Annotated in this window: 100 protein-coding genes, 5 tRNA genes and 2 pseudogenes (2 of these 107 running past the window's edge); 42 read left to right on the top strand and 65 right to left on the bottom strand. The window is 66.4% G+C overall.

What is annotated here, in order from left to right; translation table 11 throughout:
- Together E4A48_RS05060 and E4A48_RS05055 are read left to right on the top strand one after the other, a co-directional pair.
- Positions 1-535, top strand: the 3' portion of a protein-coding gene (locus tag E4A48_RS05060; protein ID WP_142743099.1) for a DUF3304 domain-containing protein. Its footprint begins 35 nt before the window's first position; the window shows 535 of its 570 coding nt (coding positions 36-570); the start codon falls outside the window, past its left edge; its stop codon occupies positions 533-535.
- On the top strand, positions 532-2940 hold the full coding sequence (locus tag E4A48_RS05055; RefSeq protein WP_142741976.1) for a T6SS phospholipase effector Tle1-like catalytic domain-containing protein: 2409 nt from the start codon (positions 532-534) through the stop codon (positions 2938-2940). The genes E4A48_RS05060 and E4A48_RS05055 overlap by 4 nt, the downstream gene beginning before the upstream one ends.
- A gap of 140 nt (positions 2941-3080) precedes the next feature.
- On the opposite strand, the gene pgi is transcribed toward E4A48_RS05055, so the two are convergent.
- From pgi to pcnB, 6 genes are all read right to left on the bottom strand, one after another.
- Positions 3081-4595 carry a glucose-6-phosphate isomerase gene (pgi, locus tag E4A48_RS05050; protein ID WP_142741975.1) on the bottom strand — a complete coding sequence of 505 codons (1515 nt, stop codon included), beginning with the start codon at positions 4593-4595 and terminating at the stop codon, positions 3081-3083.
- The gene (panD, locus tag E4A48_RS05045) at positions 4592-4972 is read right to left on the bottom strand and encodes an aspartate 1-decarboxylase (RefSeq protein ID WP_039005162.1); all 381 of its coding nucleotides are present in this window, start codon (positions 4970-4972) and stop codon (positions 4592-4594) included. Before panD ends, pgi begins: the two co-directional genes overlap by 4 nt.
- 247 nt (positions 4973-5219) lie before the next feature.
- Entirely contained in the window at positions 5220-6059 is an 840-nt protein-coding gene (panC, locus tag E4A48_RS05040) for a pantoate--beta-alanine ligase (RefSeq protein ID WP_142741974.1), read from the bottom strand.
- Complete coding sequence (panB, locus tag E4A48_RS05035) at positions 6056-6874, bottom strand: 3-methyl-2-oxobutanoate hydroxymethyltransferase (protein WP_003470178.1); 819 nt, start codon at positions 6872-6874, stop codon at positions 6056-6058. Before panB ends, panC begins: the two co-directional genes overlap by 4 nt.
- A gap of 31 nt (positions 6875-6905) precedes the next feature.
- Entirely contained in the window at positions 6906-7418 is a 513-nt protein-coding gene (gene folK / locus E4A48_RS05030) for a 2-amino-4-hydroxy-6-hydroxymethyldihydropteridine diphosphokinase (RefSeq protein ID WP_039005164.1), read from the bottom strand.
- On the bottom strand, positions 7415-8758 hold the full coding sequence (pcnB, locus tag E4A48_RS05025) for a polynucleotide adenylyltransferase PcnB (protein ID WP_235426668.1): 1344 nt from the start codon (positions 8756-8758) through the stop codon (positions 7415-7417). Before pcnB ends, folK begins: the two co-directional genes overlap by 4 nt.
- Positions 8759-8861: 103 nt before the next feature.
- Here pcnB and E4A48_RS05020 point away from each other — a divergent pair.
- Positions 8862-8936, top strand: a tRNA-Glu gene (locus E4A48_RS05020).
- A 91-nt stretch (positions 8937-9027) separates the two neighbouring features.
- On the opposite strand, the gene E4A48_RS05015 is transcribed toward E4A48_RS05020, so the two are convergent.
- Genes E4A48_RS05015 through E4A48_RS05005 form a run of 3 tightly spaced genes read right to left on the bottom strand, consistent with a single transcriptional unit; the run spans position 9028 to position 11742 of the window.
- Positions 9028-9588, bottom strand: a complete 561-nt coding sequence (locus E4A48_RS05015; protein WP_058197085.1) for a gamma carbonic anhydrase family protein — start codon at positions 9586-9588, stop codon at positions 9028-9030.
- Positions 9585-10532 carry a GTP cyclohydrolase FolE2 gene (folE2, locus tag E4A48_RS05010; protein ID WP_185910719.1) on the bottom strand — a complete coding sequence of 316 codons (948 nt, stop codon included), beginning with the start codon at positions 10530-10532 and terminating at the stop codon, positions 9585-9587. The genes E4A48_RS05015 and folE2 overlap by 4 nt, the downstream gene beginning before the upstream one ends.
- A 49-nt stretch (positions 10533-10581) precedes the next feature.
- Positions 10582-11742, bottom strand: a complete 1161-nt coding sequence (locus E4A48_RS05005; RefSeq protein WP_039005168.1) for an N-acetylmuramoyl-L-alanine amidase — start codon at positions 11740-11742, stop codon at positions 10582-10584.
- Positions 11743-11990: 248 nt separating this feature from the next.
- Here E4A48_RS05005 and E4A48_RS05000 point away from each other — a divergent pair, with 248 nt between their 5' ends.
- A complete protein-coding gene (locus tag E4A48_RS05000; RefSeq protein ID WP_260608066.1) occupies positions 11991-13784 on the top strand; it encodes a S53 family peptidase in 1794 nt (597 codons plus the stop codon).
- A gap of 49 nt (positions 13785-13833) precedes the next feature.
- Here E4A48_RS05000 and E4A48_RS04995 read toward each other — a convergent pair whose 3' ends face one another.
- The 5 genes and pseudogenes from E4A48_RS04995 to E4A48_RS04975 all read right to left on the bottom strand — a co-directional run bounded on the left by E4A48_RS04995 (position 13834) and on the right by E4A48_RS04975 (position 19916).
- The gene (locus E4A48_RS04995) at positions 13834-15261 is read right to left on the bottom strand and encodes a sugar porter family MFS transporter (protein ID WP_058197181.1); all 1428 of its coding nucleotides are present in this window, start codon (positions 15259-15261) and stop codon (positions 13834-13836) included.
- 91 nt (positions 15262-15352) lie between these two features.
- The gene (gene xylA / locus E4A48_RS04990) at positions 15353-16693 is read right to left on the bottom strand and encodes a xylose isomerase (protein WP_068830559.1); all 1341 of its coding nucleotides are present in this window, start codon (positions 16691-16693) and stop codon (positions 15353-15355) included.
- A 39-nt stretch (positions 16694-16732) separates the two neighbouring features.
- Positions 16733-18226, bottom strand: coding sequence for a xylulokinase (gene xylB / locus E4A48_RS04985; RefSeq protein ID WP_142741973.1), 1494 nt, complete (start codon positions 18224-18226; stop codon positions 16733-16735).
- Between the two features lie 163 nt (positions 18227-18389).
- Positions 18390-18776: pseudogene (locus E4A48_RS04980) on the bottom strand (glycosyl hydrolase family 95 catalytic domain-containing protein); the annotation flags it as partial.
- Between the two features lie 180 nt (positions 18777-18956).
- Positions 18957-19916, bottom strand: coding sequence for a LysR substrate-binding domain-containing protein (locus tag E4A48_RS04975; protein WP_142741972.1), 960 nt, complete (start codon positions 19914-19916; stop codon positions 18957-18959).
- Positions 19917-20247: 331 nt separating this feature from the next.
- On the opposite strand from E4A48_RS04975, the gene E4A48_RS04970 reads away from it, so the two are divergent.
- From E4A48_RS04970 to fdxA, 5 genes are all read left to right on the top strand, one after another.
- Positions 20248-20868 carry a 2-dehydro-3-deoxy-6-phosphogalactonate aldolase gene (locus E4A48_RS04970; protein ID WP_142741971.1) on the top strand — a complete coding sequence of 207 codons (621 nt, stop codon included), beginning with the start codon at positions 20248-20250 and terminating at the stop codon, positions 20866-20868.
- A complete protein-coding gene (gene dgoD, locus E4A48_RS04965) occupies positions 20865-22016 on the top strand; it encodes a galactonate dehydratase (RefSeq protein ID WP_039005175.1) in 1152 nt (383 codons plus the stop codon). Before E4A48_RS04970 ends, dgoD begins: the two co-directional genes overlap by 4 nt.
- Before the next feature lie 8 nt (positions 22017-22024).
- Positions 22025-22954: an SMP-30/gluconolactonase/LRE family protein gene (locus E4A48_RS04960; RefSeq protein ID WP_039005176.1), complete on the top strand. Its 930-nt coding sequence runs from the start codon at positions 22025-22027 to the stop codon at positions 22952-22954.
- Positions 22951-23850: a 2-dehydro-3-deoxygalactonokinase gene (locus E4A48_RS04955; RefSeq protein WP_142741970.1), complete on the top strand. Its 900-nt coding sequence runs from the start codon at positions 22951-22953 to the stop codon at positions 23848-23850. The genes E4A48_RS04960 and E4A48_RS04955 overlap by 4 nt, the downstream gene beginning before the upstream one ends.
- Positions 23851-23936: 86 nt before the next feature.
- Positions 23937-24260, top strand: coding sequence for a ferredoxin FdxA (fdxA, locus tag E4A48_RS04950; protein WP_039005179.1), 324 nt, complete (start codon positions 23937-23939; stop codon positions 24258-24260).
- Between the two features lie 309 nt (positions 24261-24569).
- Here fdxA and E4A48_RS04945 read toward each other — a convergent pair whose 3' ends face one another.
- On the bottom strand, positions 24570-25103 hold the full coding sequence (locus E4A48_RS04945; RefSeq protein ID WP_142741969.1) for a hypothetical protein: 534 nt from the start codon (positions 25101-25103) through the stop codon (positions 24570-24572).
- Positions 25104-25120: 17 nt separating this feature from the next.
- Positions 25121-26029, bottom strand: coding sequence for a 4-hydroxy-tetrahydrodipicolinate synthase (gene dapA / locus E4A48_RS04940; RefSeq protein WP_142741968.1), 909 nt, complete (start codon positions 26027-26029; stop codon positions 25121-25123).
- 156 nt (positions 26030-26185) lie between these two features.
- On the opposite strand from dapA, the gene E4A48_RS04935 reads away from it, so the two are divergent.
- From E4A48_RS04935 to E4A48_RS04900, 8 genes are all read left to right on the top strand, one after another.
- Positions 26186-26761 (top strand): glycine cleavage system transcriptional repressor, encoded by a 576-nt coding sequence (locus tag E4A48_RS04935; protein WP_003475101.1) that lies wholly within the window; start codon positions 26186-26188, stop codon positions 26759-26761.
- Positions 26762-26822: 61 nt separating this feature from the next.
- Positions 26823-27302: a peroxiredoxin gene (locus E4A48_RS04930; RefSeq protein ID WP_142741967.1), complete on the top strand. Its 480-nt coding sequence runs from the start codon at positions 26823-26825 to the stop codon at positions 27300-27302.
- An 84-nt stretch (positions 27303-27386) separates the two neighbouring features.
- On the top strand, positions 27387-28787 hold the full coding sequence (locus tag E4A48_RS04925) for a PhoH family protein (protein ID WP_142741966.1): 1401 nt from the start codon (positions 27387-27389) through the stop codon (positions 28785-28787).
- Positions 28784-29281: a hypothetical protein gene (locus E4A48_RS04920; RefSeq protein WP_039005184.1), complete on the top strand. Its 498-nt coding sequence runs from the start codon at positions 28784-28786 to the stop codon at positions 29279-29281. The genes E4A48_RS04925 and E4A48_RS04920 overlap by 4 nt, the downstream gene beginning before the upstream one ends.
- A gap of 69 nt (positions 29282-29350) precedes the next feature.
- A complete protein-coding gene (locus E4A48_RS04915; protein WP_039005185.1) occupies positions 29351-30019 on the top strand; it encodes a YoaK family protein in 669 nt (222 codons plus the stop codon).
- A 43-nt stretch (positions 30020-30062) separates the two neighbouring features.
- A complete protein-coding gene (thiD, locus tag E4A48_RS04910) occupies positions 30063-30872 on the top strand; it encodes a bifunctional hydroxymethylpyrimidine kinase/phosphomethylpyrimidine kinase (RefSeq protein WP_142741965.1) in 810 nt (269 codons plus the stop codon).
- Positions 30873-31241: 369 nt separating this feature from the next.
- A tRNA-Arg gene (locus tag E4A48_RS04905) sits at positions 31242-31318 on the top strand.
- Between the two features lie 162 nt (positions 31319-31480).
- Positions 31481-31557 (top strand) — tRNA-Arg (locus tag E4A48_RS04900).
- An 83-nt stretch (positions 31558-31640) separates the two neighbouring features.
- Here the strand turns inward: E4A48_RS04900 and E4A48_RS04895 are convergent.
- Positions 31641-32630 carry a DedA family protein/thiosulfate sulfurtransferase GlpE gene (locus E4A48_RS04895; protein WP_039005187.1) on the bottom strand — a complete coding sequence of 330 codons (990 nt, stop codon included), beginning with the start codon at positions 32628-32630 and terminating at the stop codon, positions 31641-31643.
- Positions 32631-32737: 107 nt separating this feature from the next.
- A complete protein-coding gene (locus E4A48_RS04890) occupies positions 32738-33664 on the bottom strand; it encodes a LysR substrate-binding domain-containing protein (RefSeq protein WP_185910717.1) in 927 nt (308 codons plus the stop codon).
- A gap of 161 nt (positions 33665-33825) precedes the next feature.
- Here E4A48_RS04890 and E4A48_RS04885 point away from each other — a divergent pair, with 161 nt between their 5' ends.
- From E4A48_RS04885 to E4A48_RS04865, 5 genes are all read left to right on the top strand, one after another.
- Positions 33826-34527, top strand: coding sequence for a pirin family protein (locus tag E4A48_RS04885; RefSeq protein ID WP_142741964.1), 702 nt, complete (start codon positions 33826-33828; stop codon positions 34525-34527).
- Positions 34528-34739: 212 nt separating this feature from the next.
- Positions 34740-36878, top strand: a complete 2139-nt coding sequence (glgX, locus tag E4A48_RS04880; RefSeq protein ID WP_142741963.1) for a glycogen debranching protein GlgX — start codon at positions 34740-34742, stop codon at positions 36876-36878.
- A 419-nt stretch (positions 36879-37297) separates the two neighbouring features.
- Positions 37298-37642 (top strand): type II toxin-antitoxin system prevent-host-death family antitoxin, encoded by a 345-nt coding sequence (locus E4A48_RS04875; RefSeq protein ID WP_039005190.1) that lies wholly within the window; start codon positions 37298-37300, stop codon positions 37640-37642.
- Positions 37643-37645: 3 nt separating this feature from the next.
- A complete protein-coding gene (locus tag E4A48_RS04870) occupies positions 37646-38287 on the top strand; it encodes an AAA family ATPase (protein ID WP_142741962.1) in 642 nt (213 codons plus the stop codon).
- Positions 38288-38483: 196 nt separating this feature from the next.
- Positions 38484-38654, top strand: coding sequence for a CsbD family protein (locus E4A48_RS04865; protein WP_068830319.1), 171 nt, complete (start codon positions 38484-38486; stop codon positions 38652-38654).
- Positions 38655-39525: 871 nt separating this feature from the next.
- On the opposite strand, the gene xopAV is transcribed toward E4A48_RS04865, so the two are convergent.
- Positions 39526-40278, bottom strand: coding sequence for a type III secretion system effector XopAV (gene xopAV, locus E4A48_RS21425; protein WP_039008766.1), 753 nt, complete (start codon positions 40276-40278; stop codon positions 39526-39528).
- A gap of 91 nt (positions 40279-40369) precedes the next feature.
- On the opposite strand from xopAV, the gene E4A48_RS04850 reads away from it, so the two are divergent.
- Positions 40370-40585 carry a hypothetical protein gene (locus tag E4A48_RS04850; protein ID WP_141696390.1) on the top strand — a complete coding sequence of 72 codons (216 nt, stop codon included), beginning with the start codon at positions 40370-40372 and terminating at the stop codon, positions 40583-40585.
- 89 nt (positions 40586-40674) lie between these two features.
- On the opposite strand, the pseudogene E4A48_RS04845 reads toward E4A48_RS04850, so the two are convergent.
- The 4 genes and pseudogenes from E4A48_RS04845 to uvrB all read right to left on the bottom strand — a co-directional run.
- Positions 40675-41043, bottom strand: a pseudogene (locus E4A48_RS04845) (transposase); the annotation flags it as partial.
- 98 nt (positions 41044-41141) lie between these two features.
- Positions 41142-42104 carry an IS1595 family transposase gene (locus tag E4A48_RS04840; RefSeq protein ID WP_039006527.1) on the bottom strand — a complete coding sequence of 321 codons (963 nt, stop codon included), beginning with the start codon at positions 42102-42104 and terminating at the stop codon, positions 41142-41144.
- 613 nt (positions 42105-42717) lie between these two features.
- Positions 42718-42792: transfer RNA gene (locus E4A48_RS04835), tRNA-Val, on the bottom strand.
- Between the two features lie 96 nt (positions 42793-42888).
- Positions 42889-44910 carry an excinuclease ABC subunit UvrB gene (uvrB, locus tag E4A48_RS04830; RefSeq protein WP_039005201.1) on the bottom strand — a complete coding sequence of 674 codons (2022 nt, stop codon included), beginning with the start codon at positions 44908-44910 and terminating at the stop codon, positions 42889-42891.
- 146 nt (positions 44911-45056) lie between these two features.
- Between uvrB and E4A48_RS04825 the strand changes: the two genes are divergently transcribed.
- Positions 45057-45593 (top strand): GspH/FimT family pseudopilin, encoded by a 537-nt coding sequence (locus E4A48_RS04825; RefSeq protein WP_038237525.1) that lies wholly within the window; start codon positions 45057-45059, stop codon positions 45591-45593.
- A 55-nt stretch (positions 45594-45648) separates the two neighbouring features.
- Here the strand turns inward: E4A48_RS04825 and E4A48_RS04820 are convergent.
- From E4A48_RS04820 to E4A48_RS04790, 7 genes are all read right to left on the bottom strand, one after another.
- A tRNA-Asn gene (locus E4A48_RS04820) sits at positions 45649-45725 on the bottom strand.
- A gap of 88 nt (positions 45726-45813) precedes the next feature.
- Positions 45814-46242, bottom strand: a complete 429-nt coding sequence (locus E4A48_RS04815; RefSeq protein WP_003468252.1) for a type IV pilin protein — start codon at positions 46240-46242, stop codon at positions 45814-45816.
- The gene (locus E4A48_RS04810) at positions 46242-49976 is read right to left on the bottom strand and encodes a pilus assembly protein (RefSeq protein WP_068830081.1); all 3735 of its coding nucleotides are present in this window, start codon (positions 49974-49976) and stop codon (positions 46242-46244) included. The genes E4A48_RS04815 and E4A48_RS04810 overlap by 1 nt, the downstream gene beginning before the upstream one ends.
- Before the next feature lie 11 nt (positions 49977-49987).
- Positions 49988-50554: a pilus assembly PilX family protein gene (locus E4A48_RS04805; protein WP_039005208.1), complete on the bottom strand. Its 567-nt coding sequence runs from the start codon at positions 50552-50554 to the stop codon at positions 49988-49990.
- 2 nt (positions 50555-50556) lie between these two features.
- Positions 50557-51516, bottom strand: a complete 960-nt coding sequence (locus E4A48_RS04800; RefSeq protein ID WP_039005210.1) for a PilW family protein — start codon at positions 51514-51516, stop codon at positions 50557-50559.
- On the bottom strand, positions 51513-51983 hold the full coding sequence (gene pilV, locus E4A48_RS04795) for a type IV pilus modification protein PilV (RefSeq protein WP_003468245.1): 471 nt from the start codon (positions 51981-51983) through the stop codon (positions 51513-51515). The genes E4A48_RS04800 and pilV overlap by 4 nt, the downstream gene beginning before the upstream one ends.
- Positions 51984-51997: 14 nt before the next feature.
- Positions 51998-52570 (bottom strand): GspH/FimT family pseudopilin, encoded by a 573-nt coding sequence (locus tag E4A48_RS04790; RefSeq protein ID WP_080763338.1) that lies wholly within the window; start codon positions 52568-52570, stop codon positions 51998-52000.
- A 156-nt stretch (positions 52571-52726) separates the two neighbouring features.
- On the opposite strand from E4A48_RS04790, the gene E4A48_RS04785 reads away from it, so the two are divergent.
- Entirely contained in the window at positions 52727-53761 is a 1035-nt protein-coding gene (locus E4A48_RS04785; RefSeq protein WP_038237519.1) for a sensor histidine kinase, read from the top strand.
- Here E4A48_RS04785 and ppnN read toward each other — a convergent pair.
- From ppnN to grxD, 5 genes are all read right to left on the bottom strand, one after another.
- Positions 53751-55139 (bottom strand): nucleotide 5'-monophosphate nucleosidase PpnN, encoded by a 1389-nt coding sequence (ppnN, locus tag E4A48_RS04780; protein WP_058195821.1) that lies wholly within the window; start codon positions 55137-55139, stop codon positions 53751-53753. The two genes, E4A48_RS04785 and ppnN, sit on opposite strands and share 11 nt — an antisense overlap.
- A gap of 109 nt (positions 55140-55248) precedes the next feature.
- Positions 55249-58539, bottom strand: a complete 3291-nt coding sequence (locus tag E4A48_RS04775) for a TonB-dependent receptor (protein ID WP_230812357.1) — start codon at positions 58537-58539, stop codon at positions 55249-55251.
- 351 nt (positions 58540-58890) lie between these two features.
- Entirely contained in the window at positions 58891-59490 is a 600-nt protein-coding gene (locus E4A48_RS04770; protein WP_039005216.1) for a MarC family protein, read from the bottom strand.
- Positions 59487-60212, bottom strand: coding sequence for an SDR family NAD(P)-dependent oxidoreductase (locus E4A48_RS04765; protein ID WP_039005217.1), 726 nt, complete (start codon positions 60210-60212; stop codon positions 59487-59489). Before E4A48_RS04765 ends, E4A48_RS04770 begins: the two co-directional genes overlap by 4 nt.
- Positions 60213-60223: 11 nt before the next feature.
- The gene (gene grxD / locus E4A48_RS04760; protein WP_003468232.1) at positions 60224-60544 is read right to left on the bottom strand and encodes a Grx4 family monothiol glutaredoxin; all 321 of its coding nucleotides are present in this window, start codon (positions 60542-60544) and stop codon (positions 60224-60226) included.
- A 127-nt stretch (positions 60545-60671) separates the two neighbouring features.
- On the opposite strand from grxD, the gene E4A48_RS04755 reads away from it, so the two are divergent.
- The gene (locus E4A48_RS04755) at positions 60672-61250 is read left to right on the top strand and encodes a Fe-Mn family superoxide dismutase (protein ID WP_039005218.1); all 579 of its coding nucleotides are present in this window, start codon (positions 60672-60674) and stop codon (positions 61248-61250) included.
- 103 nt (positions 61251-61353) lie between these two features.
- On the opposite strand, the gene E4A48_RS04750 is transcribed toward E4A48_RS04755, so the two are convergent.
- Both E4A48_RS04750 and purE read right to left on the bottom strand, forming a co-directional pair.
- Positions 61354-62505, bottom strand: coding sequence for a 5-(carboxyamino)imidazole ribonucleotide synthase (locus tag E4A48_RS04750; protein ID WP_039005219.1), 1152 nt, complete (start codon positions 62503-62505; stop codon positions 61354-61356).
- Positions 62502-63005, bottom strand: a complete 504-nt coding sequence (gene purE / locus E4A48_RS04745; protein ID WP_053839909.1) for a 5-(carboxyamino)imidazole ribonucleotide mutase — start codon at positions 63003-63005, stop codon at positions 62502-62504. The genes E4A48_RS04750 and purE overlap by 4 nt, the downstream gene beginning before the upstream one ends.
- Before the next feature lie 58 nt (positions 63006-63063).
- Between purE and E4A48_RS04740 the strand changes: the two genes are divergently transcribed.
- On the top strand, positions 63064-63333 hold the full coding sequence (locus E4A48_RS04740) for a Trm112 family protein (RefSeq protein WP_009598075.1): 270 nt from the start codon (positions 63064-63066) through the stop codon (positions 63331-63333).
- Entirely contained in the window at positions 63330-64229 is a 900-nt protein-coding gene (gene nadC, locus E4A48_RS04735) for a carboxylating nicotinate-nucleotide diphosphorylase (RefSeq protein ID WP_058195819.1), read from the top strand. The genes E4A48_RS04740 and nadC overlap by 4 nt, the downstream gene beginning before the upstream one ends.
- 640 nt (positions 64230-64869) lie before the next feature.
- On the opposite strand, the gene E4A48_RS04730 is transcribed toward nadC, so the two are convergent.
- The 5 genes from E4A48_RS04730 to E4A48_RS04710 form a co-directional block, all read right to left on the bottom strand.
- Positions 64870-65430: a hypothetical protein gene (locus tag E4A48_RS04730; protein WP_260608065.1), complete on the bottom strand. Its 561-nt coding sequence runs from the start codon at positions 65428-65430 to the stop codon at positions 64870-64872.
- Between the two features lie 74 nt (positions 65431-65504).
- Positions 65505-66602, bottom strand: a complete 1098-nt coding sequence (locus E4A48_RS04725) for an ATP-grasp domain-containing protein (RefSeq protein ID WP_142741961.1) — start codon at positions 66600-66602, stop codon at positions 65505-65507.
- Between the two features lie 70 nt (positions 66603-66672).
- Positions 66673-66852, bottom strand: coding sequence for a hypothetical protein (locus tag E4A48_RS04720; protein WP_142741960.1), 180 nt, complete (start codon positions 66850-66852; stop codon positions 66673-66675).
- Positions 66853-66966: 114 nt separating this feature from the next.
- Positions 66967-69102, bottom strand: a complete 2136-nt coding sequence (locus tag E4A48_RS04715; RefSeq protein WP_142741959.1) for a peptidase domain-containing ABC transporter — start codon at positions 69100-69102, stop codon at positions 66967-66969.
- The gene (locus E4A48_RS04710) at positions 69095-70288 is read right to left on the bottom strand and encodes an HlyD family efflux transporter periplasmic adaptor subunit (protein WP_185910716.1); all 1194 of its coding nucleotides are present in this window, start codon (positions 70286-70288) and stop codon (positions 69095-69097) included. The genes E4A48_RS04715 and E4A48_RS04710 overlap by 8 nt, the downstream gene beginning before the upstream one ends.
- Positions 70289-70574: 286 nt before the next feature.
- On the opposite strand from E4A48_RS04710, the gene E4A48_RS04705 reads away from it, so the two are divergent.
- On the top strand, positions 70575-71612 hold the full coding sequence (locus E4A48_RS04705) for a DUF2272 domain-containing protein (protein ID WP_142741957.1): 1038 nt from the start codon (positions 70575-70577) through the stop codon (positions 71610-71612).
- 280 nt (positions 71613-71892) lie between these two features.
- Positions 71893-72237, top strand: a complete 345-nt coding sequence (locus tag E4A48_RS04700; protein ID WP_039005224.1) for a DUF3301 domain-containing protein — start codon at positions 71893-71895, stop codon at positions 72235-72237.
- Between the two features lie 255 nt (positions 72238-72492).
- Here the strand turns inward: E4A48_RS04700 and E4A48_RS04695 are convergent, their stop codons facing one another.
- The 7 genes from E4A48_RS04695 to E4A48_RS04670 form a co-directional block, all read right to left on the bottom strand.
- On the bottom strand, positions 72493-72927 hold the full coding sequence (locus E4A48_RS04695) for a ClpXP protease specificity-enhancing factor (RefSeq protein ID WP_039005225.1): 435 nt from the start codon (positions 72925-72927) through the stop codon (positions 72493-72495).
- A gap of 79 nt (positions 72928-73006) precedes the next feature.
- Positions 73007-73642 carry a glutathione S-transferase N-terminal domain-containing protein gene (locus E4A48_RS04690; RefSeq protein WP_009598113.1) on the bottom strand — a complete coding sequence of 212 codons (636 nt, stop codon included), beginning with the start codon at positions 73640-73642 and terminating at the stop codon, positions 73007-73009.
- A 170-nt stretch (positions 73643-73812) separates the two neighbouring features.
- Positions 73813-74559 (bottom strand): cytochrome c1, encoded by a 747-nt coding sequence (locus E4A48_RS04685; protein WP_039005228.1) that lies wholly within the window; start codon positions 74557-74559, stop codon positions 73813-73815.
- Complete coding sequence (locus E4A48_RS20425; protein WP_185910794.1) at positions 74556-74696, bottom strand: hypothetical protein; 141 nt, start codon at positions 74694-74696, stop codon at positions 74556-74558. The genes E4A48_RS04685 and E4A48_RS20425 overlap by 4 nt, the downstream gene beginning before the upstream one ends.
- A 4-nt stretch (positions 74697-74700) precedes the next feature.
- A complete protein-coding gene (locus E4A48_RS04680) occupies positions 74701-75963 on the bottom strand; it encodes a cytochrome b (RefSeq protein ID WP_058195816.1) in 1263 nt (420 codons plus the stop codon).
- Between the two features lie 3 nt (positions 75964-75966).
- On the bottom strand, positions 75967-76590 hold the full coding sequence (gene petA, locus E4A48_RS04675) for a ubiquinol-cytochrome c reductase iron-sulfur subunit (protein ID WP_039005231.1): 624 nt from the start codon (positions 76588-76590) through the stop codon (positions 75967-75969).
- A gap of 136 nt (positions 76591-76726) precedes the next feature.
- Positions 76727-77686: a lytic transglycosylase domain-containing protein gene (locus E4A48_RS04670; protein WP_039005233.1), complete on the bottom strand. Its 960-nt coding sequence runs from the start codon at positions 77684-77686 to the stop codon at positions 76727-76729.
- Between the two features lie 265 nt (positions 77687-77951).
- Here E4A48_RS04670 and E4A48_RS04665 point away from each other — a divergent pair, with 265 nt between their 5' ends.
- The 8 genes from E4A48_RS04665 to E4A48_RS04630 all read left to right on the top strand — a co-directional run bounded on the left by E4A48_RS04665 (position 77952) and on the right by E4A48_RS04630 (position 85649).
- Positions 77952-78575 (top strand): glutathione S-transferase family protein, encoded by a 624-nt coding sequence (locus E4A48_RS04665; RefSeq protein WP_039005234.1) that lies wholly within the window; start codon positions 77952-77954, stop codon positions 78573-78575.
- A gap of 72 nt (positions 78576-78647) precedes the next feature.
- Positions 78648-80078, top strand: a complete 1431-nt coding sequence (miaB, locus tag E4A48_RS04660) for a tRNA (N6-isopentenyl adenosine(37)-C2)-methylthiotransferase MiaB (protein ID WP_058197091.1) — start codon at positions 78648-78650, stop codon at positions 80076-80078.
- Between the two features lie 119 nt (positions 80079-80197).
- Positions 80198-81184 (top strand): PhoH family protein, encoded by a 987-nt coding sequence (locus E4A48_RS04655; protein ID WP_039005236.1) that lies wholly within the window; start codon positions 80198-80200, stop codon positions 81182-81184.
- A complete protein-coding gene (ybeY, locus tag E4A48_RS04650; RefSeq protein ID WP_039005237.1) occupies positions 81181-81666 on the top strand; it encodes an rRNA maturation RNase YbeY in 486 nt (161 codons plus the stop codon). Before E4A48_RS04655 ends, ybeY begins: the two co-directional genes overlap by 4 nt.
- A 97-nt stretch (positions 81667-81763) precedes the next feature.
- Positions 81764-82336, top strand: coding sequence for a hypothetical protein (locus E4A48_RS04645; RefSeq protein WP_039005239.1), 573 nt, complete (start codon positions 81764-81766; stop codon positions 82334-82336).
- 112 nt (positions 82337-82448) lie between these two features.
- The gene (locus tag E4A48_RS04640) at positions 82449-83330 is read left to right on the top strand and encodes an HlyC/CorC family transporter (protein WP_039005240.1); all 882 of its coding nucleotides are present in this window, start codon (positions 82449-82451) and stop codon (positions 83328-83330) included.
- Complete coding sequence (locus E4A48_RS04635; RefSeq protein WP_409976359.1) at positions 83330-84631, top strand: lipoprotein N-acyltransferase Lnb domain-containing protein; 1302 nt, start codon at positions 83330-83332, stop codon at positions 84629-84631. The genes E4A48_RS04640 and E4A48_RS04635 overlap by 1 nt, the downstream gene beginning before the upstream one ends.
- 25 nt (positions 84632-84656) lie before the next feature.
- Complete coding sequence (locus E4A48_RS04630; RefSeq protein ID WP_039005242.1) at positions 84657-85649, top strand: magnesium and cobalt transport protein CorA; 993 nt, start codon at positions 84657-84659, stop codon at positions 85647-85649.
- 123 nt (positions 85650-85772) lie between these two features.
- Here the strand turns inward: E4A48_RS04630 and E4A48_RS04625 are convergent, their stop codons facing one another.
- The 12 genes from E4A48_RS04625 to E4A48_RS04570 all read right to left on the bottom strand — a co-directional run bounded on the left by E4A48_RS04625 (position 85773) and on the right by E4A48_RS04570 (position 101460).
- The gene (locus E4A48_RS04625) at positions 85773-87137 is read right to left on the bottom strand and encodes an NAD-dependent succinate-semialdehyde dehydrogenase (RefSeq protein WP_058196981.1); all 1365 of its coding nucleotides are present in this window, start codon (positions 87135-87137) and stop codon (positions 85773-85775) included.
- 195 nt (positions 87138-87332) lie between these two features.
- Positions 87333-88178: an ABC transporter permease subunit gene (locus E4A48_RS04620; RefSeq protein WP_142741956.1), complete on the bottom strand. Its 846-nt coding sequence runs from the start codon at positions 88176-88178 to the stop codon at positions 87333-87335.
- Positions 88175-89146 carry an ABC transporter permease subunit gene (locus E4A48_RS04615; protein ID WP_003471206.1) on the bottom strand — a complete coding sequence of 324 codons (972 nt, stop codon included), beginning with the start codon at positions 89144-89146 and terminating at the stop codon, positions 88175-88177. The genes E4A48_RS04620 and E4A48_RS04615 overlap by 4 nt, the downstream gene beginning before the upstream one ends.
- On the bottom strand, positions 89143-90303 hold the full coding sequence (locus E4A48_RS04610) for an ABC transporter ATP-binding protein (protein WP_003471208.1): 1161 nt from the start codon (positions 90301-90303) through the stop codon (positions 89143-89145). The genes E4A48_RS04615 and E4A48_RS04610 overlap by 4 nt, the downstream gene beginning before the upstream one ends.
- 129 nt (positions 90304-90432) lie before the next feature.
- Positions 90433-91941, bottom strand: coding sequence for an efflux transporter outer membrane subunit (locus E4A48_RS04605; protein ID WP_142741955.1), 1509 nt, complete (start codon positions 91939-91941; stop codon positions 90433-90435).
- A 7-nt stretch (positions 91942-91948) separates the two neighbouring features.
- Positions 91949-93532 carry an MDR family MFS transporter gene (locus E4A48_RS04600; RefSeq protein ID WP_142741954.1) on the bottom strand — a complete coding sequence of 528 codons (1584 nt, stop codon included), beginning with the start codon at positions 93530-93532 and terminating at the stop codon, positions 91949-91951.
- Positions 93529-94731, bottom strand: a complete 1203-nt coding sequence (locus E4A48_RS04595) for an HlyD family secretion protein (protein WP_039005248.1) — start codon at positions 94729-94731, stop codon at positions 93529-93531. Before E4A48_RS04595 ends, E4A48_RS04600 begins: the two co-directional genes overlap by 4 nt.
- A 359-nt stretch (positions 94732-95090) precedes the next feature.
- On the bottom strand, positions 95091-96221 hold the full coding sequence (locus E4A48_RS04590) for an extracellular solute-binding protein (protein ID WP_142741953.1): 1131 nt from the start codon (positions 96219-96221) through the stop codon (positions 95091-95093).
- Between the two features lie 158 nt (positions 96222-96379).
- Complete coding sequence (locus tag E4A48_RS04585) at positions 96380-97504, bottom strand: polyamine ABC transporter substrate-binding protein (protein ID WP_058196984.1); 1125 nt, start codon at positions 97502-97504, stop codon at positions 96380-96382.
- Between the two features lie 98 nt (positions 97505-97602).
- Positions 97603-98967, bottom strand: coding sequence for an aspartate aminotransferase family protein (locus E4A48_RS04580; protein ID WP_039005252.1), 1365 nt, complete (start codon positions 98965-98967; stop codon positions 97603-97605).
- Between the two features lie 342 nt (positions 98968-99309).
- A complete protein-coding gene (locus E4A48_RS04575) occupies positions 99310-100692 on the bottom strand; it encodes a glutamine synthetase family protein (protein ID WP_003478681.1) in 1383 nt (460 codons plus the stop codon).
- A gap of 12 nt (positions 100693-100704) precedes the next feature.
- Positions 100705-101460, bottom strand: a complete 756-nt coding sequence (locus tag E4A48_RS04570) for a gamma-glutamyl-gamma-aminobutyrate hydrolase family protein (RefSeq protein WP_039005253.1) — start codon at positions 101458-101460, stop codon at positions 100705-100707.
- A gap of 259 nt (positions 101461-101719) precedes the next feature.
- Here E4A48_RS04570 and E4A48_RS04565 point away from each other — a divergent pair, with 259 nt between their 5' ends.
- The 3 genes from E4A48_RS04565 (at position 101720) to E4A48_RS04555 (ending at position 105879) form a co-directional block, all read left to right on the top strand.
- Complete coding sequence (locus tag E4A48_RS04565) at positions 101720-103099, top strand: glutamine synthetase family protein (protein WP_142741952.1); 1380 nt, start codon at positions 101720-101722, stop codon at positions 103097-103099.
- Positions 103062-104483 carry an NAD(P)/FAD-dependent oxidoreductase gene (locus E4A48_RS04560; protein WP_260608063.1) on the top strand — a complete coding sequence of 474 codons (1422 nt, stop codon included), beginning with the start codon at positions 103062-103064 and terminating at the stop codon, positions 104481-104483. The genes E4A48_RS04565 and E4A48_RS04560 overlap by 38 nt, the downstream gene beginning before the upstream one ends.
- A gap of 91 nt (positions 104484-104574) precedes the next feature.
- On the top strand, positions 104575-105879 hold the full coding sequence (locus tag E4A48_RS04555) for a diguanylate cyclase (RefSeq protein WP_185910715.1): 1305 nt from the start codon (positions 104575-104577) through the stop codon (positions 105877-105879).
- Between the two features lie 15 nt (positions 105880-105894).
- On the opposite strand, the gene E4A48_RS04550 is transcribed toward E4A48_RS04555, so the two are convergent.
- Together E4A48_RS04550 and inaX are read right to left on the bottom strand one after the other, a co-directional pair.
- Positions 105895-107175: an MFS transporter gene (locus tag E4A48_RS04550; RefSeq protein ID WP_142741951.1), complete on the bottom strand. Its 1281-nt coding sequence runs from the start codon at positions 107173-107175 to the stop codon at positions 105895-105897.
- A gap of 358 nt (positions 107176-107533) precedes the next feature.
- On the bottom strand, positions 107534-112234 hold the full coding sequence (gene inaX / locus E4A48_RS04545) for an ice nucleation protein (RefSeq protein ID WP_142741950.1): 4701 nt from the start codon (positions 112232-112234) through the stop codon (positions 107534-107536).
- Between inaX and E4A48_RS20420 the strand changes: the two genes are divergently transcribed.
- Positions 112137-112412 (top strand): hypothetical protein, encoded by a 276-nt coding sequence (locus tag E4A48_RS20420; protein WP_162483285.1) that lies wholly within the window; start codon positions 112137-112139, stop codon positions 112410-112412. The two genes, inaX and E4A48_RS20420, sit on opposite strands and share 98 nt — an antisense overlap.
- A 507-nt stretch (positions 112413-112919) precedes the next feature.
- On the opposite strand, the gene E4A48_RS04540 is transcribed toward E4A48_RS20420, so the two are convergent.
- Positions 112920-113168 carry a hypothetical protein gene (locus E4A48_RS04540; RefSeq protein ID WP_039005259.1) on the bottom strand — a complete coding sequence of 83 codons (249 nt, stop codon included), beginning with the start codon at positions 113166-113168 and terminating at the stop codon, positions 112920-112922.
- Positions 113158-115343, bottom strand: partial view of an FdhF/YdeP family oxidoreductase gene (locus E4A48_RS04535; protein ID WP_058196496.1) — the 3' portion only. It continues 163 nt past the right edge of the window; only the last 2186 of its 2349 coding nucleotides appear in the window; the start codon falls outside the window, past its right edge — the gene reads right to left on this strand; it ends in the stop codon at positions 113158-113160. The genes E4A48_RS04540 and E4A48_RS04535 overlap by 11 nt, the downstream gene beginning before the upstream one ends.

Here is a 115343-nt window from a genome sequence, read left to right as displayed (position 1 = left end):
AAGCAGGCGTGCCGTTGCCCGCCTGCTGGTCGCGCTGATGCTGCTCTCACTGTTGGCCGCCTGCAAAGCCGAGCCGTCCAAAACTGCTGAAGCGAGCATCAGCGCCTACAATCATACCGAGGACTATATCCACGAGTTCTATATCGATGGTCAATGGGGTGGAAATTCCCGTCCTTACGGTGGTGGGGGAAAGTTCACTTGTTGCATCACCTATCCGCGTCAGTGGCACCCGGGGCTCACCGCCAAGGTTCGTTGGACGACATCGAGTGGCATTCCCGGCGGTGACGATCCAACCGAAACCTGGCATGAGAAGGTCGTCCCCATCGAGCGCTATGAGAAACCCGGGACGACGCTCAATGTCCATTTTCTGCCGGAAGGGAAGGTGCGGCTGCTGATCTGGAACGGCTCGGCCGGATCGAAAGGCTACAAAGGCCCCGATGCACCAGTCAAACCCGATAACTGGCCGCCGCTACCGCCGCCACCGACATTGCCGGACGCAAAATCCGAACACACCGATGCCGAGCAGCAGCCATGAGCGACTTCAAACCTGGGTGGTATGCGGTCAAGCGTCTGCAGGATGGCGCGGTGGACAGCTGGTATTTCGAGACGCGGCAGCGGGTGACGCTGACCGCGCGCGTATTGCCCAATGGCGACCAGATCCTGCTTTTCCGTCACACGCCGCAGCAGCCCTATCTGTCCAAGACCTGGTCGTCCGCCTACGAATGGTTGCCCACCGCCAAGCCCGGCGACCATTGGGACAACGACAAGTACGGTGCGGCGGCCGACGGCAAGACCGAGTTGCCGGGCAAGTTCTCGCGCAGCCAGCGCAAGCCCAGCGCGCGCGAACTGAGCCAGCGCGCCAGTAAGGCCTGTTTCTCGTCGGTGGACGGACTGAACTGTACGCGCGAGATCCACGTGGGGATCTTCTTCGATGGTACCAACAACAATATGGAGCGTGATCGCCCATTGCAGGGGCACTCCAATATCGTCAGTCTCTACGACGCGCAGAAGGAAGACAGGGTCGAGTATTTCCGTTATTACGTTCCTGGCGTCGGGACCAAGTTCAAGGAAATCGGCGAGCTCGCCGAGGACGCCACCGGCAAGAGCATGGCCCGTGGCGGTGAGGATCGCATCCATTGGGCTTTGACGAGGCTCTATAACGCAGTCAATACCTCGGTCAACGGCTTCGACTTGCTGGACGAAGCCGAAACCAAGGACCTGGTCACCGGGGTGTTCTCCGGCCTGCGCACCTGGTACCGGCTCGGCGATGGCAAGATGGAATCGATCTTCCGCGACCTGGACCGGCGCCTGCTCAAGCAGGTGGCCGACAAGCGGCCGACGATTAACCGTCTGCATCTGTCGGTGTTCGGCTTCTCGCGCGGTGCGGCCGAGGCGCGCACCTTCTGCAACTGGCTGGCGCTGGCGACCCGCGGCAAGGTGGGGCCGGCGGAGGTCAATCTGCGCTTTCTCGGCATCTACGACACGGTGGCCTCGGTGCTGCTGGCGGATTCGTCGCCGGTCGGCAGCGGCCTGTTCGACTGGGCCAACAAGACCATGCGCATCCCCGAGGTCGAGGGCGCCGTCCATTACGTGGCCGGGCATGAAATCCGGCGCTCGTTCCCGCTGTCCACCGCGCGCGCTGGCGGCAGCTGGCCGGCGCACGCCAAGGAATACGTGTATCCCGGTGCGCACTCGGATATCGGCGGCGGCTACTCGCCGGGCGACCAAGGGAAGGCGCGCGGCGGGCGATCCAGCCTGATGTCGCAGATCACGCTGAACGACATGTACTTCGAGGCCTGCAACAACGGCGTAAAGCTTCGCTCACCGAATGAAATGGTGGAACAAACCAAAGACGACTTCAAAATCGACCCCTCCCTCGAAACCGCTTTCTCCGCTTATCTCGACTGGACGCCCGCCAACGAAAAGGGCGAGAACCTGTCCGGCTCCAGACGCGGGGTGATGGAGAACCGCATGGAGCAGCAGATGCAGCGCTACTGGCGCTGGCGCGCGTCCAAGCGGGACACCGCGCAGTTCCGTGCGATGGCGAGCTACCAGCACGCCACGGCGCAGGACCGCACCGATCTGGAAGAAGGCAATCTGGACTGGCAGGCCGATATCGCGCATGCGCGCACGGCGAGCCAGCCATCGAGTTACACCTTCTACTCGCAAGGCATGTCGCATACGGTGCAGGTGCCGCCCGACCCCAGCAGGACGCAGCGCGATCTGCTGGCGGCGGTGGACGACACCACACCGATTCCGGGCGAGGTGGATCGCTTCTTCGACGACTTCGTGCACGACTCGCATGCCGGCTTCTGGCTGCTCGGCCCGGTGTCGCAGGCGGACAAGAACGCCTTCGCCAACGAGATACGCAAGAAGAACGCACAGCATGCCGCGCTGCTCAAGGCGGCCGATGCCGCCGCCGAACACGGCATGTTCGAAGGTGCGGTGCAGGCGCGCCAGCAGGCCGAACGCTACGCGCTCAACCACTTCGAGCAGCGCGTGCTGGCGCAGAACCCCAAAGCCAGCGACGACGGCAATCCCGCCACCATTCCGCTGATGACCGACAAGGAAGCGGCGGACCTGCGCGCCAGTGCCGGTTTCGATGGATGGATCGTCCGCAATGTGCTGGGCACCGCGACCCGGCGCGAGGCCAATGGCCCCGGACACTACCGCCGCGTGTTCGACCGCGACCACGAAAGGCTCCAGCTCGTGGACGAAGCCGTGTACCAGGGCGGACGCCTCGGCGACGCGGCCAAGGACGGCATCGACGATGCGGTCGAATCCGCACGGCAGGCCGCCGCCGCCGCCAAGGAGCGCGCGCAGCGCGCGGCCGGCCAGGCGGTGGACAACGCCATCGATGCGGCGGGCAGAGCGGCCCGCGAAGCGCTGGAAAGCGGCTTGAAGAAGATCGTCAATCCCAGCGGGCCGAGCTTGTACTAGCCACCCGACGCGCTGCGCCGGTGGCCGCAATCGGCCCCGGCACGGGACCCGCGATCTGCGTGGATGCCGCAGCGTTGCCGCGGGTGCCGAAGACTCCCCGCCCGACGCATCCGGCCGCAAGCGGATCGAGCGACTGCGACTCAGCCGCGCAAGCGCGCCAGTACCGCGCGCGTCACCGGGTCGGAGACCTCGGTGGTTTCGCCCTGCAGCGCCGGCAGCAGCTGGCTGGCCAGTTGCTTGCCCAGTTCCACGCCGAACTGGTCGAAGGCGTTGATGCCCCAGATCACCGACTGCACGTAGACGCTGTGCTCGTACATCGCGATCAGCGCGCCCAGCGCCTGCGGGGTCAGCGCGTCGAGCAGGATCAGCGTGCTCGGGCGGCCGCCGGGGTAGTCGCGGTGCGGGTCGTCGCTGCCCTGCCCGTTCGCCAGCGCCTCGGTCTGGGCCAGCAGGTTGGCCAGCAGCGCCTGGTGGTTGACCGTGTACGGATCGTCGTTGCGGATGCAGCCGATGAAATCGGCCGGCACGATGCTGGTGCCCTGGTGCAGCGCCTGGAAGAAGCTGTGCTGCACGTCGGTGCCGGCGCCGCCCCACCACACCGGCACGGTATCGGCCTGCACCGGGCTGCCGTCCAGGCGCACGCGCTTGCCCAGGCTCTCCATCACCAGTTGCTGCAGGTAGGCCGGCAGCAGCGCCAGGCGCTGGTCGTAGGTCATCACCGCCTGCGTGGCGTAGCCGAGCACGTTGCGGTTCCACAGCGTGGTCAGCGCATGCAGCACCGCCACGTTGCGCGCCAGCGGCGCGGTCAGCGCGTGTGCGTCGAACTGCGCGGCGCCGGCCAGCAACTGCTCGAAGCCGTCGGCACCGATCGCCAGCGCGATCGGGAAGCCCACCGCCGACCACAGCGAGTAGCGGCCGCCGACCCAGTCCCACATCGGCAGCACGCGGCTGGCGGCGATGTCGAAGGCCTTGGCGGCGCGCTCGGGATTGGCGCTGACCGCGTAAAGGCGCTCGCTGCCGCCGAGCCAGTCGCGCAGGATCTGGCCGTTGAGCAGGGTTTCCTGGGTACCGAAGGTCTTGGAGATCAGCACGCCGGCGGTGCGCGCCGGATCCAGCGTGGCCAGCGTGCGCTGCATCGCCGCGCCATCGACGTTGGAGACGAAATGCACGCGGAAACGCGCGCCGTCGGCCGGACGCAGCGCGTCGGCGACCAGCCGCGGGCCCAGGTCGGAACCGCCGATGCCGACGCTGACGATGTCGGTGACCTCGGTCTGCGCCAGCGCCTGGATCAGTGCGCGCATGCGCTGCTGCACCTCGCGCGCGCTGGCGTTGGCGTCGGCCGCCACCGGCGCGCCGCTGAGCTCGCCGCGCAGCGCGGTATGCAGTGCGGCGCGGCCTTCGGTGACGTTGACCGTCTCGCCGCGGAACAGGCGCTGGAACGCGCCGGCCACGTCATGTTCGGCGGCCAGCGCCAGCAGCGCGTCGAGCGCGGCACGGTCGTATGTCTGCCGGGCGAAGTTGAAGTACAACGGCCCGACCTGCAGCGCCAGGTCGTCGACCCGGCCGGGCTCGGCGGCCAGCAGTTCGGGAAGGCGCGCCCCGCGCAAGCGCTGGGCGTGGGCGTGCAGTGCGTCGAAACCGTTGGACTGTGTCATGCGGCCTGCTTCGGGATGCTGTGGTTGGTATGGGTGATCTTGTTGGCGCCGTCCACGTAGACCAGGATCGGCTGGAAGCGCGCGGCCTCCTCTTCGCTCATGCCGGCGAAGGCGGCGATGATGATCAGGTCGCCGACCTGCACGTGGCGCGCCGCGCCGCCGTTGAGCGAGACGATGCCGCTGCCTTCGTCGGCGCGGATCGCGTAGGTGCTGAAGCGTGCGCCGTTGGTGACGTCCCAGATGTGCACCTGCTCGAACTCGCGGATGCCGGTGGCGTCCAGCAGCAGCCCGTCGATAGCGATCGACCCTTCGTAGTTGAGCTCCGAATGGGTGACGGTGGCGCGGTGGATCTTGGTCTTCAACAGGCTCAGTTGCATGCTTGCGGTACTGCGGTGAGGAAAGAAGCGCAGTTTAGCAGCCGGGGGGTTAAGCGGCAGCGGCAGCAGGGGCTGGCGGTGCGTATGCGACGTTGTCCGGCGTTCGTCTTGGCATGCAGGCCACAGGACATGGCGTGACCGCTTGCTGCCGCAATGCGCGACGCGGCGAGCGGCGCAGCTTGCTGCTGCGGATACAGTCGCGACGCGCGAAGCCGACCGGCGCGCCGCACCCCGGTGGCCGGCGCGCTCAGAATTCCAGATTGTCGATCAGGCGGGTGCGCCCCAGGCGCGCGGCGATCAGCGCCACGCGTGGGCCTTGGTGATCCTGCGGCTCGCTCAGGTCGGGCAGGCGCAGCACGGTGTAATCGACCACGAAGCCGGCGGCCTGCAGCTGCGCGCTGGCCGCCGCCTCGATCTCGGCACGCGGACGCCCGGCGACATGCCAGTCGCGCATCGCCAGCAGGGTCTGGCGGATCTGCGCCGCGCGCGGCCGCTCCTCGGCCGACAGATACTGGTTGCGCGAACTCATCGCCAGACCGTCGGCCTCGCGTACGATGCCGCCGCCCAGGATCTCGATCGGGAACGCCAGGTCGGCCACCATCTGCCGGATCACCGCCAGCTGCTGGTAGTCCTTCTTGCCGAACGCGGCCAGGTCCGGCTGCACCTGGTTGAACAGACGCGCGACCACGGTGCACACGCCGTCGAAATGGCCGGGACGGCAGGCGCCTTCCAGCACTTCGCTGACTCCGGGCGTGTGCATGCGCAGCGCCAGCTCCACGCCAAGCGGGTACATGCTCTCCACCGTCGGCAGCCACAGCACGTCGCAGCCGGCGCCTTCCAGGCCGCTGGTGTCGGCCTCGGGGGTGCGCGGGTAGCGGGTGAAGTCCTCGTTCGGCCCGAACTGGGTCGGGTTGACGAACACGCTGGACACCACCCGGTCGGCGTATTGCCGGGCCAGCATCACCAGCGAGAAATGCCCGGCGTGCAGGTTGCCCATGGTCGGCACGAAGGCCACGCGCAGGCCCTGCCGCTTCCAGCCGGAAACGACGGCGCGCAGCCGCGCCAGGTCGGTGAGGGTTTCGATCATTTGGCGTAGGCGTGTTCGGCGTCGGGGAAGGTGCCGGCGCGCACCGCGTCGGCATAGGCGCGCACCGCGCCGGCGATGGAGCCGCCTTCGGCCAGGAAATCCTTGACGAAGCGCGGCCGCCGGTGGCCGCTGTCCAGGCCCAGGACGTCGTGCAGCACCAGCACCTGGCCGTCGCAGTCGGGACCGGCGCCGATGCCGATGGTGGGAATCCCGATCTCGGCGGTGATGCGCGCGGCCAGCGGCGACGGCACGCATTCCAGCACCAGCAGCGCGGCGCCGGCCGCAGCCGCCGCCTTGGCGTCGGCAAGCAGTTTGGCCGCGGCGGCTTGCTCGCGGCCCTGGATCTTGTAGCCGCCGAAAGTCAGCACCGACTGCGGGGTCAGGCCCAGGTGCGAACACACCGGGATGTCGCGCTCGCTGAGGAAGCGGATCACCTCCAGCTTGTGCCCGGCGCCCTCCAGCTTGACCATCTCCGCGCCGGCCTGCAGCAGCCGGGTCGCCGCGTCCAGCGCGCGCTCGGGGGTGGCGTCGGACTGAAACGGCAGGTCGGCCACCAGCAGCGCGCGCTGCAGCACCCGTGCCACCGCCGCGGTGTGATAGACGATGTCGTCCACGGTCACCGGCAGGGTCGAGTCGTGGCCCTGCACCACCATGCCCAGCGAATCGCCGATCAGGATCAGGTCCACGCCATTGGCCTCGAACACGCGTGCGAAGCCGGCGTCGTAGGCGGTCAGCATCACCAGTTTCTGCTGGCGGCGCTTGGCCTCGGCCAGGGCGGGAACGGTCCAGGGCTTGCTGTCGGCGTGGCTGCTCATAAGCTCATGCGGTGCGGTGATAAGCCGGACATTATCTACCGATTGCCACGATCCCGTCGGTTTCGATGCGGCCGCTGACGTCACGCACCGTTCCATGGCCGGGAATGGTCGCCTCGGCGGCGATCTCGGCCAGCGGCAGCAAGGCGAAACCGCGCTGGTGCAGGTGCGGGTGCGGCACCTGCAAGCCGGGCAGATCGATCACCGCCTCGGCGTACAGCAGCAGATCCAGGTCCAGGGTGCGCGGGCCCCAGCGCTCGCCGGGGGTGCGCTGGCGGCCGTGGCGGGCTTCCAACGCCAGCAGCGCCTGCAGCAGTTCCGGCGCCGGCAAGCCGGTGCTCAGCAGCGCGGCGGCATTGATGAAATCCGGCTGCGCCTGGTTGCCCCAGGCCGGGCTGCGGTACAGCTGCGAGGCGCGCAGCAGGCGTGTGTGCGGCAGCGTGTCCAGGGCGGCGATGGCCGCGCGCAGGGTGGCGACCGCATCGCCGAGGTTGCCGCCCAGGCCGATGCAGGCCTGCACCGGCGCGGGACCGAGCGCGGCGCTCACTCGGCCGGTGCGGCGGCATCCGGACGCCGGCGCCGGCGCCGGCGGCGCTTGGGGGTTTCCTCGCTGTCGGCCGGTGCCATCGCCACTTCGTCGCCGACGTAGTCGATCTCCGGGTCGAAGCCGCGCGGCGGCGGCGCGTAACCGGGCTGCTGCTGCAGTTCGCGCCAATAGGCGATGTCGGCCTCGTGCTCGGCCGAGGCCGACTGGCGCAGGATCAGGAAATCGAACGCGGCGCGGAAGCGCGGATGCGATAGCGTGCGCACCACCCGCTTCTTCTGCCGCGAGGTGAAGCGCGACTGCAGCAGCCAGATCTCCTGCATCGGCAGCGAGAAACGCCGCGGCAACGCGACCGTGCTCAGCTGGTGCAGGGTCACCCGGTCGGCGGCGCGACGCTGCGCTTCTTCCAGCTGCATGCCCTGCTTCTGCAGCGCCATCAGCGCGCGGCAGTAGGCCGGCCACAGCAGCAGCGCGAACAGGAACGCCGGCGATACCGGCTCGTCGTTGGCCACCCGCGCATCGGTGCTGCGCAGGCCTTCGATCAGCATTCGCCGCAGCGCGCCGCTGCGGTTGGAATGCAGCGCCGCGGCGCTCTCCGGGAACAGCGCGGCGAGCAGGCCGTAACGCTCCAGGCCCTCGAAGCTGGCCACGCCGTCGCCGGACAGGAACAGCTTCAGCACTTCCTCGAACAACCGGGCCGGCGCCGCTTCGGCCAGCAGCCCGGCCAGGCGCGGGAGCGGCTCGGCGGTGCTCGGCTCGATCTCGAAATTCAGCTTGGCGGCCAGGCGCACCGCGCGCAGCATGCGCACCGGGTCTTCGCGGTAGCGCTGCTCGGGGTCGCCGATCATGCGCATCAGCCGCGCCTGCACGTCGGCGAAACCGCCGGTGTAGTCGCGCACCGAGAAATCCTCGATCGCGTAGTACAGCGCGTTGCAGGTGAAGTCGCGGCGGACCGCGTCGTCCTCGATGCTGCCGTAGACGTTGTCGCGGACCAGGCGGCCGTTGTCGAGTTCGCGGTCGCCGCTGCCGTCGTCGACGTTGGCGCGGAACGTGGCCACCTCGATGATCTCGCGGCCGTACACCACGTGCGCCAGGCGGAAGCGGCGGCCGATCAGGCGGCAGTTGCGGAACAGCTGCTTGACCTGCTCGGGGGTGGCGTCGGTGGCGACGTCGAAGTCCTTGGGCTGCAGCTCGACCAGCAGGTCGCGGACCGCGCCGCCGACCAGGTACGCGCCGAAGCCGGCTTCGCGTAGCCGGTACAGCACGCGCAACGCATTGGGACTGATGTCCTTGCGCGAGACGTTGTGCTGATCGCGCGGGATCAGCTGCAGGGTGAACGGCACAGGAACTGGCGGATTGATGATGGCGCTTCCGTATCGAGTTGCGGGATTGCCGCCGGGCGGCTAGCCCCATATACTAGCGCCCTGCAATCGATGCGACCAACCTGCTCCCTTCGTCTAATGGTTAGGACGTGGCCCTCTCAAGGCTAAAACAGGGGTTCGAGCCCCCTAGGGAGCACCATCGGCGCCTCGCCTGCAGCGAAAACCACAAAAGCCCCGCCCTGGCGGGGCTTTTGCGTTGTGGGGCCGGCCCCGGACCGGGGCGCGCTCACTCACCATTGGTTGCGCAGGCGCCGGTAGCCCTCGACCAGGCGGATGTTGGTCGCGGCCACCTCCTCGGAGAATTCGCTGGCTGCGACGCTGACCCGCGCGATCCTGGACAGGTCGGTGCACGGCCCGATGCGCTCGGTCGACGGCACGTAGAACCCCGGCGGCAGATCGCAGCCGTCGACCACGGCATTGTGCCGGACCACGCAGCCGTCGCCGACCTCGCAATTGAACAGCACGCTGTTGAAGCCGATGAACACGCGCTCGCCGACCGTGCACGGCCCATGCACGATGGCGCGGTGCGCGATCGAGCTGCGCGCCCCGATCAGCACCGCCGCGCCGGCTTTGGAATGGATCACCACCCCGTCCTGGATGTTGGCGTAGGCGCCGATGTGGATCGGCTCGATGCCGCCGTCGGCGTCGGTCTCGTCGGCGCGGATCACCGCGTACGGGCCGATGAACACGTGCGCGGCGACAACGACCCGTCCGCACAGGATGGCGGTGGGATCGACGAATGCGCTCTCGTCGACCACCGGCAGGTCGCCGCGCGGATTGCGGCGGATCATCGGGCGCCCTCGCCCGCCGCGAACGGATCCGGAGCGCCGGATCCGCTTTCGGGAGCACCGGCCTCGGCCACCGCGTCGTGCGGGTGCAGGCTCTCCAGGTGCCGCACCTGCACCCTTACGCCCTGGTAGCGCGCGCCTAGCGCCTGCTGCAGGCGCCGCGCCGCATCTTCCACGTACATCAGGTTGGCGCCATTGAGGCGGGCGAAAGCCTGTTCGTCGGCGCGCCGCACCGCGGCCTGCACCGGCGTGGCCAGGGCCTGCTCGGCCAGTTCGATCAACGCGCTCAGGTCGAAGCGCAGCGCGCGCGGCGACACCGCCACCTGCAGCGTGGCGATGCTGCGCTGGCTGTGCGCGGTGGCATGGCTGCCATGCTGCAGCAGCCACGCGGCCACGGCCTCGCGCTGCAGCGAGGGCTGCGCGGCATGCTGCTGCAGGAACGCCGCGCTGAGCAATTGCCGCGCCAGCGCCGCCGAGCACGGACAGGTCGAGGAATAGAGCACGTCCACGGCGACCTCCACGCGCACGCTGGCGCCGCGCAGCACCGCGTCGATCCGCAGCGGATACGCCTTCCAGCCAGCCAGTCCCTCGCTGCGCAACGCCGGGCTGCGCCGCAGCAGCGACAGGCGCAGCGATACCCGCGCCGCGCTGGAGGCGCAATCGGCATGGCTGTGCACCATCGCGCGCAGCAGCTGCGCCAAGAGGGACGGCGACAGCGGCTGCTGCGCGTAATCGTCCAGCAGCCGGTACAGCCGCGACATGTGGATGCCCTTGACCTGCACCGCCGGCAGATCGACGTGCAGCGCCGCCTGCGCCGGCAGGGCGTCGGTGGCGGCCGCATCGCACAGGCGGATCGGCAGGGCGATGCCGTCCATGCCGACCCACTGCAGCGGCGCGGCGATCGTGGAGGGTTCGCTGCTCGCGACGTCGGGCAGCGGCGATTGCATGGGCAGGTGCATTGGATGGGCAAAGGTCAGTGGAAGAGAACGCAGCGGCTCAGGCATGCACCGGAAACGCCTGGAAGTAATCGTCGATGCCCAGTTGCAGCGACTGCGCCAGTTCTTCCTGGTGGCGGTCGCTGACCAGCCGGCGGCAATCGTCGGCGTTGCTCATGAAGCCGGTCTCGACCAGCAGCGACGGAATGTCCGGCGATTTGAGCACCGCGAAGCCGGCCTGGCCGACCTCGCCCTGGTGCAGCCGGGTGACCTGCTGCAGGCGCCCGAGCATGCTCTTGCCGAACTGCAGGCTGGTGGCGATGGTGCCGCTCATCGACAGGTCCACCAGCACCTTCGACAGCACCGGGTCTTTCTGCCGCAGGTAGCGCTCGGCGACGTTGCTGTACTGGTCGGCGCTGTTCTCGCTGTCGGCGATCCAGCGCGCCAGCGCAGAGCTGGCGCCGTTCTCCGACAGCGCGTACACCGAGGCGCCCTGCGCGCTGCGGTTCGGCGCGGCGTCGGCATGGATCGACACGAACAGATCGGCCTTGCGCTGGTGCGCGATCACCACCCGCTCGTGCAGCGGCACGAAGCGGTCGTCGCTTCGGATCAGCGTCGGCCGGTAGCGCGGGTCGGCCTGCAGCGCCTGGTGCAGGCGCCCGGCCACGCCCATCGCCACGTGCTTTTCGTAGAGGGCGTCGGCGCTGACCGCACCCGGGTCCTTGCCGCCGTGACCGGCGTCGATGGCGACCACGCGCGGCCGCGACGACAGCCCGATCGACGTGCGCGGCGGCACCACCAGCGTGGCCGCAGCCGCAGGATCGACCGGGCCGAGGTCGAGCAGCAACTGCGGCGGCATCGCCGCCTCGCCGATGTCCCAGCGTGCGCTGGCCGCCACCGGCCGGCGCAGCTCCAGCACGATGCGCACACCATCGTCGCGCGCGCCACTGCGGATCGCGCTGACCACCATGCCGGGTTGCGGCGTCGGCAGCGTCGGCAGCTGCGCCGCGGCCACGGGCAGATCGATCACCAATCGCTCCGGATCGGACAGCGCGAACAGCCGATAGGCCACCGTCGCCTGCAGCTGCAGGCGAAGACGCAGGCGGCCCGCCTCGGTTTCCAGGGTGCAGGCGCTCAGCTGGATTGGCGTACTGGCGCTGGCGAACGCTGGCGCCAGCAGCAGGGTCGAGCCGGCCAGACATAGCCACTGGCGCCGGTTCATGCGCCGCTCGCGACCGCGGCGAGGCGCGGCCTGGACATAGCGATGGGAGCGCTAGCAAAACGAAGGTGACCGCACACGGCACTGCTCCACAGTCTCAATAATGTTATAAAGTAACATAATCTGCCGCAACGCACCATCGACGCTGGTCTGCATGCAGGCGCGCGTAGACAACTTCCAGGATCGCCGAACCCGGCCCCCACCGGCATGGTCCACTCAGGGCCCTCCCCCAGCCCTGGAAGAACCACGCCATGCCCGCTCCACGTCGCACTCCCCTAACGCTCGGCGCGCTCTGCGCCATGGCCGCCGCCACCGCTGCAGCGCCCGCCAGCGCCTCGCACATCAGCGGATGGACCGCCACCGGCACCCGCAGCCAGATCGAGCATGGACAGCCGCGGGCGCTGCCGGACCGCGCGGTGGCGCTGCAGCCGGCGCCGCCGCAGATGCAGCTGAGCATCGGCATCGTGCTCAGGCCGGCCGACAGCGCCGCCCTGCAGCAGGCCAGCGCCGCACTGCTGGCGCGCGGCACGGCCGATCCCACGCTGCAGGCGCAACTCAAGGCGCGCACGGCGCCGAGCGCGGCGCAACTGCGGCAGGTGCAGGACTATCTGCTGGGCAAGGGCATCACCGACATGCGGATCGCCGGCAACGGCAGCCTGATCCTGGCCACGGCCAGCGTCGCGGCGGTCCAGGCCGCGTTCGACGTCTCGATCCGCACCTACCAGGCCGGCGGCAAGACGCTCTACCTCAACGACGGCGCGGCCAAGGTTCCGACCGCGCTGGCCGGTGTGGTCGGCGGCGTGCTCGGCCTGGACAACGTGCGCAGCGCCGCGTTGCCGCAGACCGCGCCGCGCGGCCAGGGCCATGGCGCGGCCGCCGACAGCCAGCGCATCGGCGCGCAGCCCACGCAAGGACCGGTGGCGGTGCGGCATGCGGTGGAAGATTTGCCAGCGCTGTACAACGCATCTGCGCTACCGATCGCCTCCGGCACCACCGCCGCGATCGTGGCGGTGGGCAACCTGGACAGCACCCTCGCCCACCTGCGCAGTTTCCAGCGCAAGCACAATCTGCAGACCAGGGTCACAGTGATCAAGACCGCCGACCCGGCAGCGGCCGGCTACGCCGACAGCAACAACGAGATCGAATGGGACATGGACACGCAATTGCTGCTGGGCACCGCCGGCGGCCTGGACAACCTGGTCATCTACGACATCCCCGACTTCCTGTGGACCAGCCTGATCGAGGGCCTTCAACGCGCCGCCGACGACAATGCGGCCAGCCTGGTCAGCATGTCCATCTACGCCCGCGAGGATTCCGCGTCAGACGACATCGACCAGGCATTGAGCGCGGCGCTCAACCAGGCGGTCGGCAACGGCCAGAATTTCCTGGTCTGCAGTGGCGACGACGGCATCTACGCGCCGTTCAGCGCGGCCAGCAGCCCGCCCTACTACGCCAGCCTGCAGGGCAGGCTGCAGCAGCGCGCGGTGGCGTTTCCGGCGAGCCACCCGTATGCGATCGCGGTCGGTGCCACCGAGCTGCGCAGCGCGGCCAATTCCAGCAGCACCTATGTGGACGAGAGCGTCTGGAATGCCCGGCGCGGCCAGCAGATCAGCCAAGGCGGCCTGAGCAAGCGCTATGCCGCGCCCAGCTGGCAGCAGCGCACGATTCCCGACATCGTCGGCAATGGCTACCGCGCCGTGCCTGACGTCAGCTTCAACGGTTCCGCCAACAGCAGCGCGATGATCCTGGGCAGCGACGCCAACGGCGAAGAGACAGAAGAGTACGTGTACGGCACCAGCGCCGCGACGCCGACCTTCGCCGGCCTGCTGGCCAGGCTCGAGCAGGCCAACGGCCATAGGCTCGGCTTCATCGCCCCTGCGCTGTATGCCTATGCCAAGGGCGCCGTCGGCAACCGCCACGACGTGCTGCAAGGCGACAACGGGCTGTATGCGGACGGCTACAGGGCCGCAAGCGGCTTCGATCTGGCGTCGGGCTGGGGCAGCATCGACATGCTGGCATTCGGCCGCTACCTGCAGGCACACTGAACCCGGCGTGGCAGCCGGCGCGCATTGCCGCGCGCCGGCTGCGCGCGGCTCAGCCCTGCATCTGCTCCAGCTCGCGGCCCTTGGTCTCGTACACGTACTTGAGCACGAAGAACACCGAGACGAACGCGGCCACGGTGTAGATGCCGTAGGCGCCGGCCAGACCGATGCTGCCGAGCAGGACCGGGAACGACACGGTGATGGCGAAGTTCGAGGTCCACTGCGCCGCGCCCGCAACCGCCAGGCCGGAGCCGCGGATCTGGTTCGGGAACATCTCGCCCAGCATCACCCACATCACTGGACCCCAGGACATGTTGAAGAAGATCACGTAGACGTTGGCCGCGACCAGCGCCAGACGGCCCATGCCCGGCGACATCGCCAGCTTGCCCGCCGCGTCCAGCGAGGCGCTGGCGAAGGCCAGGGTGACCAGCGCCAGCGACACGGCCATGCCGGCCGAACCGATCCACAGCAGCGGTTTGCGCCCGATCCTGTCGATCAGCAGCACCGTGATCAGGCAGGCGCCGATGCTCAGCGCGCCGGACAGCACGTTGATCAGCAGCGAATCGCTTTCGGAAAAGCCCACTGCCTGCCACAGCACTGCGCCGTAGTAGAACACCACGTTGATGCCGACAAGCTGCTGGAACGTGGCCAGGCCGATGCCGATCCACACGATCGGACGCACCTTGCCGGTGACCTTGCTGACCAGGTCCGACAGCTTCGGCTTGTGCTGGTCGGCGGCCAGCGAGGCGGAGATCTCGGTCAGCTTGGCATTCGCCTCGCGCAGGCCGTAGAGCCGGGTCAGCACCGCCAGCGCATCCTCGCGGCGGCCCTTGACCACCAGATAGCGCGGGCTCTCCGGGATCGCCAGCAACAGCAGCAGGAACAGCAACGACGGGAACGCCTGCATCCAGAACATCCAGCGCCATGCGGCCTGACCCAGCCACAAGGGCTCGGTCGAGGCGCTGGCAAGCTTCACCAGCACATAGTTGCTCAGAAACGCGGTGAACAGGCCGCTGATGATCGCGATCTGCTGCACCGTGGCCAGGCGTCCGCGGTAGCGCGCCGGCGCGACCTCGGCGATGTAGGCCGGCGACATCACGCTGGCCGCGCCGACCGCGAAACCGCCCATGACCCGGGCGAAAACGAAGAACATCGAACTGTGCGAGGCGCCGGCGCCGAGCGCCGACAGCAGGAACAGCACCGCGGAGATGATCAGCACCGCACGGCGACCGAGGCGGTCGGCCAGCCAGCCGGCGAAGAACGCGCCGAACGCGCAGCCCAGCAGCATCGAGGCGACCTCGAAGCCGGTGCCGGCGGCGCTGGAATGGAAGGTCTGCTTGAGGCCGTCGACGGTGCCGTTGATCACGCCGCTGTCGAAGCCGAACAGAAAGCCGCCGATGGTGGCGACGCAACTGATGAGGATGATGAGACGTGTGTTTTCGCCTGCGCCATGGGCGCGGTCTAGGAATACGCTGGACATTGAGTCACCTGGTGTCGTGCAAAAAGGAAGGCAGCCATCGGGAGATGGACAGCACGGCCGGCGCCAAGGGTGGCGCCGGCCGTCGCGCGCATCAACGGATCAGATACTGGTTGATCAGGTTCTCGTAGGCTTCCTGGCGACCGCTGACCTGCTTGGGCGCGCCGGCCTTGGCCGCGTGCGCCGCCAGCTCCGCCAGCGTGCTGTTGCCGGCCGCGAACGCCGCGCCGGCACCACTGTCGAAGCTGCTGTAGCGCGCGGCGCGCCACTGCTCCAGCGGCGAGGACGTCAGCAGCGCATGGGCCACTTCCAGCCCGCGCGCGAACGCGTCCATGCCGCCGATGTGGGCCAGGAACAGGTCCTGCGGATCGGACGACTCGCGCCGCACCTTGGCGTCGAAGTTCAGCCCGCCCGGCGCCAGCCCGCCCTGCCGCAGCACCACCAGCATCGCCCCGACCGTGTCGTACAGGTCGGTCGGGAACTGGTCGGTGTCCCAGCCGTTCTGCGGGTTGCCGCGGTTGGCGTCGATGCTGCCGAGCAGGCCCGCGTCGCTGGCCACCTGCAGGTCGTGCTCGAAGCTGTGGCCCGACAGCGTGGCATGGTTGGCCTCGATGTTGAGCTTGAAGTCTTGATCCAGCCCGTGCTGGCGCAGGAAGCCGATCACCGTGGCGCTGTCGAAGTCGTACTGGTGCTTCATCGGCTCCATCGGCTTGGGCTCGATCAGGAAATTGCCTTTGAAGCCGATGCTGCGCCCGTAGTCGCGGGCGATGGTCAAAAAGCGCGCCATGTGGTCCTGCTCGCGCTTCATCTGCGTGTTGTGCAGGCTGGCATAGCCTTCGCGGCCGCCCCAGAACACATAGTTCTCGCCGCCCAGTTCGACGGTGGCATCCAGCGCGGCCTTGACCTGCACCGCCGCGCGCGCGACCACGTTGAAGTCCGGATTGGTCGAAGCGCCGTTCATGTAACGCGGATGCGAAAACAGGTTGGCGGTGCCCCACAGCAGCTTGATGCCGGTGTCGGCCTGGCGCTGCTTGGCGATGCCGACCATATGCCTGAGGTTCTTCTCGTACTGGCCCACATCGTCCGCGTCCGGCGCCAGATCGATATCGTGGAAGCAGTAGTACGGCACGCCGAGCTTGGTGAAGAATTCGAACGCCGCATCGGCCTTGGCCTCGGCGCGGCCCAGCGCATCGCTGCCGGCGTCCCACGGATAGGCGCGCGTACCCGGACCGAACGGATCGGCGCCGTTGCCGCAGAAGCTGTGCCAGTAGGCGACGGCGAAGCGCAGGTGCTCGGCCATGGTCTTGTCGCCGATGCGCTTGTGCGCGTCGTAGACCTTGAATGCCAGCGGATTGTCCGAGGCCTTGCCTTCGAACGCGATGCGGCCGATGCCCGGGAAGTATTCCTTGGCGCCGATGTAGGGGGAGTTGCTCATGACGAAATCCTGGTGTGCGTTTGCGGGGGAAAAAGTGGATCAGCCGGCGTAGAGCGGGCCAATGGCGTGCAAGTGCTGCAAGAAGGTCTGGTAGTGCGCCTGGTACTGCGCGCCGCGTTGCGGATCGGGCTGCGCGGACAGCGCGGCGTCGTCCTGCTGGTGCTGCAGCACCACCTCGGCCAGGCTGGCGCGGTCGCCCTGTGCGTGGCCGTCGGCCCACAGCGCCTGCAGCGCGGCGCCGAACCCGGCACCCTCGGCCTGCGCCGGCACGTGCACCGGCAAGCCGAACAGGTCGGCGATCAGCTGGCGCCAGCCGGCACTCTTGCTGCCACCGCCGGTGACGTAGATCGAATCGAACGCCAGCCCGGCATCGACGAAGGCATCGAAGCCGTTGCGCAGGCTGTAGCTGGCGCCTTCCATCGCCGCGCGATAGAAATGCGCCGGGGTGGTGTTGTGCAGATCCATGCCGGTCATGCAGCCGCGCGCGGCCGGCAGGTTCGGGGTGCGCTCGCCGTTGAAGAACGGCAGCAGCACCAGCCCGCCGGCGCCGGGCGCGGTCGCGTCGAGCAAGGCCTCGCCCTGCCCGGTCTTGATCCCGAACAGGCGCGAAATGGTCTCGGTGGCCACGGTGCAGTTCATCGTGCAGATCAGCGGCAGCCAGCCGCCGCTGGACGAGCAGAACGCGGCCCAGCGCGCGGCAGCGTCCACCACCGGCCGATCGGCATACGCGAACAGCGTGCCGGACGTGCCCAGGCTCATCGTCAGCCGTCCCGGCACCACGTTGCCGGTGCCGATCGCGGCCATCATGTTGTCGCCGCCGCCGCTGGCCACGCGCACCTCGCGCGGCAGCCCCAGGATGTGCGCCGCCGCGGCGGACAGGGCGAATGTGGTCTCGGTCGGCACCAGCGGCGGCAGCGCCGCGGCCAGGTCGCGCTGCGGATCGATCGCCTGCAGCAGCGGCGCCGACCACTGCCGGGTACGCACGTCCAGCCAGCCGCTGCCGGAGGCGTCGCCGAACTCGGTATAACGCTCGCCGGTGAGCCAGAAATTGACGTAGTCGTGCGGCAGCAGCACCGAGGTCATCGCCGCATAGGCGTCGCTGCGGTGCTTGCGCGTCCACGGCAGCTTGGAGGCGGTGTAGCCGGCCAGGATCGGGTTGCCGGCCAGTTCCACGCAGCGCACTTCGCCGCCGACGGCCTGCATGATCTCCTCGCACTCCAGCTGGGTGCTGGTGTCGCACCACAGCTTGACCGGTGCGGTGACCTGCCCTTGCGCATCCACCGGCACGAAGCCGTGCTGCTGCCCGGACACCGAAATCGCCCGCACCTGCGCGCGCTGCTCGGCGCTCAGCGCGGCGAAGCAGGCGACGATGCCGTCGATCCACCACTGCGCCTGCTGCTCGCGGGTGCCGTCGTCGCGGCTGATCAGTTCCAGCGCATGGCCGTGCGTGGCGACCACGCGGCGGCTATCCGCATCGTAGGCCAGCAGCTTGACGCTCTGCGTGCCCACGTCCAGGCCGATGTACAAACTCACTGCCACACCAGCCGATCGTCGTGCAAACCCAGTTCCATCGTCGCTCCAGGAGAAAAGTCGGCGGTCAGGGTCTGCCCGCCGTCTGCCAAAGTGTAGTGCCTGCCGCGCTCGTTGCTCAGTCGCGCGTGCTGCAGGCGGCCGTTATGCCAGGCCGGATCGCCGCCGGGGTATCGCGCAGGTTGATCTGGCTGGACGGTGCAGATGCCAGACGTGGCGATGGTGGAGTGCCGGGGCCTGCCTGTCCCAGTTCTGCCGCCACTCCTGCAACTGCCCGGCGCGGCCGACACCGTCCCGCGGCAGCTGCGTGCGCAGCGCAGCCAGGCGCTCACCGAAGGCCGCGTCCACGCCCAGCAACGCGCCCATTTTGATGCACTGCGCAAAAAGATCGCGCAACACTTGCGCGTCCATCGCCGGGCCGGCGCACAGCGCGGCGCCGAACGGATGCCGGTTCTCCGGCGACAGCGACGGGTTGGTCACCATCGCCCCGCTCTGCGGATCGCGCACCAGGGTGGCGACGAAGAACTCGGCCTCATCCTTTGAACAGCGGATAATAGCCACGTGTTTTTCGACTAACTTGACGGCAAACAGAAAGGCCGAACCGGCGGACCTCTGGTCGCACGTACCCAACGCTGGGCAATGCATGCCGACAGGTGCCGACGCACGGCACGCCGTGCGCCCGATAGCCCCTGGCGCGCAGCAGGAAGACACGGCTGCCGCCGCGCTATCCCGCTCAGACCGGCGCGCGCTCGGGATACAGGCGCTTGGCCGCGTTGCGCAGCGCCAGCAGGATGCGTTCGGCACCCGGTGGCAGCATGTAGTCGCGGCGGCGGATGATGCCGAACGACTCCATCCGCACCCCCAGTGCGATCGGCAACACGGCCAACAGCTTAGCCTGCACGCACGGCGCCACCGCATCGGCCGGCAGCGCCGCCAGCAGGTCGCTGCCGCGCAGCAGGCTGGTCATCACCGGCAGCGACGCGGTCTCGATGACGTTCTGCGGGGGCGGCACGCCGTGCTCCAGAAACATCGCGTCCAGGCGCGCGCGCAGCACGCTGTCGGTCGGCGGCAGCACCCAGCCGTAGCGCGCCAGGTCGGCGTGGCGCAGGTCGGCGCGCGCCGACAGCGGATGCCCCGCACGCGCCACCGCCGAATGCGGTTCGTCGGCCAGCGGCTCGAACTCCAGCTCATCGCCGCCATGCGGGCCGAGGACGCGCCCGATCACGATGTCGAGCTGGCCGTCCAGCAGCTTGGCCACCAGCGGCCGGCTGTAGTCCATTTCCACCCGCACCAAGATGCCGGGGAACTCGCGCTTGACCTCGGCGATCGCCTGCGGCACCAGGTTGGTGCCGGGATTGACCACGGTGCCGATCGAGACCTGGCCCATGCGCCCCTCGCGCAGGGCCGCGATCTCCTCCTGCGCACGGCCGATCTCCGACATCGCCGCGCGCGCGCGGCGGATCAGCACCTGCCCGTACCAGGTCGGCTCCACCCCACGCGCATGCCGCTCGAACAGCTTGACCCCGAGCAGATCCTCCATTTCCGCCAGCAGCTTGGAGGCGGCCGGCTGGGTCATGCTCGCCGCCTCGGCCGCGCGCAGCACCGAACGGTGCTCGTGCAACTGCAGCAGCAGCAGCAGATGGCGGGTCTTCAGGCGTGCGGCGTTAAACCAGGGATTGGCGGGAGCGGTCATCAGCGGAAGGCGTCCAGGGAAGAAGTTGCGTATTCACAATCGGAATAGCATATGTCTAAAATTTCATTTGCCGAGCATACCTTCGCGCGCGCAGGCTATTGTCCAGTCGCGACTCCAGCCGCGACGCCGTCCCACCGTCACACCCGCCTCGTGAAGGCGCCGGCGCGTCGCGCCAGCGTAGATCAGCAGGACGCTCCGCCAGCGCACCGGTCGATGGCGCCCGCCCGCTCGTCGCCAACGGGACGGCCGCGCAGCGGCGTGCCATTGCGGCCGCACGCTGGCGACGTCGCGGTGGACGCCTTTCGCTCCATGTCCGTTGCCAGGTAAGCCGATGTCCGCCGTCTCCCCGTTCCAGTTTCCCCTGATCGCGATCCTGCGCGGCCTCACCCCCGACGACGCGCTGGACCATGTCGGCGCGCTGGCCGAGGCCGGCTACGACGCGATCGAGATCCCGCTCAACTCGCCGCGCTGGGCCGACAGCATCGGCGCGGCCGCGCAGGCATTCGGCCAGCGCTGCTGGATCGGCGGCGGCACTGTGCTGAAGATCGCCGACGTCGACACCCTCGCCGACCTCGGCGCGCGCTTCATCGTCACCCCGAACACGCGCCCGCCGGTAATCCGCCACGCGGTCGCGCGCGGCCTGCAGGTAGTGGCCGGCTTCGCCACCGCCACCGAGGCCTTCGACGCGCTCGACGCCGGCGCGCAGATGCTCAAGCTGTTCCCCGCCTCCACCTACGGCCCCGGCCACCTGCGCGCGCTGCGCGCGGTGCTGCCGCCGACGGTGCCGCTATTCGTGGTCGGCGGAGTCAGCACCGACACCCTGCGCGACTACCTGGCCGCCGGCGCGATCGGCGCCGGCATCGGCGGCGAACTGTACCGGCCCGGGCAGGCGCTGGCGCAGACCCGGACGCAGGCCGCCGCCTTCCGCCAAGCCTACCTGGACCGCGCATGAAGATCGTTCGCCTCACCACCTACCACGCCGCACCGCGCTGGCTGTTCCTGAAGATCGAAACCGACGAAGGCATCACCGGCTGGGGCGAACCGGTCATCGAAGGCCGCGCGCGCAGCGTCGACGCTGCGGTGCACGAGTTGAGCGGCTACCTGATCGGCAAGGATCCGGCGCGGATCAACGACCTCTGGCAGCTGCTGTACCGCAGCGGCTTCTACCGCGGCGGGCCGATCCTGATGAGCGCCATCGCCGGCATCGACCAGGCGTTGTGGGACATCAAGGGCAAGGCGCTGGGCGTGCCGGTGTACGAACTGCTGGGCGGGCTGGTGCGCGAGCGCATGAAGACCTACCGCTGGGTCGGCGGCGACCGCCCGTCGGCCACCATCGCGCAGATCCAGAGCTACCGCGAACTGGGCTTCGACACGTTCAAGTTCAACGGCACCGAGGAGATGAAGCTGATCGACGGACCGCGCGCGGTGGATGCGGCGGTGGCCAAGGTCGCGCAGATCCGCGAGGCGTTCGGCACCAGCATCGACTTCGGCATCGATTTCCACGGCCGCGTCGCCGCGCCGATGGCGCGCGTGCTGCTGCGCGAACTGGAGCCGTTCAAGCCGCTGTTTGTCGAGGAACCGGTGCTGCCGGAACTGGCCGAATACTATCCGCGCCTGGCCGCCTCCACGCCGATCCCGCTGGCGGCCGGCGAACGCATGTACTCGCGCTTCGACTTCAAACCGGTGCTGCAGGCCGGCGGCCTGTCGCTGCTGCAGCCGGACCTGTCGCATGCCGGCGGCATCACCGAATGCCTGAAGATCGCCAGCATGGCCGACGCCTACGATGTCGGCCTGGCCCCGCACTGCCCGCTCGGCCCGATCGCGCTGGCCGCCTGCCTGCAGGTCGATTTCGTCTCGCACAACGCGGTGCTGCAGGAACAGAGCATCGGCATCCACTACAACGAAGGCGCCGACCTGCTCGACTACGTGATCAACAAGGAAGACTTCGCCTGCGACGACAGCGGCAGCATCGCCGCCCTGCCCAAGCCCGGCCTGGGCGTGGAAATCGACGAGGAGCGCCTGCGCCATGCCAACCAGAACCCGCCCGACTGGCACAACCCGGTCTGGCGCCACGCCGACGGCAGTATCGCCGAATGGTGAGTGAGTCCATGAGCGCCGCCCCCGCCCCCGCCCCCGCGCACACCGCCACGCTGGCCGTGGACAGCCGCTGCAGCCACGGCGAAGGCGTGGTCTGGTGCGAACGCCGGCAAGTGCTGTTCTGGGTCGATATCGACCGACGCCAGCTGTGGCGCCACGACCCGGCCAGCGGCACCAGCCGCCACTGGACCCTGCCCGACCGCCCCGGCTGCCTGGGTCTGTTCGACGACGGCCGCCTGCTGCTGGCCTTGGCCAAGGGCGTGTACGCGGCCGACCCGGACGCCAGCGCCGCCGACGCCACCGACCTGCCGCTGCACAAGCTGGCCGACCTGGAGCCGGAGCGCGACGACACCCGCGCCAACGACGGCCGCGCCGACCGCCACGGCAACTTCGTGTTCGGCACCATGAGCGAACGCGCCGACCAGGCCCCGGTCGGCAGCTTCTACCAGTGGTCCGCACGCCACGGCCTGCGCCGCCTGCCGCTGCCCGGCGTGGCGATCCCCAACGCGATCTGCTTCAGCGCCGACGGCCGCACCCTGTACTACTGCGATTCGGTGCGCCCGCAGATCCTGTGCTGCGACTACGACGCCGCCAGCGCGCAGACCGGCAACAGCCGCGTGTTCGCGGACGTGGACCACCCCGGCGCCGAACCCGACGGCGCCATCATCGACGCCGAAGGCCACCTGTGGAACGCGCAATGGCGCGCCTGGCGCGTGGTCCGCTACCGGCCCGACGGCAGCGTCGAGCGCAGCGTCGCGCTGCCGGTCAAGCATCCCACCTGCCCGGCGCTGGGCGGCGCCGACGGCCGCACCCTGTACCTGAGCACCTCGCGCATGGACCATGCCGATGCCGAACTGGCGCGCACCCCGCAGGCCGGCGGCCTGTTCGTCGCCACGGTCGGCATCGCCGGCCTGCCCGAAGCACGCATCGCCAGCGCATGATCGCCATCGATTGGGGCACCAGCAGCCTGCGCGGCTACCGGCTCGCGGCCGACGGCCGCGTCCTCGAGCAGCGCCGCAGCGACCAGGGCATCGGCGCCTGCCAGGGCCGCTTCGCCGCGACCCTGGCGGCGCTGATCGACGGCTGGCCCGGCGACGTAGCGCTGTGCGGCATGATCGGCAGCCGCAACGGCTGGATCGAACTGCCTTACGCGCCCTGCCCGGCCGACGCCGACGCACTGGCCGCAGCGATGCAGCCGCTGCACGACCCGGCCCTGCCCGGACGCACGCTGTGGTTCGTGCCCGGCGTGGCCAGCGGCGCCGAGGCGGTGCCGGACGTGATGCGCGGCGAGGAAACCCAGTTGATCGGGCTGCTCGACACCCTGGCGCAGGAGCCGCAGGGCGCCGGCCGCCACAGCGTGTGCCTGCCCGGCACCCACAGCAAATGGGTCGATCTGGAACACGGCCGCATCGCCGCCCTGGCGACGATGATGACCGGCGAGCTGTACGCGCTGCTGCGCCAGCACAGCCTGCTGGCACGGCTGATGGACGCCGACGACGCGCAGTTCGACGGCGCCGGCTTCGACGCCGGCCTGCAGCGCAGCGGCGCGCCCGGCGGCCTGCTGCACCACCTGTTCGGGGTACGCAGCCTGGGCCTGTTCGAGCGGCTGAGCGCGGCCGCCGCGCCGTCCTACCTGTCCGGCCTGCTGATCGGCCACGAACTGCGCGCACGCCTGCCGCTGGCGCCGAGCGTGCACCTGATCGGCGGCAGCGGCCTGCTCGACCGCTATGCGCATGCGCTGCGCGCCTTGGGCAGCCAGGTCCGCAGCCATCCCGAAGACCTCGCCGCGCATGGCCTGTACCGCCTGGCGCAACGCCGCGGCGGCATCGGCCACTGAGCCGACGCGGCCTGCCGGCCGCGCGCATTCCCCACGCGGCGGTGCCGACTGCTTTAGAATTGCGCGCTTAACCGCCGGATCGAACCATGCCTTTTGTCGTCACCGAAAACTGCATCAAGTGCAAATACACCGACTGCGTGGAAGTGTGTCCCGTGGATTGTTTCCACGCGGGTCCCAACTTCCTGGTGATCGATCCGGACGAGTGCATCGACTGCACCCTGTGCGAGCCGGAGTGCCCGGCCAACGCGATCTACCCCGAGGACGACGTGCCCGCCGGCCAGGAAGGCTTCGTCGCGCTCAATGCCGAGCTGGCCAAGGCCTGGCCGGTGCTGACCACGCGCCAGGAACCGCTGCCCGACGCCGCCGAGTGGGACGGCAAGCCGAACAAGCTGCCGCTGCTGCTGAAGTAACGAATCCGCCGCATCGCCGCAGGGCCGTGCGCGGCCAGGCCGCGAACCCGATGCAAACGGGCCGTACCGCCAGCGATGTTGAAGCGTTTCGACCGAAAAATTTTCAGTCGGCAACCTGTTGTGGGAGCGACTTCAGTCGCGACGCGCCTTCCCGGTGAAGCCCGTCGCGACTGAAGTCGCTCCCACAATCTCCTGGCGACCTTCCTCCTGGCGGCCTTTATCGCCTCGCCAAACAAAACGGGCGCCTCGCGGCGCCCGTTTCGTATTCCGTCGCAACGGCCGGCGCATATGCCGGCCGGCACCACCGGTTCAATGGCCGAGCTTGGCCTTCAGCGCCGCGATCAGCTTGACCGGGGCATCGCCGCTGGCCGGCATGCCGCGCGGATCGACCGCCGACACGTAGACCCCGGCCTCCACCGCGACCACGCGCACCAGGAAATTGCTGCCTTCGTAAGCCACGTCGTAGGAACCCAGCACCTGCGCGCGGCTGGCGACAGTGACGCCGGCGATGCCGCCCAGCGCGTCGCCGACCTGGCCGAACACCTGGTCGCGCGCGCCCGGCACCACGAAGCCGCTGTTCGACGCCGCCGGGGCCTGGCCCGGCGCGCTGCTGGCGCCGGGGCGCTGCGTGGCCGACGCCAGTGCCGGCACCTTCATCGCTGCCGAGGTGTCCGGCGCGGTCAGGTCCGGCGGCACTTCCAGCGGACGCATTTCGGGGCCCAGCGCATAGTCGCCGCGCGGCTTGCCCTTGTGGAACCAGCTGCACCCGCTGGTGGCCGCGACCATGGTGGTCGCCAGCACAGCGGCCGACAGCACGCGGACGTAGGGAACGGAAGCACGCATCGATAAATCTCCTGAGGTCAGGCCGCGAGCGTTTCGCGGCTGGATAGTTCTTCCAACGCGGCTGCGTCGGTGGCGAGACGGTCGGCCGTGGCGTGGTGCGCCGCGGACAGCGGCAGCAACGGCAGCCGCAGACCCTGACCGATGCCGGCGCGCTGCAGCAGCGCCTTGACCGGGATAGGGTTGGATTCGATGCCGCAGAAGGCGTGGAACGGCTGCAGCCGCGCATCCCAGGCCTGCGCCAGCTCGACCTGGCGCGCACGCGCCAGGTCGCACAGGCGCCGGTAGGAGGCCGGCAAGGCATTGGAGGCGACGGAGATCAGCCCGTCGTAGCCGCCGAGCATGGACTGCGCGGCGCTGCCGTCGTCGCCGCTGAGCACGGCAAAGCCGTCGCTGCGCAAGGCCAGCAACGCGGCGATGCGCTGCGGATCGCTGCTGGCGTCCTTGATGCCGACGATGTTCGGATGCTGCGCCAGGTGCGCCACGGTGTCCGCCAGCAGGTCGCAGCCGGTGCGCGCGGGCACGTTGTACAGCACCACCGGCAGGCCGCCGTGCTCGGCCACCTGCAGGTAGTGCGCGAGCAGGCCGGCCTGGGTCGGGCGCACGTACGGCGGCGTCACCACCAGCGCGTACTGCGCGCCGTTGGCGGCGGCACGGCGGGTCAGCGCGACCGTCCTGGCGGTGCCGGACAGGCCGGTGCCGGCCAGCAGCGGCACGCGTGCGCCAATGACCTGCGCCGCTTCGCGCAGGATCAGGTCGTACTCCTCGTCCAGCAGCGTGGCCGCCTCGCCGGTCGATCCCGCCACCACCACGCCCTGCACGCCGCCGTCCAGCTGGCGTTTGAGCAGCCGCTGCCAGGCGTCGAGGTCGAGGTCGCCATTGCCCTGGAAGGGCGTGGCCAGGGCGGTGATGATGCCGGAGAGGGACAAGATGCCTGATGCTCGCTGGATGAGAGGGCCGCGTGCGGCCTGCACGGACGGGATTCGTCCCGCATGTTACTTGCGGCCCGAAAGCACGGGCAAGTATGCTGCATAATGCGCCGAGCGACCGCCCGGACGCCGTTCAGCCTTACGCAATCCTACGCAATGCCGGAAGCCCCTTTGACAGACACCACGCCCCGGCCCGCGCCGACCGAAAACCACCTCCTGATCAACGCCTATACGACGCATCCGGAGTCGCCACTGTTGCCGGTGACCCGCCGTATCGCCGACAGCGGCTGCAATCTCGTCGATGCGCGCCTGGCCACGGTCGGCCGCGACGTGTCGGTGACCGCATTGGCGACCGGCTCGTGGGACGCGGTGGCCAAGCTCGAAGCCATGCTGACCCGGCTCGACCGCGAGGAAGGCATGAAGCTGGTGTGGTACCGCACCGGCGCCAAGCAGGCGCAATCCAACCTGCTGCCCTACATCGTCGAGGTCATCGCCGCCGACAAGCCTGGCATCCTGTTCCAGCTGGCGGATTTCTTCGACCGCCAGGGCATCACCATCGAGAACCTGCAGAGCACCCGCTACCGCGCGATGCAGACCGGCGCGGAGATGTTCTCGGCGCAGGTCACCATCGGGGTGCCGGCGAACATGCACATCGCCGCGCTGCGCGACGACTTCCTCGAGTTCTGCGACCACCTGAACCTGGACGCGATCATGGACCCGATGAAGTTCTGATCCGCGCTGGACATCGACGCAGTCGAACGCAGATGATGGCGATGCACGCGGAGGACACCCCATGAAAGACGGCGACACCCTGGATCGCACCACGCTGGCATTGCCGCTGGCCTTGTCCGGCGGCACCAGCGCCACGCTCGGCGATTTCGCCGGCCGCTGGCTGGTGCTGTATTTCTACCCGAAGGACAGCACCCCCGGCTGCACCACCGAGGGCATCGACTTCAATGCGCTGCTGCCGCAGTTCGAGCAGGCCGATGCCGCCGTGCTCGGCGTCTCGCGCGATTCGCTGAAATCGCACGACAATTTCTGCGCCAAGCAGGGTTTCCGCTTCCCGCTGGTCAGCGACGCAGACGAGGCCCTATGCCGCGCGTTCGACGTGATCAAGGAAAAGAACATGTACGGCCGCCAGGTGCTGGGCATCGAGCGCAGCACCTTCCTGATCTCGCCTTCGGGCCGGCTGCTGCGCAGCTGGCGCAAGGTCAAGGTTCCCGGCCACGCCCCGGCCGTGTTCGACGCGCTGCAGGCCGCCGCCCAGCAGTGATCATTCGCGCTTCCCGCACGTCGCATCACCCTGCCCTGTGCAGGCGGTGATGGCCTTTCCCTGTCCCATTCCCAGGAATCCACGATGACCCGAGGCAAGCGCATCTACGTGCTGGATACCAACGTGCTGATGCACGACCCGACCGCGCTGTTCAAGTTCGAGGAGCACGACGTGTTCCTGCCGATGCAGGTGATCGAGGAGCTGGACAACGCCAAGAAGGGCATGTCCGAAGTCAGCCGCAACGCGCGCCAGGTCAGCCGTTTCCTCAACGAGCTGATCGAGGGCGCCGGCGCCGAGCAGATCGAGTCGGGCATCCCGCTCAGCCATCCGCAAGGCATCCAGCTCAAGAGCAGCGGCAGCATCGGCAAGCTGTATTTCCAGATCCGCCCGGTCGAGCCGGAGCGCAGCTTCGGCACCGTGGCGCCGGACAACAAGATCCTGGCCGCGGTGCTGGCGCTGCGCGAGGAAGGCCCGGAAACGCCGGTGATCCTGGTGTCCAAGGACATCAACCTGCGGATCAAGGCGGCGATCAGCGGCCTGATCGCCGAGGACTACGAGAACGACCGCGCGCTCGACGATTTCAGCCTGCTGTACACCGGCGCGATCGAGCTGCCGGAGGATTTCTGGCAGAAGCACAACCAGGACCTGCGCAGCTGGAGCGATAAGGGCCGCACCTGCTACGAGATCGCGCTGGCCGACGACGAGGACTGGTATCCGAACCAGTACCTGTACCTGCCCGGCGACGACGAAGTGGAACTGCGCGTGGTCAAGGTCAACGGCGAGCGCAAGGCGACGCTGGCCCTGGTCGACGATTTCCGCAGCGGCCAGCACGCGGTGTGGGGCATCGCCGCACGCAACCGCGAGCAGAACTTCGCGCTCAATGCGCTGATGGACCCGGAGATCGACTTCGTCACTCTGCTCGGCACAGCCGGCACCGGCAAGACCCTGCTGGCGCTGGCGGCGGGCCTGGCGCAGACCATGGACCAGCAGCGCTACCGCGAGATCATCATGACCCGCGCCACGGTCAGCGTCGGCGAGGACATCGGTTTCCTGCCCGGCACCGAGGAAGAGAAGATGACGCCGTGGATGGGCGCGCTGACCGACAACCTGGAAGTGCTGACCCATAACCAGGAAGGCGGCGCCTGGGGCCGTGCGGCGACCAACGACCTGTTGGCCAGCCGGATCAAGATCCGCTCGATGAACTTCATGCGCGGGCGTACCTTCCTGTCGCGCTACCTGATCCTGGACGAAGCACAGAACCTGACCCCGAAACAGATGAAGACGCTAATCACCCGCGCCGGCCCCGGCACCAAGATCGTGTGCCTGGGCAACGTCGAGCAGATCGACACGCCGTACCTGACCGAGACCACCTCGGGCTTGACCTATGCGGTGGACCGATTCAAGGCCTGGCCGCACAGCGCGCACGTCACCCTGCGCCGCGGCGAGCGCTCGCGCCTGGCCGACTACGCCTCGGAGGTGCTATGAACGCCGCCAACGCACGCCGCCTCGGCGGCGCAGCCCTGGCCCTGGCCCTGCTCGGCGCATGCAGTACCGCGCGCGGGCCGGCCAGCGTGCCGACCGCGATCAAGGTCGGACAATCGTGGATCGTCACCCGCAACAGCGCCGCCGCCGAGGTGCTCGACACCTGTTCGCGCGACAGCCCGGCGCGCCAGGGCGGCGTGCTGAGCGGCTACTGGGTGCCTACGATCGGGCAGATCGCGCAGCTGGAAGCACGCCTGCCGCGACTGCAGCCGACCATTGCCGATCCAGCCAGTGCCGACCGCCAATACGTCGGCATCCTCTACCGCGGCAAACACGCGATCTACGTCAACGCGTTCAAGCCGCATCATGACGACAGGGAGGTGGATCCCAGCGTCGATGCGGTGCGCGTGTGCGGTGGCGGCAGCGGCTTCTGGGGCGCGGTGTTCAATCCTGACAGCGGCACCTTCTCCGAGATCGCCGTCAACGGCGCGAAGTAGGCCGTACCCCATGCGCCGGCCGTCCTCGCCCAGCCCGTCGCGCGCCGCGCGGCGGCGACGCCGCGGCGCATGAATGTCGAACTGCCGCGCTGGGCCTGGGCCTTCGCCGGCGCGCTGGCCTGCGTCGCCGGCATGGTCAACGTGGTCGGCTACCTGGGCTTCGAGCACCAGGCGGTGACGCACCTGACCGGCACCACCACCCTGCTCGGCGCGGCGCTGGCCGATGGCGACCTGCGCGTGATCGGCCAGTTGCTCGGCGTGGTCCTGGCCTTCCTCGGCGGCGCCGTGCTCAGCGGCATCGTGGTGCAGGACAGCCGCCTGCGCCTGGGCCGTCGCTACGGCGTAGCGCTGGCGCTGGAAGCGCTGCTACTGCTAGCGGCGATGCAGGCGTTCAAGCAGCAACAACTGCTCGGCGCACTGTTCGCCGCCACCGCCTGCGGCCTGCAGAACGCGATGACCACCACCTACAGCGGCGCGGTGGTGCGCACCACCCACCTGACCGGCATGTTCACCGACCTGGGCATCGGCCTGGGCCAGGCGCTGCGCGGCCTGCCGCTGCCGCGGCGGCGCATCCGCCTCAGCCTGCTGATCATCGGCGGCTTCCTGCTCGGCGGCGTGCTCGGCGCCTGGGCCTACCGCCGGGTCGGCTTCGATGCGCTGCTGGCGCCGGCGCTGCTGACCGGCCTGGTCGGAACCGGCTATGCGCTGCAAGCCCACTACCGGCGCCACGGGCGCTGAACGCGCAGTCGCCAAGCGGCGGCCGGCGCTGCACAATCGGCGCATGAGCGAACCCACCGTCGTCTCCGCACTGAGCATTGCCGGCACCGACTCGGGCGGCGGCGCCGGCATCCAGGCCGACCTGAAGACCTTCGCCGCGCATCGCGTGCACGGCCTGTCGGCGGTGGCCGCATTGACCGCGCAGCACACCCGCGGGGTCGGCGCCGTGCATGTGCCGCCGCTGCCGTTCCTGCGCGCGCAGATCGACGCCTGCTTCGCCGATTTCGACATCGGGGCGGTCAAGCTCGGCATGCTCGCCAATGCCGCGGTGATCCACTTGGTCGCCGATGCGCTGGAGCAGTACCGCCCGCCGTTCGTGGTGCTGGACCCGGTGATGGTCGCCACCAGCGGCGCCAAGCTGCTCGAGGACGACGCGCTGGATGCGCTGCGCCATCGGCTGCTACCGCTGGCGACGCTGGTCACCCCGAATGCCCCGGAAGCGCAGCTGCTGCTGGGCCGCACGATCGAGAACGGCGACGATGCCGAGCACGCCACCGCCGCGCTGCTCGCGGCCGGCGCGCAAGCGGTGCTGCTCAAGGGCGGCCACCTGGACGAGGGCCATCGGGTGATCGACCGCTACGACGACGGCGTCAGCCGCAGCGAATTCAGCCATGTGCGGCTGGCGCTGCAGGCGCACGGCACCGGCTGCACGCTCGCCGCGGCGATCGCCGCGCAGCTATGCCAGGGCCTGGCGCTGCCGGTGGCCTGCGAGGCGGCGATCGACTACATCGCGCGTGCGCTGCAGGGCGGCTACCGCCCCGGCCGCAGCGAGGTGGTGGTGCTGGACCACTTCGGCGCCGCGCGCCACGCGTGAGTACGCACGCGCTGGCGAGCGAGGCGCCGCCGGCCAACCCAGGCGATGGGCAGTGCGGGTCGCTGCTCGCACGCATTCCCGCGACGCAGCGCCAGGCGCAGCGGTGGCTGCCCGTGCGCGGCGTGGCAGCGCGCCATTTGGATGGTGCCGGAAACCTTGCCACGCGCCCTGCTGCGCAAACTGGCGCCGCGCACGCTCGCGCTACACTGACTGGATGCGGCGCAGCTGGGCGCCGCGGCCGCCCTTTTCGCCTGGATGCAATGGCCGGCAGCCGTGGTGCAGGCCCTGCCCGGCGCCGCAGACTGACTTTTTTCCGCGAAGGGCATTGACGGGTCCGGGGGACTCGGTAATAATTCCGCTCCTGACGACGCGCCCGTAGCTCAGTTGGATAGAGTACCTGGCTACGAACCAGGCGGTCGGGAGTTCGAATCTCTCCGGGCGCACCAGTCAGCTAAAAAACGACAAACCCGGTTTGTCGTTTTTTTTTGCGTGTCCGCCGGCTATTTGCAGGCGTGCGAGCGCAACGTGGCGCGCAGCCAGATGGCGCATCGGCGCACGCCGCTGTAGACGAATCGGCAGAACTCGGGAATAATCCCGCGCCTGACGACGCGCCCGTAGCTCAGTTGGATAGAGTACCTGGCTACGAACCAGGCGGTCGGGAGTTCGAATCTCTCCGGGCGCACCAGTCAGATGCAAAACGACAAGCCTGCGCTTGTCGTTTTTTTTGCCTTCCGTTTGCCCCTGCCCGCGGCTTGAGCGCGCGTGCCTTTACGCAGCGACCTTGCCGCCGATGTCTGGCGCGGGCGCTACCGCACCGCCGTCCAGCTCGATCACCGCATAGCCCGCCGCACGCCACGCGTGCAGCCCGCCGCGCAGCGGCAGCACATCCTCGTAGTGACGCTGGCGCAGACGCGTGGCCAGCACCGCCGCCGACACCTCGTTCGGACAGGCGCAATAGATGACGATCTTGCGATCACGCGGCAACGCCGCGACGATGGCGTGGATGCGGCGATCGTCCACCTCCAGCGCACCGGGAATCGCGAACGGCTCGATCGCCCGATAGCCCGGCGCGCGGATGTCCAGCAGCACCGGCACCGCCTCGCCCTGCATCAACGTGTACAGTTCGTCGACGTCGATGCGCAAGGTCTCCATCGACTTCAGCAACGCATGCCGGCGCCACGCGCGATAACCGATATAGAGCAGGAGCAGGCCCGCCAGCAGCAGCACCGCGCGCGTGCCGAGCACGCTCAGCCAGTCCAGCACGTCCTGCACCTGATCGGCGAACGCCAGGCCCAGCAGCAGCCCGTACCCCGCCCAAAGCGCCGCGCCCAGCGCGTCGTAGCACAGGAACTGACCGGGCCGTACCCGCATCGCCCCGGCCATCGGCACCGACACCATCGACAGGCCGGGCACGAACTTGGCCACCGCCAGCACGCGTACGCCCCAGCGGGTGTAGAAGCGCTCGGTCTGCTTCATGCAGGTATCGCGCGACAGCGACAGCCGGCACAGCGACTGCAGCGTGCGGTTGCCGTAGCGGCGGCCGGCGCCGAACCAGACCAGGTCGCCGATCAGGCTGGCCACGATCGAGACCGACAACGCGGCCAGCAACCCGCTCCACACCGCGCTGCCGTGGAGCAGCGCATAGGTCGCACCGATCAGGATCAGGGTCGGCAGGGCCGGCACCGGTAGGCCCAGCGACAAGGCCAACACGTTGACGAAGACCAGGCCCAGGCCGTAACGCGCGATCAGTTCCTGCATGGCCGTGCCTGCGCCTGAGGGGAAAGAAAGGATGCGGCATTATCCTCCCAGCCGCGACGCCCGGCGCGCGCAACGCCGCAGCACCGGCGGAACAGACCCACCCACGCTCAGTCCAATCGCGCCTGCAACTGCGCCAGCCACGCCTCGAACACGCCGGGCTGGCGCATGCGCGTGCGCCACCAGGCCAGCGCCGCGCCTTCCTCGCCGCTGCGCCACGCCAGCTGGAACACCTCGTCCGGCTTCGGCTCCTCGACCCGCTTGCGCAAAAGCGCGCCGCACGCCAGCGCCGCACGCGCGTAGGGTTCGGGCAGGAAACCGAAGCCCAGCCCAGCCAAGTGCAGCAGGTACTTGCTGCGCATGTCCGGCACGGTCAGCGCGTCCTGGCCGAACAGCAGCCCGACCGTGCGCGGCAGCAGCCGCCGCGCCGAATCGGCAACCGCGATCGCACGGTGCTCGGCCAGCTGGCTGCGGCCGAGCGGCTCGGCCGCCTGCGCCAGCGGATGGGTGGGCGCCACCACGAACACGAACGCCAACGTGCCGAAGGGTTCGGCCACATAGCCGCCGCCGCTGGGTCCCTCCCCGGCGGCGCCGACCAGCAGGTCCACGCGCCGGTCCAGCAGCGCCTCCCAGGTGCCGGACAGCGATTCCTGCACGATCCGCAGCCGGGTCCGGTCGGCGACCGCATAGAACGCGGCGATGTCCTCGGCCAGGCAGTCCGGCGCGAACACCGAGTCCAGCGCCAGCGCGAACTCGGTCTCCCAGCCGGAGGCGACGCGGCGCACGCGCAACTCCAGATCGGCGGCCGCGCGCAGCAGGTGCCGGCCCTCGCGCAACAACTCGGCCCCGGCCGCGGTGAGCGCCACCTTCGGCCCCAGGCGCTCGAACAACTGCACGCCCAGGTCCTGCTCCAGCTTGGCCACCGTGTAGGAAATCGTGGACGGCACCTTGTACAGCGCCTTGCCGGCCGCCGAGAACGAGCCGCGGCGGTCAATGGCGTCGATGATCTGCAGCGCGTCGAGGCTGATCATGAACATTCGAATTTTTCGATGATAGGTACCGAACCTATCCGTTTTTCAAACCCGGCGATAGTGCGGATACTCCTCCTCAGCGCTAGACAGCCATGACATCAAGTGGGTATCGCGAGCGTCCTGCCTATCGATCCACTTGCACATACCGCCACTACCGGGAGCTTCCCATGTTGCAGATCCGCACCAGCGATAGCCGCGGCCGCGCCGAGCACGGCTGGCTGTCCTCGCGCCACACCTTCTCCTTCGGCCACTACCACGACCCGCGCCACATGGGCGTCGGGCCGCTGCGGGTGATCAACGAGGACCGGGTGCAGCCGGGCCAGGGCTTCGGCACCCATGCGCACCGCGACATGGAAATCCTCTCCTACGTGCTCGACGGCGCGCTCGAGCACAGGGATAGCATGGGCAACGGCTCGGTGCTGCGCTACGGCGACGTGCAGCGCATGAGCGCCGGCTCCGGCGTGACCCACAGCGAGTTCAACCACTCCGCCAGCGAGCCGCTGCACTTCCTGCAGATCTGGCTGTTACCGGAGCGTGCCGGGATCGACCCCGGCTACGAAGAAAAGCACTTCACCGCGCAGACCAAGCGCGGCCAGCTGCGCCTGATCGCTGCGCCGCAGGGCGAGGACGGCGCGGTGCGGATCCACCAGGATGCGCGGATCTATGCGGCGATCCTGGACGGCGCCGAGCGCATCGTCTACCCGCTGGCCAGCGGACGCGGCGCCTACGTACAGGTCATCCGCGGTGCGCTGACGGTCAATGGCCAGGCACTGCAAGGCGGCGACGCAGCGCAGAGTGTCGACGAGACCGAACTGGACTTCGCCGACGCGCAGGACGCGGAATTCCTGCTGTTCGACCTGCCGCGCTGAACCGCGGCGCCAGCCCGAGCGCTGCCGCAGCACAGGCCGCACACGAAGCATCCGCCCAATGGCGGATGCTTCGCATTGGCGTGGCGGATTCGGCGCCATACCGCGCGCTCCTCACGCCTCCCTCGGAATGCCATGACGCGTCCTGCACGGCACCCGCGTCAATGCTTGCGCTCTTTTCCCACGCCGGCATGCCGGCCAAGAGCCCTCCCCCGATGCCACACCCCGCCAGCGCCGTCTACGCCACTCCCTCGCGCATCCGCCAAGGACGTCCCTTCCCCCGTGGCGCCGTGTTCGACGGCAAGGGCACCAATTTCGCCCTGTTCTCCGCGCACGCCACGCGCGTGGAGCTGTGCCTGTTCGACGACTCCGGCGCGGAAACGCGGCTGGATCTGCCCGAATACAGCAACGAGATCTGGCACGGCTACCTGCCCGACGTGCAAGCAGGCCAGCGCTACGGCTACCGCGTGCACGGCCCGTATGCGCCCGGCGAGGGCCACCGCTTCAATCCCAACAAGCTGCTGCTGGATCCCTACGCTCGCGAAATCGAGGGCGACCTGATCTGGGCCGACGAACTGTACGGCTACACCATCGGCCACCCGGATGGCGACCTCAGCTTCGACGAACGCGACAGCGCGCCGTTCATGCCCAAGTGCGTGGTGGTCGAGGACACCTACGACTGGGGCGACGACGCACGCCTGCAGACCCCGTGGAGCGACACCCTGGTATACGAGACGCACGTGCGCGGCTACACCATGCGCCACCCGCAGGTGCCGCAGGCGCTGCGCGGCACCTGCGCCGGACTGGCCCAGGAACCGGTGCTGCGCTACATCAAGGAGCTGGGCGTCAGCGCGGTGGAACTGCTGCCGGTGCACGCCTATCTCGACGACCAGCATCTGCTCGACAAGGGCCTGCGCAACTACTGGGGCTATAACACCCTGGGCTTCTTCGCGATCAAGTCGCGCTACCTGGCCAGCGGCCACCGCGACGAGTTCCGCGACATGGTCAAGGCCATGCACCGCCAGGGCCTGGAGGTCATCCTCGACGTGGTCTACAACCACACCGCCGAAGGCAGCGAACTCGGCCCCACCCTGTCGTTCCGCGGCATCGACAACGCCAGCTACTACCGCCTGGCCGAGGACAAGCGCTACTACATCAACGATACCGGCACCGGCAACACGTTGAACCTGAGCAACTCGCGGGTGATCCAGTTCGTCAACGACTCGCTGCGCTACTGGGCCGGCGAGATGCACGTGGATGGCTTCCGCTTCGACCTGGCCACCATCCTCGGCCGCGAACCCACCGGCTTCGACCAGCGTGGCGGCTTCCTGGACGCCTGCAACCAGGATCCGCTGCTGTCGGAAGTGAAACTGATCGCCGAGCCCTGGGACTGCGGCCCGGGCGGCTATCAGGTCGGCCGCTTCCCACCGGGCTGGTCGGAGTGGAACGACAAGTTCCGCGACAACGCCCGCGCATTCTGGAAGGGCGACGACGGCATGCTGGCCGAGTTCGCGACCCGCTTCACCGGCTCGGCCGACCTGTTCGATCGCCGCGGCCGCCGCCCGTGGGCCTCGGTCAACTTCATCACCGCGCACGACGGCTTCACCCTGCGCGATCTGGTCGGCTACAACGACAAGCACAACGACGCCAACGGCGAGGACAACCGTGACGGCTCCAACAACGACGGCTCCTGCAACTACGGTGCGGAAGGCGAAAGCGACGACGCCGAAATCCTGCAACTGCGCGAGCGGCAGAGCAAGAACCTGCTGGCCACGCTGCTGCTGGCGCAAGGCACGCCGATGCTGCTGGCCGGCGACGAGCGCGCACAGACCCAGGGCGGCAACAACAACACCTATTGCCAGGACAACGAGATCACCTGGCTCGACTGGGACAACGACCCCACCGAGGGCCGGCTGACCGCCTTCGTCAAGGCGCTGAGCGCCTTGCGCAAGCGCTACCCGATCCTGACCCGCGGGCGCTTCCTCAACGGCCAGTACAACGAAGAAGCCGGCGTGCGCGACCTCACCTGGCTCAATCCCGGCGGCACGGAGATGGAAGAGGCGCACTGGACGGAGGCCGGCGCGCGCGCGATCGGACTGGTGCTGGAAGGCAAGGCGCAGACCTCCGGAGTCAAGGAGTTGGCCAACGACGACACGCTGCTCATCGTCATCAATGCCTACCACGAGGGCGTGAACTTCGTCCTGCCGTCGTCCGGGCAGGAACTGCACTGGAAGCTGTTGCTGTCCACCGACGAGACATTGCAGGTCGACGCGATGCCGGCAGGCGCCAGCGACTTCCTGGCGCCGCCGCGCAGCGTCAGCGTGTTCGAATACCAGGCGCCGCAGCCCGGTTGACGATACGCAAGCCGGGAGTCGGTGGTCGCGATGCGACTTGGGCGAGTGCAGCGCAGGACGTAGCGGCCGGGAGAGAAGGACGCCCCGGCGCCCGCTTGCAATCACCCGCCTCGTCTCGCGCGCGCAAGGCGGAAAAAGCGACAACGCCGCCAACAGGCGATTGCCTGCCTTTCCCAAGGCTGGCCGAATGGCGAAAGCACCGATCAGCGTGGCTTGCGCCTGGGTACGCGCAAACCGCATCCAGGCAACAAGTACCCGATCCCACCTGGGCTGATATCCGCCCAACACGGCACGGCACTGCACGGAGAGCAGCGCTGGCCTCGCTTCGCAGTGCAGCTAACTACAGCGTACATATAGTCAAAATTTACCAAAATAGTAATTTTGGTAGTAGGCTTGAACCCTCCAACCTTGGCGTGCCCATGCAACTGCCCATGGACTTCATCGATCTGGAAAAAGCCCCGGCCAGCGACATCAAGACCAAGGGCTGGCCCGGCCTCATGCGCAAGGTCCGTGCGAACGGCGCCGTCGTGGTCACCAACCACAACCACCCCGAAGCGGTGGTGGTGGACGCGGAGCAATACCGCCGGCTCGTGGCCGAAGCCAGCGCCGCATCCGCGGCCATCGGCCGCGCTCAATCGCTCAAGGCGCTGCAAACGAAATTCGACGAGCACCTGGCCTCATTGAAGGACGCAAACGGTCTGGCCCGGGCGCTGAGCCGCCCTGCCCGCCGCGGCAAGAAAATCACCCTGGGCAAACCCCTGTAAGCAGTGGGCAGGATTCTGGTACTGGCCGGCGTCAACGGCGCCGGCAAGAGTTCGTTGCTGGGCGCGATGCTGCAGGAGGACCAGGCGACCTGGTTCAATCCGGACTCCTTCGCTCGCGCGCTGACGGAACAAGGATGGCCGCTGGAGGAAGCCAATTCCCAGGCATGGCATGAGGGCAAACGGCGACTGCAGCGCGCCATCGCCGAAGGCAGCGACTACGCTTTCGAGACCACGCTGGGAGCGACCACGATTCCCACCCTGCTACGCCAGGCATGCGACCAGCACGAGGTGACGATCTGGTTCTGCGGCCTGGCAAGCGTGGAGCTCCACCTGCAGCGCGTGGCCGCACGGGTCGCGCGCGGCGGGCATGACATTGCGCTGGCCAAGATCCGTCATAGCTACGACGCCTCGCGCGCCAACCTGATCGAACTGATTCCCCACCTGACCACCCTGCACGTCTACGACAACAGCAGCCCTGCAGATCGCGACGGACAGGTCACCGCCCTGCTGGTGCTGGAAATGGACCAGAGCGGCATCCACCACCCACGCAGCGCCGAACAGTTCGAGCAGGTCCCGGAATGGGCCAAACCCATCGTCATGGCGGCTATCGAGGCCCGCTCATCTGCAATGGCCCAGAGCATCTGATCGTCGCGACGTGCGGGCATGCCGGGTGCAGTCGCACACTGCAACCGCGCTGGATTGGAGCATCGCATCGGCACTCGAACTTTCCAGCGCCTAAACGTCGCTCTCGAATGCGCTCGATCTTCACCGAAGGCTTACAGCACTGCGCGCAGCGTGGCGATGCTCGCTCAAGGGCATTCACTTACTCGCGGAGTCAACGATGGACAAGAATCGCACTGAAGGCGCCAAGAACCAGATCAAGGGCACCGTCAAAGAAGTTGTCGGCAAGGTCACCGGCAACAAGCTCAAGGAAGTCGAAGGAAAACTTCAGCAGGGCGCCGGCAAGGTCCAGAGCGAAGTCGGCAAGGCGCGCGACAACGCACGCAGCTGAGCAGCGACGCATGCCTAGAGGCCTCGCAGCACGAAGCTGCTCAAGCATTAATCAAGCCCCGATCCATCCGGGGACCGACGCTACGAAGCCTCGAGCATGCATGACGCTGCTGCAACAGCAAGCGCGCAGTGGATCGCACCATCGCCGAACACCTGGCCTGCACTGTGTTTGAAGACCTTGCGTCCGAGGCGTTCGCGCGAATGCGCAAACGAACGTAGTAGGGGCCGCTCGTGCCGCAGGTGAGGCCGCGGGCTACTCGCATGTAAGTACCCAAGCGAATGTCTAAGGTGGTCGAAAAGAAAAACGCCCGCAAATCGTTAATTTGCGGGCGTTTCCTTGACACTGGCGGAGTGAGAGGGACACAATTTAAATTCCTCTAACCCATTGATGCCGATCGTCTTTTCCCACCTGGACACCCGCAAATTGTGTCCAAGGGATGGTCCTGCCCCGGTTATCGTAGCCGAGGCGGAATGCAATGTGGATCCCCAAAGCGGCCCATTCCGCTCGCTGTGGGGCGACCGATGCACGACCCTCGTTCCGTCCGGAGAAGAGTGGCGCATGAACCGCCGACGCAAGGCGGCCCCCGATCCTGTGGCGACCAAGAAGAAGCCGGCGTTTCACTGATACGCACCGACGCCCCAACAACAAAGTGCTCCGCAAGCGGGGCACCGTTTTTTCAGTGGAGGCGCGGTGGTCGGGGTCCACTCGCGCCAGCGACCACAGACGGCGGGAGGGCGGCGGCATTTGGCTTGGCCTCACTGTCGCTGAGGACGGGGCTCTGGTCGGGCTCGACGGGATAGCGTCCCGCAGCAGCACCGGTGCGCCCATTGGAGGGACAGCGCGCCCCCCAGAAGTTGCATGGCGCCCGCGCTCAGCCTGCCGACGACGTAGACGCCTCTTGCGCTGCGCGGGCTCTCGCTGCCAGCAGCAGCCGGTTGACCAGCTTGGGCGCATCGTCGCCAACATTGCTGGCCGCCTTCCAGAGTTCCGGAGGCAAGCACGCACGCTGGGCAGTGATGACATTCAACAGATCCTTGGCAAGGGCCGTCTGCTCGCCCACGTTCAGGTGAGCGCCAGGACCATCGTCCTCGGGCATGGTCACCATCTCGACCGCCGCATCCAGGCAAGCTTCGGTTGTCCCCAATTCCCTTGCCCGCTCGGCTTTTTGCACAGGGCCTTGCCCGTGGATTTGCGCCTCTATGTACCGGGAGGCGAAAGACTTGATTGCCATCAAGCCACAGCCTGCAACTACCGCACCCACCGCTGTTTTGGCACTGGCCGAAGCAACGCCATCGTAATACAGTTTATCGGTGGAATTTCCGTGTATCGGATCTATGCCATTGCGCTGCATCGTACCGTAGAAACTGCACGCTAGCGCAGCGCCAAACAAATGGCCGGAGCCACTAACGAGTGTATCTGCCGTGCTACGTACAACATTGGCCACACGCACGCCAGCAGTATCGGGGGCCCTGAGCGGTGCCTCGCGTACTGGCCGCCGTGGCAGGCTTTGGACCAGTTGCGTGTTGGCATGTGGGTCCTGCGCGCGTGCAGAGGAGCTTGCCTCGGGCTCGGTGGCCACACCCTCCTGCGTATGACTCGCGACTCGGTGCGTTGCAGACGTCAGTGTCCCAGGACGCATACATCACCTCACACATTGGATGGAGCGCCATTCTTTCTTCGCTCCATCACGGCCGCGCGCACCTGGCGGAATAACCGTGGCCCGGGGCGAAACGGACAACGGCGCGCCCGAGGCACCGGGTTGCCTATCCACGCATGGCCATGTTTCTACCTTCGGCACCTTGGCCAACCACTGCCTGCACGTCCGCCGGATGTCACTGGCGGAGCGCTCGGCCGATGCGCGCGTTGTGGGCTTCATCGGCGACCTGCTCGAAAATCGACATCAAGCGCACCTGCATCGCCGGTGCGGCTGATCCTGCGCGAGCGTGTGCCGGGCATCTTGGAGGCTAGTTTGCCCGGAGACCTCTAGCTATGGCTGGATCAATTTTACGGGAGGCTGACAGGTCGGATTCGGCCCCGCATAGGCGCCACCCGGAGGGAGGCCACGCTGGCCGCGTCCAGGCTGGCCCGGCTGAAATCGAGCCGGTCGGCGCGGCGAAGTTCGGCCAGCAACACCTGATGCAGACGGTGCCACACACCCGCGGCCTGCCAGTCACGCAATCCGCGCCAGCAGGTCATGCCGCTGCCGTAACCAAGTTCATGGGGCAGATCCTCCCAAGCGATGCCAGTGCGCAGCACCTACACGATGCCGCTGAGTGCGCTTTGGTGGTCTACGCGCGGCCTACCGCCCTTGGGCGAAGGCGGCACCTATCGGGATCAAGGGTTGGATGCGCTCCCACAGCGCTGTGCTGATTTCTTTGCGGTAAGCCATTACCGCAAAGGGTGGCTCAACAGACGTGTTCAAGGGGCTTTTGTTAGCCGCTCTTAGGCCGGTCACAGTGCTTAACTCTTCCTGATTAGCCCCGACTCTCAGCCATGAAAATTGCTCGCTGCACGTAAAACCGGCTCTGGGCATGGTGTGGATTGCATCATGGCCGTGGCAAGTCGTGGCAGCATCTCGCGCAAGCGGAATCGACGATTAAAACGATAGGCCGCTTCTCCCAGGTAACGCCTTGCGTATTTGCCTTGCGCGATGGCGTGATACACGCCACTGATGGCGCGTTTGAGATTGCCCAGCACCACGTTGAGCCAACGTGCACCGGCCGTTTCGGTCGCGGCACGACCACCGCCAGTGTCCAGCGTGGTGTGCGCGTGGCCGGCGTCTTCTAGCCGGCGCAAGCAGGCCAGCCCATCGGTGTAGACCTCGCATTCGGGCGCCAAGCGACGGGCAATCCAGTCCTGCAGCGAGGTGTTATCGAAGCTGCGCACCGGCTCGATCACCACAAAGCGCGGCGCGGTGAAGGTGGCATCGGTCTGCACCGCAATCAGGAACGCTTGTTTGTTCTCTGATCCGCGTCCGGCCTTGCCACCGTTACGCTCGCCGCCGAGATAGGCATCGTCGATCTGCACGAAACCCGCCAGTTTCCGCATGGATTCGCGCTCGGCCATAACCTGCATGATCTTGTGTTTCATCCGCCAGGCCGTCTTGTAGTTGACGCCCAGATGCCGCATCAACTCCAGCGCGGCCATGTTGGTGTTGGTCGAGGTCAGCAGGTGCAACGCCAGCATCCAGGTGCGCAGCGGCAGTTTGGTGCCTTCGAACATCGTGCCAGCGATCAGGCTGGTCTGATGCCGGCACGCGCTGCATTGGTAGTAGATCGCAGCACCCCGCTTGAAACGCGACCGCGCCCGTCCAGCACAGGATGGGCAGCGAAATCCCTGCGGCCAGCGCCACTTGTAGAGCGCGCGATAGCACTTGGCCTGGGTGCCGTAGGACGCGAAGAACTCAGACATCGACAATCCAGCTTGGAACTGCACGGCATTGATGCTCATCAGGCCACCTCGTTGGCTTCAGGTGACAGCAGCATCCACCCAGCGCGGCGCAGATCCTGCGACAGGCAGCTGAAGGTCAGGGCTAATCAGGTAACTCTTTGACGCCAATGACGCGCGGAAGCTATTCAGCAGCAGCTTCGTCCAGCGCATTAGCGCGCGATATTCGTTCTCGCATCATGTGCGAACTCCGACAATTGCAGCATTCACATGAAGAAGTCGAATGAGTCCGCGACAGCCATGGCTTGCTTAACTCGCTGAACGGGCTTGACGGCCCATCCGGAGTGCATACAACGGCACCAAACCACCGAAGTGCTCTCCACCCTTCCGGCCACAACCTCTCTATCAAGAGCGGCACGCCCTCGAGCTCAACCTGATGAGGCTGCCTGGAGTCAGATCGTTGGTCGTTCTTGCCGCTCATTGCCGTTATGAATAACAGCCGAAAGCTGGGAGCGTCAACCATAAAAAAACGCTCTGAACAATCAGAGATACTTGGGCCGCATTTGGGCCATTGAACTCAGAAAACCATTCCTGACCTACCTATTCACAGCCATTCAATGCTGCTTGTAGTTTTCAGAGAATTACTAGGCTTTCAATGAGTTCCACCTCATAGAGGTGGTGGGCGGTACAGGGTTCGAACCTGTGACCCCTACCATGTCAAGGTAGTGCTCTACCGCTGAGCTAACCGCCCATCGCTGCTGCGGCCATACCGCTGCAGGGGCGCGAATTTTAGCCCACCTTGCAGCCAAGAACAATAGCCGCCGGCAGGACGCCGCCAGCCTCGTGCCTAGCTGACCAGGCTGGCGTCGCGCAGCTTCTTGATCTGGTCGCGCACCCGCGCAGCGTCCTCGAACTCCAGGTCGCGGGCGTGCTGGTACATCTTCTGCTCCAGCGCCTTGAGCCGCGATGCTATCTCTGCCGGCTCCAGCATGCGGTAGTCGGCCGGCTCCTCCGCCACCCGGCGTCCCTTGCCCTTGCCGGACTTGGTCTCTACCGCGCCATCGGCGCGCGCGCCCTCCAGGATATCGACGATCGGCCGCGCCACCGACTTCGGAGTGATGCTGTGCTCGAGGTTGTACTCCACCTGCTTCTCGCGGCGACGCCCGGTCTCGTCGATCGCCGCCTGCATCGAGCGGGTCATCCGGTCCGCGTACAGGATCGCCTTGCCGCGCAGGTTGCGCGCGGCACGGCCGATGGTCTGGATCAGCGAACCGGTGGACCGCAGGAAGCCCTCCTTGTCCGCGTCCAGGATCGCGACCAGCGACACCTCGGGCATGTCCAGGCCCTCGCGCAGCAGGTTGATCCCGACCAGCACGTCGAACTTGCCCAGGCGCAGGTCGCGGATGATCTCTACGCGTTCGACCGTGTCGATGTCCGAGTGCAGGTAGCGCACCTTGACTCCGTGTTCGCTAAGGTACTCGGTGAGGTTCTCGGACATGCGCTTGGTCAGCGTGGTGACCAGCACGCGATCGCCCAACGCCACGCGCAACCCGATCTCCGACAGCAGGTCGTCGACCTGGGTGCCGACCGGGCGGATTTCCACCTCCGGATCGATCAGTCCGGTCGGGCGCACTACCAGCTCGGTGATCTCGCCGGCCGATTCGCGCAGCTCGTACGGGCCGGGCGTGGCCGACACGTAGATGCTGCGCGGCGAACGCGCCTCCCATTCCTCGAAACGCAGCGGCCGATTGTCCAGCGCGGACGGCAGGCGGAAACCGAACTCGACCAGCGTCTCCTTGCGCGAGCGGTCGCCCTTGTACATCGCGCCGATCTGCGGGACGGTGACATGCGACTCGTCCACGACCAGCAGCGCGTCGGCCGGCAGGTAGTCGAACAGGGTCGGCGGCGGCTCGCCTGCGGCCTTGCCGGTGAGATGCCGCGAGTAGTTCTCGATGCCGTTGCAGTAGCCGACCTCGGCCATCATCTCCAGGTCGAACTGGGTGCGCTGCGCCAGCCGTTGCGCCTCGACCAGCTTGTTCTGCGCGTACAGCTGCTCCAGCCGCTCCTTCAACTCGATCTTGATCGTGTCCACCGCGCTGAGCGTGCGTTCGCGGGTGGTGGCGTAGTGGGTCTTCGGGTAGACGGTGTAGCGCTGCAGCTTGCGCAAGGTCTCGCCGGTCAGCGGATCGAACAGGGTCAGCTGCTCGACATCGCCATCGAACAGCTCGATGCGCAGCGCCTCGCTGTCCGACTCGGCGGGAAACACGTCGATGACCTCGCCGCGCACGCGGAATGTGCCGCGGTGCAGTTCGTATTCGTTGCGGGTGTACTGCAGGTCGGTCAGATGCTTGATCAACTGGCGCTGCTCGATATGCTCGCCGATCGACAGGATCAGGCGCAACGACAGGTAGTCCTCCGGCGCGCCCAGGCCGTAGATCGCGGACACCGTCGCCACCACTAGCGCATCGCGGCGCGACAGCAGCGTCTTGGTCGCGGCCAGGCGCATCTGCTCGATGTGCTCGTTGATCGAACTGTCCTTCTCGATGAAGGTGTCCGAGGACGGCACGTAGGCCTCGGGCTGGTAGTAGTCGTAATAGCTGACGAAGTACTCGACCGCGTTGTTCGGGAAGAACGCCTTGAACTCGCCGTACAGCTGCGCGGCCAGGGTCTTGTTCGGCGCCATCACCAGGGTCGGCTTCTGGATCGCCTCGACCACGTTGGCGATGGTGTAGGTCTTGCCCGAACCGGTGACCCCGAGCAGGGTCTGCTTGGCCAGACCGGCCTCGAAGCCGGCCACCAGCTTCTCGATCGCCCGCGGCTGGTCGCCGGCCGGCGAGTACGGCGATACGAGTTGGAAACGGTCGGACATGAACGGGCCTCGGGATGAATGTGAGTACAGGAGCCTCGGCTGACGCACTGCCGGGAGGATTCCTTACATGGGAACGGTGAACCCTCTCATTCAAGCCCCTGCGCAAGGGGACCGAGACTGGTAGCCCCCATCGAAGGGTGACTCCCATGTGGAAATCCAGTGTTCGAGGCTACACATTGCTGCAGTTGGCAATCGTGATGGCGATGATCTGCGTGCTGACCGCGATCGGCATACCGGCCTTCCAGGACCTTCTGATGCGCCAACGCCTGGCCGTCACCAGCTATCGGCTCAGTTCGCAGCTTGCCCTGGCGCGCAGCAGCGCCATCAGCTACGGCACGCCGGTCAGCGTGTGTCCATCGGGTGGCGACGGGAAATGCCGCGCCGACAACGACTGGAGCCACGGATGGATGGTCTACCGCGACCTGGAACGACAAGCGCAACCGACCGACCCAAGCAGGATTTTGGGCCTGGAAACCGCACCGGCGGCGGCCTCCATCACTGTCATCTCGAACAGCGGCAGGCAGGCCGTGCGCTTTCTGCCGGACGGCCGCAGCGCCGGCAGCAACCTCAGCATCAGGATCTGCGGAAAGGGGCGCCTGCTGGCTGAGGTGGTCGTGAACAACGCCGGCCGGACCCGCTTGGCCAGGGCGGCGGCAAGTCAGGCCTGCCAAGCGAAAAACTGAATTCCCGGAGCAACGAAAAAGGGCTTGCGGATGACCTGCAAGCCCTTGATATTTCTGGCGCCCGAAGTTGGACTCGAACCAACGACCCCCTGATTAACAGTCAAGTGCTCTAACCGGCTGAGCTATTCGGGCGGGGAGGCGCATTGTATAGAGGCCTTAGGGGCATGACAAGGGGGGCAAGGCAGCCCCCCCCCCCTTCAGCGCTAAGCTTCCTACTCAATCACCAGCATTCAGCTTCGTTCGCGCCTGTTGATGTCGTGCGGGCGCCAGTCTGGTCGAGGCTCAGCGCACCGCATTTCGTGTCCTTCTGCAAGTCGGTGGGCGTGGCTGTGAGCTTGAAAGTACTGGCGGTTGGCTGACCAGTAAAGCTCATTGTGTAGAACCGGTCTACGCCCGCGTCACACACCGGAGCTTTAGGTGGATTTCCGTCCTCGTTGAGGTACGACATTTTGAGTGTGTACTGGCGCTCCATCAACTGAGCTCCTTGCTGCACGCATACCGCCGCAGCAGACCGGCGCGCCTTGACAACATAGGCCTGGTAGCTGGCGAAGGCGATGGCCGCCAGGATGCCCACGATCAGCACCACGATCATGATTTCGATGAGGGTGAAGCCGCGCTGCCGCGAAGGAGTGCCAAGAAGGGGACGCATCAATCGTTCCTCAGAAGTTCACGCCAGGACACGCGCTTCATGCTGAGCGCGCTGCTATTGGTGCCAAGACTGATCGTACTGGCATTGTCCAGACCGATCTGCATCTGATCGCCGATGAAGATGGGGCTGTTGGGACTGCTGTTCAGCCCGATCCCGGAAACAGGCTTGCCATTCAAGGTATCTCCGGCGCTGGAGCCACCGCTGCCGTCCAGATCGAAGAACGACTGCGGCATGCGCCCGCCCGTGAACGGATTGATCGCCATCACGAAGCCCTTGCCGCTGGGACTACAGACATCGCCCGAGTCGGGTATCCGAGTAGTGCCGATCAACGCGGTCCCCTGGAAGAAATTCGACACCACCATGCGCTCGCCCTCCGCCGTTCCGGAAGGGGGGATCAAGTCCATGTACCAGCCATTCACGCCAGGACTGGGCTGATCTTCGATGACGCGCACGGCATACCCGTTCACGACACCCTGCTGCTCGATATCGACCTTGTTCAAGGTGGAGCGATCCGAGGCGATCGCGCTACCGCGATCGATCAAGCCATACCAGGTCTGCACGTCCTTGTTGGAAATATCTCCATCGGACAAGTACTTACCGGTACCGAAGAATACCCAGGTCAATCCTGTCGAAGGATCCTTTGCCGCGGTTGGCGCAGCGGTGATCGGCTGAGTCTTGGCAGCGTACTGCGCAGTGAACAGGCGCGTCGCCTTGCCAGAGGCACCAGTCATGTCGAAGCGCCACAGATTGCCTTTCAAATCGCCGGCATAGATTCGATCGACGATGTAGTCGTTGTTCGAGGACCACGCCAGCACCGAGGACAAGCCATTGTCGCCAGCCGCGCCGGTCGCAATGCTGCTGGAGTCCCCGCTCAGAACGTTGACCAGCACCAGATCGGCCGAATCGCCGCTATTGTTGGGACCATTACCGACCATTGCATACCACTGGCCGTTGCCAAGCTGCCCGATGATCGGCTTGCCAAGATTGTTCCCCAGCGCAGCAAGGTCGGTAGAGGTCTTGTCCCACAGCAGGGAAATGTTGTCAGGATCGGTGACGTCCAGCGCGAACATGCCCTTGCCGCCGCGCCCCATGGTTACAATCAGAATGGAGCGCCAGCTCGCAGACGCCGTATCGTAGATGTCGGAAACGGTGAGCTCCCCATCCACGTAGTAGCGATGCTGGTACCCGGGATCGGTGTATTTCAGCAGGCCGTTCATCGCCGCCGCTGGCACGAACGCGAACTTTTCGGCGCCAGAGCCAGCGTCGAAACCATGCAGCATGCCGTCGTTGGCGCCCACGTAAAGCATTGGAGTGCGCGTCGCCTTGGCAGCGGCAAACGATGCGTATGCACTCGCGCCGGTAAAGCTTGCTGTGGTGTAGAGCCGCGCATTCGGCGAGCCCACATAGACCGGCTGCGAATTGACGATGTCGCCCAGGATGCCGGTCCGCGTGCGTAGCGTACCGTTGGTGTTGGACTTCTCGTTGGAACGATCCCCTCGCAAATAATCAATCTGCGCTTGGGTCGCAGTAGAGAGAGCAGTACCAGACAGATTCGAAGAGTTGAAATCCTTCAAAACGCCAGCTCTGGCGAACTTGATGACCCGACTACTCCAGGAAGGAAAATTTTCGCCAGCGCTCCATGCCTGGGTAAGCGCACCGCTGGAACGATCGACCTTGTACCCTGCAACATCGCCACGCCACGTACCGGCGTAAAACGATGATTGATAGGCCATCGCGCCAGATTCCAATTTCGTCGTATTACTGGAAAGTGACGCCGCCGAACCCCTCAGTTGATCCAGGATACGCTGGAAAGCGCTTTTAAGGCTGCTGACCATCTTCGCGGCTTCGTTTGCGACATAGAAATTGTCAGCACGTTGGAAATCCTTATTGCCACCAACATATTCCCTATTCGTCCACCAAGCCTCAATCGCAAGGGGCTTGATATTAGTATTAGGATCATATCCTGCCGGAACGGTGAAACCGCCGTATTTTCCAGCCAACCAATATTGATTCTTCACTTTGCTTTTGTAGTCGCCGCCTTCGACCACATCTACCCAATTCGTCGATACAGTCTGGATTCCCGGCAGATCAGAGCGCAGATCCTGAGTATGCGCATGATAAGCGAGCGCGGCAATATATCCAGAATTTCCATTTCCGTTAAAATTAGCGGAAGTTGCACGCGACAACGCAGTCGCATCAGACTGCCCTTCCATCTTCAAGATATTGGTCAGCAATTTGACGACATCGACGGCCTTGTCATTCTTAACCTCCTGCGGCATCGCAGGCTCATTGCTAAGGCTAGTACCACCATACCCTTGATTGCCCGGAAGGTTTTTATCGTTATGGGTATTGGTGTCACCAATACCAAGAATAACGTTCGTCTGACACCAATACGATATGGGGTCGAGCTTTTTATCATTCCATTTATTGATTACAGGAAAAGCATCCGCCTGCTGATAGCGCACATTGGCATCAGCACTGGTAAAGGCGGAGTAGGCGGCTACATCACCCTGTTTTTTGAAGTACCGCAAGGCCGCGTAATAAAGCTCGCTGACGTCGTCATTACTTTTGATGTTCTTGCCCGTCTTCATCTGCCCGAATTTATTCAGATAGTTGATGACACCACTATTGATGATAGGTTTGCTTGCGCCAACGAGAAGCGTCGCCGCATCCGCATCCGCCTTGTCCGGATTTACAACAAGCACGCCCGTCGTTGGATCCCACTCAGCATTTGGATTAGTTGCCGGCCCTTGCTCCGGCGCATACGTTTTTGGCCCTACAAACTTCTGCCTGGCACGCAAGACCCCTGTATCAACTCCATTACCATCGATATTCAAATATCCAAATATGCTGTATTTTATCCGTTGCGAATACTGCTGAATCAGCCCTTCCGGCTTATAGCCCTGCGAATAATTGACGCAATTATCTTCCAATCCTGCGGAACTGTCGCAGACCTTGACTCGCACACTTACGGCAAAAACCGCGTTATCGTCGGTTAGAACGCACTTATTTTTGCTATCGTAGCTTACACAGCTACCGTCCAATGTGTGTATTGCTGGATTGTATGGATATATCAAAGAAGTGTTGATATTGGTAGTGTTAACCACATCGACATTCTTCGTGATCCACATCTGGCTGCCGAGTCCATCTACACGAATCTTGAGGCTACTCCACTTGGAAGCGATGCCCCCCTTCACTGTATTGGCATCGGACACCGTGCGCCTCGGGAAATCTCTAACATCGACCCGCTCGCCGATTGCCTTCTCAACCACGGTGGTAGTCGGCGTATCGACCACGCGATATCCACCGGTCAATGCCGAACGGAATGGATCGATAGTCTGAGTCCCAGCCCAATTGAGAAAATTTCCCGACCAATAGCCATCTGCATCGCACTGATAATTAGCGTTGGGCTGAGCCTCGGTCCGATTGACCGGGTAAAAATAGCGATTGGCCTCAGTCTCTTCGTAGTGGTATTTGTAACATTTGGACGAGTCAAAATAGCCCACATATTTCGTACCAACCACAAAATCGCCCAGGTTGGCCACACTAATCGCAGTGGGATACTCAACCGAAGGCACCAGCGCGAGATTACCGGGCACGTCACTGCCCACGTACAGCGGAGATTGCGACACGTCGACCTCCGCGCCCGCACCACCGATGGTCCCGATCAGGAGACCTGCCGCCACGGCGAGGAACGAGTCCCTGCGCGTCGCATTTTTTGCCCGACTGGTCATGGTGAAGGCCTTTACTTGACGGTGACGTTGGTTTGCAGGACGACGATCGCGCGCCCATCTGCGGCCGCGGGGCTGGCGCTGCGCGCGATGATCCGGTAGTAGTGTTCGAGCGAGGTACCGCCGGCACCGCCGTACTGATTCTGATTGACGCTCGACCCCAGGCCCAGTTGGTCTTCGCTGGTGCGCTGACCCAGGTATTGGATGTAGTACTGCGGGGGGCCGGGTTGCAACGTCTGGGCGATTTTGGCATCCACCCAACATTCTTCGGCACCCAGCGTGCATCCACTGACATTGCCGGTATAGGTATTACTCGGTATGGCAGGGCAGACGGTGGTGCCGGATGAGCAGTTGAATCCCACGGGATTGCCGCTTGCGGCGCCCTGGATGACTTTTTCCGCATCGCGCAGCGCGCCTTCCGCCGCCTGGAATGCCAGACTGCGGTCACGCATGTTGGAAGACATCCGCTCCTCCAGCAACGTGCTGCGCAGTACGGCCAGGCCCAGCAAGGTCATGACCAGCAGCAGCAGCAGCACGATGATGAGGGAGATGCCGGATTGCCGACGGATGGACGAATGCATGCTCACGAATTCCTGTTCCTGATGCTCACGATGGTCGTGAATTCACGCGACAGCGGCGTGTTGTCGCTGCTCACGGCGTCCCCGGAATTGACCGTCATGGTGATCTTGACCGCAACCACGTTGGCCCAATCAGCGACGGCAGCGCCTGTGACGTAGCCGCTCTTTCCGGTAACCAGATACTCGAACTGCAAATTCGAGACACCTTCGGTGATTTCGTTTGCGTTGACCGTGCCGCCCGGCCCGAGCACAGCCTGGTATAGCGAGGTGCCGCGCGGGTTGTCCGCGACATACCAACGCACCGCGCGCAACTCGGTCAGCAGGGAATTCATCTCGTAGGTGTAGTTATTGGAGCCGGCAGCACAGACTCCCGGCAGACGTCCTAGCCGATTGCATGCGTTCAAGGCGCCGCTCTTGTAGGTAACACTGGTGCCCGAGACGCCATCGGCTTGCAGCACTGCAACCTGTTGCCGGTCGCACAGCAACATCACCGCATTGGTATGAAGATCGGCGGCGGCGGCGTTGAGCGTCAGGGTCTGGCTGCCGGCGTTGTGCGCAGTGACGGTGGCGCCACCATTGCTTGCGGACAGGACCTGGATCGCATCGGTGCCGCTCTTGGAGGTGATACCCGGCGGGCCGCTGTTGTCGAAGCCCTGCAGCGGCTGCGCCCAGTTCTTCCACCACTCGGACGTGGGATCAGACAGTACGTTGGCCACAGGCAACCCGGAGTCGCAGGGGTTACCGCCCGCCTCTCGGATATCCCGGGCCATCATTTCGAAGGCGATGCGGGCCGATTCCTGCACCCGGCTCAGGCCTTCGGTGGCCGCGTAGGTCTTGCGATTGGACAGGAAGATGCCGATGGCAGCGCCGACGACCAGCAAGCCGAGCAGCATCGAAATCATCAGTTCGACCAGGTTGAAGCCGGACTGACGGGACGGTGAGGTGCGAAGAAAAGAAGGCTTCACAGCTGCGTCACCGTATCGAGCGTCTGCGTGGCACTACCAATACGGGACTGGCTGGCATCTGCAGCACGGCTATCGTCCCACTGGATGCTGACCTTACATTTGCCATCCAGGCATGCAATAGAACCGCAGGTCGTCGTGGGATCGCCGCCGATGGTGTTTTGCAGAGCGCCAAGCCACGCGGCTTGATCATTCTGGATCAGGCTGCCGCCGGTCGGCGGCTTGCAGACCATGCCGGCAGTGTTGTATTTGCCGATCAGCGCAGCGTCGCGGTTGGCGCGCATCGCATCCAGAATGGTGTAGGTCTGCATGACGATCTGACTGCGCTGCATCGCGCTCTGGTTGTTGCGTAGCGCGGTGGTCTGCATCGCGGCCACGCCGAGCATGCCGATCCCGAGGATCAGCACGGAGATCATCACCTCGATGAGGGTGACGCCGGCGATGTTCCTGCCGCTGTGGAATCGTTTCATGGCGCCTCTGCTTGTCAAGGAGCGGTCTGGGCCGAACATTGGCCGCCGTTCGAACTACGCGCGATGGAAACCCGACTGCCCCCGCTCATGGACACGCTGCGCACGTTGTCGGAGGGACTGGTGACCGGCATGCAAACGACGAGCACTGCATCGCTGTTCAATGGCGTACCGTTGCTGTCGCGGGCGATACCGTCGGCATTGAACGTGAGCTTGTCGCCCAGCGCATCCAGTGCCGAACTGGAAACGGACAGTCCGGTGCGCAGCGTCGTTGTCCGCAACACGGTGCCGTCGCGCGCCACCGTCAGCACATGGGTCCAGTCGCCGCCGCTGGCGCAGGTGCTGCCGTTGTCGCTGCGGCACAGACTGACCCCGCCGTTCAGGCGCACCGCCTCCGAGCGCGATACCTGCAAGGCGGCGACCAACTCATTGGCGGTGCTGGTCAAGCGGTTGCTGCGGATCAGCATGGTGAAGCTGGGAAATGCCAACGCCATGATGATCGCCAGCACGGCGACCGTGACCATCAGCTCTACCAGCGTGAACCCGCGCAGCCTGGATACGGCAAGGCGGCGCTGCTCAGGAACACACATATCGTTTCCCCAAATTTCCCCAGGCGAACGCTAACGGGTGTACCGCCGCCGCACCAGCCATTGCCGACGGATGGCGGATATGGGCGGCTGGACGGATCGTGCGAACCGGCGCCGTTGCCGGCATGATGCGCGTCCGCCCTCCTCCGCCCGCTCTCGATGCCCTCCCCCGCGTACTCGAACGACCAGTTGCAAGTGCTCAAGCAACCATCCACGCTGATCTGGATCGTCATGGCCGGCGAATGCATCGCCGCCATTCTGGCGCTGACCCCGAGCCAGGGCCCAGGGGGAAACCGCTGGGTCTACTTCGGCCTGGCCTCGCTCGGTATCCAATGGGTGGCATTGCTGACCCTGGCCAGCCTGCTGATGCTGCGCCGCGCCCTGGCCGGCAGAGGCATCCTGCCGATCACTGCCGCGACGCTTGGCCTGATGCAGTTGCTGACCTGGTTGATCAGCTGGGTGATCCTGTCTGCGTTCGGCGACTACTGGCAGCTGTCGACCGCAGCATGGCTGACGCTCTCGCTGCAGCTGTCCGGCATCACCTTGCTGATCGGCCTGCTCGGTATGGCCGCGCTGAACAACCATATCCGCATCAAGCAATTGGTCGAACGCGCCAAGCAGGCGGAAATCGACGCGCTCACCGCGCGCGTGCAGCCGCACTTCCTGTTCAATACGCTCAATACCGCGGTGATGCTGGTGCATCGCCAACCGCAGCAAGTCGAGCAGTTGCTGATGGATCTATCCGATCTGTTCCGCGCCGCGCTGGCAACGCCCGACCTGGTCAGCCTCGACGACGAAATCGACCTGGCGAGGCGCTATCTCGACATCGAAGCCATTCGTTTCGGACCGCGCCTGCGCGTGCGCTGGGAGCTGCCGTCGCCGCTGCCGCAGGCCAGAGTCCCGCGGCTTTCGCTGCAACCCCTGGTCGAGAACGCAGTGCATCACGGGATCGAATGCTCGCCCGATGGCGGCGAGATCCGCATCGCCATCGGCCAAGCCCACAACCGACTGAAGATCGAGGTCAGCAATACGCTGCCCCCGGCCGGTTCCACGCCGCACCTGGGTCGTGGCCACCGGGTCGGATTGTCGGCATTGCGCACGCGCCTGGAAAGCATGCAGGGCGGCGTCCTGAGCACGGGCCTGGAGGACGACGCGTTGTTCGTGGCGACGATCCGGATCGAACTCAGGCCATGACCCGATAACAAGGCCGGTACTCGCCGGAAATCTTCATCCGGCGCTGCTCGACGAAGGCGCGCAGCAGTGCGTCCAGGGCCTGCATCATGTCCGCGTCGCCATGGATCTCGAACGGGCCGTACTGCTCGATGCGGCGCATGCCGTCTTCCTTGACGTTGCCGGCAACGATGCCGGAGAAGGCACGGCGCAGATCCGCCGCCAGCGCGTGCGGCGGGCGCCCGTGGTGCAGGTCGAGCGCGGCCATCGCCTCGTGGGTCGGCACGAACGGACGCTGGTATTCCAGCGGGATGTCCACAGACCAGTTGAAGTAGAACGCGTCCTTCTGGTCCTTGCGGTGCAGGCGCACCTGTTGGATGCCCTCGGCCATCTTGCGCGCCACCGCGACCGGATCGCCGACCACGATCTCGTAGCGCGAGGTAGCGACCTCGCCCAGGGTCAGGCGCAGGAAGCGGTCGATCTGCTGGAAATACGGCGCGGCGATGGTCGGGCCGGTCAGCAGCAGCGGGAACGGCAGCCCGCGGTTCTCCTCGCGCAGCAGGATGCCGAGCAGGTACAGGATCTCCTCGGCGGTGCCGACGCCGCCGGGGAACACGATGATGCCGTGGCCGATGCGGACGAAGGCCTCCAGGCGCTTCTCGATATCCGGCATGATCACCAGGTGGTTGACGATCGGGTTCGGCGACTCGGCGGCGATGATGCCCGGCTCGGTGAGGCCGATGTAGCGGTTGTCGTGCTTGCGCTGCTTGGCATGGGCGATGGTGGCACCCTTCATCGGCCCCTTCATCGCGCCCGGGCCGCAGCCGGTGCAGATGTCCAGCCCGCGCAGGCCCAGCTCGTAGCCGACCTGCTTGGTGTACAGATATTCGTCGCGCGAGATCGAATGGCCGCCCCAGCACACCACCAGGTTGGGATCGGCCGGTTGCAGGATGCGCGCGTTGCGCAGCTGCCCGAACACGGCATTGGTGATGCCTTCGCCGGACTCCAGGTCGGCGGCCGATTCCGGCCCCAGTTCGATCGCCATGTAGGCCAGGTCGCGGACCACGGCGAACAGCAGCTCGGCCACGCCATTGATGATCTCCCCATCCACGAACGCCATCGCCGGCGCATTGGATAGGTCGATGCGCACGCCGCGATCGCGCTGCACCACCTGGATGTCGAAGTCCGGATAGAGGTCGCGCGCGGCGCGGGGGTCGTCGGACGCACTGCCACTGGTCAGCACCGCCAGCGCGCAGCGCCGCAGCAGTTCGTGCAGCCCTCCGCTGGACGCGTCGCGCAGGCGCACCACTTCCACGCGCGAGAGGATGTCCAGGGCGCCGCGCGGGTAGATCCGCGCATCCACTACCGGCAGCGCCCGCGCCGCCGTATTGCTCGTCGTCATATCGCAATTCTTGTCGTTGTCGTCAACGGCGACTGTAGCGTCAGCTTCCGCAAAAGAAAACGGCCGGGTTGCCCCGGCCGTTTCATGTAACGCCTGCGCGAAGGCCTGGTTAGAACGTGTAGCGCAGCGTCAGCAGCAGCGACCAGCGCTGCGACGGGTTCTGCGTTTCGTTGATGGCCAGATCGGTCGGCGCATAGGTGCCGTTGCGGTTGTACAGGCTGGTGCTGGAGATATCGTAGATGTACTTGCCGTCCGCGGTGACGCCGGCCACGTTGGCCAGGTTGCGCACCAGCGGGAAGTCGGCACGGCGCTCCACACCCCAATCCTTGTTGAGCATGTTCAACACATTGAACATGTCCAGGCGGATCTCGCCCTTGTGGCCCTTGGCGAAGCCGGGAATTTCCTGGCTGAAGGACATGTCCAACTGGTTCACCCACGGCGCACGCGAGGAATTGCGCTCGGCAACGTCCCCCTTGTAGCGCGCCAGCTCCGGATGCTTGCCGATGTAGTCCCAGAACGACGAGGACAGCTGCTGCGAGGTCGCGTTGGCCCAGACCACGTCGCTCGGACCGGACGGCACGTAAGCCAGCGAGCGGCCGGACGACAGACCCAGGCCCTGGGCATCGTTGCCGAACACCCAGCTGTACGGCGCGCCGTTGTGGCCGTCGTAGAACGCGGAAACGCGGGTCGCGTAGTCGCCGAAGAACTTATGCTCCCAGCTCAGCTGCGCGATGATGCGGTTGGGGATGGAGTAATTGGAAATGCCTGCGGCGTCGTCGGACGGGTTGTACCAGGCGCGATTCTGATAGCTGCTGTAGGCGACGCTGGAGGTACCTGGGTTTACTTCGGTGGCGCGGCTGTAGGTGTAGGCCAGCATCGCGCTCCAGGTGCCGTCGAAGGGCTTCTTCAACGACACGGTGAAGTTGTCCGACTTACCCTTGTCCGTATTGGTCAGATAGATGACGTTGCTGAACGACGCATTCTTGTTCCAGTTCGCGGTGTTGGTGCTGCCCGGCGCCTGGTTCGGGAAGCGCGCATAGGTATAGCGGCCATCCGGCAGCGTGCCGGTCGGCGTACCCATGTTCAAATCCTGGTACAGGATGCCTTTGTCGACGTCGAGATGCTGATATTCCGCGGTGAACACCAGGTCCTGCCACGGCAGTTGGTGGTCCAGGCCCAGGGTGTATTTGTAGACCGCCGGCAAGTCGAAGTTCGGATCGACCACGTTCATGGTCATGCTGGAGCTCCCCAGGCCCGGCGGGGTTACCGTGCCGCCCGGGACTGGCTGGCCCAGCGGATTGGAGCTGAACGCCGGATCGGTCGCGGTCTTCCGGCGGTTGACGTCGTAGGTGGTCACAGCAACGCCATTGTTGGAATACGGGTTACCCACCCACACCGCCGGGGTATTGGAGACGAACAGACCGGCACCGCCACGCAGTTGGGTCGGACGCTCGGTATCCAGGTCGTAGTTGAAGGAGAAGCGCGGCTGCAGGACGCTGTTGCCGTCGATGGTGCCGGTGTTGGAGAAGCCGAAGCCACCCACTGACGCGTTGGCGTTGGCCGGGGTCGCGCGCAGGCCGCACGCGCCGAAATTGCCGGTGACGCCCGCGTCCGCGGCGAAACACGGATTGTAGGTCGGCATCGGATTGACCTTCGGCACGTCGTAGCGCAGGCCGTACTGGATCGACAGACGCTCCGTCGCCTGCCACGTGTCCTGCAGGAACAGGCCGTACTGCTTCATCTTGAAGATGGCGGCGACGTTGTCCAGCGTATAGCCCGCCGCCGGCTGCGACAGGCGGTAGCGGCGGTAGGTGCCATTGACGAAATCGGCAATCGAGTTGAACTCGTAGGTGCCGTTGTAGCGCTGCAGGAACAGGTTGTAGACCTCGTCCTGCTGGTAGTCGATACCGGCCTTGACCACATGGTCGCCGAGGAACCAGCTACCGGCGAAGTACGCGTTCCAGCTCTCGACGCTGAGCACATTGGCCTGGCTGGAATAGTCGGTGCCGAGCAGCACGCTGCTGCCGCTGTCCGCGCCACTGGTGCGCACGGTGATTTCGGGCTGGTAGCCGCCGACCAGCGGCGCACGGTCCTGCTCGAACTTGCTGTAGCCCACCGACGCTTCGGTGGAGAACTTCTCGCTCCAGTCGTCGTAGAAGCTCAGCGCATAGCTGGTGTTGGTCTTGTTCAACACGTACCAGTTGCTCGACAGCTTCAGCTGTGTGGAACTGCTGGCGGTGATGATCGGCTCGTCTTCTTCGGTACGGCTGAAGCGCAGGCTGGCGCGGTGGTAGTCGCTGATGTTCCAGTCGAGCTTGGCCAGGTAGCGCTTGCTTTCGATGTCGGTGCTGGCCGAACCGTCGTCGCCCGGCGAAAGCCCGAGGTTCTGCGCGGTCGTGGTGATCTGCTGGAGCTGCGCCGTGGTTACGCCGCTCACCTTGCTGATGGCGCTGGAATCGGAGGTGCCCCAGATCGCGCCCGGGGCCTCCTTCTTGCTCTCCTCGTAGGAAGCGAAGAAGAATAGCTTGTCCTTGAGGATTGGGCCGCCCAGGGTCGCACCCTTGGTGGTGTCTCTGGTGTAACCGGTCCACTTCGCGTCGGTCTCGCCCTTGCCGATCATGTCGTCGGCATTCTGGTAGACGTAGTAAGCCGAGCCGTGGAAATCGTTGGTACCGCTCTTGGTGACGGCATTGACCCAAGCGCCCACGCCGCGACGGGTGGCGACGTCGAAGTTGGCGGTGGAGATGTTGTAGCTCTCGATCGCGTCCTGCGAGATCGGCGTGCCCTTGGTCGGCAGGCCGTTGTCGGTCAGACCGAAGGGATCGCCCGCGCTGATGGTGTCGACGGTGATGCTGTTGTAGCGATTGTTCTGGCCCATTGCCGAGAACGCGCCGCGATCGCGGTCGGTGACCACGACGCGCGGATCGGAACGCACCACGTTCTGGATCGAGCGGTCCGGCATCGGCGTGCGGTCGAGATCGCCGCGCGACAGGTTGGTGGAAATGCCTTTGTTGTCCGAGGTGAACGCCTCGGAACCGCGCGCGGCGGTGACCTGCATGGACTCCAGCGTGGCGACGTCGCCGGTCAGCTGCGCATTGACGCTGGCGACCTGATCCAGGCTCAGATAGATGCCTTCCTGGGTCTGGGTGCCATCGCCAGACTTGGTGATGGTGACGTTGTATGGGCCGCCGACGCGCAGGCCGCGCGCGTTGTAGCGGCCGCTCGCATCGGTGCTGGCGCGGCTGACCGTTCCGGACTCGACGTGGGTAATGGTCACTTCGGCGCCCGCGACGGGCTGGCCATTGTGGGTGACCATGCCACCGATGCCGGAGGAGGTGCTCTGGGCGAACACGGGGGCGGCGGCGAGCGCAGCAACGAGGCCAAGGGTGAGCTTGGACATCCGGAGACGGCGGGGTTGAGTCATTGCAATAGCCTCAATGGAAATTGACGAAATGCGCATGGCGCGCCGTCTTGGTCGGCGCACGGCAGCGGAATGAGGTTCGTGCCACCTTGCTGGATCCCCCGCAAGCATTAACGCGAGTTTAACACCATAGGGCCGATTTGTTGCCGAAACGTGACGAACTGGCATAAACGGACATGACGCCCTCTACATCACAGTTTGCGTGTTCATGCCGTCTGCGCCAGCGCAGCTGGCGTGCGATCGCCGCCAATATGCTGCGCGTTGCAGCATTGGCACGAATCGACAGAGATATAGCGCAGCACCACGCGAGCGCACGCGGCAGACCGCCGCTCAGCCGGCGACCGGCAGCTTCAGATAGACGCCGAGGCCGTCCAGGAACATCTGCACCGAGATCGCCACCAGCAGCATGCCCATCAGCCGCTCGACCGCGATCAGCACGCGCATGCCGAGCAGCTTGTACAACAGCGTGCCGGAAAACAGCAGCGCCGAGGTGCCGATCCAGGCCAGGATCAGCGCCAGGCTCCATTCGCCCAGCCGGGCGGGTTCGTTGCTGCCCATCAGCATCACCGCGGCCATGCCCGACGGCCCGGCCACCAGCGGGATCGCCAGCGGCACGATGAACGGCTCGCCGTCGGGAATCTCGCCCATCAGCCCTTCCGGGCGCGGGAAGATCATGCGGATGCCGATCAGGAACAGTACGATGCCGCCGGCGATCGACACCGATTCCTGGCGCAGATGCATCACTTCCAGCGCGTACTTGCCGCCCCACAGGAACGCCATCAGCACGCCCAGCGCGATCAGCAGCTCGCGCGCCAGCACCACGCGCTGGCGCTTGGCCGGCAACGGCTTGAGCACGCTGAGGAACACCGGGATGTTGCCCAGCGGGTCGAGGATCAGGAACAACAGCAGGGCTGCCGACAGGATGGTCATGCCAGGGGATTCCAGATCGCGCCGCGGTGCGCGGCGCCGGCGGGCGCCAGCAGTTCCACGCAGGCGGCGGCGTAGTGCGCTGGATCGACCGCGTCTAGGTCTTCCTGGTGAGTGTAGGCGCGTGCGCGCAGCGCGCTGCGCATCGGCCCGGGTTGCAGCCCGGCCACGCGCACCGTCGAGGCCGCCAGTTCGCCGTGCAGAGTCGCCAGCAGGCCGCGGCGGCCATGCTGGGCCACGCCGTAGCCGCCCCAGTAAGCCTGGCCGACACGCGCCGGGTCGTCGAGCGCGAACACGATCGCCGCGTCCGCGGCCTGCTTCAGCAGCGGCAGGCAGGCCTGGGTCAGCCAAGCCGGGGCGGTCAGGTTGATGTGGATCGCGCGCGCGAACTGCGCCGGGTCGGCGTGCTCGAACGGGGTCAGGCCGACGAAATCGGCGGCGCAATGCAACAGCCCGTCGAGCCGCCCGAGTTCGGCCTGCACCCGCGCGGCCAGCGTCGCATAGTCTTCCGGCGTGGCGCCGAGCAGGTCCAGCGGATACAGCAGCGGCTGCGCGCCGATGGCGGCGATCGCGTCGTAAACCCGGTTCAGGCGCGCCGGCTTGTGCCCGAGCAGCACCACCGTGGCGCCGGCCTGGGCGCAGGCCATTGCCGCGGCGCTGCCCAGCCCGCCGGCGGCACCGCACACCAACACCACGCGCTGCGCCAGCACGCCCGCGTTCGGCATGGCCGCCGCTGTCACGGCTGGTAGGCCTCGGCCACGATGCGCTGCAGCTCGCCGGATTCGAACAGTTCCATGGTGATGTCGCAGCCGCCGATCAGTTCGCCGTGGATGAACAGCTGCGGGAACGTCGGCCAGTTCGAATGGCGCGGCAGATTGGCGCGGATCTCGGGCTCGTCGAGCACGTTGACGGTGTGCAGCCGATCGGCGCCGGCGGCCAGCAGGGCCTGCAGCGCTCGGCTGGAAAACCCGCACATCGGATACTGCGGCGTGCCCTTCATGAACAACACGATGGGATGGCGTTCGACGTCGGCCTGGATGCGCTCCATCACCTGCATGCGGGTTTTCTCCTGCTGGGGCGAAAGAACGACCTTTGCGGTCGGCTAGACTTTCGCGTAGCCGCATAGTGTAAGCCCTGCGCATGGCAGTACCGAAACACGCCCCCAAAACCGCTCCAGAGGATCCATGGCCATCGAACTCGCTCCCCTGCCGTACGACCGCGCGGCGCTGGCGCCGCACCTGTCCGCCGAGGCCCTGGACCAGCACCACGGCCAGCACCAGCGTGCGCTGGTCGAACGCATCAATGCGCAGATCGCCGGCAGCGAATTCGCGGAACTGCCGCTGCAGGACCTGGTGCGCCGCACCCAGGGCCGCCTGTTCCAGCACGCGGCCGAGGTCTGGAACCACGCGTTCTATTGGCGCGGACTGCGCCCGCGCGGCGGCGGCGAACCGGGCGGCGCGCTCGGCGAGCGCATCGCCAGGAACTTCGGCGATTTCGCACGTTTCAAGGCCGAGTTCGAGCGCATGGCGCTGGCTGTGTTCGGCTCGGGCTGGGTGTGGCTGGTGCAACGCCCGGACGCCACGCTGGCGCTGCTCGCCACCGTCAACGCCGGCTCGCCGCTGACCGGCGAGGACACCCCGCTGCTGGCCTGCGACCTGTGGGAACACGCCTACTACATCGACTACCGCGGCGACCGTGCGCGCTACCTGGAAGCGTTCTGGAAGCTGGTGAACTGGGAGTTCGTGGCCGCGAATCTGGTTTGAAGCCGGCATTCGGGATTCGGGATTCGGTCTGACCGGCCGCCGGCATCGTTGCGTCGCCCCGGCCACGCCCAGGCATGGCCGAGGCGCGACCGTCGGCACCCGCTCAGCCCTGCCCGCGCAGCGCCTCGATCACCGGGGCGACCTGCTCGTCGCGCTGCAACTGCGCAGCAACCGTCTGCAACGCCTGCGCCAGCGCCGCAGGCGTGTCCTCGCGCAGCGTGGCGTGGCCGACCTTGCGGCCTTCCCGCGCTTCCTTGCCGTAGTCGTGCCAATGTCCGCCCGGCTGCGCCAGCACCGGTGCGGTGTCGGGCATCTGCCCGATCCAGTTGAGCATGCAGGCATGGCCGAGCATGCGCGTGGAGCCCAGCGGCAGGCCCAGCACCGCGCGCAGATGGTTCTCGAACTGCGAGGTCTCCGCGCCTTCGATGGTCCAGTGGCCGGAGTTGTGCACGCGCGGCGCCATCTCGTTGGCGAGCAGTTCGCCGTCGCGGCAGAACAGCTCCAACGCGAATACGCCCACGTACTGCAGGCGCTCGGCCAGCGCCTGCGCGTGGGCGATGGCGGCCCGCTGCAGCGCCGCATCGGCCTGCGCCGGGGCCAGGCTGGCCGACAGCACGCCCTGCACATGCCAGTTCTCGGTCAGCGGCCAGGTGCGGAACTCGCCGTCGCGGCCGCGCACCGCGACCACACTGATCTCGCGCTGGAACGGCACGAAGGCTTCCACGATCAGGCCCACGCTGGCTGCCTGCGCGCCCAGCGCGACCCACGCCGCATCGGCATCGGCCGCGGACGTGATCCGGAACTGGCCCTTGCCGTCGTAGCCCAGGCGCCGGGTCTTGAGAATGCATGGGATACCGACCTGCGCCAGCGCCGCGTCCAGTTCGGCGCGGCTGCCGATCGCGGCGAACTCCGGCACCGGGATGCCCAATTCGCGGAACAGGGTCTTCTCGGCAAGGCGATCCTGCGCCACCGCCAGCGCGCGCGGGTTCGGGAACACCGGCACCCGCTCCGCCAGCCACTGCGCGCTGGCCGCCGGCACGTTCTCGAAATCGAAGGTGACCACGTCGACCTTCGCGGCGAACGCGGCCAGCGCCGCCTCGTCGCGGTAGTCGCCGACCTGCAGCGGCGCCACCTGGCCGGCGCAGGCGTCGGCCACCGTATCCAGCATCACGAAGCGCAGGCCCAGCGGCGCACCGGCCACGGCGAGCATGCGCGCCAGCTGGCCGCCGCCCAGAATTCCGACGCTGGTGGTCATTGGCGCGGGTCGTCCTTGGCCATCACCTCGTCGGTCTGGCGCTGGCGGAAGGCGTCCAGCGCTGCGCCGATGTCGGCGTGCTCGGCGGCCAGCATCGCCGCGGCGAACAGCGCGGCATTGGCCGCACCGGCATTGCCGATCGCGAACGTGGCCACCGGGATGCCGGCCGGCATCTGCACGATCGACAGCAGCGAATCCAGGCCGTTCAGCGCCTTGGACTGCACCGGCACGCCGAGCACCGGCACCGCGGTCTTGGCCGCGAGCATGCCCGGCAGATGCGCGGCGCCGCCGGCGCCGGCCACGATCGCGCGCAGGCCGCGCGCGCCGGCCGCTTCGGCATAGGCGAACAGCACGTCCGGGGTGCGGTGCGCGGACACCACCTTCACTTCATAGGGCACGCCCAACGCGTCGAGCTTCTGCGCCGCATGCTGCATGGTCTCCCAGTCGGAGCGGGAACCCATCACGATGCCGACGAGCGGCGTGGTTTGCTTGGAGGTCATGGCCGTCCCCTGCCTTAAAGACGTATTCTAGCCGTCTTCCACGCAAGACGAAGACCGGATGGATCGCAAACTGCTCGACCTGCTGTGCTCGCCCGACACCCGCCAACCGCTGGCCCTGCTGGATGCGCGCGGGCTGGAGGCGCTGAACCGCGCCATCGCCGCCGGCGGCGTGCAGCGCGCCGACGGCAGCCCGCAGGCGCAGGCGCTGCGCGAGGCGCTGATCACCCGCGACCGCAAGCAGGTGTTCCGCGTCGACGACGGCATCCCGGTGCTGTTGGCCGAAGAAGCGATCGGCACCGCCCAACTCGCCGACTTCCCCGGCAAATGAGCGCCACCGCGGTGCCGCTGCAGGCGCCCGCGCAGGAACGGATCGACGCCGACGTGGCACGCGCGCTGGCCGAGGACATCGGCAGCGGCGACGTCACCGCGGCGTTGTTGCCCGACCGCGCCGACCGCGCCTACCTGCTGTGCAAGCAGGACGCGGTGATCGCTGGCCGGCCCTGGTTCGACGCCTGCCACCGCGCACTGGACCCGCAGGTGCGGATCGACTGGCACATCGCCGAGGGCGAGCACGTGGCCGCCGGCACCGTGCTGGCGCTGTTGCACGGGCGGAGCCGCGCGCTGGTCAGCGCCGAGCGCGCCTCGCTGAACTTCCTGCAGACCCTGTCCGCCACCGCCACCGCCACCGCCGCTTACGTGGCCGCAGTCGCCGGCACCGGCGCGCGCATCCTCGACACGCGCAAGACCCTGCCCGGCCTGCGCCTGGCGCAGAAGTACGCGGTGCGCTGCGGCGGCGGCAGCAACCACCGCTTCGGCTTGTACGACACGGTGATGCTGAAGGAAAACCACATCCACGCCGCCGGTTCGCTGAGCGCGGCGGTGCAGGCGGCGCGTGCGCAGTGGCCGCAGCTGCCGCTGGTGGTGGAGGTGGAAACGCTGGCGCAACTGCGCGAAGCGTTGACGGTGGGCTGCGACCGCATCCTGATCGACGATTTCGACGCGGCGCAACGCCGCGAGGCGGTGGCGATCGCCGCCGCCGCGCCGTTCCACCGCGCGATTCCGTTGGAGGTCTCCGGCGGCGTCGATCTGGACGGCGTGCGCGCGATCGCCGCCGACGGCGTGGACTGCATCTCCATCGGCGCGCTGACCAAGCACGTGCAGGCGGTGGATCTGTCGCTGAAGCTGGGACCGCCTCCGCATAGCAACTGTTGCTGGTTAAGCTAGATCGCATCCAAGCGAATCGAAGGGATATCGCATTGCCTCGCCGCTCTCGATGATAAAGCAGGTCATAAACAATGCAGTTGAGTGCCCATGCGGTTTGCGCGTATGCCGGGTCTGCCATGTAACCGCATCCCTGGCGAACAGGGATCCAAGTAAGCTGAACCGTACGGACGTCCTGGAACCGCTGGTTCCAAAAGAGCGACTCCCAGACCATCCCCGTCCAAGTGCTATCATTCACTAGTTATCAGAAGAGCTACATCTTGCCCTCCATGGGCACAGGACACACTGCTACTGTTCAAGTGAGGAAATGTGATGGACACTTCTCGCCGTGCACGAACAACTCGTGCTGCTACTTGCGGTCTGGTCGCAGCGACCACTCTGCTCATCGCAGCAGCCCTAACAAGTTGTGTGAGCGACTCAGCTCGGTCCATCGGTGCTACACGCCCAGAGTGCCTCGTTAACGAGGATCCCATATCGACTGCACGTGACACAGGAATGTCCGCGCGTGAGCGAGACTGCGCCTCGCATCACGAATCTCAAGATCGAGCACAGGATGAAGGCATGGAACTGCGATTTGGCAGAAAGAACGACTAATGCATTGCGCAACGACTAGGCAAACCACTTTCAGTGGTAGACATATCGCTTACTGTCCCTTGCCCCTGCATACCGAGCTATACGCCTCCATGTAACTCTTGTCGAGGCACGACACTAGTCCATCGACAACATCAGCGTTCATCGGCCACCGCATCTTAACCTTCTGACCATTATCCATCGACATCTCTATGTAGCCATCTTTGACCGGCGGTAGTTCCGGCGAAGCAGGTACGGCGTTTAGTTTTTTCTGTGCCGCTACCAGCGCAGATGCGTCGTGCCTAAGGAACGCTACCGTTGCATCAACATAGGGATTCCAGCCGGCAAGATCTTTTTCTGTAGGCTGCCTGGACGCTTCCATCAATGGAATCGCATCCTCATAGTTACCGGCAAAGGCCCGTAGTTGCCCCTCGTGCCAAAACAGCAGACTAGAGCTATCGGAATGCACTTTGCGGTATTCCTTGATCAGATCTGCAGCTGCCAACTCGCACCCAGGCTTGGCAGCAACAGCGCGCCAGCCACCACCACCATTGCTCACATCCTGGTCAAATCTGTCTTGTTCCAGAGCAAGCATTGCTTTTTTATCAAAGCTGCATTTCGCTGGTTTACCCATTACCCCCCCTGACATCAGAAGCGCCAATGCTAGGGTGATCGACCTCATTATGTACATGAAAACGCCTCCTAAGCTTAGTGGGTGGCTTCAACTTGCCTATAGACGGTTGAACTTTTAACAACCGTCCCTCTACGACTAACCATTTCCTCGAACTCCTGAGTTCTCTCGAATTGAGGGAGCCCAATTTGATCTTGCTGGACCAACGAGAAATCCATCGTCTGCGCTCGCAACATACTCGCAAATGCCGCGAGCATCGGAAAATCCTTAACCATGCTCTCAACGAACAAAAACTGCCCGCCGGGGTTTATTTCAAGGAAATAGATATCCCCCTTCGGATCCACAATAAGATCCAAACAACCGTACTTGAGATTAAATACTGCTATAAGCTGCCTAATGCGCGCCTCAGTCGAGGGGTCGAGGGAAACCGATTCCACCACAGCTTCACGACCACCGATACCAAATCTCCAATCGACGAATGACCCTCCGTCGACCCGACTGATTTTGGCAGCGAACATGTAAGACCCAATTACTGTAACACGCAGCTCGTACCGCTTCTCGATATATCGCTGATATATCGCGGGACAAACCTCAATTTGATCAGACTCAAGCTCAGCCGTTCCATTCAAGACAGTCGTTGAGGCGATGCGATATGTCTGCTCGTCACCATAGTGCCAGAAATACGGATTAAACGGCTTCACGGCGACCTTGCCCACTCGACGCACAAAGTTCACCACCTCATCATAATGCGTGGAGATCAGCGTCTCCCGGACTAGAAACCCCAAGGAAGCCGCCGTATCTAGCTGGAATGCCTTGCATTGTGTTTGATCTGGAAATGGATTTCCCACCACAAAATTGGCAGCGGCGCGAACAGATACCGCAAGATTCAGATGACCAAACTTCAATTCATTTTCCACAAACTCGACCGCTTCTCTGTCAACGTTTTGTATCGGCGCATGCTTGACGATTCTGCGGAACCAGACACTATCCAATTTTTTTAACGTCCTGGCTCCCATTCGGATGCGACCGGGCAATGCACCTGGTGTCAGGGTTATCTGAGCATCCTCGGTCGCGCCTAGGCCATCCCATATGAACACCTCTGCTCCTAGCTTGCGCATAGCCCAGGCAACCGCTACCGCGTGGTAATCCTCACTATTGCCATAGATCAGGTGCATTGCAATACGCACTCCCATATTGTCAACCCTAAAGAGGGGGCAGCGACAGCTGCCCCCTCTTCCACATAAATCAGAAGTCGATCGTAGCGTCGCCATCAGGCTGAACAACGATGTGACTCGGAATACCGCCGCCGCCGCCGGTCAGGGTAGGATGCGAGGTGGCACCACCGCTGACTTCGACCAACTCATCTTCGGTCAGGACACGGCTATTCGCGTAGCAGACTGGCTTGATTTCCTTATTGCGAGACATAGCACTTCTCCGATTGATTGTTAATTAATGATAGTGGACGGTCCTTTTCGCCCCAAACGGCGCTTACGCGCGGCACTACAATGTCCCAGCTTCCATGCGAGAACATTCTTATACCTAAACAGTTGCAATTCCGCCCGTTTGACAGGCGCTTGCCTCCCTAACATGGCCACCTTCGATCCGAAGAACGCGATCGGCCATCGCTATCGTGCTCGGTCGATGCGAAATGATGATTCGTGAGATATCAAGTTGCCGCACAGCTCGATCAATTCGTGTCTCGCACGCCTGATCCAGCTGACTTGTCGCTTCATCGAGGATCAATATACGGGGAGTACGGTAAAGCGCCCTAGCTAGAACTAGTCGTTGCCGCTGCCCACCAGAGAGCGATGAACCCATGTCTCCAACCAATGACTCGTAACCCATCGGCATTGCAATGATATCGTCGTGCAACTCAGCTAGTTTCGCGGCTTCTACGACCTTTTCTAGTGTCACATCGCGATCGAAGAAAGCGATGTTGTCAGCAATCGTTCCAGCGAACAGCGAATCCTCCTGCATGACCGCGCCAAGGAGGTCACGGTACTCAGCCAGACCGTATCTCCGTATGTCGATACCATCTATCTCGACTGCACCTTCGGTCGGCGTCAGCAGCCCAAGCAAAAGTTTTACCAAAGTACTCTTTCCAGATCCGCTAACTCCTGTAATCGCCACCACCTCGCCTGGTTCAATCACAAAGTTAATTTTAGACAGGATGGATGGCTCGCTATCGGAATAGCGGAAGCTCAGATCTTGCACTGCAAGTATATGTCTTTGGTGCAGTTCTCCACTGCGCCAACCCGGAACATCTTCTTCCGCGTCGTTAGACACGATGTCGGCAATTCGCTCACCATGCATGCGCACCATCCGTAGCTCCACCACTTTGTCTATGAAGCTAATAGACTTCTGTGAGAAGTTGTCCGCGTACGCTAAAAACGCAACAATCATACCGGCAGAGAATTCACTGCCAATAATCAAGTACGCTCCAATGCCAATTAAAATTACGCACTGCATTCCGAATACTAGTTGGCTGATAGCTTGAAACGCCAGTGTGACGCGCTGGGCCACCATCCCTCTATCGGCCATCTCTACCGTCGCATTACGCAGCCGTATGGTTCGTTCGACCTGCTTGTTCGCGAGCTTTATGGTCTTAATTCCTCTAACCGACTCCATCAATTCAGTCTGTTGACGTGCACTAAATATTAGCTGCTCCTCGTTCGCCCGCCGCAATCGCCTATAGGAAGCCGCACGAAGACCTCCATAGATAGCGAAAGCTGAAACGACAACGAGCGTAAGAGGCATGCTGTACACGGCCATCACCAATAGAGATAGCCCGCCGAGAATTCCGTCCAACAGGGCGGTTACCAAGCTTCCCGTCAGTGTCGATTGAATTACGCTTGCGGAAGAGAACCGGCTTACAATATCACCCATATGCCGTTTCTCGAAAAAATCTGCAGGCAAGCGCAGAAGGTGCGCAAAAAGATTGCCTATCCATTGCGATATTAACGAGGCCCCGAGCCAGCTAACAATCCAAGCCCGGATTATTCCAATACCTGCTTGAAATATTACTAGAACAGCAAATCCTATAGTTATAAGAAAAAGAAGATCCTTATCTTGCGTAACTAAGACACTATCCATGACCCACTGGATCTGAAAAGGTAAAGCAAGGGCGAAGAGCTCAATGACGAGAGCCAACAGCATCAATTGCGTCAACGAACTTGCGATTCCGCGATGGTTACCAATCAGGCGCCGCCATGGAATTTTTGCATCGCTTTTCTCTTGTTTAAACTCCTCGTTTGGGGTCAGTTCTAACAAAATTCCCGTGAAATGACGACTGGCCTCAGCTAGCGTCATCTCAATACGCCCGCGAGCTGGATCGTGTACTACCAAATGCTTGGAGCTTATCTCGCAGAGCACGACGAAATGGCTAAGGTCCCAATGCAAGATACAGGGCGTTGGAGCTTCAGCGAGATAGGAGAGCTCGCCTTTGACGGGCCGTGCGGTGAAACCCATGGAGTGCGCGATGGCCACAATTCTTGCTAAGGTGACGCCTTTCATCGAACTGCTAAAGCGCCTGCGCATAGCGCGCAAGTCGATCTCGCTTCCGTGATAACCAGCAACCATAGCGAGGCAGGCCAAGCCACATTCCGCTGCCTCCATCTGATGTATCAACGGCACGGCGCGACGCCGCCCTAGGCTTCTCCAGCTGAACTCAATCATCTTTGGACGCCCCGTGCCCCGTCTCGCCCCAGCGACGCACTGCTCCGTAGATAGGTTCAAATAGCCATTCGGCTAGCGTCTGACGGTCGAATTGGATGGCCGCATCGACATCCAAGCCTGGCTTCAAGGGCAATCTGCTAGTGGTTGAGGCAGAAACGTACGGGTGCTCAAGGGCTACCAATACGCGATAAGCTGCCGCCTTTGGAAGCTCCGCGCCGACCGTTCTAATATTTGCGGGGTCGATCGGCGTACTCGATACAGAGCGAACCACTCCTGCATACTGCCCGAAGCGCTCATATGGAAAGGACTTGTAACGAAGCAAGACTTGCTGTCCAGCACGGACAAAACCACCTGACTTGGGGGGCACCCATAGCTCCGCTAGTAAGGGGGCAGCCGGTGGGTAAAGACTGAGCAAGGGCTGCCCGGCTTCAAGAGATTGGCCTGCGTTCGCGTATATGGGCCCAACGATAGCGTCAGTCGGGGCTTTAATAACCGCATCGCGCGATTCAGAATTTTCATAAATTTCTTGATCCACATCAGCCAGTTGCTTCTCTAAAGCAATTTGTGAGGAGTTGGCCTCGGGAAATCGCTGCTGCTGAGTACTCCGAACCTCAGCCATGCTTCTTTCTATCAACAGGCGCTGCCGTGACAGCTCTGCAATTTGCGCATTTACCTGCAAAACCGCGTCATGCTGCTGGGCTAATTGCATCTTGCTTATGACACCGGAATCAGCTTGTTGCCACATCCGATAGATCTCTGTAGCGTCTCGCAGCCGTTGCTGCTGAATCTCCAATTGCGCAGAAATCTGCGCCTTTTGAGCCACAAGTGAAGAGGCATGTAGGTTACTGTCTTGTTCTTGTAAAGCGCGGAGATGCCGTTGCTCGCCTACTTCTTCCTGGATCCGCATCCGCTTACTCAGCAACTGCTTTTCAATCTCTAAGCTCGTGTCCCCCCAGCGGACACTGGCGCGTGGCTTGACGATTTCTGCCAACGGCTCGCCAGCCGAAACACGCTCCCCTTCATGGACGAGTACTCGAACGACAACTCCTGGAACCGGAGCGGGCACCGCTGTGATACCGCCGTCGGGCACTAGATATCCAGACACCGTTTCATGCCTGACGTAATGACCAAAGACTAAAAAGAGAGTCGCCGCAAGTACGAAGCAACCAGATAGCAATAAAGACACCCAACCTATCCTTGGGGGCCGAAGAATGATTGACCCTACGGACTGAGATTGCCGGTGCTCATAGACTTCCTGTCGATAAAGACTGGCCATCCTTGTTTGTGTCCGTCCTAGTACGCACCGTCACTGAGTGGGGCCCGTTCTTGCGGTACCGACCGCAGCATAAAGTGATACAAGTCACACTTTTAGTATTGGACAAAATTTCGCCATTGCCCTGCCGCACTGACTTCACGGCCGCGGCCGCGCCGCTCTGCGACGCTGCGCACATTCCTATTCCCCGAGTTCGCCGATGGCCCGCCACTGGTTCGCGTTGTTGTGTGCCGCCGCCCTGTTTCCCGCCGGCCGCGCGGCCGCCGCGGAGGTGTGCGATCTGCCGCCGCGCTTCGGCCTGAGCCCGGCCGCGGTGGCCATCGTGCACACCGCCTGCAACGAGCACCGGCTGTGGTGGCGGCCGTTCATCGATAGCAACGGCCGGCTCGCCGGCCTGCGCGTGACAGAGGCCGAGCGCAGTTATCTGGCCGATCACGGCATCGAGGCCTGGCAGCGCGTGGCCGCGTATTGGCGCGACAGCGGTACGTTGGGCGCGATGGGCGGCAGCGACGGCGCCAGCAGCTGCCAGCAGCTGGACGGCTCGCGCTACCGGCAGGCGGACTGCCGTGCGTTCCTGGTCGACAACCCGTGGTCGGCGGCGTTCGTGTCCTGGGTGATGGTGCGCGCCGGGGTCGATGGCTTCCATTCCTCGGTGCGGCACATCGACTACATCCGCGCCGCCTACCAGGCCGGTAGCGACGGCCTGCCCTACCGCTATGCCGACCCGCAGCAACCCAAGCCGGCGCCGGGCGACCTGCTGTGCTTCCTGCGCGGGCGCAAGCAGCCGCTGGGCGCGGCCGGGCTGCGCGAGGCGCTGGCGCGCGGCGGCGCGCTGCCGTGGGAGTCGCATTGCGACATCGTGGTCGCGGCCAACGTCGGCGGCGACCACACGTTGTACCTGATCGGCGGCAACGTGCTCAACGCGGTGACCATGCGCAAGTTGCCGCTGGACCGCGCCGGCCGCCTACAACTGGAGGCACCACTGGCGCAGGACCAGGTCGGCGACGACGGCGCCGGCCTGGAGTGTACGCCCGGCCGGGAGGAACTGTGCGACTTCAATCGCCAGGATTGGGCGGCGCTGCTGCAGTTGCAACCGCAGGCGCAGCTGCGGCCGCTGGCGCTGCAGGGTGTGGTTCCCGCCGTGGATCCGTCCGCGCTGCCGGCCGCTGCGCCGATGGCGGCAACGGCGACACCCGTGCAGCAACCGCAAGCGACCGAACCGCTGCCGGGGCGATAGCGTCTTATCGACTGCTTGCGACCTTCAGCATCCATGCCGGCTTGCCTCGGGCCATCGGTCGCAGTGGGCTCAATCGGTGAGGCCCGTCACGACTGAAGTCGCTCCCACAAAAGGCCATGAGCCGTACACGCACACTCCCGCTCGCAATCCGCGCCTCTTCGAATCCCGGCCCCGGCTTCGAGTCCCGAGTCCCGAGTCCCGAGTCCCGAGTCCCGAGTCCCGAGTCCCGAGTCCCCAACCAAGCATTGCCGCCCCACCCCGCGCCTCGCTACAGTGACGCATGCCTAGCCTGATCCTGTGGATGATTGCCGGCGCCGCGGTGTTCGCGTTCTGGAACGCGTCGCGCGCCGCCGCCGAACGCGCCGAGAGTCTCGGCCGCAATGCCTGCAAGGCCGCCGATGTGCAGTGGCTGGACCAGAGCGTGCACGGCACCGGCCTGCGCCTGCGACGCCTGCCCAACGGCTGGCTCGGCTTCGAGCGGACCTTCCGCTTCGATTATTCCTACGATGGCATCGATCGCCACAGCGGCCGCCTGGTGCTGCTCGGCGATCAGCTGATCGCCTTCACCGGCCCATCGGTGGCCACGGTGACGGCGCTGCACGAAGGACGTGCGCCGCACGAATGAGACGCCGCCTGGCCGTTCGCGAAGACGCGCCCCGCAAGGGCGCGCGCTGCGCAGACAAGATGTTTTGCATGCATATCGGTCGCGCCTGCAGGCGCTCCTGCAGGGACTAACTCCGTCCTGGCGTTGGCGCGCGGGAACCGTGGACAATGGTGCGCAACGCCTAAAGATGCGCGCGCTGCGCCGGGTCTCGATGCCGGCAGCGGATCGGACGATCGCCGCGGCCACATCCGCGCCTGCGCGGACCCGACGTCGTCGTTACTTCACCACGCGCAGATGCGGACGCTTGCCGCCGACACTATCGTCGGAACCGCTGGGCCGCGGCGGCGGGGTGTCGTCGCCCGGCGGCTCGCCAGCGCCGTGGATATCGTCCGGCAGCGCCATGCCCTGCCCGGTCTCGCGCGCATACACCGCCAGCACGGCCGCCATCGGCACCTGCACCGGATAGCTGACGCCGCCGAAGCGCGCGGTGAAGCTGACCCCATCGTTGTCGATCTGCAGCCGCACCACTGCGCGTTCGGCGATGTTGAGCACCACCCGGCCGTCCTTGACCGCGCTCGGCGGCACCTGCACGTGTGGCAGGCCCGCATCCACCAGGATGTGCGGGGTCATGCCGTTGTCGTTGATCCACTCCACCAGCGCCCGCAACAGGTACGGGCGATGGCTGGTCATGCGGGAAATATCGTCGGTCATGCGCCAATTCTACGCGCCGGCACGCGAAGGCGCCGACGCAACTCGGGAAATATCGGATGCGCCACGCGCGGCCGGAGCATCAGGCCGGCAGGTCGCGCAGCTTCTTTTCCTGATCCGTCAGGCTGCGGATGAAACCGGGATTGCGGAAGATGCGGTTGCCGTAGTCCTCGATCGCCTTGCCGTCCTTGGGCAGCGGAATGTCCAGCGCCTGCAGGCGCCAGATGATCGGCGCCATCGCGCAATCGGCCAGGCTCATTTCCGGGTTGAGGAAGAACTTGCTGGCCTTGAACAACGGCACCGAGGCGGTCAGCAGCTCCTTGAGCCGCTTGCGCCCGGCCTCGGCCTGGGCCTTGTTGCCGAGCTGGATCGCCTGCACCTGCGGCACCCAGTCGTGCTCGATGCGCAGCATGGCCAGGCGCAGGCGCGCGCGCGACAACGGGTCGACCGGCATCAACGGCGGATGCGGATAGCGCTCGTCCAGGTATTCGCTGACCACGGAGGCGGCGTACAGCACCAGCTCGCGCTCCACCAAGGTCGGCACTGAGTGGTAGGGGTTGAGATCGATCAGGTCTTCCGGAGGATTCTGCGGATCCACCGCCACGAAATCGTAGGTCACGCCCTTTGCGGCGAGCACCAGACGCACGCGATGGCACAAAACATCATCTGTGGAAGAAAACAACGTCAAGGTATTTCGCATACGCACACTCGCCGCCATTCAAGGCTCTCCGACGACCGGAATCCGCCGGCCGCATCGACGCCGCCAGCACCCTGCTGACGGTCATCACGGTCCCCGAGTGTGCAACCCTGGCTCGCAAAAGCCAATAGGATGAACAGCGGATCGGGTCAGCAACGATGCAGCCAATGCGTTGGCCGCATGGCCGACGCTCAATGCACGTCCTTCCAGTATTCCTTCTTCAGCAGATAGGCGAGGAAGGTCAGCAGCGCCAGGAACAGCACCACCCACACGCCCAGGCGCTGCCGCTTCAGCGCCGCCGGTTCGCCGGCATACTCGAGGAAATTGCTGATGTCGCGGACCGTCTGGTCGAACTGCGCCGGCGTTTCCCTGCCCGGCGAGGCCAGCTGCAGCCGTTCCACCGGCTTGTCCACGCCTGGCTGCTCGGCCCTGCCGTAGATCGGCTGCTGCAGGCCTTGCAGTTCCCACAACGGATTGGGCATTGAGGCGTTGGCGAACAGCGTGTTGTTCCAGCCCAACGGGCGCGACTGGTCCAGGTAGAACGACTTGAGGTAGGTATAGACCCAGTCGGTGCCGCGCACGCGCGCGATCAGGCTCAGGTCAGGCGGGGCCTTGCCGAACCACTTGGTCGCCGCATCGTGCGGCATCGCCGCCTCGATGTGCTCGCCGACCTTGGCGCCAGTGAAATTGAGGTTGGCCATCACCTCGTCCTCGCTCAGGCCCAGATCCTCGGCCATGCGCGAATAACGCAGGTATTTCAGCGAATGGCAGCCGGAGCAGTAGTTCATGAACAGCTTGGCGCCGCGCTGCAGCGAGGCGCGGTCGCCGAGGTCGTTGCCGGCCTGCTGGGTGGCGCCGCCCTCGGCGGCCAGCGCCGAGGCGGACAACAACAGGGCGGAGGCGAAGCAAGCCACAACGGACAGCAGGCGCTTGCTCATAGGGATCCCTCCGCCATCGCACCGAACAAGGCACCGAGCGCCTGCCGGCCCCGGAACACGATCCGACCCAACGGCAGCAGGTAGCTCATGGCGGACAACAACGAGACGCTCGCGAAGCAGGCCAGCACGGCAATCACGGGCTTAGTCATGGGTGGTCACCCGCTCCGGCACCGGCTTGGTCCGGTCCAACGTAGTCCAGACCGGCATGCTCAGGAAGAACCCGAAGTACAGCACGGTCAGCACACGCCCGATGATGGTCTCGCTGGCATCGGTGCCGGGACCGGAGCCGATCACCCCGAGCCACACGAAGCATACCGCCAGCACGCCCAGCATCGCCTTGGAGATCCAGCCGCGGTAGCGGATCGACTTGACCTTGGCGCGGTCCAGCCATGGCACCAGGAACAGGATCGCGATCGCCGAGAACATCACCAGCACGCCGCCGAGCTTGTTCGGCACCACCCGCAACATCGCGTAGTACGGCGTGTAGTACCACACCGGCTTGATGTGCTCGGGTGTAACCAGGCGGTTGGCCTCGGTGAAGTTGTCGTGCTCCAGGAACAGGCCGCCGAACGCGGGCACGAAGAAGATGATGAAGGCGCCGATCAGCAGCAGGAAGCCGACCCCGACCAGGTCCTTGACCGTGTAGTACGGGTGGAACGGAATGCCGTCGGCCGGCTTGTTCGGATCCCAGCGGTTGCCCTTAGGCCCCTTCTTGATCTCCACGCCGTCGGGGTTGTTGGAGCCGACTTCGTGCAACGCGCCCAGGTGCAGCACCACCAGCAGCAACAGCACCAGTGGCAGCGCGATCACGTGCAGCGCGAAGAAGCGGTTGAGGGTGGCGTCGGACGGCAGGTAGTCGCCCATGATCCACTCGGTCAGGCCGTTGCCGATCACCGGGATCGCGCCGAACAGCGAGATGATCACCTTCGCGCCCCAGAACGACATCTGCCCCCACGGCAGCACGTAGCCCATGAACGCCTCGGCCATCAACACCAGGTAGATCAGCATGCCGAGGATCCAAACCAGCTCGCGCGGCTTCTTGTAGCTGCCATAGAGCAGGCCGCGGAACATGTGCAGGTACACCACGATGAAGAACAGCGAGGCGCCGGTGGAGTGCATGTAGCGGATCAGCCAGCCCCACTCCACGTCGCGCATGATGTATTCGACCGAGTTGAACGCCTCGGCCGCGCTGGTCTTGTAGTGCATCGTCAGGAAGATGCCAGTGACGATCTGGTTGACCAGCACCACCATCGCCAACGAACCGAAGTAGTACCAGAGGTTGAAGTTCTTCGGCGCGTAGTACTCGCCGACGTGCTTGCGGTAGAACGGCATCAGCCCCGGCGCGCGTTCGTTGACCCAGTCGAACACGTTGCCCGCGGTGCGGGTGAGGAGATTGTCGGCCATGGCTTACGCTGCCCCCTTCACGGACGAACTTGGATCGACGCCGATGATCAGCGTGTTGTCGTCCTGGTAGTGATGCGGGGGAACCAGCAGGTTGATCGGCGCAGGCACGCCCTGGAACACGCGGCCGGCCATGTCGAAGCGCGACTTGTGGCAGGGGCAGAAATAGCCGCCCTTCCACTCCGGATCGTAGGGTTCGGGGCGGATCTCGGCGACCATCTCCGGCGAACAGCCCAGATGCGTGCACAGCCCGACCAGCACCGAGATGTCGGGCTTGATCGAACGTCCCTCGCCCTTGATATAGGCCGGCTGCTGGTCGGTGACCTCGGACTTGGGGTCCTTGAGCCGCCCGTCCAGCGTCTGCAGCGCGTCCAGGATCGCCTTGGAGCGCTTGACGATCCAGATCGGCTGACCGCGCCACTCCATGATCAGGCGCTGGCCTTCCTGTAACGCGCTGATGTCGGCGGTGACCGGCGCACCGGCCAGTTTGGCCTTGGCGCTGGGGTTCCATGACTTGATGAAAGGAACCGCGACGAAACCCGCACCCACCGCGCCCACCACGGCCGTGGTGGCAGTGAGAAAGCGGCGGCGTCCTGCATTAACAGAATCGTTGACCCCATCGTTGGCCATCCGGCACTCCGATTTTTGATTGGGTAGCGTGAGGCTGCCAGCGGCTCGGTGGGGGTCGAGCCGCATAAAATCCACTGCAGTGTAGCGGAACCCTTAACGCACAGACAATGCATTGGTGCGACGGCAACCAGAATGCTCAATGCGCCGTCGCCAGCACGCCGCGATAGCGGTCGGCGAGCACGCCCACGCGCTGCACGTAGCGCTGGGTCTCGCTGTAAGGCGGCACCCCACCGTGTTTATCTACCGCGCCTTCGCCGGCGTTGTAGCCGGCGGCGGCCAGGCTCACGTTGCCGTTGAAGCGTTTCAGCAGCCAGGCCAGGTACTGCACGCCGCCGCGGATGTTCTGCGACGCATCGAACGCATCGCTGACCCCGAAGCGGCGCGCGGTCGGCGGCATCAGTTGCATCAGGCCCTGCGCGCCGGCGCGGCTCAGCGCCATCGGGTTGTACGCCGATTCGGCATGGATGATCGCGCGCACCACCGCCTCGTCGACCCCGTACTCGCGCGCGGCGGCGGCGATCTCGCTCTGGTAGGCGGTGGTGTTCAGCCGCACCGCACCGAAGTTCAGGCCGGGGTTGGCGCAGGCGTAGCAGGTCTCGATGAAGCTGTAGTGGATGGTGCGCACCGTGCCGAGGCTGGCGACCTGAGTCGGCCGCGCGCTGGTGTAGTGGCGCACGCCGTCCTTCATATAGGAGTAGACCTGGCCGCTGACCACCCGCCGCGGCGCGGTGCCGGCCATGGCAGGCACGGGCGCCACGCGCGTCGGCGCCACGCTGGCCGCGACCGGCGCCGGGGCCGCGACCGGGGGACGACTGATGATCGTGGTCGGGGCGCCTGACTGCGCCGCGGCCAGGGCGATGACCCCGCGGCTGGGCGTGCGCTCGGCCGAAACGGAAGCAAGCGCCGGCGCTGCGCGCGCGGCGCGGCGTTCGGGCACATAGCGACCGACCACGCTGCAGTTGGCCCCGGCCACGCGCTTGCCGCCGTAGCTGGGCACGCCGTCGCCGCTGATGCATTTGTATAGGGTACCCGCGCTGGCCGGCATGACCGACAGCGTCGCGATTGCCAGCCCCACAAGCCCCGCCATCCCCTTCATGACCGCGAGTGTCCCAACTTCGCTGGCGCTTGCCAAGTGCGCGGCGGCGGCAGCGCGACCGGCCGCGCGTTTCGCCGCCCGATCCGCCTGGCGCCTGCCGGCTCATTCAGGCGTGGCCGGCCGCCGCCCAGACCCGGCGGATCGGCAGCAGGCCGACCAGGCGCAAGGTGCGTGAGACAGGGGACGCCATGACGCACGGAATTGCGGACAGACTCCGTCCGCAATAGCGCCTAGCATGGGCGCTCGATCACCGAGGAGAGCCGCCATGCCCATCGCCGACCGCCATGTGACCCTGTACCACAACCCCAAATCGCGCTCCAAAGGCGTACTGATCCTGCTCGAGGAACTGGGCGCGGACTACGCGCTGGAACGCATCGACTTCGCCAGCGGCGCGCAGCTGGAGCCGGAGTACCTGGCGATCAACCCGATGGGCAAGGTGCCAGCGATCGACCACGCCGGCGCGGTGGTCACCGAACAGGTGGCGATCTACCAATACCTGGCCGATCTGTACCCGGAAGCCGGGCTGGCCCCGGCGATGGGCGATCCGCGCCGCGGCCCCTACCTGCGCTGGCTGGCGTTCTACGGTTCGGCGTTCGAGCCGGCGGTGATCGACCGCGCGCTCAAGCGCGAGGCGCCGCCGCGGGCGATGTCGCCATACGCCGACTGCGACACGGTGATGGGCGTGGTCGATGACCAACTGGCGCGCGGCGACTACCTGCTCGGCGACCGCTGCACCGCCGCCGACGTGCTGTGGGGCAGCGCGCTGGGCTGGATGATCGGCTTCGGCCTGGTCGACCCGCCGGCGCCAACCCGCGCCTACGTCGAACGCATGGCGGCGCGGCCGGCGGTGCAGCGCGCGCAGGCGATCGACGCGGCCGCCGAGGCCTGAGCCGCCTGCGCGGCGCGGCCGGCCCAGGTAGACTAGCCGGCTCTCCTCAGCCACCCGCCTGGATTAAGCGCCATGACCGGGAACGCCCTGCATCCCCTGCCCTCCGCCGACACCGCGGCCGCTGCCGCGCCCGCGGTCCGCGGCAAGCTGTACATCAAGACCCACGGTTGCCAGATGAACGAGTACGACTCGGCCAAGATGGCCGACGTGCTCGCCGCCGCCGAAGGCCTGGAGCTGACCGACAACCCCGAAGACGCCGACGTGGTGCTGGTCAATACGTGCTCGATCCGCGAGAAGGCGCAGGAGAAGGTGTTCAGCCAGCTCGGCCGCTGGCGCTTGCTCAAGGAGAGCAGGCTGAAGGCCGGCGGCAGGCCGGTGATCATCGGCGTCGGCGGCTGCGTGGCGTCGCAGGAGGGCGAGGCGATCGTCAAGCGCGCACCCTACGTGGACCTGGTGTTCGGCCCGCAGACGCTGCACCGGCTACCGGAACTGATCCGCGCGCGGCGCGCATCGGGCAAGTCGCAGGTGGACATCAGCTTCCCCGAGGTCGAGAAGTTCGACCGCCTGCCGGAGCCGCGCGCCGAAGGCCCGTCCGCGTTCGTGTCGATCATGGAGGGCTGCTCCAAGTACTGCTCGTTCTGCGTGGTGCCCTACACCCGCGGCGAGGAGATCAGCCGGCCATTCGAGGACGTGCTGGTGGAAGTGGCGCAGCTGGCCGCGCAGGGCGTACGCGAGATCAACCTGCTCGGCCAGAACGTCAACGCCTACCGCGGGCCCTACGCCGACGCCGAGGCCGGCGAGGAGCCGCAGTACGCCGACCTGGGCCTGCTGATCCGCAGCATCGCGCAGATCGACGGCATCGGCCGCATCCGCTTCACCACCTCGCATCCGCTGGAGTTCAGCGATTCGCTGGTGGACGCCTACCGCGACGTGCCGCAGCTGGCCAACTACCTGCATCTGCCGGTGCAGGCCGGCAGCGACCGCGTCCTCAGCGCGATGAAGCGCGGCTATACCGCGCTGGAATTCAAGCAGAAGATCCGCAAGCTGCGCGCGGTGCGCCCGGACATCTCGATCAGCTCGGACTTCATCGTCGGCTTCCCCGGCGAGACCGACGCCGACTTCGACAAGACCATGCAGCTGATCGAGGACGTGGGCTTCGACCAGAGCTTCTCCTTCATCTACTCGCGCCGCCCGGGCACGCCGGCTGCCGATCTGGAAGACAGCACCCCCGACGCGGTCAAGCACGCGCGGCTGGCGCGGCTGCAGGCGCACATCAACGCGCATTCGCTGCAACTCTCGCGCGCCATGGTCGGCAGCGTGCAGACGGTGCTGGTCGAAGGCCCGTCGAAGAAGAACCCGGCCGAACTGACCGGCAAGACCGAGAACATGCGCGCGGTGAACTTCCCCGGGCATCCGCGCCTGGTCGGCCAGTTCGTCGCGGTGGCGATCACCGAGGCGCTGAGCAATTCCTTGCGCGGGCGCGTGGTCGCCGCCGACGCCTGAGCGCCGCGGGCAGGCAGCGGCCCGCGCCGACTGGCCCTTCACTGCCACGCGCGCTACGCTTCCATCCCCAGTCCTGAACGACTCCCGGCCACGCCACGCGCGCGCCGCGTCCGCACCGAATGAGCCTACCCGCGCAACGCGATTTCACCCTGGACCCCGCCGACAGCGAACGCCTGGCCAACCTGGCCGGGCCGTTCGACGCGCACCTGCGGCAGATCGAACTGCGCCTGGGCGTGGAGATCTCCAACCGCGGCAACGTGTACCGGGTGACCGGCCCGGCCACCGCGGTCGCCGCCGCCGAGACCGTGCTGCAGGCCCTGTACGCCGAGTCGGACAGCGTCGTGTTCGACGACCAGGCCATCCACCTGCGGCTCAACCAGGCCAATGTCGATCTGGTCGCCGAGCGCGCCTACGCGCCGCAGGACGTGGCGATCAAGGTCAAGCGCGGCACCGTGCGCGGCCGCGGCGCCAACCAGGCCAGGTACCTGCACCAGATCGCCAGCCATGACATCAACTTCGGCATCGGCCCGGCCGGCACCGGCAAGACCTTCCTGGCGGTGGCCAGCGCGGTCGAGGCGCTGAACGAATCGCGCGTGCAGCGGCTGATCCTGGTGCGCCCGGCGGTGGAAGCCGGCGAGAAGCTCGGCTTCCTGCCCGGCGACCTGAGCCAGAAGGTCGATCCCTACCTGCGCCCGCTGTACGACGCGCTGTACGAGATGCTCGGCGTAGAGAAGGTGATCAAGCTGCTGGAGAAGAACGTCATCGAGATCGCACCGCTGGCCTACATGCGCGGACGCACGCTCAACGACGCCTACGTGATCCTGGACGAGGCGCAGAACACCACCATCGAACAGATGAAGATGTTCCTGACCCGGCTCGGCTTCGGCTCCACCGCGGTGGTCACCGGCGACCTGACCCAGATCGACCTGCCCAAGCACGTCAAGTCCGGCCTGCGCGACGCGATCGAGGTGCTGCACGAGGTCGAAGGCGTCAGCTTCACCTTCTTCGAGGCGCGCGACGTGGTGCGGCATCCGCTGGTGGCGCGCATCGTCACCGCCTACGAAAAGCGCGACATCATCGACAAGACGACCGGGCCGGCGCCATGACCAAAGGTCCGGTTCGCCTCGATGTCGGCGTCAGCTACGCCCTGCCCCGCGCCGGGCTGCCGGCGGCGGCGAGCTTCCGCAAATGGGTGGCCGCCGCGCTGAAGGGCCGCATCCGCGAAGCCGACCTGGCGATCCGCCTGGTCGACGCCAAGGAAGGCCGCGCGCTCAACCACCACTACCGCGGCAAGGACTACGCCACCAACGTGCTCAGCTTCCCCGCCGAGTTGCCCGAAGGCCTGCCCAAGGGCGTCAAGCTGCCGCTGCTCGGCGACCTGGTGATCTGCGCGCCGGTAGTGGCGCGCGAGGCCGCCGAACAGGGCAAGCCGCTCAATGCCCACTACGCGCACCTGACCGTGCACGGCGTGCTGCACCTGCTTGGCTGGGACCACGAGGACGACAAGGAGGCCGACGCGATGGAGCAGCTGGAGCGCGAGATCCTGGCCGACCTGGGCGTGGGCGACCCCTACGCCGGGGAACGCTGAGGCTGGCGATGGCTGGTCAAGCGCTGGCGCGGGCGCTACCGTTGCCTCGCGGCCGCCGCGCCGCGCCACTCCGCTCTCCGACCCGAGGTGCAGCGCGTTGATCCGTCCATCGTTGCTTCTGCTCGCGCTCGCGGCCGCACCGCCCGCGGCGGCCGCACCCGCCCCCACCATCGACCTGCCGGCGCTGCTCGAATGCCGCCAGGGCGTGGCCGACTTCGCCGCGCTGGGGCCGTTGCTGGCCGATCCGCTGAAAGCGGTGGCACAGGGCTGGCGGCCGCTGCCGCAATCCAACCTGTTCATGAGCGAATACGAACTGCTGCAGCCGATCCAGGTGTTCGGCCACAGCACCACGCGCATCGGCGTGGCCGGCGCCAGCGTGATGGCGATTCTGGACCTTGCCGATCCGCGCCCGCTGGCCAAGCAGTTGCAGCTGGAGGCGGCGGTGGATACACCGCAGAAAGCCATGTTCGGCCGCGAAGTGGTCAGCCGCGACGTGACCGACCCGAAGACCGGCGAACCGATGATCGAATCGATCATCCTCAGCCTGTCCACGGTGCAGTCGCATCCGGGCAAGACCCTGGCCGGATGCAGCTACAGCCTGGACCTGCCGGAGGATCCGTCCGCCGCGCCGGCGCCGGACCCGCTGCACGTGCCCGCCAGCGGCGGCTGAATCCGTCCCCACGCCCACCGCCGCGAGCGCCGCCGGCGTCGCGGCTCTGTTCCATTGGCCCTGCTAGACTTGCGCCCATCGCCCGGCAGACCGGGTGCCGTATCCACAGAACATGTCAGAAGACGACTCTAGTAGCTCCGCTCCGGAAACCCACGAAAAACGCCGCGGCTGGCTGGAACGGCTGAGTTCGGTCTTCTCCAGCGACCCGCACACCCGCGACGACCTGGTCGAGGTGCTGCGCGACGCCCAGCACGACGGGCTGATCGCCGCCGACACCTTGCGCATGATGGAAGGCGCGCTGTCGGTGTCCGAACTCACCGTCGGCGATGTGATGGTCTCGCGTTCGCAGATGGTGTCGCTGTCGGCCGAATCGCGCTTTCTCGACCTGATGCAGCAGGTGGTCGAATCCGGCCACTCGCGTTTCCCGGTGCACGGCGACAACAAGGACGACATCCTTGGCATCCTGCTGGCCAAGGACCTGCTGCGCGGCGTGGTCGCCGACCACGGTCCCGGCACGGTGCGCGAACTGCTGCGCCCGGCGGTGCTGATCCCCGAGTCGAAGAAGCTCAACGTGCTGCTCAAGGAGTTCCGGCTCTCGCGCAACCATATGGCGATCGTGGTGGACGAGTACGGCGGCGTCGCCGGGCTGGTCACCATCGAGGACGTGCTGGAGCAGATCGTCGGCGAGATCGACGACGAGCACGACGACGCCGAGGACGAAGCCTCGCTGATCGCCGCGCAGGCCGACGGCCAGTACGTGGTCGATGCGCTGACCCCGATCGAGGATTTCAACGAACGCTTCGGCGCCGACTTCTCCGACGACGACTACGACACCGTCGGCGGCCTGGTCACCGAGGCCATCGGCCACCTGCCGGAAACCGGCGAGGAGCTGACCCTGGGGCGCTTCGCGTTCCGCGTGGCGCGCGCCGACGCGCGCCGGGTGCAGGCCTTCCATGTCACCATCCTGCCGCCCGACCCGCAGGAAGACGCTTGATGGCGCGTGCGCTGTCGCGCGGGCCGGCACGCGGCTGGCCGCACTGGCTGCTGGGTACGCTGCTGACCGGCTGCGCGGCGCTGGCGTTCGCGCAGGCCGGCGCCGCGGACCTGGCCGCACCGCCCGCGCTGGCGCCCGCGGCCGCCGCGGCGCCCGTCGCCGGTCCGCCCGGCGGCGACGCGTCGGCACCGGCGCCACGCATCGGCGTGGCCACGATGCAGCCGGGCGAGGTGTTCTTCGAGCGCTTCGGCCACGATGCGATCGTGGTGATGGATCCGCGCAGCGGACAGGCTACGTCGTACAACTTCGGTTTCTTCGATCCCGGCGAACCGGACTTCGTGAGCCGCTTCGCCGCCGGCGACATGCGGTATTACCTGGTCGCGCTGCCGTTGCAGGAGGACATGGCGCAGTACCGCGACGCCGGCCGCGGCATGGACATCCAGTGGCTGGACATGGAACCGGCGCAGGCGCGCGCGCTGCAGCAGGCGCTGGCCTGGCGCGCGCGGCCGGAAAACGCGCGCTACCGCTACGACTACTACACCGCCAACTGCGCCACGATGGTCCGCGATGCGCTGGACCGGGCGCTGGGCGGCACGCTGCACGCGCAGCTGTCCGGGCGTTCTCGCGGCAACACCTACCGCAGCGAATCGGTGCGCCTGGCCTCGCCGGCGCCGTGGATGTGGCTGGGCTTCGACCTGGGCCTGGGGCCGTTCGCCGACAAGCCGCTGTCGCGCTGGGAAGAGGCGTTCGTGCCGATGCGCCTGGCCGAGAGCCTGGGCGAAGTGCGCAACCGCGCCGGGCGCCCGCTGGTACAGACGCGCCAGCGGGTGCTGCTGCAGCGGCTGGCGCCGGAACCGACCGAACAGGCGCGGCACTGGTGGCCATGGCTGCTGGCCGGGCTGCTGGTCGCCACCGGCGTGATCGCGCTGGCACGGCGGCCGCGCTGGCTGGCGGCGCTGGCGCTGCCGTTCTGGCTGCTGTGCGCGCTCGGCGGCGGCGTGCTGCTGTACCTGTGGGGCTGCAGCGACCACCGTGCGGCCTGGGCCAATCGCAACCTGCTGCTGCTCGACCCGCTGTGCCTGCTGCTGGTCGACGGCGCCATCGCGCAGCTGCGCGGCCGCCAGCCCGGACGCTGGTTCGGCATCGTGCTGTGGCTGGTGGTCGCCCTGGCCGGCGCGGCCTTACTGATCCATTGGCTGTCGATGCTGCAGCCGCAATTCAACCTGCAGTGGATCGCCCTGCTGCTGCCGGTGCACGCCGCACTGGCCTGGGCGTTCACCCGGCGCCGCTTGCAGCGCTGATCCCGCCCGCACACCATTGCTGCCCATGGCCTCCATCCCCGCAAATCCCGCCTGCGTCATCAACTGCGTGCACTACGACGGCCACGGCCGCCGCCACGACATCGCCCTGGAGCAGATCAGCGACGTGCTGGCCGGCGGCGACGGCTTCGTCTGGGTCGGCATGTACGAACCCGCCGACCATGTGCTGCAGCAGCTGCAGGACGAATTCCAGCTGCACGATCTGGCGATCGAGGACACGCGCAAGGCGCACCAGCGGCCCAAGGTCGAGGCCTACGGCAATTCGCTGTTCCTGGCCGTGCACACCGCGCAGGTGATCGACGAACGCATCGTCTACGGCGAGACCCACGCCTTCCTCGGCGCGCGCTTCCTGCTGACCGTGCGCCACGGCGCCTCGCTGCCGTACGCGCCGGTGCGCGAGCGGCTGGAGCGCGAGGCGGCGCTGATGCAGCTCGGCCCGTCCTACGCGCTGTACGCGGTGCTGGACTACATCGTGGACAACTACCAGCCGATCCTGGACGAATTCCGGCAAAGCCTGGAGCGCCTGGAGAAGGACATCTTCGCCGAGGCCTACCGGCGCGACACCGCGATCCGCCTGTACGAACTCAAGCGCGAGCTCAACCAGATGCGCCTGGGCGTGGCGCCGCTGCAGGACGTGCTATCCCACCTCAAGCGCAACCCCGGCCCGCTGATCCCCGACGAAGTGCGGCTCTACGTGCGCGACGTGCTCGACCACGCGGTGCGCACCAACGAAGCGATCGACACCTTGCGCGAGATGCTCGGCACCGCGCTGAGCGTGAACCTGTCGCTGGTGACCCTGGCCCAGGGCGAAACGGTCAAGCGCCTCGGCGCCTGGGCGGCGCTGCTGGCCGCACCGACCCTGATCACCAGCTGGTACGGCATGAATTTCAAGCAGATGCCGGAACTGGAATGGCCCTGGGCCTACCCGCTGATGGTCGGCGGCGTGGCCGCGGTGTGTCTGGGGCTGTATGTGGCGTTCAAGCGGGCCAGGTGGCTTTGAAGCCGGGACCGGGGACCCGGGACCCGGAAAAGCGGGGATTGCGATCGCTGAAACTCTGCGCGTAACGCGGTAGCCACCGGCTTTTGCCTTGGCTTTTGCCGTTCCGGGTCCCCGGTCCCGGCCTCACCCAACATACACCGACTTGATATTCATGAACTCATGAATCCCGTGCTCGGCCAGTTCGCGGCCGAAGCCGGAGCGCTTGATGCCGCCGAACGGCATGCGTACGTCGCTCTTGACGATGGCGTTGACGAAGGCCGCGCCGCACTGCAACTGGCGGGCGACGCGCTCGCCGCGAGCGCGGTCGGCGCTCCACACGCTGCCGCCCAGGCCGAAGCTGGTGTCGTTGGCCACGCGCACCGCCTCGGCCTCGTCGGCCACACGCAGGATCGCGGCGACCGGGCCGAACAGCTCTTCGTCGTAGGCCGGCATGCCAGGTACCACGTGGTCCAGGATCGAGGCCGGGTAGCCGGCGTGGGTGGACGTGTCGGGCGCGCCGCCGAGCAGCGGCGTGGCGCCCTTGGCGATGCTGGCCTGTACCTGCTTGTGCAGTTCGTCGCGCAGGTCCTGCCGCGCCATCGGCGCCAGCGTGGTCGCTGCGTCCTGCGGATCGCCGAGCCGGCGCTCGGCGGCCGCGGCCACGAAGCGGCGCACGAATTCGTCGGCGATGGCATCGACCACCACGAAGCGCTTGGCTGCGATGCAGGTCTGCCCGGCATTGTCGAAGCGCGACTTCACCGCCGCCGCCACCGTGAGTTCCAGATCGGCATCGTCCAGCACCACGAAAGCATCGCTGCCGCCGAGCTCCATCACGCATTTCTTCAGCTGGTCGCCGGCATTGGCGGCGATCGAGCGGCCGGCGCGCTCGCTTCCGGTCAGCGTCACCGCGGCGATGCGCGCGTCGCGCAGCACCGCGGCGGCCTGGTCGTTGTCGATGTGCAGCACGTCGAACACGCCGTCAGGCACGCCGGCGGCGGCCAGCGCGGCGTGGATCGCATCGGCGCAGCGCGGCACGTTGCTGGCGTGCTTGAGCAGCGCCACGTTGCCGGCCATCAGCGCCGGCGCCAGGAAGCGGAACACCTGCCACAGCGGGAAATTCCACGGCATCACCGCCAGCACGCAGCCCAGCGGCTCGTAGCGCACGTAGCTGCGCTGCGCATCGGTGGCGATCGGCTGCTCGCGCAGGTAGTCGGCCGCATGTTCGGCGTAGTAATCGCAGGCGTCGGCGCACTTGTCGATCTCGGCCAGCGCCTCATTGCGCAGCTTGCCCATCTCCGCGGTCATCAGCCGCTGGATCTGCTCGCGGCGCGCGCGCAATTGCACACCGACCTGCCGCAACAGCGCGCCGCGCTGCGCCAGCTGCGTTTGCGCCCACGCCGGGAATGCCTGCGCGGACGCAGCCAGGCGCTGCTCGATGGCGGCGGCATCCATCAGCTCCAGGCGGTAGTCGACCTGGCCGGTGGCGGGATTGACGGTGTCGTAAGGCATCGCGACGGACTCCTGGAAAAAGTTTGCCCAGCCTAGCGCCGCACAGGTTGCGGTGGCGTGGCGATGGCGCCGACGCGATGCACCACAGCGTTCCGCGGCGAGTGCAGTCCCTGTAGGAGCGGCTTCAGCCGCAACCGGCCTTACCGACAATACCTGTCGCGGCTGAAACCACTCGTACAGAAAAGCAGTGCCTCGCTAACCGCCCTGCTGCAGCGCCAGCTGGATGTCGCGCTGGCGGCGCTTCTCGCTGCGCGCCATCAGCCACCAGCCGACGAAGGCGGCGATCGACACCGCCAGCACCATCAGCGTGGCCAGCGCGTTGATCTTCGGCTTCAAGCCCATCCGCACCGAGGAAAACACCGTCATCGGCAGCGTGGTCGAGTTGGGTCCGGCCACGAAGTTGGCGATCACCACGTCGTCCAGCGACAGGGTGAAGGCCAGCAGCCAGCCCGACACCAGCGCCGGGGCGATGATCGGCAAGGTGATCAGGAAGAACACCTTGAGCCGGTTCGCGCCCAGGTCCATCGCCGCCTCTTCCAGCGAGCGGTCCAGTTCCTGCAGGCGCGAGGACACCACCACGGTGACGAAGGACAGGGTGAAGGTGACGTGCGCGCCCCAGATCGCGGTGACGCCCTTGGGCGGGATGCCGATCAGCCCGCCCATCGACACCAGCATCATCATGATCGACAGGCCGATGATCACTTCCGGCATCACCAGCGGCGCGGTCACCAGCGCGCCGAACAGGCTCTTGCTGGGGAAGCGGCGGAAACGGGTCATCACCATCGCCGCCAGCGTGCCGATCACCATCGATGCGGTCGCGGTCCAGAACGCCACCTTCAGGCTGATCCACGCCGCCTGCAGGATCTGCCGGTCGCGCAGCAGTTCGCCGTACCACTTGGTCGAGAACCCCGCCCACACCGTGGCCAGCTTGGAAGAATTGAACGAGTACACCATCAGCAGCAGGATCGGTAGGTACAGGAAGGCGAAGCCGCCGCCCAGCACCGCCCAGCGCAGCACCGGCCCGCCGCGCAGCGCGCTCATGCCAGGCCGCCGGCGAGCTGGCGCTGCTGGTAGCGGTTGAAGATCAGGATCGGCACCATCAGCAGCAACAGCATCGCGATCGCCACCGCCGAGGCCGCCGGCCAGTCGCGGTTGTTGAAGAACTCGCCCCATAGCACCCGGCCGATCATCAGCGTGTTCGGCCCGCCGAGCATTTCCGGGATCACGAATTCGCCCACCGCCGGGATCATCACCAGCATGCAGCCGGCGACGATGCCCGGGCGCGACATCGGCAAGGTGATGGTCGCGAACGCCTTCCATGGCCGCGCGCCCAGGTCGTAGGCGGCTTCCAGCAGGCGGTGGTCCTGCTTGACCAGCGTGGCGTACAGCGGCAGCACCATGAACGGCAGATAGCAGTAGACGATGCCGATGTAGGCGGCGATCGGGGTGTACAGGATGCGCAGCGGCTGCTCGATCAGGCCCAGCGCCAGCAGCGTGCGGTTGAGCACGCCGTTGCTGTCGAGGATGCCGATCCAGGCGTAGACGCGGATCAGGAACGAAGTCCACGACGGCAGCACCACCAGCATCATCGCGATGTTGCGCGCCGACGGCGACAGGCGCGCGATCACGTAGGCCATCGGATAGCCGATCAGCAAGGTCAACAGGGTGGAGATCCCGGCGATCTTGATCGAGCCCCAGTAGGCTTCGATGTACTGGTTGTCGCGCACCAGCGCCAGGTAGTTCTGCAGGGTGAACTTCAGCGTCAGCACGCCGTCCTTGTAGTCCACCAGCGCGCTGTACGGCGGGCTGCTGATCGCCTGTTCGGCGAAGGAGATGCGCAGCACGATCAGGAACGGGATCGCGAAGAACAGCAGCAACCACAGATACGGTGCGGCGATCACCAGCCAGCGCGCGCCGAGCAGGCGCCGCTGACGCAGGCGCTGCAGCAGCGTGCGCGGTGACGCCGCGGGTTGCGCGGCAGCAGATGCGGCGGCGACGGGCGCACTCATGCGGTCAGCACCACGCCGTCGGTGTCGCCCCACCACACCCACACCGCGTCGCCCCAGGTCAGGTTGTCGCTGGCCCAGCGCTGCCGGTTGGCGAAGTTGGCCATCAGCTTGACCCCGCTGGGCAGGCGCACGTGGTAGACCGAATGGCTGCCGAAGTAGGCGATGTCCTCGATCGTGCCCTGCGCCTTGTTGTGCGCCTGATCCGGCGCATCCTTGCCGATGCCCAGCTTCTCCGGGCGCACCGCGAACGACACCGGCTGCCCGCTGATGCCGGTGATGCCGTGACCGACGTAGATGCTGTCGGAGAACGCGCCGCTGCGCAGGGTCACGTAGTCCGGCAGGTCCTGGTCGATGACCGCCTCGATCAGATTGACCGAGCCGATGAACTCGGCGGCAAAGCGGTTGGCCGGCTGCTCGTAGATCTCGTCCGGGGTGCCGACCTGCTGGATCCAGCCGGCGTCCATCAGCGCGATGCGGGTGGCCATGGTCATCGCCTCCTCCTGGTCGTGGGTGACCATCACGCAGGTCACTCCGGAGGTTTCGATGATGCCGACCAGTTCCAGCTGCATCTGCGAGCGCAGCTTCTTGTCCAGCGCGCCCATCGGCTCGTCCAGCAGCAGCAGCTTCGGCCCCTTGGCCAGCGAGCGCGCCAAGGCCACGCGCTGCTGCTGGCCGCCGGAGAGCTGGTGCGGCTTGCGCTTGCCGAGCTTGCCCAGTTGCACCAGCTCCAGCATCTCGCCGACGCGCCTGGCGATGGCCGCGCGCGACAGCCCGTCCTGCTTCAGGCCGAAGGCGATGTTCTGCTCCACGGTCATGTGCGGGAACAGCGCGTAGGACTGGAACATCATGTTGAGCGGGCGCTCGTACGGCGGCAGATCGTCCAGCGGCTGGCCATCGAGCACGATGCGGCCGCGACTGGGTTGTTCGAACCCGCCCAGGCAGCGCAGCAGGGTGGACTTACCGCTGCCCGAGCCGCCGAGCAGGGCGAAGATCTCGCCCTGGCGGATATCTAGATCGACGTCGTCGAGCGCGACGAAGCCATCGAATTCCTTGCGCAAGCCGGCGATGGACAGGTAACCGCTGCCCTTTTCCGGCGGCGCCGCGGCGGCCGCGATCGCGGCCGGCGGAAGATCGGGTCTCGCTGCGCTCAACGCCATCTGTTGCTCCCCGTGGAAGACACCGCAGCGCGCGTTCGCCGATGCTGCCGGGATTACGCGGCCGATTCCCGTACGTTACGGCCCAGTGTAGCCGCGGCCGCCGCGTCGGCGATACCGCAGCGCAGGCGTTTATCGCGGCTGTGCCGGTGTCTGTGTCGGTGTCTGCGCTGGCGCCGCCGCCCAGCCCAGGCCCAGGCTCTTCTGCAGGGCCACGTAGCGCAGCAGCACCTGGGTGCGCGCCTGCACCGCGCTGTCCTGCGCCGAGGCCTGCTGGCGCTGCACGTCCAACGCATCGATCAGCGACGAGGCGCCGGCCGCGTAGCGCTGCTGCAGCAGCGCCGCGGAACGGTCGGCCGACGCTTCGGCCTTGGCCGCGGCCAAGGCCTGCTGGCGCGCGGCGCCGAACCGCGCCAGCGCGCTGTTGGCGTCCTGCAATGCCGCCAGCACGGTGCCTTCGTAGGCGGCCAGGCGTGCGTCGTTGCCGGCGCGCGCCTGCGCGACCTTGGCCTTGGTCGCACCGAAATCGAAGAGCGACCAGCGCAGGAACGGCGCCACTACGCTGTTGATCGCATCGCTGCCCAAGCCGCTCAGCGAGGTCGCGGCCATGCCGATGTTGCCGAGCAGGGTCACCTGCGGGAAGTACGCGCTCAGCGCCTGCCCGATCTGCGCCGAAGAAGACGCCAGCTGGCGTTCGGCGCGGCGCACGTCCGGGCGGCGGCGGATCAAGACACCCGCATCGTCCACCGGCACCACCGCCGGCAGCATCGGCAGCGGCCGGTCGGCGGCCAGCGCGGCGTCGAGCGCACCCGGCTCGCGGCCGATCATCAGCGCCAGTTGGTCCAGCGCCTCCTTCGCCTGTGCCTGCAGATCGGGCAACACCGCTTCCTGCTGCTGCAGCTGCGCCTGCGCGCGCTCCACCTGCAGGTCGGCGTCGGCGCCGCGCTCGCGGCGCTGCCGGGTCAATTGCAGGGTCTGCCGCGCCGCTTCCAGGTTGCGCTGGGCGATGGCCATGCGCTCGCGGGTGCCGCGATAACCCAGATAGGCCTGCCCCACTTCCGCGGCCAGCTGCACCTGGGTGTCGGCCAGCTCGGCCTCGTCGGCCTGCGCATCGGCCAGTGCGCCTTCGCTGGCGCGGCGGCGGCGGCCGAAGAAATCCAGTTCCCAGCTCGCATCGAAGCCGACGTTGTACAGCTGCGCATGCGGATCGATGGACAGTGGCTGGCCGCTGCCGGCGGCGACGCTGCCCAGGCCGTCGGCCAGCGCGTCCGGCGCCCTGGCGTTGAGGTAGGCGGCATTGGCGCCAACGCTTGGCAGCTGTTCGGCATGGCGCTGCTGCACCAGCGCGCGCGAGGCGCGCAGCTTGGCCTGCGCGGCGCGCAGGTTCGGGCTGTTCTGCAACGCCTGCTCGACCAGACCGTTCAATTGCGGATCCTGCAGCGCCTCCCACCAACGCTGCGGCGGCGCGGCCGGCACCACGCCGGCCGCCGCGGCGACCGCATCGGCGCGATGCAGTTGCGGCTGCGCCTGCGCCGCCGCGGCCACCGGCGGCGGCTTCACGTAATTCGGGCCGAGCACGCAGGCCGACAGCAGCAGCGGCAACGCGGCGGGGACGAGCACACGGGAAAAACGCTGAGCCATGGAATCCTCAATGCATCGCAAGCGGAGCGCCGCCCTTGGGCAGCGGTTTGAGCAGCAACCCCAGCGGAATCGTGCACACCACGATCACCCCGAAGATCCAGAACAGGTCGTTGTAGGTCATCACCAGCGCCTGCTGCTGCACCATGCGCGCCAGCTGCGCCACCGACTGCAGCGCCGCGCCGGCGCCGGAAGCGGACTGCAGCTGCGCCGCAAGGCCATGCAGGTAATCCTGCGCCAGCGGCGAATTGGCGCTGGTGCCGCTGCCGATCGTCTGCATGTGGAACACCATGCGCCGCTCCTGGAAGGTGGAGATCAGCGCCAGGCCGATCGAGCCGCCCATGTTGCGTGCGGCGTTGAACAGCCCGGAGGCGTCGCCGGCCAGTTCCGGCGGTACCGACGAGATGGCGGCCTGGTTCAACGACATCATCGCCAGCGCCAGGCCACAGCCCCGCAGCAACTGGCCGATCACGAAATGCATGCCGACCGAATCGGCGCTGAGGTTCATGTCGACGAAGCAGGCGCTGGCGAAGCAGCAGAGCCCACCGATCACCAGGATGCGCACATCCACGCGCATCAGCATCTTCGGCATCAACGGCATCAGCAGCACGGTGGGCACGCCGGAAAGCAGCACCACGTAGCCGGCCTGCTCGGCGTTGTAGCCGGAGATCGTGGCCAGGAATTGCGGGATCATGTACATGATCCCGAATAGGATCATGCCCACCGCGAGCATGATCACGAACACCGCGCCGAAACTGCGCTGCAGCAGGATCGACAGGCGGATCACCGGCTGCCGGCTGAGGAACTGCGAGGCGACCAGGGCGACCAAGCCGAGCAGCGAGAGCAGGCTCAACAGCACGATCTCGGAGGACTCGAACCAGCGTTCGCGCTGGCCTTCCTCCAGCACCACGGTCAGCGCGCCGAGTCCGGCGGTGAGCCCGAAGATGCCGAGCCAGTCGGCGTCGAGCAGCCCGCGCAGGCGCATGCGCTCGTGCGGCAGGCCGAGCAGCAGCAGCGCCACCAGCCCGGCGCAGATCGGCACGTTGATGAAGAACGCGTAGTGCCAGCTGACGTTCTCGGTCAGCCAGCCTCCGAGCAGCGGCCCGATCACCGGTCCCAGGATCACGGTCATGCCGAACAGCGCGGTACCCATGGGCTGCTGCGCCGGCGGCAGGCGCGTAGCGACGATGGTCAGCGCGGTGGGGATCAGCGCGCCGCCGGCGAAGCCCTGGCCGATGCGGCCCAGGATCATCATCGACAGGCTGTTGGACAGGCCGCAGACCACAGAGAAGAAGGTGAACAGCAGCGCGCAGATCAGCAGGAAGTTGCGCAATCCCAGGGTGCGCACGAACCAGCCAGTCAGCGGGATCATCACGATCTCGGCGACCAGGTAGGCGGTGGAGATCCAGGTGCCCTCGGTGCCGCTGGCGCCGACCTCGCCCTGGATGGTCGGCAAGGCGGCGTTGACGATGGAGATATCCAGCGTCGCCATGAACGAGCCGATGGTGCCGGCGGCCACCGCCAGCCACGCGCCGACATCGGCCTTCTGCTGTGCGCCGGCAACCGCCGCCGGCGCAGCGGCGGCTTCGTTCACGGCCTGCCCTCGTCCTGCTTGCCTTCTTGCTCGACCTGGTGCTTGGCGTCCTTGGCCGCGCGCGTATCCACGGTGACCGTCGCCGACATGCCCGGCACCAGCACCTTACGCGCCTCAGCGCCGGCCTTGAGCCGGATCCGCACCGGCACCCGCTGCACCACCTTGGTGAAGTTGCCGGTGGCGTTCTCCGGCGGTAGCAGCGCGAACTGCGAGCCGGTGCCGGGCGCGATGCTTTCGACCACGCCGTCCAGTTCGACGCCCGACAGCGCATCGACCTCGATCCGCGCCGGCTGCCCGGGCCGCATCAGCCCGACCTGGGTTTCCTTGAAATTGGCGCTGAGGTACAGCGCATCGACCGGCACCACGCTCATCAGCCGGGTGCCGGCGGCGACGAACTGGCCGACCTGCACGGTCTTGTCGCCGATGCGGCCGTCGATGCGCGCGGTCAGCCGCGTGTCCTCCATCGCCACCTGCGCCTGGTCGGCTTCGGCCTGCGCCTGCTGCAGCCCGGCGCGGGCCTGGTCCAGCTGCGCGCCCGCGCCCTGCACCTGGCTCTCGGCGGCGGCGACCTGGGCCTTGGCCGCGTCGTACTGGGCCTGCGCGCGGTCGCGGTCGTGGACGATGCTCTCGTCGTGCTCGTGGGTATCGGCGCCGGACGCGGCCAGCGGCGCGAAGCGCTTGGCCTCGGCCTGGGCGAAGCGCAGGCTGGCCGCGGCCGCGGTGACCTGGGTGCGCGCCTGCAACAGGGTCGCGCGTTGCGCCTGCAGGCCGGCCTCGGCGGCGGCGATATCGGCCTGGCGTACCGCGACCACCGCCTGCGCCTGCTGCTGGGTGGCGCGGTAGCTGCGCGCGTCGATTTGCAGAAGCGGCTGCCCGGCCTTGACCGTCTGGTTGTCGCCGACAAATACGCCGGTCACGTAGCCGTTGACCCGCGGCGCCACCGCCACCGCATCGGCCTGCAGATAGGCATTGTTGGTTTCCTGCAGGTAGCGGCCGGTGGTCAGGTAATAGACCAGCCACGCCACCAGTGCGATCAGCACGACCAGGCCGATCAGCAGCAGCGTCCATTTCACCTTGGGATTCTTCAGCGACGACGGCTTGTCGGGCTGCCTGGCCTCGTCCTGGGCCGGCGCGCCACGCGCTTCGTCCGAAGTGACCTGCCGTTGCGTCTGCGTGGGATCTGGGTCGTGGGTGCTCAAAGTCGCAGGTTCCTGGGTGTGGGGACCATCCTCGCCGGTGCGCTTGACGGTGCAGGGACAGCGATGCACTGCCGGGCGACGCGCCCACCAGACGGGGGCGTACGGCAAACTTTACAAGTCTCTGTACCGGCGGGTTCAGATTGCGTGAATGCGGCTGGCGATGGCGTTCAGGCGCCCTGCTGCGGCGTCCTCATCCGATGCTTGTCCACCGCAGCCATGGCCGATGGTGTGCGGTCAGGCGCATCGAGTGCAGCGAGTTGCTCAGGAGTGCAGCGAGTTGCTCAGGCTTGCCGCGTGCGCCGTACCCTCACCCCAACCCCTCTCCCGACGGGAGAGGGGCTCACGTGCTGCGATGCCGCTCAGCGCCCCGTCTTCAGTTCGGTCCACAGCCGCGTGTACTGGCGGTCCACTTCCGGCGGCATCACCGCCAGCGCGAACAGCTTGGCCTGCACTTGCGCCGGCGGGTAGATGGTGCGGTCGCCGCTGATCGCCGCATCGATCAGCGGCAGCGACTTGGGCACCGCGTTCGGATAGCTGACGAAGTTGGTATTGGCCGCGGCCACTTCCGGCGTGAGCAGGTAGTTGATGAACTGGTAGGCGTTCTCCGGATGCTTGGCGTCCTTGGGAATGGCCAGCATGTCGAAGAACTGCAGCGCGCCTTCCTTCGGAATCGAATAGGCGATGTGCACGCCGTTCTTGGCCTGCTCGGCACGGTCGCGCGCCTGCAAGATGTCGCCGGACCAGCCCACCACCAGGCAAGTGCTGCCCTTGGCCAGCGCGTCGATGTACTGCGAAGAATGGAAGTTCTGGATGTAGGGGCGGATTTCCTTGAGCTTGGCCGCCGCCTTCTCGATCACCTTCGGGTCGGTGCTGTTCGGGTCTTCGCCCAGGTAGTGCAGCACCGTCGGCACGATCTCCGAGGCGGTGTCGAGGAAGGTCACCCCGCAGCCCTTGAGCTTGGCCAGGTTCTCCGGCTTGAACACCAGGTCCCAACTGGCGACCACGTCGGTGCTGCCGAACGCGGCCTGGATCTTGTCGACGTTGTAGCCGATGCCGGTGGTGCCCCACAGGTACGGCACCGCGTAGCTGTTGCCCGGGTCCTGCTGGGCGATGCGCTGCATCATCGCCGGGTCCAGATTGGCCAGGTTGGGGATCTTGCGCTTGTCCAGCGGCAGGAACACGCCGGCCTGGATCTGCCGGCCGAGGAAACTCAGCGACGGCACCACCACGTCATAGCCGCTGCCGCCGGCCAGCAGCTTGGCTTCCAGCACCTCATTGCTGTCGAACACGTCGTAGGTGACGTGGACACCGCTATGCCGCTCGAAGCCGGGCACGGTGTCTTCGGCGATGTAGTCCGACCAGTTGTAGACGTTCAACTGCTTCGCTTCGCCGGCGCCGGCCGCCGCCGCCGCGCCATCCCCCTGGCCCGATCCGCCGCAGCCGGCCAGGCCCAGCACCACCACCATCCCCGCTATCGCGCGCCGCTTCATCGTCGTCTCCATGCCGCCCCTGCGGGCAGCGGTTGGCGGGACGCGGCGCTGGCGCGCGTCCCGGTGGTCCTCCCCTTAGGCGGCCGCGCGCGGCGCGGCCGTACTGCGTGCAGGCGCCGCGCCGAAGCGCCGCGCCATGGACCACGGACGCGACCGGCTCAGCGGCCGGTCTTGATCTCCGTCCACAGGCGGGTGTACAGCTTGTCGACCTCGGGCGGGTTGATCGAATAGGTGAACATCTTCGCCGCCACCTCCGGCGGCGGGTAGATGGTCGGGTCGTTGCGGATCGCCGCATCCACCAGCGGCGTCGCTTTCGGCACCGGATTGGCGTAGTGGATGAAGTTGCTATTGGCCGCGGCCACCTCCGGCGTCAGCAGGTAGTTGATGAACTTATAGGCGTTCTGCGGATGCTTGGCATCCTTCGGGATCGCCAGCATGTCGAACCACTGCGGCGCGCCTTCTCTGGGAATCGAATAGGCCACGTGCACGCCGTTCTTGGCTTCCTCGGCACGGTCGCGCGCCTGGATGATGTCGCCCGACCAGCCCACCGCCAGGCAGGTGCTGCCGTTGGCCAGCGAGGTCACGTATTGCGAGGAATGGAAGTTCTGCACGTACGGGCGGATGCGTTTGATCAGCGCCGCGGCCTGCTGGATCTTGGCGGTATCGGTGGTGTGCGGATCCTCGCCCTGGTAGTGCAACGCGATCGGGATCAGGTCCGACGGCGTGTCCAGGATGGTGACGCCGCAGTCCTTGAGCTTGGCGATATTCTCCGGCTTGAACACCAGGTCCCAGCTGTTGGCGATGTCGGTGCTGCCGAACGCGGCCTTGACCTTGTCCACGTTGTAGCCGATGCCGGTGGTGCCGACCATGTACGGCACGCCGTACTTGTTACCCGGATCCTGCTGCGCGATGCGCCGCATGATTTCCGGATCCAGGTTGGCCAGGTTCGGGATCTGGCGCTTGTCCAGCGGCAGGAACACCCCGGCCTGGATCTGCCGGCCGAAGAAGTTCAGCGTCGGCACCACCACGTCGTAGCCGCTGCCGCCGGCCAGCAACTTGGTCTCGACCATCTCGTCGCTGTCGAACACGTCGTAGGTGACAGTGACCCCGCTGGCCTTCTCGAACGTGGGCACGGTGTTCTCGGCGATGTAGTCCGAATAGTTGTACACGTTGAGGACATGGTCCTCGCCCGCCGCGGGCTTGCCGCCCTCGCCGCCAGCGGAACCGCCGCAGGAGGCGAGCAGCGCCGCAGAGAGGGAAAGGGTGAGCAGTCGCAGCTTCATTGCAGGTCTCCGCAGGTCCATGGGGAAGATCGGAAGATACATGCCGCGGCGTCGCGCGGCCGACGCGAGACTACCCATCCAGACTAACCAGCGCCGGGCTATTTGCCCAGCGCCTGCGCGGTGTCCTGCAGCGCCAGCCAGGCCTTGTCGAACAACTCGTCGACCTGGGCGCGGCTCAGGATCAACGGCGGCGACAGCAGCATCGCATCGTTGGTCGCGCGCAGGATCAGGCCGCGGCGCAGCGCATGGTCGCGGCACAGCGCGCCGACCTTGCCGCGGTCGGGGAAATACTGCCGACGCGGCTTGTCCGGCACCAGTTCCAGCGCGCCGATCATGCCGACGATGCGCGCCTGCCCGACCAGCCGGTGCTCGCCCAGTTCGGCCCAGCGCTGCGCCAGGTACGGCGCGATCTCGCGGCGCGCGCGTTCGACGATACCCTCGTCCTGCAGCAGGCGCAGGTTCTCCAGCGCCACCGCCGCGCACACCGGATGCCCCGAATAGGTGCAACCGTGCGCCAGCTCGCCGCCCTGCTCCTTCAGCACCGTGGCCACGCGCTTGCCGAACATCGCCGCGCCGAGCGGGATATAGCCGGAGGTGATGCCCTTGGCGATAGTCATCACGTCCGGCTGGAAACCGAAGTGCTGCGCGCCGAACCATTCGCCGGTGCGGCCGAAACCGCAGATCACTTCGTCGGCGACCAGCAGCACGTCGTAGCGGCGGCAGATGCGCTCGATCTCCGGCCAGTAGCTGCGCGGCGGGATGTACACGCCGATGGCGCCCATGATCGGCTCACCGATGAACGCGGCCACGCGCTGCGGCCCCAGTTCCAGGATCTTGTCCTCGAGCCGGCGCGCGGCCAGCAGGCCGTATGCCTCCGGGTCCAGGTCGCCGCCGTCGCCGAACGGGTATGGCGGGTCGATATGGTGGATGTCGGGGATCGGCAGCCCGCCCTGGCGGTGCATCCCCTTCATCCCGCCGAGGCTGGCGCCGGCCATGGTGGTGCCGTGGTAGCCGTCGTGGCGGCCAATGAAGATGTTCTTCTGCGGCTGGTCCTGCACCGCCCAGAAGTGCCGCACCAGGCGCAGGATGGTGTCGTTGGCCTCGGAGCCGGAATTGGTGAAGAAGGCATGGTCGAGATCGCCGGGGGTGAGTTCGGCGAGTTTGGCGGCGAGGCGGATGGTCGGCTCGGTGGTGCACTGGAAGAAGCTGTTGTAGTACGCCAGCTGTTCCATCTGCCGCGCGGCGGCCTGGCCGAGTTCCTTGCGCCCGTAGCCGAGGTTGACGCACCACAGCCCGGCGAAGGCGTCGAGCAGCTTGTTGCCGTCGGCATCCCAGACGTAGGCGCCGTCGCCGCGGGTCAAAATGCGCGTGCCCTTTTCGGCCAACGCGGCGTTGTCGTTGAACGGGTGCAGGTGATGCGCCGCATCCAGCTCCTGCAGGGCCCGCGTCTCTATCCGATCCATGTTCACTCCATGCTGGTTGCTGTGCCTGTTGCTGCCGCTGTTGTTTTGGCCGTTGCTGCTGCTTTCGCTTTCGCAGTGGCTCTTTGCCGTTGCTTTGGCCGTTGCCGTTGCCGTTGCTTTTGACTTACCGGGTTCCCTTCCGCAGCGGCGGCCATGGCGGGGAAAAACCCCGCAGGGGCGGCGCACATCCCTGTGCGCCGCCCTTCGGGTTTTCACCGCCTGGTTCGCCGCTGCGGAAGGGAACCCGACAAATCAAAAGCAACGGCAACGGCAAACGCAACAGCAAACGCAACAGCTAGCGACTTCGCCCTGTAAGACCCACCATCTTCAGCGATGGCAGACTTACACGTTCAACAACAAGAACTCCCGCTCCCACGAACTGATCACCCGGAAGAACGTCTCATACTCCTTGCGCTTGACCGAAATATAGGCGCGCACGAAACGCGGCCCCAGCATTTCCTGCAACGGCGTACACCGCTCCAGCTCGTCCAGCGCCTCGCCCAGCGAACGCGGCAACTGATAGCCCATCTCCTTGCCGTTGCCGCTGATCGGCGCAGTCGGCTCCAGCTTCTCGCGGATGCCCAGCAACCCGCAGGCCAGCGTCGCCGCCATCGCCAGATACGGGTTGGCGTCGGAGCCCGCGAAGCGGCTCTCCACACGCATGTTCTCGATCGTGTCGATCGGCACCCGCAGCCCGCAGGTACGGTTGTCGAAGCCCCACAGCACGTTGCTCGGCGACACCTCGCCGAACATCAGCCGGCGGTAGGAATTGACGTTCGGCGCCAGCACCGCCATCGCCATCGGCACGTACTTCTGCAGGCCGGCCAGGTAATGCCCGAAGGTGCGGCTGTACTCGCCCGCGCGGCGGCCGCTGAACACGTTCTTGCCGTGCTTGTCGACCAGGCTCTGGTGGATGTGCATCGCACTGCCCGGCTCGTTCTCCATCGGCTTGGCCAGGAACGTGGCGTAGACGCCGTGGCGCATCGCCGCTTCGCGCATCGTGCGCTTGAACAGGAACACCTGATCGGCGCGCGAGAGCGCATCGGAATGGGTGAAGTTGACCTCCAGCTGCGCCGCGCCGGATTCGTGGATCAAGGTGTCCACGTCCAGTTCCATCGCGTCGCAATAGTCGTACATCAGATCCAGGATCGGATCGAACTCGTTGACCGCGTCGATCGAGTACGACTGCCGCGCGGTCTCCGGCCGCCCCGAGCGCCCGGCCGGCGGCAGCAGCGGGAAGTCCGGGTCGGTGTTCTTCTGCACCAGGAAGAACTCCAGCTCCGGCGCCACCACCGGCTTGAAGCCGATCGCCGCATACGCCTGCAGCACCCCGCGCAACACGTTGCGCGGCGCCAGCTCGTGCGGCTGGCCGTCCTTGGTGTAGCAGTCGTGGATCACCTGCGCGGTCGGGTCGGTGGCCCACGGCACCATCCGCACCGTGTCCGGGTCAGGGCGCAGTTGCATGTCCGAGTCCGACGGCGAGGTCAGGTCGTAATAGTCGTCGGGATACTCGCCGGTGACGGTGGTGGCGAAAATGCCCTCGGGCAGGCGCGTGCCGTAGTCGTGGGAGAACTTGGCCGCGGGAATGATCTTGCCGCGCGCATTGCCGGTGATGTCCGGCACCAGGCACTCGACCTCGGTGATGTGGCGGTCCTTCAGCCAACGGCGCAGCGAGCTTTCCTGCTGTTCGGGGGTGTTCTTGCGGGAGCGTGGTCGGCTGGCCATGGGAATGTCGATTCAGTGCGTGCGGCGAGCCGCGTAATGGCGACAGGCGTCGCCGAAGGCCTGGAAGATGCCGAGATAGAACGGGTCGTCGAGCACGCGCCATTCCGGGTGCCACTGTACGCCTAGCAGGAAGCCCGGACCGATGCCGCGAAACGCTTCGATCAGTCCGTCCGACGCCAGCGCCTCGACGATGAGATCGCCGCCGAGTTGCGCCACGCCCTGCCCGTGCAGCGAATTGACCCGCACCCGCTGCTTGCCGGCGATGTCGGCCAGCCAGCCGCCCTCGCTCAGGGTCACCTCGTGCACCGGCGCGTACTGCTGGTCCAGCGGCGCCTGGGGATCTTCGCGATGATCGGACAGCCCGGGCAGCGCATGCACCTTCTGGTGCAGGGTGCCGCCCAGGGCCACGTTGACCTCCTGGAAACCGCGGCAGATCGCAAGGATCGGCAGGCCAAGCGCAATCGCCTGCGGGATCAGGTCAAGGGTGGTGGCATCGCGTGCCGGATCGTGCGGATTGCCCGGCCAGCTGGGTTCGTCGCCGTAGTGATACGGCTCGATGTTGCTGACCGCACCGGTCAGCAACAGGCCGTCCAGGCGTGCCAGCCAGTCGCACGCCGCGACCGGCGGCTGCAGCGACGGCAGTAATACCGGCGTCACCCCGGCACCATCGACCGCGGCCCGCAGATACTTTTCCCCGGCGACCAGGAACGGATGCTGGCCGATGGGCTTACGATCGGTCGACAGGCCGACCAGAGGCGAGACAGCCATGCGAAAAGCTCGTGTGGCGTGGCCGCAACTTACCCCGGGCGTTTTATTTTTACAACACGCCGCAGCGGTGCGAAGCGGCCGGCGCACGCCTGCCGGCCATGCCCGCAGCAGACAGCGTGCGCTTTATTACAGGACGCAGTGGCAGGCAGGCCGACCCGGCGCGCGGCGCGCGTTTCGTCGTCGAACGCAGGCGCCTGTTGAGTATTCTTGACGCGAACCCGGCTCTGCTAAGCTCGTCGCACTCCCGCAGGCCGTCATCATGCCCCGCACCCACGACGCTCCGCCCCTGCCTCCGGACGCCGCCCAGGCCCTGCAGCGCATCCCCGGCTGCGAACAGATCGACCTGCTGCTGCCGGACAGCAATGGCCTGCTGCGCGGCAAGCGCATCACCCGCGACGCGCTGGACAAGGTCTATCGCGACGGGGTCTGCCTGCCGATGTCGCTGATCGCCACCGACATCACCGGCAATACGGTCGAGGAAACCGGCCTGGGCTATGCCATCGGCGACGAGGACCGGCTGTGTTTCCCGATCCCCGGCACACTGCAGCCGGTGCCATGGGCGCCAGTGCCGTCGGCGCAGCTGCTGCTGGCGATGCGCGACGACGCAGGCGGCCCGCTGGAATTCGCCCCGCGCGAGGTGCTGGCGCGGGTGCTGGCGCGGCTGCGCGCGCGCGGGCTGACCCCGGTGATCGCGGTGGAGCTGGAGTTCTACCTGTTCGATCCGCGTGCCGACGCCGACGGCCGGCCGCAGCCGCCGCTGCAGGCGCACACCGGACTTCGCAACGACAGCACCCAGGTCTACTACATGCAGGAGCTGGACGACCAGCGCGGCTTTACCGACGCGGTCGCGCAGGCCTGTCGCGCACAGGGCATCCCCGCCGATACCGCAGTCGCCGAATACGCGCCCGGCCAGTTCGAGATCAACCTCAAGCACCGCGGCGACGCGCTGGCCGCCTGCGACGACGCGTTGATGCTCAAGCGCGCGATCAAGGCGATCGCGCAGCAGCAGGGGCTGCTCGCCAGCTTCATGGCCAAGCCGTTCGCCGCGCAATCAGGCAGCGGCCTGCACCTGCACGTGAGCCTGCTCGACGAAGCCGGCGACAACGTCTTCGCCGGCACCGCGCAGGCGCCGGCCGACGCGCTGCGCCACGCCATCGGCGGGCTGCAGCGCAGCGCCGACGACTGCCTGCTGCTGTTCGCCCCGCACGCCAACAGCTACCGCCGCTTCGTGCCCAATGCGTTCGTGCCGCTCAACGACAGCTGGGGTTTCAACAACCGCACCGTGGCGATGCGGGTGCCGCACAGCGATCCGGCCAACACCCGCATCGAACACCGCATCGCCGGTGCCGACGCCAATCCCTACCTGGTCGCCGCAGCGGTGCTGGCCGGCATCGAGCACGGCCTGCAGCATGGCTTCGACCCCGGCCCGCCGTTGCAGGGCAACGCCTACGCACAGACCCGGATCCGCCATCCGGACTGGCGCGGCGCGATCGCCGACTTCCTCGCCAGCGACTTCGTCGCCGATCGGTTCGGCGCCCGCTTCCGGCACATCTACGGCCAGCAGAAACGCCGCGAGATGCTGGATTTCCATGCGCAGGTGAGTGATCTGGATTATCGATGGTACTTACGCACGGTGTGAGTGGAGCCGGGACCGGGGACCCGGAAAAGCCAAGAGCCGAGAACCTGAGCGCCATGTCCGATCGTCACGATGCGTTGCAGCGCCCGGCCAGCCCCCCGGTCCCCGGTCCCCGGTCCCCGGTCCCGACAACTGGTACACCGCCAGCGCCACGCCCTTCCCGCCGCAGCCGCCGCTGCGCGGCCAGGTGCAGGCCGACGTGTGCATCCTCGGCGCCGGTTATACCGGACTGAGCGCGGCGCTGGCGCTGGCCGAGGCCGGCTACCAGGTCGCGATCGTGGAGGCGCAGCGCGTGGGTTGGGGCGCGTCCGGGCGTAACGGCGGCCAGGCCATCGTCGGTTACGGCTGCGAGCAGCGCACGCTGGAAACGCTGCTCGGCCACGCCGAGGCGCGGCTGCTGTTCGACTTCTCGCGCGACGGCATGCGGCTGCTGCGCGAGCGCATCCAGCGCCACGCCATCGCCTGCGACTGGCGCGACGGCCATGCGCACGTGGCGATCAAGCCGCGCCAGGTGCGGGCGTTGCAGGCCGGCATCGCCGAGATGGCGCAGCGCTACGACTATCCGCTGCAGTGGTGGGACCGCGAGCAGTTGCGCGAACACCTGCGCAGCGAGCGCTACCTGGGCGCGATGTACGACCCGGCCAGCGGCCACCTGCACCCGCTTGAGTACGCGCACGGTCTGGCGCGCGCGGCGCTGGCCGCCGGCGTGCGCATCTACGAGCACTCGCCGGTGACCGCGCTGGTGCGCGGCGCGCGGCCGATGCTGCGCACGGCGCACGGCGAGGTCCAGGCCGATTTCGCGGTGCTGGCCGGCAACGCCTGGCTGCGTGGCATCGCGCCGGAACTGGAATCGCGGATCATGCCGGTCGGCACCTACATCGGCGCCAGCGCGCCGCTGGGCGCGGCGCTGGCGTGCGAACTAATCGGCAACGACATGGCGGTGGCCGACGTAAACTGGGCGCTGGACTATTTCCGCCTCAGCCGCGACCACCGCCTGCTGTTCGGCGGCCGCGCCAGCTATTCGTCGCTGCCGCCGCCGGGCCTGCGCCGAGTCATGACCCGACGCATGCGCCAGGTGTTCCCGCAACTGCGCCAGGTCGAACTGGACTACGTGTGGGGCGGCTATGTGGACATCACCCGCAACCGCGCCCCACACTGGGGCCGGCTGACCCCGAACGTGTACTTCGCGCAGGGCTTCTCCGGCCATGGCGTGGCCGCCACGGGCCTGGCCGGCGAGGTCATCGCCGCGGCCATCGCCGGGCAAGCGCAGCGCCTGGACCTGTTTGCCCGAATTCCGCACGCGCCGTTTCCCGGCGGGCGCCTGCTGCGCACGCCGCTGCTGGTGGCGGCGATGTCCTGGTACAAGCTGCGCGACGCGCTGTGGTGAGTGCGCCGCGCGCAGGCGGCGCCGGCTAAAGTTGCCGCCGCCGCGGCCGCTACCTGAAGTCTATTCCTCAAGGACGCCTTGCGCGGCTCGCATGCTGCAACCGTTGCCGGCCTACACGATCGCCAGCGAAAGCGGGGCTGCCCAGCAGCGCATCCTGCTGGTGGAAAATTCGCGCACGTTCACCGAACTGCTGCGCGAGGCGATCGAGCAGCGGGTGGAACTGCCGGTCACTGTGGTTTCGACCCTGGCCGAAGCGGCGCAGGCGCTGGACGACGGCGGCTCCTGGTTTCTGGCCTTGACCGGGCTGGTACTGGCCGACGGCGACCGCGACACGGTGGTGGATTTCTTCGTCGCCCGCGGCCTGCCCACGGTGGTGGTCAGCGGGGTCTACGACGACAGCCTGCGCAAGCGCGTGCTGACCCAGCAGATCATCGACTTCGTACTGAAGAACACGCCAGGCAGCATCGATTACCTGGCCTGGCTGGTGCAGCGGCTGGCGCGCAATCGCAGCATCGCCGCGCTGGTGGTGGACGATTCGCGCTCGGCGCGCGCCTACGCCGCGAGCCTGCTGGCGATGTACGGCTACCAGGTGGTGCAAGCAGCCGACGGCGCCGCCGGGCTGAAGGCGGTGGAGACCAACCCGGCGATCCGCCTGGCGGTGGTGAACCAGGAAATGCCGGGGATGGAAGGGGTGGAATTCACCCGCCGGCTGCGTGCGATCCGCGCCCGCGACAAGTTGGCGGTGATCGTCCTGTCCGGCAACGGCGACCCGTCGCTGGTGCCGCGCTTCCTCAAGAACGGCGCCAACGATTTCCTGCGCAAGCCGTTCTCGCGCGAAGAGTTCTTCTGCCGCGTGTCCCAGAACGTGGACCAGCTGGAACTGATCGGCACGCTGCAGGACCTGGCCACACGCGACTTCCTCACCGGCCTGCCCAACCGCCGGCATTTCCTGGAGCAGAGCGAGCGCCTGCTGCCGCAATGGCTGGCGCGCAACGACACGGTCAGCGTGGCGATGCTCGACATCGACCACTTCAAGCACATCAACGACCGCTGGGGCCACGAGGCAGGCGACGACGCGCTGCGCGCGGTAGCGATGACGGTGGCCGCGCATGCGCGCCCGCAGGACCTGGTAGCGCGCTTCGGCGGCGAAGAATTCTGCATGCTGGTGCCGGGCCTGGATGCGCCGGCGGCCAGCGCCTATTTCGAGACCCTGCGCGAGCGCATCGATGCGCTGCAGGTGCAAGTGGGCGAGCAGACACTGCGCATCACCATCAGCATCGGCGTATGCCGCAGCGACGCGCAGCGCGATGCGCTGCATCCGCTGCTGGCCGAAGCCGACAAGCACCTGTACCTGGCCAAGGCCGGCGGCCGCAACCGGGTGGAGCACGCGCGCTGAGCGGCGGCGCCGGCCTCAGCGGCGCCTGGCGCCGATCGCCAGCAGTGCCAGCAGGCTCAGCGCCGCGCCGGCACTGAGGTAGTAGCCGACCCATGGCAGGCCGTAGTGCTTGGCCAGCCAGCTGGCCGCGTACGGCGCTGGTGCCGCACCGATGATGCCGGCCAGATTGAACGACAGCGAGGCGCCGGTGTAACGCACCTGCACCGGGTACAGCTCGGCCAGGAAGGTGCCGCAGGGCCCGTAGGTCAGGCCCATGAACAACGACCCCAGCGACAGGAACGCCAGCAGCTGCCACGGATGCGCGGCGCCGAACAGCGGCGCGAAGCCCAGCCCGAACAGGATGATGAGGAGGGAAGCGGCGATCATCACCCGATGCGTGCCGTAGCGGTCGCCGCAATACGCCGACAGCGGAATGCCGGCGGCCAAGAACAGAATGCCAACCATCTGTAGCAGCAGGAACTGCTCGCGGCCGTAGCCGAGCACCGAGGTGCCGTAGCCCAGCGCGAACACGGTGATCAGATAGAACAGCATGAAGGTCGCGAACACGCCAAAGGTGCCGAGCAGCAGCGCGCCGGCATGCCGCGACAGCACCGTCCACATCGGCAGGGCCACCCGCGCGTTGCGCTCCAGCGCCTCGCGAAAATCCGGAGTTTCGTGAATGCGCAGGCGCACCCACAGGCCGGTCACCACCAGCAGCGCACTGGCCACGAACGGGATACGCCAGCCCCAGCGCATGAACTGCGCCTCGTTGAGCACCGCATCGAGCAGCAGGAAGATCCCGGAGGACAGCAGGAAGCCCAGCGGCGCGCCCAGTTGCGGGAACATGCCGTACCAGGCGCGCTTGCCCGGCGGCGCATTCTCGGTGGCCAGCAACACCGCACCACCCCATTCCCCGCCCAGGCCCAGGCCCTGGCCGAAGCGGCACAGCGTCAGCAGCGCCGGCGCCCACATGCCGATGCTGGCATAGCCGGGCAGCAGCCCGATCACCACCGTGGACAGGCCCATGGTCAGCAGCGCGGCCACCAGCGTCGCCTTGCGCCCGATGCGGTCGCCGAAATGGCCGAACAGCGCCGAGCCGACCGGCCGCGCCACGAACGCCACCGCGAACGTGGCCAGCGACTGCAGCCGCGCCGCGTCGGCGTCGCCGGCCGGGAAGAACAGGGTCGGGAACACCAGCACCGCGGCGGTGGCGTAGATGTAGAAGTCGAAGAACTCGATAGCGGTACCGACCAGGCTGGCCAGCAGCACGCGGCGCGGCGAATTGATGGGCGAAGCGGGAAGCGCGGCAGCGGTCATGGATTCGGGATCGGCAGGAAACCGTCCGATTCTGGCAGATCGGCACCGCGTTTGTGGCGCATGCTTCGCACAGTTGCACACCCGCGAAAGCGCCCATGCGCCATTGCGTGCGTGGGATCTCGATTGCCGGCACTGGAACACAACCGATATGGCGCCAGCCATGCAACACGCGCGATGCCGCACAAGCGACGCCACGACCATGGCCGCAGCGGCCTGCGGAATGTGCCCATGCGCGACGCGCACGAGCACATCCAGAAGCCTCGGGAACGCGCTAGCCGAATTCTATCGGCGCCCCCGTATCGTCACCGATGCGCCCCGCGTCCTGCGGCGAGCGCCGATCGCGCGGCCACCGCGCCTCTCAGACATCACGCAGTTCCTCTCCAGTGCCGGGACTGCACTGCCCATCCAGAATCATGCCCGGGTCGTAATCCAGCACCAAATCGTCATCCGCTTTTCCGACCAGATTTCCTTCGTCGTCGACCTGATAGGGAATGTCCGATTCCACGCCCTGCTCACCTGTCCTGACCACGACATTGGTGTAGCGCTCGCCGTCCCAGCAGCGGAAAATGAGCGTCGAATTCTCCCCGCCGCTCAGCGTCGACCCCAGACTGCCGATAAGCCTGCTATTGGCGCCGGCAGTCAGCACGCTGTTCTTGCCGGCGGTCAGCTTGCTGCGATCGCCAGCCATCAACGTGCTGTCGTCCCCGGCGGTGAGCTTGCTCCTGTCGCCGGCGGTGAGATAACTGTTGCGTCCGGCCAACAGTTTGCTGCGGTCGCCGGCGGTCTGGGTGCTGTCGGCGCCCGCGATCAGCTTGCTGCGGTCGCCGGCAGTCTGCACGCTGGCGGCACCGCCAATGAGCGTGCTGCGAGCCCCCGCGGTCTGGAAACTGCCCTTGCCCGCGATCAGCATGCTTTTGTGGCCGGCGATCTGGGTGCACTCATGGCCGGCGATCAGCGAGCTTCCGTAGCTGGCGATCATGTTGCTGCCGTAGCCGGCGGTCAGAAAGCTGCGCACCCCGCTGGTCAGACTGCTGCCGTAGCCGGCGATCAGCGAACTGTCCTGCCCGGCGATGCCGGTGCTTCCATAACCGGCAGTGAGCGAACTGCTGTGCTCGGCCATCTGGGTGCTGCCATAGCCGGCGGTCAGCGTGCTCTCGTAACCGGCGGTCTGGGAACTGCCATAGCCGGCCATCAGCGTACTGGCATAGCCGGCGATCTCGGTGCTGCCGTAGCCGGCAGTCAGCGAACTGTTCTGCTGCGTAGTCAGCGAACTGCCGTAGCCGGCGGTCAAGGTGCTCTCGTATCCAGCGATCTGGGTGCTGCCGTAGCCGGCGATCAACGAGCTCTCGTGGCCGGCGGTCGAATTGCTGCCATAACCCGCGGTCAGCGTGCTTTTGTAGCCGGCGGTTTGGGTACTGCCATAGCCGGCGGTCAAGGTACTGTCGTAGCCAGCCGTGGAAGTGCTGCCGTAGCCGGCAGTGAGAGAACTGCTCTCCTGTGCGGTCTGGGTGCTGCCATAGCCGGTGGTCAGGATGCTGTTGTAACCAGCGGTCTGGGTACTGCCATAGCCTGCGATCAGCGAGCTGTCATGACCGGCGGTTGACGTACTGCCGTAGCCGGCAGTGAGTGTGCTGTCCTCGCGGGCAGTCTGCGTGCTGCCGTAACCGGCAGTGAGGTTGCTGTCGTAGCCGGCGGTCTGCGTGCTGCCATAGCCGGCGATCAACGAACTGTCGGCGCCCGCAGTCCCGGTACTGCCATAGCCGGCGGTGATGTCGCTGCCCTGCCGTGCCGTCTGCGTGCTGCCGTAACCGGCGGTCAGCGAACTGTCGCTGCCGGACGTCTGCGTGCTGCCGTAGCCCGCGATCAAGGTGCTGTCCGCACCCGCGGTGCCGGTACTGCCGTAGCCGGCGGTAATGTCGCTGCCCTTGCGCGCGGTCTGCGTACTGCCGTAGCCGGCCGTCAGCGAACTGTCGCTGCCCGCCGTTTGCGTGCTGCCGTAGCCGGCGATCAGGGTGCTGTCCGCGCCCGCCGTGCCGGTACTGCCGTAACCAGCGGTGACGTCGCTGCCTTCGCGTGCGGTCTGCGTGCTGCCGTAACCGGCCGTCAGCGAGCTGTCGCTGCCGGACGTCTGCGTGCTGCCGTAGCCCGCGATCAAGGTGCTGTCCGCACCCGCGGTGCCGGTACTGCCGTAGCCGGCGGTAATGTCGCTGCCCTTGCGCGCGGTCTGCGTACTGCCGTAGCCGGCCGTCAGCGAACTGTCGCTGCCCGACGTCTGCGTGCTGCCGTAGCCGGCGATCAAGGTGCTGTCCGCGCCCGCCGTGCCGGTACTGCCGTAGCCGGCGGTGACATCACTGCCATTGCGTGCGGTCTGCGTACTGCCGTAACCGGCGGTCAGCGAACTGTCGCTACCCGACGTCTGCGTGCTGCCGTAGCCGGCGATCAAGGTGCTGTCCGCGCCCGCGGTGCCGGTGCTGCCGTAGCCGGCGGTAATGTCGCTACCCTTACGCGCAGTCTGCGTACTGCCATAACCGGCGGTCAGCGAACTGTCGCTACCCGACGTCTGCGTGCTGCCGTAGCCGGCGATCAAGGTGCTGTCCGCGCCCGCGGTGCCGGTGCTGCCGTAGCCGGCGGTGACGTCGCTGCCCTTGCGCGCAGTCTGCGTACTGCCATAACCGGCCGTCAGCGAACTGTCGCTGCCCGAGGTTTGCGTGCTGCCGTAGCCGGCGATCAAGGTGCTGTCTGCGCCCGCGGTGCCGGTGCTGCCGTAGCCGGCGGTGACGTCGCTGCCCTTGCGCGCGGTCTGCGTACTGCCGTAACCAGCCGTCAGCGAACTGTCGCTACCCGAGGTTTGCGTGCTGCCGTAGCCGGCGATCAAGGTGCTGTCTGCGCCCGCGGTGCCGGTGCTGCCGTAGCCGGCGGTGACGTCGCTGCCCTTGCGCGCAGTCTGCGTACTGCCATAACCGGCCGTCAGCGAACTGTCGCTGCCCGAGGTTTGCGTGCTGCCGTAACCCGCGATCAAGGTGCTGTCTGCGCCCGCGGTGCCGGTGCTGCCGTAGCCGGCGGTGACGTCGCTGCCCTTGCGCGCAGTCTGCGTACTGCCATAACCGGCCGTCAGCGAACTGTCGCTGCCCGAGGTTTGCGTGCTGCCGTAACCCGCGATCAGCGTGCTGTCCGCACCCGCCGTGCCGGTACTGCCGTAGCCGGCGGTGACATCGCTGCCTTCGCGTGCGGTCTGTGTGCTGCCGTAACCGGCCGTCAGCGAACTGTCGCTGCCTGCCGTCTGGGTACTGCCGTAGCCGGCGATCAGCGTACTGTCGGCACCGGCGGTGGAGGTACTGCCGTAGCCGGTGGTGAGCGAACTGTCTTGCTGTGCGGTCTGCGTACTGCCGTAGCCGGCGGTCAGGGTGCTGTCGTAGCCAGCGGTCTGGGTGCTGCCATAGCCGGCGATCAGCGAGCTGTCGTGACCTGCCGTCGAGGTACTGCCGTAGCCGGTGGTGAGCGAGCTGTCTTGCTGGGCGGTCTGTGTGCTGCCGTAGCCGGCCGTCAGCGAACTTTCACTGCCGGCGGTCTGCGTGCTGCCGTAGCCGGCGATCAACGAACTGTCGGATCCGGCGGTGCCGGTGCTGCCGTAGCCGGCAGTGATGTCGCTGCCCTTGCGCGCGGTCTGCGTGCTGCCATAACCGGCCGTCAGCGAGCTGTCGCTGCCCGAGGTTTGCGTGCTGCCGTAACCGGCGATCAGCGTACTGTCCGCACCGGCGGTGCCGGTGCTGCCGTAACCGGCGGTGATGTCGCTGCCTTGCCGCGCCGTCTGCGTGCTGCCGTAGCCGGCGGTGAGAGAGCTTTCGCCGCCAGCGGTCTGCGTGCTGCCATAGCCCGCGATCAAGGTGCTGTCGGCACCCGCCGTGCCGGTACTGCCGTAGCCGGCGGTGACGTCGCTGCCCTTGCGTGCGGTCTGCGTGCTGCCGTAGCCTGCGGTCAAGGAACTCTCGCTGCCGGCGGTCTGGGTGCTGCCGTAGCCGGCGATCAACGCGCTGTCCGACCCGGCCGTACCGGTACTGCCATAGCCGGCGGTGATGTCGCTGCCCTTGCGCGCGGTCTGCGTGCTGCCGTAGCCAGCGGTCAAGGAACTCTCGCTACCGGCCGTTTGCGTGCTGCCGTAGCCGGAAATCACCGCGCTGTCAGAACCGCTGGTCGCAGTGCTGCCGTAGCCGGAGGTGAGACGGCTGCCTTCCTGCGCCGTCTGCGTGCTGCCGTAGCCGGCGGTGAGCGTGCTCCTACCCGCGGCAGTCTGCGTGCTGCCATACCCTGCCAGGATGGAGCTGTCGGATCCGGCAGTCCCGGTGCTGCCATAGCCCGCGATCAGATCGCTGTGATCGCCGGCGGTTTCGGTACTGCCGTAGCCTGCGACGAGCCGGCTCTGGTCGGCGCCTGTGAGCGTGCTGCCATAAACACCGGTTTCGGTCTTCCTCGCAAGCACATCGTGCTGCTGTCCCGGAGGAGGCGCTGCGGCGACCGTGGCAACCGGGGTCGCCTCGGTTGACTGGGTCGCCTCGGTTGACTGAGTTGACTGAGTTGACTGGGTGGAAGGGGTGGCCTGGGTGGAAGGGGTGGCTGGGGTCGGCAGGGTTGCAGAGGTCGCCTGCGTTGCCGGCGCGGACGGCTCCGCTGCGGGGGTGTGGACATACGCCGGCGCAGCGGGTGCCGCCGGCTGTGGAGCGGCGCCGTAGAGCTGCATGTTGGTTGCAATATAGTCTAGCGCCTGGCTGCGATTCCCGACGAAAAGCACAGTTGCGCGCGGGAACTTGATCATCCCCTCTTCGGCCAACTGCAGCATCTCGTCGATGGCGACTTCACACACGACCCAGCGCGCATCGGCGTGCGCACTCAGATGCGCTCCGACTCCCTTGCCCCACAACAGGCCGGTAAGACCATTTTCGTGCAGTCCCGACGGTTTCCAGAATTTGCATTCCACGGGACCGGCCATCGGCCAGATCAACCCGCAGTGGTCGGCCATGTTATTGGCGCACGTACGCAATGCCAAAATCTTTTCAACAATCATCACATTACCTCACTATAAATACGACAAGAAAAACCGGAGTATTTCCCAGGCCACACGCCGGGAAACCGCGCTTCGTCGCATCCGTTCTGGCGGCAAAAAAGCCGGCCTGGGCCATCGCCAGACGCGCCTGGCCATGCCCCTCCTGCGTCTCCGCGAAACAGGCATCCAAGCCGTATAAACCAAACTTTACATGCAACAAAAGCAAGGCCACGGCATGCCGCCACATCGATCGCTCCGACTTGCTTCGTGGAAACGACTCGCAGCGTCTAATCCGGCAATCTCACGGATTGAGACTCGAATAGAATTTCATGCGCCAAATTCATGAAAAAGGGACTGGATCACTAACCTTTTTTAAATAATCGGAATTACATTTATTCATACCGAGAATTGATAGACTTTTTTATCGCGCAGCAGTTCTCGCAAGAAACGTCGGAATCATCCGTTATCCGGAAAAACGGATTGCCGTCACGCCAAAAGCGACTGAACGTCACGCGCCCAAGGCGATGCCAGGCCATTGCACCACGCGGCAACGGATGCGCACGCAGCTGCGTTGGCGAGCGTCGCCAAGATATCCCGGAAGATGCGTTCGCTCGCGTCGAGCGGGCATCGCGAGGCACTCGGCGAGGCAGCGGAATCGCAACGGGCAGGCGCTGCGATGTCGCGTCGAATGGCGGTTGTTTTGCGCTCAGCGCGCCAGGTGCGCCCGCCCGGCCGCGGTCAGCACCGCCACCTCGCGTTCGCCGTGCGTCTCCACCCGGATCCAGCCCGGCCCCGCACGCCCGTCAAGGGTGGCTTCGCCCAGCCAGGCCAGCGTGCGCAGAAGCACGCTCATGCGCACCCCCAGGCGCTTGCACAACCGCGCCAGGGCGACGCCTTCCGGCTCGGGCGCCAGCGCTTCGAGCAGCGCCCAGGTCAGTGCCGGATCAGCGGACAAGCGCCACGCCGATGTCGCGCGGCACCGCGTCGGCGGCCTCGGCCAGGTGCGGGGTCACCAGCACCGGGATCGACTTGGAGGTCGGCGTGCGCGCCTCGTCGGCGAAGCTGGACAGCGGCACCAGGCCATTGGTCTCGGGGTAATAGGCGGCCAGGCAGCCGCGCGGGATGTTGTACTCGACCAGCAGGAAACGCCGGGCATGGCGCTGCACGCCGTCTTCGCCGAGGCTTTCCAAGTCCACCCAGGCGCCGGCCTGCAGGCCCAGGTCGGCGATGTCGGCGGCGTTGATGAACAGCACCCGGCGCTCGCCGAACACGCCGCGGTAGCGGTCGTCCAGGCCGTAGATGGTGGTGTTGTACTGGTCGTGCGAGCGCGTGGTGGCCAGGGTGAACACCGGCTGCTGCGGGTGCTGGCGGCGCGCGCGGTGGATCGGGTTGTCGGTCGGCACCGCGTGCACCTTGAACACCGCGCGGCCTTCCGGCGTGTCCCACACGCGGTCGCGCGCGGTGTTGGACAGGCGGAAGCCTCCAGGCATGCGCACCCGCGTATTGAAGTCGGCGAAGTCCTCGAACACCTGCGCGATCAGCTCGCGGATGCGGTCGTAGTCGGCCACCAGCCAACGCCAGTGGATCGCGCTGCGCGCGCCGAGCGTGGCCTCGGCCAGGCGCGCGACGATCGCAGGTTCCGATAGCAGCTCCGCCGACGCCGGCGCATTGATGCCGGCCGATAGGTGCACCATGCTCATCGAGTCCTCGACGCTGACGCTCTGCGGCCCGCCTTCCTGGATGTCGATCTCGGTGCGGCCCAGGCACGGCAGGATCAGCGCGTCGCGGCCGTGCACCAGGTGGCTGCGGTTGAGCTTGGTGGTCACGTGCACGGTCAGGTCGCAGCGGCGCAGCGCGCGGTGCGTAGCCTCGGTGTCGGGCGTGGCGGTGGCGAAGTTGCCGCCCATGCCGAAGAAGGTCCTGGCGCGCCCGTCCAGCATGGCCTCGATCGCACCGACGGTGTCGAAGCCCGGCGCGCGCGGCGGCTCGAAACCGAACACCTGCTGCAGCCGGTCCAGGAACGCCGCCGGCGGCTGCTCGTAGATCATCATCGTGCGGTCGCCCTGCACGTTGCTGTGGCCGCGCACCGGGCAGGCGCCGGCGCCGGGGCGGCCCAGGTGGCCGCGTAGCAGCAGCAGGTTGGCGATCATGTGGATCGTGGCCACCGAATGCTTATGCTGGGTGATGCCCATGCCCCAGCACGCGATCAGCCGCTCCGACTTCAGGTAGATCTCGCCGGCGTGGCGCAGCTCGGCCTCGCTCAGCCCGGATTCCTCGACGATGGTCGCCCACGGCTCGGCGATCACCTCCGCGGCGAAGGCGTCGAAGTTGGCGGTGTGCTGAGTGATGAACTGCAGATCCAGTAGCCGCGGCCGCGCTTCCCGTGCCGCTTCGGCATCGCACTCCAGCACGTGCTTGATGATGCCCTTGACCGCGGCCAGGTCGCCGCCGATCTTCAGCTGGAAATAGTCCGACGAAATCCGCGTCGAACCGTTGTGCAGCATCTGCAGCTTGTCCTGCGGATCGGCGAACTTCTCCAGGCCGCGCTCGCGCAGCGGATTGAACGATACGATCGCCGCACCGCGCTTGGCCGCCTGGCGCAGCTCGCCGAGCATGCGCGGATGGTTGGTGCCGGGGTTCTGGCCGAAGATGAAGATCGCGTCGGCCAGTTCGAAATCGTGCAACGACACCGTGCCCTTGCCCACGCCGATCTGCGACTTCAGCGCGGTGCCCGACGGCTCGTGGCACATGTTCGAACAATCGGGGAAGTTGTTGGTGCCGAACTCGCGCACGAACAGCTGGTACAGGAACGCGGCCTCGTTGCTGGTGCGCCCGGAGGTGTAGAAGATCGCCTCGTCCGGCGAGGCCAGGCCGTTGAGGTGCTTGGCGATCAGCGCGAACGCGGCGTCCCAGTTCACCGGCACGTAGTGGTCGCTGGCGCTGTCGTAGCGCAGCGGATGGGTCAGCCGGCCCTGCCCTTCCAGCCAGAAGTCGCTGTACTTGGCCAGCTGCGCGACGCTGTGCTGGGCGAACAGCTCCGGGGTGGCGCGGCGCGCGGTGGCTTCTGCGGCCACCGCCTTGGCGCCGTTCTCGCAGAACTCGAAGGTCGAGGTGTGGTCGCGGTCGGGCC

Origin of the sequence: Xanthomonas translucens pv. cerealis (assembly GCF_006838285.1) — a bacterium.
GTDB lineage: Bacteria > Pseudomonadota > Gammaproteobacteria > Xanthomonadales > Xanthomonadaceae > Xanthomonas_A > Xanthomonas_A cerealis.
The sequence above is the reverse complement of the archived record's forward strand: the minus strand, read 5'-3'. Positions and strand labels throughout refer to the sequence as shown.

Bases quoted from the DNA above. Each gene is read 5' to 3' on its own strand.
- E4A48_RS05055 (WP_142741976.1), top strand. From the start codon at position 532: ATGAGCGACTTCAAACCTGGGTGGTATGCGGTCAAGCGTCTGCAGGAT.
- pgi (WP_142741975.1), bottom strand. From the start codon at position 4,595: ATGACACAGTCCAACGGTTTCGACGCACTGCACGCCCACGCCCAGCGC.
- panD (WP_039005162.1), bottom strand. From the start codon at position 4,972: ATGCAACTGAGCCTGTTGAAGACCAAGATCCACCGCGCCACCGTCACC.
- panC (WP_142741974.1), bottom strand. From the start codon at position 6,059: ATGATCGAAACCCTCACCGACCTGGCGCGGCTGCGCGCCGTCGTTTCC.
- panB (WP_003470178.1), bottom strand. From the start codon at position 6,874: ATGAGCAGCCACGCCGACAGCAAGCCCTGGACCGTTCCCGCCCTGGCC.
- E4A48_RS05015 (WP_058197085.1), bottom strand. From the start codon at position 9,588: ATGATCCGCCGCAATCCGCGCGGCGACCTGCCGGTGGTCGACGAGAGC.
- folE2 (WP_185910719.1), bottom strand. From the start codon at position 10,532: ATGCAATCGCCGCTGCCCGACGTCGCGAGCAGCGAACCCTCCACGATC.
- E4A48_RS05005 (WP_039005168.1), bottom strand. From the start codon at position 11,742: ATGAACCGGCGCCAGTGGCTATGTCTGGCCGGCTCGACCCTGCTGCTG.
- E4A48_RS05000 (WP_260608066.1), top strand. From the start codon at position 11,991: ATGCCCGCTCCACGTCGCACTCCCCTAACGCTCGGCGCGCTCTGCGCC.
- E4A48_RS04995 (WP_058197181.1), bottom strand. From the start codon at position 15,261: ATGTCCAGCGTATTCCTAGACCGCGCCCATGGCGCAGGCGAAAACACA.
- xylA (WP_068830559.1), bottom strand. From the start codon at position 16,693: ATGAGCAACTCCCCCTACATCGGCGCCAAGGAATACTTCCCGGGCATC.
- E4A48_RS04975 (WP_142741972.1), bottom strand. From the start codon at position 19,916: ATGACCGCTCCCGCCAATCCCTGGTTTAACGCCGCACGCCTGAAGACC.
- E4A48_RS04970 (WP_142741971.1), top strand. From the start codon at position 20,248: ATGTCCGCCGTCTCCCCGTTCCAGTTTCCCCTGATCGCGATCCTGCGC.
- dgoD (WP_039005175.1), top strand. From the start codon at position 20,865: ATGAAGATCGTTCGCCTCACCACCTACCACGCCGCACCGCGCTGGCTG.
- E4A48_RS04960 (WP_039005176.1), top strand. From the start codon at position 22,025: ATGAGCGCCGCCCCCGCCCCCGCCCCCGCGCACACCGCCACGCTGGCC.
- E4A48_RS04955 (WP_142741970.1), top strand. From the start codon at position 22,951: ATGATCGCCATCGATTGGGGCACCAGCAGCCTGCGCGGCTACCGGCTC.
- fdxA (WP_039005179.1), top strand. From the start codon at position 23,937: ATGCCTTTTGTCGTCACCGAAAACTGCATCAAGTGCAAATACACCGAC.
- E4A48_RS04945 (WP_142741969.1), bottom strand. From the start codon at position 25,103: ATGCGTGCTTCCGTTCCCTACGTCCGCGTGCTGTCGGCCGCTGTGCTG.
- E4A48_RS04935 (WP_003475101.1), top strand. From the start codon at position 26,186: ATGCCGGAAGCCCCTTTGACAGACACCACGCCCCGGCCCGCGCCGACC.
- E4A48_RS04930 (WP_142741967.1), top strand. From the start codon at position 26,823: ATGAAAGACGGCGACACCCTGGATCGCACCACGCTGGCATTGCCGCTG.
- E4A48_RS04925 (WP_142741966.1), top strand. From the start codon at position 27,387: ATGACCCGAGGCAAGCGCATCTACGTGCTGGATACCAACGTGCTGATG.
- E4A48_RS04920 (WP_039005184.1), top strand. From the start codon at position 28,784: ATGAACGCCGCCAACGCACGCCGCCTCGGCGGCGCAGCCCTGGCCCTG.
- E4A48_RS04915 (WP_039005185.1), top strand. From the start codon at position 29,351: ATGAATGTCGAACTGCCGCGCTGGGCCTGGGCCTTCGCCGGCGCGCTG.
- thiD (WP_142741965.1), top strand. From the start codon at position 30,063: ATGAGCGAACCCACCGTCGTCTCCGCACTGAGCATTGCCGGCACCGAC.
- E4A48_RS04895 (WP_039005187.1), bottom strand. From the start codon at position 32,630: ATGCAGGAACTGATCGCGCGTTACGGCCTGGGCCTGGTCTTCGTCAAC.
- E4A48_RS04890 (WP_185910717.1), bottom strand. From the start codon at position 33,664: ATGTTCATGATCAGCCTCGACGCGCTGCAGATCATCGACGCCATTGAC.
- E4A48_RS04885 (WP_142741964.1), top strand. From the start codon at position 33,826: ATGTTGCAGATCCGCACCAGCGATAGCCGCGGCCGCGCCGAGCACGGC.
- glgX (WP_142741963.1), top strand. From the start codon at position 34,740: ATGCCACACCCCGCCAGCGCCGTCTACGCCACTCCCTCGCGCATCCGC.
- E4A48_RS04875 (WP_039005190.1), top strand. From the start codon at position 37,298: ATGCAACTGCCCATGGACTTCATCGATCTGGAAAAAGCCCCGGCCAGC.
- E4A48_RS04865 (WP_068830319.1), top strand. From the start codon at position 38,484: ATGGACAAGAATCGCACTGAAGGCGCCAAGAACCAGATCAAGGGCACC.
- E4A48_RS04840 (WP_039006527.1), bottom strand. From the start codon at position 42,104: ATGAGCATCAATGCCGTGCAGTTCCAAGCTGGATTGTCGATGTCTGAG.
- uvrB (WP_039005201.1), bottom strand. From the start codon at position 44,910: ATGTCCGACCGTTTCCAACTCGTATCGCCGTACTCGCCGGCCGGCGAC.
- E4A48_RS04825 (WP_038237525.1), top strand. From the start codon at position 45,057: ATGTGGAAATCCAGTGTTCGAGGCTACACATTGCTGCAGTTGGCAATC.
- E4A48_RS04815 (WP_003468252.1), bottom strand. From the start codon at position 46,242: ATGCGTCCCCTTCTTGGCACTCCTTCGCGGCAGCGCGGCTTCACCCTC.
- E4A48_RS04810 (WP_068830081.1), bottom strand. From the start codon at position 49,976: ATGACCAGTCGGGCAAAAAATGCGACGCGCAGGGACTCGTTCCTCGCC.
- E4A48_RS04805 (WP_039005208.1), bottom strand. From the start codon at position 50,554: ATGCATTCGTCCATCCGTCGGCAATCCGGCATCTCCCTCATCATCGTG.
- pilV (WP_003468245.1), bottom strand. From the start codon at position 51,983: ATGAAACGATTCCACAGCGGCAGGAACATCGCCGGCGTCACCCTCATC.
- E4A48_RS04790 (WP_080763338.1), bottom strand. From the start codon at position 52,570: ATGTGTGTTCCTGAGCAGCGCCGCCTTGCCGTATCCAGGCTGCGCGGG.
- E4A48_RS04785 (WP_038237519.1), top strand. From the start codon at position 52,727: ATGCCCTCCCCCGCGTACTCGAACGACCAGTTGCAAGTGCTCAAGCAA.
- ppnN (WP_058195821.1), bottom strand. From the start codon at position 55,139: ATGACGACGAGCAATACGGCGGCGCGGGCGCTGCCGGTAGTGGATGCG.
- E4A48_RS04775 (WP_230812357.1), bottom strand. From the start codon at position 58,539: ATGTCCAAGCTCACCCTTGGCCTCGTTGCTGCGCTCGCCGCCGCCCCC.
- E4A48_RS04770 (WP_039005216.1), bottom strand. From the start codon at position 59,490: ATGACCATCCTGTCGGCAGCCCTGCTGTTGTTCCTGATCCTCGACCCG.
- E4A48_RS04765 (WP_039005217.1), bottom strand. From the start codon at position 60,212: ATGCCGAACGCGGGCGTGCTGGCGCAGCGCGTGGTGTTGGTGTGCGGT.
- grxD (WP_003468232.1), bottom strand. From the start codon at position 60,544: ATGCAGGTGATGGAGCGCATCCAGGCCGACGTCGAACGCCATCCCATC.
- E4A48_RS04755 (WP_039005218.1), top strand. From the start codon at position 60,672: ATGGCCATCGAACTCGCTCCCCTGCCGTACGACCGCGCGGCGCTGGCG.
- E4A48_RS04750 (WP_039005219.1), bottom strand. From the start codon at position 62,505: ATGACCACCAGCGTCGGAATTCTGGGCGGCGGCCAGCTGGCGCGCATG.
- purE (WP_053839909.1), bottom strand. From the start codon at position 63,005: ATGACCTCCAAGCAAACCACGCCGCTCGTCGGCATCGTGATGGGTTCC.
- E4A48_RS04740 (WP_009598075.1), top strand. From the start codon at position 63,064: ATGGATCGCAAACTGCTCGACCTGCTGTGCTCGCCCGACACCCGCCAA.
- nadC (WP_058195819.1), top strand. From the start codon at position 63,330: ATGAGCGCCACCGCGGTGCCGCTGCAGGCGCCCGCGCAGGAACGGATC.
- E4A48_RS04730 (WP_260608065.1), bottom strand. From the start codon at position 65,430: ATGGGTAAACCAGCGAAATGCAGCTTTGATAAAAAAGCAATGCTTGCT.
- E4A48_RS04725 (WP_142741961.1), bottom strand. From the start codon at position 66,602: ATGCACCTGATCTATGGCAATAGTGAGGATTACCACGCGGTAGCGGTT.
- E4A48_RS04720 (WP_142741960.1), bottom strand. From the start codon at position 66,852: ATGTCTCGCAATAAGGAAATCAAGCCAGTCTGCTACGCGAATAGCCGT.
- E4A48_RS04715 (WP_142741959.1), bottom strand. From the start codon at position 69,102: ATGATTGAGTTCAGCTGGAGAAGCCTAGGGCGGCGTCGCGCCGTGCCG.
- E4A48_RS04705 (WP_142741957.1), top strand. From the start codon at position 70,575: ATGGCCCGCCACTGGTTCGCGTTGTTGTGTGCCGCCGCCCTGTTTCCC.
- E4A48_RS04700 (WP_039005224.1), top strand. From the start codon at position 71,893: ATGCCTAGCCTGATCCTGTGGATGATTGCCGGCGCCGCGGTGTTCGCG.
- E4A48_RS04695 (WP_039005225.1), bottom strand. From the start codon at position 72,927: ATGACCGACGATATTTCCCGCATGACCAGCCATCGCCCGTACCTGTTG.
- E4A48_RS04690 (WP_009598113.1), bottom strand. From the start codon at position 73,642: ATGGCGGCGAGTGTGCGTATGCGAAATACCTTGACGTTGTTTTCTTCC.
- E4A48_RS04685 (WP_039005228.1), bottom strand. From the start codon at position 74,559: ATGAGCAAGCGCCTGCTGTCCGTTGTGGCTTGCTTCGCCTCCGCCCTG.
- E4A48_RS04680 (WP_058195816.1), bottom strand. From the start codon at position 75,963: ATGGCCGACAATCTCCTCACCCGCACCGCGGGCAACGTGTTCGACTGG.
- petA (WP_039005231.1), bottom strand. From the start codon at position 76,590: ATGGCCAACGATGGGGTCAACGATTCTGTTAATGCAGGACGCCGCCGC.
- E4A48_RS04670 (WP_039005233.1), bottom strand. From the start codon at position 77,686: ATGAAGGGGATGGCGGGGCTTGTGGGGCTGGCAATCGCGACGCTGTCG.
- E4A48_RS04665 (WP_039005234.1), top strand. From the start codon at position 77,952: ATGCCCATCGCCGACCGCCATGTGACCCTGTACCACAACCCCAAATCG.
- miaB (WP_058197091.1), top strand. From the start codon at position 78,648: ATGACCGGGAACGCCCTGCATCCCCTGCCCTCCGCCGACACCGCGGCC.
- E4A48_RS04655 (WP_039005236.1), top strand. From the start codon at position 80,198: ATGAGCCTACCCGCGCAACGCGATTTCACCCTGGACCCCGCCGACAGC.
- ybeY (WP_039005237.1), top strand. From the start codon at position 81,181: ATGACCAAAGGTCCGGTTCGCCTCGATGTCGGCGTCAGCTACGCCCTG.
- E4A48_RS04640 (WP_039005240.1), top strand. From the start codon at position 82,449: ATGTCAGAAGACGACTCTAGTAGCTCCGCTCCGGAAACCCACGAAAAA.
- E4A48_RS04635 (WP_409976359.1), top strand. From the start codon at position 83,330: ATGGCGCGTGCGCTGTCGCGCGGGCCGGCACGCGGCTGGCCGCACTGG.
- E4A48_RS04630 (WP_039005242.1), top strand. From the start codon at position 84,657: ATGGCCTCCATCCCCGCAAATCCCGCCTGCGTCATCAACTGCGTGCAC.
- E4A48_RS04625 (WP_058196981.1), bottom strand. From the start codon at position 87,137: ATGCCTTACGACACCGTCAATCCCGCCACCGGCCAGGTCGACTACCGC.
- E4A48_RS04620 (WP_142741956.1), bottom strand. From the start codon at position 88,178: ATGAGCGCGCTGCGCGGCGGGCCGGTGCTGCGCTGGGCGGTGCTGGGC.
- E4A48_RS04615 (WP_003471206.1), bottom strand. From the start codon at position 89,146: ATGAGTGCGCCCGTCGCCGCCGCATCTGCTGCCGCGCAACCCGCGGCG.
- E4A48_RS04610 (WP_003471208.1), bottom strand. From the start codon at position 90,303: ATGGCGTTGAGCGCAGCGAGACCCGATCTTCCGCCGGCCGCGATCGCG.
- E4A48_RS04605 (WP_142741955.1), bottom strand. From the start codon at position 91,941: ATGGCTCAGCGTTTTTCCCGTGTGCTCGTCCCCGCCGCGTTGCCGCTG.
- E4A48_RS04590 (WP_142741953.1), bottom strand. From the start codon at position 96,221: ATGAAGCGGCGCGCGATAGCGGGGATGGTGGTGGTGCTGGGCCTGGCC.
- E4A48_RS04585 (WP_058196984.1), bottom strand. From the start codon at position 97,504: ATGAAGCTGCGACTGCTCACCCTTTCCCTCTCTGCGGCGCTGCTCGCC.
- E4A48_RS04580 (WP_039005252.1), bottom strand. From the start codon at position 98,967: ATGGATCGGATAGAGACGCGGGCCCTGCAGGAGCTGGATGCGGCGCAT.
- E4A48_RS04575 (WP_003478681.1), bottom strand. From the start codon at position 100,692: ATGGCCAGCCGACCACGCTCCCGCAAGAACACCCCCGAACAGCAGGAA.
- E4A48_RS04570 (WP_039005253.1), bottom strand. From the start codon at position 101,460: ATGGCTGTCTCGCCTCTGGTCGGCCTGTCGACCGATCGTAAGCCCATC.
- E4A48_RS04565 (WP_142741952.1), top strand. From the start codon at position 101,720: ATGCCCCGCACCCACGACGCTCCGCCCCTGCCTCCGGACGCCGCCCAG.
- E4A48_RS04555 (WP_185910715.1), top strand. From the start codon at position 104,575: ATGCTGCAACCGTTGCCGGCCTACACGATCGCCAGCGAAAGCGGGGCT.
- E4A48_RS04550 (WP_142741951.1), bottom strand. From the start codon at position 107,175: ATGACCGCTGCCGCGCTTCCCGCTTCGCCCATCAATTCGCCGCGCCGC.
- inaX (WP_142741950.1), bottom strand. From the start codon at position 112,234: ATGATTGTTGAAAAGATTTTGGCATTGCGTACGTGCGCCAATAACATG.